Source organism: Psychrobacillus sp. FSL H8-0483, from assembly GCF_038637725.1.
Taxonomy (GTDB): Bacteria; Bacillota; Bacilli; order Bacillales_A; family Planococcaceae; genus Psychrobacillus.
This window is the reverse complement of sequence record NZ_CP152052.1, coordinates 1,340,244-1,455,586: the sequence shown is the minus strand read 5'-3', so window position 1 is coordinate 1,455,586 and position 115,343 is coordinate 1,340,244. Positions and strand designations below refer to the sequence as shown.

Annotated in this window: 117 protein-coding genes (1 of these 117 only partly in view); 1 reads left to right on the top strand and 116 read right to left on the bottom strand. The window is 36.9% G+C overall.

Annotated elements, in window-relative coordinates; all coding sequences use genetic code 11:
- The 103 genes from MHB48_RS06740 to MHB48_RS06230 all read right to left on the bottom strand — a co-directional run.
- Window positions 1-885: the 5' portion of a pitrilysin family protein gene (locus tag MHB48_RS06740; RefSeq protein WP_342600739.1), read on the bottom strand. 393 nt of this gene lie to the left of the window's left edge; the window shows 885 of its 1,278 coding nt (coding positions 1-885); it begins with the start codon at window positions 883-885; its stop codon lies beyond the left edge, outside the window.
- 173 nt (window positions 886-1,058) lie between these two features.
- On the bottom strand, window positions 1,059-2,018 hold the full coding sequence (locus tag MHB48_RS06735) for an ABC transporter permease (RefSeq protein ID WP_342600738.1): 960 nt from the start codon (window positions 2,016-2,018) through the stop codon (window positions 1,059-1,061).
- Window position 2,019: 1 nt separating this feature from the next.
- On the bottom strand, window positions 2,020-3,066 hold the full coding sequence (locus MHB48_RS06730) for an ABC transporter permease (RefSeq protein ID WP_342600737.1): 1,047 nt from the start codon (window positions 3,064-3,066) through the stop codon (window positions 2,020-2,022).
- Window positions 3,056-4,606, bottom strand: a complete 1,551-nt coding sequence (locus tag MHB48_RS06725) for an ABC transporter ATP-binding protein (RefSeq protein ID WP_342600736.1) — start codon at window positions 4,604-4,606, stop codon at window positions 3,056-3,058. The genes MHB48_RS06730 and MHB48_RS06725 overlap by 11 nt, the downstream gene beginning before the upstream one ends.
- A gap of 138 nt (window positions 4,607-4,744) precedes the next feature.
- Window positions 4,745-5,818, bottom strand: a complete 1,074-nt coding sequence (locus tag MHB48_RS06720; RefSeq protein ID WP_342600735.1) for a BMP family protein — start codon at window positions 5,816-5,818, stop codon at window positions 4,745-4,747.
- Between the two features lie 48 nt (window positions 5,819-5,866).
- The gene (locus tag MHB48_RS06715; protein WP_342600734.1) at window positions 5,867-6,595 is read right to left on the bottom strand and encodes a GntR family transcriptional regulator; all 729 of its coding nucleotides are present in this window, start codon (window positions 6,593-6,595) and stop codon (window positions 5,867-5,869) included.
- A 187-nt stretch (window positions 6,596-6,782) separates the two neighbouring features.
- Window positions 6,783-9,008 (bottom strand): DNA translocase FtsK, encoded by a 2,226-nt coding sequence (locus MHB48_RS06710; protein ID WP_342601316.1) that lies wholly within the window; start codon window positions 9,006-9,008, stop codon window positions 6,783-6,785.
- Between the two features lie 219 nt (window positions 9,009-9,227).
- Window positions 9,228-10,895 carry a ribonuclease J gene (locus MHB48_RS06705; RefSeq protein WP_342600733.1) on the bottom strand — a complete coding sequence of 556 codons (1,668 nt, stop codon included), beginning with the start codon at window positions 10,893-10,895 and terminating at the stop codon, window positions 9,228-9,230.
- A 129-nt stretch (window positions 10,896-11,024) separates the two neighbouring features.
- Complete coding sequence (dapA, locus tag MHB48_RS06700) at window positions 11,025-11,903, bottom strand: 4-hydroxy-tetrahydrodipicolinate synthase (protein WP_342600732.1); 879 nt, start codon at window positions 11,901-11,903, stop codon at window positions 11,025-11,027.
- Window positions 11,904-12,183: 280 nt separating this feature from the next.
- Window positions 12,184-13,224 carry an aspartate-semialdehyde dehydrogenase gene (locus MHB48_RS06695; protein ID WP_342600731.1) on the bottom strand — a complete coding sequence of 347 codons (1,041 nt, stop codon included), beginning with the start codon at window positions 13,222-13,224 and terminating at the stop codon, window positions 12,184-12,186.
- Window positions 13,225-13,302: 78 nt separating this feature from the next.
- Window positions 13,303-13,890, bottom strand: a complete 588-nt coding sequence (locus MHB48_RS06690) for a dipicolinate synthase subunit B (protein WP_342600730.1) — start codon at window positions 13,888-13,890, stop codon at window positions 13,303-13,305.
- Window positions 13,890-14,651 carry an NAD(P)-dependent oxidoreductase gene (locus MHB48_RS06685; RefSeq protein WP_342600729.1) on the bottom strand — a complete coding sequence of 254 codons (762 nt, stop codon included), beginning with the start codon at window positions 14,649-14,651 and terminating at the stop codon, window positions 13,890-13,892. The genes MHB48_RS06690 and MHB48_RS06685 overlap by 1 nt, the downstream gene beginning before the upstream one ends.
- Before the next feature lie 35 nt (window positions 14,652-14,686).
- A complete protein-coding gene (locus tag MHB48_RS06680) occupies window positions 14,687-14,959 on the bottom strand; it encodes a YlmC/YmxH family sporulation protein (RefSeq protein WP_342600728.1) in 273 nt (90 codons plus the stop codon).
- An 82-nt stretch (window positions 14,960-15,041) separates the two neighbouring features.
- Window positions 15,042-16,274, bottom strand: coding sequence for a pitrilysin family protein (locus MHB48_RS06675; protein ID WP_342600727.1), 1,233 nt, complete (start codon window positions 16,272-16,274; stop codon window positions 15,042-15,044).
- A gap of 232 nt (window positions 16,275-16,506) precedes the next feature.
- The gene (gene pnp, locus MHB48_RS06670) at window positions 16,507-18,633 is read right to left on the bottom strand and encodes a polyribonucleotide nucleotidyltransferase (RefSeq protein ID WP_342600726.1); all 2,127 of its coding nucleotides are present in this window, start codon (window positions 18,631-18,633) and stop codon (window positions 16,507-16,509) included.
- A gap of 267 nt (window positions 18,634-18,900) precedes the next feature.
- On the bottom strand, window positions 18,901-19,170 hold the full coding sequence (gene rpsO, locus MHB48_RS06665) for a 30S ribosomal protein S15 (RefSeq protein WP_093263058.1): 270 nt from the start codon (window positions 19,168-19,170) through the stop codon (window positions 18,901-18,903).
- A 178-nt stretch (window positions 19,171-19,348) separates the two neighbouring features.
- Complete coding sequence (ribF, locus tag MHB48_RS06660) at window positions 19,349-20,302, bottom strand: riboflavin biosynthesis protein RibF (protein ID WP_342600725.1); 954 nt, start codon at window positions 20,300-20,302, stop codon at window positions 19,349-19,351.
- A gap of 1 nt (window position 20,303) precedes the next feature.
- Entirely contained in the window at window positions 20,304-21,224 is a 921-nt protein-coding gene (truB, locus tag MHB48_RS06655) for a tRNA pseudouridine(55) synthase TruB (RefSeq protein ID WP_342600724.1), read from the bottom strand.
- Between the two features lie 75 nt (window positions 21,225-21,299).
- Window positions 21,300-21,644 carry a 30S ribosome-binding factor RbfA gene (rbfA, locus tag MHB48_RS06650; protein ID WP_340919220.1) on the bottom strand — a complete coding sequence of 115 codons (345 nt, stop codon included), beginning with the start codon at window positions 21,642-21,644 and terminating at the stop codon, window positions 21,300-21,302.
- Window positions 21,645-21,666: 22 nt separating this feature from the next.
- On the bottom strand, window positions 21,667-21,945 hold the full coding sequence (locus MHB48_RS06645; protein WP_342600723.1) for a DUF503 domain-containing protein: 279 nt from the start codon (window positions 21,943-21,945) through the stop codon (window positions 21,667-21,669).
- Complete coding sequence (gene infB, locus MHB48_RS06640; protein ID WP_342600722.1) at window positions 21,942-24,239, bottom strand: translation initiation factor IF-2; 2,298 nt, start codon at window positions 24,237-24,239, stop codon at window positions 21,942-21,944. The genes MHB48_RS06645 and infB overlap by 4 nt, the downstream gene beginning before the upstream one ends.
- 4 nt (window positions 24,240-24,243) lie before the next feature.
- Window positions 24,244-24,564, bottom strand: a complete 321-nt coding sequence (locus MHB48_RS06635; protein WP_342600721.1) for a YlxQ family RNA-binding protein — start codon at window positions 24,562-24,564, stop codon at window positions 24,244-24,246.
- Window positions 24,561-24,839, bottom strand: coding sequence for a YlxR family protein (locus MHB48_RS06630; RefSeq protein WP_340919208.1), 279 nt, complete (start codon window positions 24,837-24,839; stop codon window positions 24,561-24,563). Before MHB48_RS06630 ends, MHB48_RS06635 begins: the two co-directional genes overlap by 4 nt.
- Window positions 24,840-24,864: 25 nt before the next feature.
- Window positions 24,865-25,995 carry a transcription termination factor NusA gene (gene nusA / locus MHB48_RS06625; protein WP_342600720.1) on the bottom strand — a complete coding sequence of 377 codons (1,131 nt, stop codon included), beginning with the start codon at window positions 25,993-25,995 and terminating at the stop codon, window positions 24,865-24,867.
- A gap of 22 nt (window positions 25,996-26,017) precedes the next feature.
- Window positions 26,018-26,497, bottom strand: a complete 480-nt coding sequence (gene rimP, locus MHB48_RS06620; RefSeq protein ID WP_342600719.1) for a ribosome maturation factor RimP — start codon at window positions 26,495-26,497, stop codon at window positions 26,018-26,020.
- Window positions 26,498-26,631: 134 nt separating this feature from the next.
- On the bottom strand, window positions 26,632-30,945 hold the full coding sequence (locus MHB48_RS06615) for a PolC-type DNA polymerase III (RefSeq protein WP_342600718.1): 4,314 nt from the start codon (window positions 30,943-30,945) through the stop codon (window positions 26,632-26,634).
- 277 nt (window positions 30,946-31,222) lie between these two features.
- Window positions 31,223-32,482, bottom strand: a complete 1,260-nt coding sequence (gene rseP, locus MHB48_RS06610) for an RIP metalloprotease RseP (protein ID WP_342600717.1) — start codon at window positions 32,480-32,482, stop codon at window positions 31,223-31,225.
- Window positions 32,483-32,524: 42 nt separating this feature from the next.
- Window positions 32,525-33,673: a 1-deoxy-D-xylulose-5-phosphate reductoisomerase gene (gene dxr, locus MHB48_RS06605; protein ID WP_342600716.1), complete on the bottom strand. Its 1,149-nt coding sequence runs from the start codon at window positions 33,671-33,673 to the stop codon at window positions 32,525-32,527.
- Window positions 33,674-33,690: 17 nt separating this feature from the next.
- Window positions 33,691-34,482: a phosphatidate cytidylyltransferase gene (locus MHB48_RS06600; RefSeq protein ID WP_342600715.1), complete on the bottom strand. Its 792-nt coding sequence runs from the start codon at window positions 34,480-34,482 to the stop codon at window positions 33,691-33,693.
- Window positions 34,479-35,273 carry an isoprenyl transferase gene (locus MHB48_RS06595; protein WP_342600714.1) on the bottom strand — a complete coding sequence of 265 codons (795 nt, stop codon included), beginning with the start codon at window positions 35,271-35,273 and terminating at the stop codon, window positions 34,479-34,481. Before MHB48_RS06595 ends, MHB48_RS06600 begins: the two co-directional genes overlap by 4 nt.
- Window positions 35,274-35,394: 121 nt before the next feature.
- Window positions 35,395-35,952 carry a ribosome recycling factor gene (gene frr / locus MHB48_RS06590; RefSeq protein ID WP_340919192.1) on the bottom strand — a complete coding sequence of 186 codons (558 nt, stop codon included), beginning with the start codon at window positions 35,950-35,952 and terminating at the stop codon, window positions 35,395-35,397.
- Window positions 35,952-36,677 carry a UMP kinase gene (pyrH, locus tag MHB48_RS06585; protein WP_342600713.1) on the bottom strand — a complete coding sequence of 242 codons (726 nt, stop codon included), beginning with the start codon at window positions 36,675-36,677 and terminating at the stop codon, window positions 35,952-35,954. Before pyrH ends, frr begins: the two co-directional genes overlap by 1 nt.
- A 108-nt stretch (window positions 36,678-36,785) precedes the next feature.
- Window positions 36,786-37,670 (bottom strand): translation elongation factor Ts, encoded by an 885-nt coding sequence (gene tsf, locus MHB48_RS06580; RefSeq protein WP_342600712.1) that lies wholly within the window; start codon window positions 37,668-37,670, stop codon window positions 36,786-36,788.
- An 89-nt stretch (window positions 37,671-37,759) separates the two neighbouring features.
- Window positions 37,760-38,479 carry a 30S ribosomal protein S2 gene (gene rpsB, locus MHB48_RS06575; RefSeq protein ID WP_342600711.1) on the bottom strand — a complete coding sequence of 240 codons (720 nt, stop codon included), beginning with the start codon at window positions 38,477-38,479 and terminating at the stop codon, window positions 37,760-37,762.
- A 149-nt stretch (window positions 38,480-38,628) separates the two neighbouring features.
- The gene (locus tag MHB48_RS06570; RefSeq protein WP_342600710.1) at window positions 38,629-39,108 is read right to left on the bottom strand and encodes a hypothetical protein; all 480 of its coding nucleotides are present in this window, start codon (window positions 39,106-39,108) and stop codon (window positions 38,629-38,631) included.
- 8 nt (window positions 39,109-39,116) lie between these two features.
- Complete coding sequence (locus tag MHB48_RS06565) at window positions 39,117-39,419, bottom strand: RNA polymerase subunit sigma (RefSeq protein ID WP_342600709.1); 303 nt, start codon at window positions 39,417-39,419, stop codon at window positions 39,117-39,119.
- Between the two features lie 19 nt (window positions 39,420-39,438).
- Window positions 39,439-40,212 carry a FliA/WhiG family RNA polymerase sigma factor gene (locus tag MHB48_RS06560; RefSeq protein WP_342600708.1) on the bottom strand — a complete coding sequence of 258 codons (774 nt, stop codon included), beginning with the start codon at window positions 40,210-40,212 and terminating at the stop codon, window positions 39,439-39,441.
- Window positions 40,213-40,292: 80 nt separating this feature from the next.
- Window positions 40,293-40,586 (bottom strand): hypothetical protein, encoded by a 294-nt coding sequence (locus tag MHB48_RS06555; RefSeq protein WP_342600707.1) that lies wholly within the window; start codon window positions 40,584-40,586, stop codon window positions 40,293-40,295.
- Window positions 40,586-41,083 carry a chemotaxis protein CheD gene (locus MHB48_RS06550; protein ID WP_342600706.1) on the bottom strand — a complete coding sequence of 166 codons (498 nt, stop codon included), beginning with the start codon at window positions 41,081-41,083 and terminating at the stop codon, window positions 40,586-40,588. Before MHB48_RS06550 ends, MHB48_RS06555 begins: the two co-directional genes overlap by 1 nt.
- Before the next feature lies 1 nt (window position 41,084).
- Window positions 41,085-41,714: a chemotaxis protein CheC gene (locus tag MHB48_RS06545; RefSeq protein ID WP_342600705.1), complete on the bottom strand. Its 630-nt coding sequence runs from the start codon at window positions 41,712-41,714 to the stop codon at window positions 41,085-41,087.
- 3 nt (window positions 41,715-41,717) lie between these two features.
- Entirely contained in the window at window positions 41,718-42,173 is a 456-nt protein-coding gene (locus MHB48_RS06540; RefSeq protein ID WP_342600704.1) for a chemotaxis protein CheW, read from the bottom strand.
- Between the two features lie 33 nt (window positions 42,174-42,206).
- The gene (locus MHB48_RS06535) at window positions 42,207-44,264 is read right to left on the bottom strand and encodes a chemotaxis protein CheA (RefSeq protein WP_342600703.1); all 2,058 of its coding nucleotides are present in this window, start codon (window positions 44,262-44,264) and stop codon (window positions 42,207-42,209) included.
- 14 nt (window positions 44,265-44,278) lie between these two features.
- Window positions 44,279-45,361: a chemotaxis response regulator protein-glutamate methylesterase gene (locus tag MHB48_RS06530; protein WP_342601315.1), complete on the bottom strand. Its 1,083-nt coding sequence runs from the start codon at window positions 45,359-45,361 to the stop codon at window positions 44,279-44,281.
- A 4-nt stretch (window positions 45,362-45,365) separates the two neighbouring features.
- Complete coding sequence (locus tag MHB48_RS06525) at window positions 45,366-46,232, bottom strand: MinD/ParA family protein (protein WP_342600702.1); 867 nt, start codon at window positions 46,230-46,232, stop codon at window positions 45,366-45,368.
- Window positions 46,216-47,331 (bottom strand): flagellar biosynthesis protein FlhF, encoded by a 1,116-nt coding sequence (gene flhF, locus MHB48_RS06520; RefSeq protein ID WP_342600701.1) that lies wholly within the window; start codon window positions 47,329-47,331, stop codon window positions 46,216-46,218. The genes MHB48_RS06525 and flhF overlap by 17 nt, the downstream gene beginning before the upstream one ends.
- The gene (gene flhA, locus MHB48_RS06515) at window positions 47,328-49,361 is read right to left on the bottom strand and encodes a flagellar biosynthesis protein FlhA (RefSeq protein ID WP_342600700.1); all 2,034 of its coding nucleotides are present in this window, start codon (window positions 49,359-49,361) and stop codon (window positions 47,328-47,330) included. Before flhA ends, flhF begins: the two co-directional genes overlap by 4 nt.
- Window positions 49,362-49,385: 24 nt before the next feature.
- Window positions 49,386-50,471 carry a flagellar biosynthesis protein FlhB gene (gene flhB, locus MHB48_RS06510; protein ID WP_342600699.1) on the bottom strand — a complete coding sequence of 362 codons (1,086 nt, stop codon included), beginning with the start codon at window positions 50,469-50,471 and terminating at the stop codon, window positions 49,386-49,388.
- A gap of 1 nt (window position 50,472) precedes the next feature.
- Window positions 50,473-51,249 carry a flagellar biosynthetic protein FliR gene (gene fliR / locus MHB48_RS06505; protein ID WP_342600698.1) on the bottom strand — a complete coding sequence of 259 codons (777 nt, stop codon included), beginning with the start codon at window positions 51,247-51,249 and terminating at the stop codon, window positions 50,473-50,475.
- Between the two features lie 4 nt (window positions 51,250-51,253).
- Entirely contained in the window at window positions 51,254-51,523 is a 270-nt protein-coding gene (gene fliQ, locus MHB48_RS06500; protein WP_342600697.1) for a flagellar biosynthesis protein FliQ, read from the bottom strand.
- 12 nt (window positions 51,524-51,535) lie between these two features.
- Window positions 51,536-52,201 (bottom strand): flagellar type III secretion system pore protein FliP, encoded by a 666-nt coding sequence (fliP, locus tag MHB48_RS06495; protein ID WP_342600696.1) that lies wholly within the window; start codon window positions 52,199-52,201, stop codon window positions 51,536-51,538.
- Window positions 52,194-52,901, bottom strand: coding sequence for a flagellar biosynthetic protein FliO (locus tag MHB48_RS06490; RefSeq protein WP_342600695.1), 708 nt, complete (start codon window positions 52,899-52,901; stop codon window positions 52,194-52,196). The genes fliP and MHB48_RS06490 overlap by 8 nt, the downstream gene beginning before the upstream one ends.
- Before the next feature lie 4 nt (window positions 52,902-52,905).
- Window positions 52,906-53,268 (bottom strand): response regulator, encoded by a 363-nt coding sequence (locus MHB48_RS06485; RefSeq protein WP_342600694.1) that lies wholly within the window; start codon window positions 53,266-53,268, stop codon window positions 52,906-52,908.
- An 18-nt stretch (window positions 53,269-53,286) separates the two neighbouring features.
- Window positions 53,287-54,453: a flagellar motor switch phosphatase FliY gene (gene fliY, locus MHB48_RS06480; RefSeq protein WP_342601314.1), complete on the bottom strand. Its 1,167-nt coding sequence runs from the start codon at window positions 54,451-54,453 to the stop codon at window positions 53,287-53,289.
- A complete protein-coding gene (gene fliM, locus MHB48_RS06475; RefSeq protein ID WP_342600693.1) occupies window positions 54,446-55,444 on the bottom strand; it encodes a flagellar motor switch protein FliM in 999 nt (332 codons plus the stop codon). Before fliM ends, fliY begins: the two co-directional genes overlap by 8 nt.
- 29 nt (window positions 55,445-55,473) lie before the next feature.
- Window positions 55,474-55,905, bottom strand: coding sequence for a flagellar basal body-associated protein FliL (gene fliL, locus MHB48_RS06470; protein WP_342600692.1), 432 nt, complete (start codon window positions 55,903-55,905; stop codon window positions 55,474-55,476).
- The gene (locus MHB48_RS06465; RefSeq protein WP_342600691.1) at window positions 55,895-56,116 is read right to left on the bottom strand and encodes a flagellar FlbD family protein; all 222 of its coding nucleotides are present in this window, start codon (window positions 56,114-56,116) and stop codon (window positions 55,895-55,897) included. Before MHB48_RS06465 ends, fliL begins: the two co-directional genes overlap by 11 nt.
- A gap of 65 nt (window positions 56,117-56,181) precedes the next feature.
- Complete coding sequence (flgG, locus tag MHB48_RS06460) at window positions 56,182-57,114, bottom strand: flagellar basal body rod protein FlgG (RefSeq protein ID WP_342600690.1); 933 nt, start codon at window positions 57,112-57,114, stop codon at window positions 56,182-56,184.
- A gap of 84 nt (window positions 57,115-57,198) precedes the next feature.
- Window positions 57,199-57,579, bottom strand: coding sequence for a TIGR02530 family flagellar biosynthesis protein (locus MHB48_RS06455; protein ID WP_342600689.1), 381 nt, complete (start codon window positions 57,577-57,579; stop codon window positions 57,199-57,201).
- A 19-nt stretch (window positions 57,580-57,598) separates the two neighbouring features.
- Complete coding sequence (gene flgD, locus MHB48_RS06450; RefSeq protein WP_342600688.1) at window positions 57,599-58,318, bottom strand: flagellar hook assembly protein FlgD; 720 nt, start codon at window positions 58,316-58,318, stop codon at window positions 57,599-57,601.
- Between the two features lie 3 nt (window positions 58,319-58,321).
- Entirely contained in the window at window positions 58,322-59,527 is a 1,206-nt protein-coding gene (locus MHB48_RS06445; RefSeq protein ID WP_342600687.1) for a flagellar hook-length control protein FliK, read from the bottom strand.
- A gap of 28 nt (window positions 59,528-59,555) precedes the next feature.
- On the bottom strand, window positions 59,556-60,155 hold the full coding sequence (locus MHB48_RS06440; RefSeq protein WP_342600686.1) for a hypothetical protein: 600 nt from the start codon (window positions 60,153-60,155) through the stop codon (window positions 59,556-59,558).
- Between the two features lie 8 nt (window positions 60,156-60,163).
- Entirely contained in the window at window positions 60,164-60,613 is a 450-nt protein-coding gene (gene fliJ, locus MHB48_RS06435) for a flagellar export protein FliJ (protein WP_342600685.1), read from the bottom strand.
- A gap of 2 nt (window positions 60,614-60,615) precedes the next feature.
- Window positions 60,616-61,938, bottom strand: coding sequence for a flagellar protein export ATPase FliI (gene fliI, locus MHB48_RS06430; protein ID WP_342601313.1), 1,323 nt, complete (start codon window positions 61,936-61,938; stop codon window positions 60,616-60,618).
- Window positions 61,939-61,943: 5 nt separating this feature from the next.
- Window positions 61,944-62,723, bottom strand: a complete 780-nt coding sequence (locus MHB48_RS06425; protein ID WP_342600684.1) for a FliH/SctL family protein — start codon at window positions 62,721-62,723, stop codon at window positions 61,944-61,946.
- Window positions 62,707-63,720, bottom strand: coding sequence for a flagellar motor switch protein FliG (gene fliG, locus MHB48_RS06420; protein WP_340919121.1), 1,014 nt, complete (start codon window positions 63,718-63,720; stop codon window positions 62,707-62,709). Before fliG ends, MHB48_RS06425 begins: the two co-directional genes overlap by 17 nt.
- Before the next feature lie 17 nt (window positions 63,721-63,737).
- Window positions 63,738-65,327, bottom strand: a complete 1,590-nt coding sequence (gene fliF, locus MHB48_RS06415) for a flagellar basal-body MS-ring/collar protein FliF (protein ID WP_342600683.1) — start codon at window positions 65,325-65,327, stop codon at window positions 63,738-63,740.
- 57 nt (window positions 65,328-65,384) lie between these two features.
- The gene (fliE, locus tag MHB48_RS06410) at window positions 65,385-65,696 is read right to left on the bottom strand and encodes a flagellar hook-basal body complex protein FliE (RefSeq protein ID WP_342600682.1); all 312 of its coding nucleotides are present in this window, start codon (window positions 65,694-65,696) and stop codon (window positions 65,385-65,387) included.
- A gap of 20 nt (window positions 65,697-65,716) precedes the next feature.
- Entirely contained in the window at window positions 65,717-66,178 is a 462-nt protein-coding gene (gene flgC, locus MHB48_RS06405) for a flagellar basal body rod protein FlgC (RefSeq protein ID WP_342600681.1), read from the bottom strand.
- A 2-nt stretch (window positions 66,179-66,180) separates the two neighbouring features.
- The gene (flgB, locus tag MHB48_RS06400; protein WP_342600680.1) at window positions 66,181-66,570 is read right to left on the bottom strand and encodes a flagellar basal body rod protein FlgB; all 390 of its coding nucleotides are present in this window, start codon (window positions 66,568-66,570) and stop codon (window positions 66,181-66,183) included.
- A 303-nt stretch (window positions 66,571-66,873) separates the two neighbouring features.
- Window positions 66,874-67,653, bottom strand: a complete 780-nt coding sequence (gene codY / locus MHB48_RS06395; RefSeq protein ID WP_342600679.1) for a GTP-sensing pleiotropic transcriptional regulator CodY — start codon at window positions 67,651-67,653, stop codon at window positions 66,874-66,876.
- Window positions 67,654-67,736: 83 nt separating this feature from the next.
- Window positions 67,737-69,134 (bottom strand): ATP-dependent protease ATPase subunit HslU, encoded by a 1,398-nt coding sequence (hslU, locus tag MHB48_RS06390; protein ID WP_342600678.1) that lies wholly within the window; start codon window positions 69,132-69,134, stop codon window positions 67,737-67,739.
- Entirely contained in the window at window positions 69,131-69,679 is a 549-nt protein-coding gene (hslV, locus tag MHB48_RS06385; protein WP_342600677.1) for an ATP-dependent protease subunit HslV, read from the bottom strand. The genes hslU and hslV overlap by 4 nt, the downstream gene beginning before the upstream one ends.
- A 19-nt stretch (window positions 69,680-69,698) precedes the next feature.
- Window positions 69,699-70,592 carry a tyrosine recombinase XerC gene (gene xerC / locus MHB48_RS06380; protein ID WP_342600676.1) on the bottom strand — a complete coding sequence of 298 codons (894 nt, stop codon included), beginning with the start codon at window positions 70,590-70,592 and terminating at the stop codon, window positions 69,699-69,701.
- A gap of 71 nt (window positions 70,593-70,663) precedes the next feature.
- Complete coding sequence (gene trmFO, locus MHB48_RS06375; RefSeq protein ID WP_342600675.1) at window positions 70,664-71,974, bottom strand: FADH(2)-oxidizing methylenetetrahydrofolate--tRNA-(uracil(54)-C(5))-methyltransferase TrmFO; 1,311 nt, start codon at window positions 71,972-71,974, stop codon at window positions 70,664-70,666.
- A 15-nt stretch (window positions 71,975-71,989) separates the two neighbouring features.
- On the bottom strand, window positions 71,990-74,065 hold the full coding sequence (topA, locus tag MHB48_RS06370; RefSeq protein ID WP_342600674.1) for a type I DNA topoisomerase: 2,076 nt from the start codon (window positions 74,063-74,065) through the stop codon (window positions 71,990-71,992).
- A 103-nt stretch (window positions 74,066-74,168) separates the two neighbouring features.
- Window positions 74,169-75,068, bottom strand: coding sequence for a DNA-processing protein DprA (gene dprA / locus MHB48_RS06365; protein WP_342600673.1), 900 nt, complete (start codon window positions 75,066-75,068; stop codon window positions 74,169-74,171).
- A gap of 117 nt (window positions 75,069-75,185) precedes the next feature.
- Complete coding sequence (gene sucD, locus MHB48_RS06360; protein ID WP_342600672.1) at window positions 75,186-76,088, bottom strand: succinate--CoA ligase subunit alpha; 903 nt, start codon at window positions 76,086-76,088, stop codon at window positions 75,186-75,188.
- A gap of 18 nt (window positions 76,089-76,106) precedes the next feature.
- Window positions 76,107-77,267, bottom strand: a complete 1,161-nt coding sequence (sucC, locus tag MHB48_RS06355; protein WP_342600671.1) for an ADP-forming succinate--CoA ligase subunit beta — start codon at window positions 77,265-77,267, stop codon at window positions 76,107-76,109.
- A gap of 141 nt (window positions 77,268-77,408) precedes the next feature.
- Window positions 77,409-77,693, bottom strand: a complete 285-nt coding sequence (locus MHB48_RS06350; RefSeq protein WP_342600670.1) for an EscU/YscU/HrcU family type III secretion system export apparatus switch protein — start codon at window positions 77,691-77,693, stop codon at window positions 77,409-77,411.
- Entirely contained in the window at window positions 77,690-79,543 is a 1,854-nt protein-coding gene (locus MHB48_RS06345; protein WP_342600669.1) for a hypothetical protein, read from the bottom strand. The genes MHB48_RS06350 and MHB48_RS06345 overlap by 4 nt, the downstream gene beginning before the upstream one ends.
- Before the next feature lie 108 nt (window positions 79,544-79,651).
- Window positions 79,652-80,440, bottom strand: coding sequence for a ribonuclease HII (locus tag MHB48_RS06340; RefSeq protein WP_342600668.1), 789 nt, complete (start codon window positions 80,438-80,440; stop codon window positions 79,652-79,654).
- Between the two features lie 219 nt (window positions 80,441-80,659).
- Window positions 80,660-81,511, bottom strand: coding sequence for a ribosome biogenesis GTPase YlqF (ylqF, locus tag MHB48_RS06335; protein WP_340919082.1), 852 nt, complete (start codon window positions 81,509-81,511; stop codon window positions 80,660-80,662).
- Window positions 81,512-81,610: 99 nt separating this feature from the next.
- The gene (gene lepB, locus MHB48_RS06330; RefSeq protein WP_342600667.1) at window positions 81,611-82,171 is read right to left on the bottom strand and encodes a signal peptidase I; all 561 of its coding nucleotides are present in this window, start codon (window positions 82,169-82,171) and stop codon (window positions 81,611-81,613) included.
- A gap of 248 nt (window positions 82,172-82,419) precedes the next feature.
- Window positions 82,420-82,764: a 50S ribosomal protein L19 gene (gene rplS, locus MHB48_RS06325; RefSeq protein WP_342601312.1), complete on the bottom strand. Its 345-nt coding sequence runs from the start codon at window positions 82,762-82,764 to the stop codon at window positions 82,420-82,422.
- 407 nt (window positions 82,765-83,171) lie between these two features.
- The gene (gene trmD / locus MHB48_RS06320) at window positions 83,172-83,903 is read right to left on the bottom strand and encodes a tRNA (guanosine(37)-N1)-methyltransferase TrmD (protein WP_342601311.1); all 732 of its coding nucleotides are present in this window, start codon (window positions 83,901-83,903) and stop codon (window positions 83,172-83,174) included.
- Window positions 83,903-84,418, bottom strand: a complete 516-nt coding sequence (gene rimM / locus MHB48_RS06315; protein ID WP_342601310.1) for a ribosome maturation factor RimM — start codon at window positions 84,416-84,418, stop codon at window positions 83,903-83,905. The genes trmD and rimM overlap by 1 nt, the downstream gene beginning before the upstream one ends.
- Window positions 84,419-84,472: 54 nt before the next feature.
- Window positions 84,473-84,706, bottom strand: coding sequence for a KH domain-containing protein (locus tag MHB48_RS06310; protein ID WP_342600666.1), 234 nt, complete (start codon window positions 84,704-84,706; stop codon window positions 84,473-84,475).
- 14 nt (window positions 84,707-84,720) lie between these two features.
- Entirely contained in the window at window positions 84,721-84,993 is a 273-nt protein-coding gene (gene rpsP / locus MHB48_RS06305; protein WP_342600665.1) for a 30S ribosomal protein S16, read from the bottom strand.
- 103 nt (window positions 84,994-85,096) lie between these two features.
- Window positions 85,097-86,452, bottom strand: a complete 1,356-nt coding sequence (ffh, locus tag MHB48_RS06300) for a signal recognition particle protein (RefSeq protein WP_342600664.1) — start codon at window positions 86,450-86,452, stop codon at window positions 85,097-85,099.
- A gap of 13 nt (window positions 86,453-86,465) precedes the next feature.
- Window positions 86,466-86,795 carry a putative DNA-binding protein gene (locus MHB48_RS06295; RefSeq protein WP_342600663.1) on the bottom strand — a complete coding sequence of 110 codons (330 nt, stop codon included), beginning with the start codon at window positions 86,793-86,795 and terminating at the stop codon, window positions 86,466-86,468.
- A 71-nt stretch (window positions 86,796-86,866) separates the two neighbouring features.
- Complete coding sequence (gene ftsY / locus MHB48_RS06290; protein WP_340919070.1) at window positions 86,867-87,889, bottom strand: signal recognition particle-docking protein FtsY; 1,023 nt, start codon at window positions 87,887-87,889, stop codon at window positions 86,867-86,869.
- Window positions 87,890-87,936: 47 nt separating this feature from the next.
- A complete protein-coding gene (gene smc / locus MHB48_RS06285) occupies window positions 87,937-91,491 on the bottom strand; it encodes a chromosome segregation protein SMC (protein ID WP_342600662.1) in 3,555 nt (1,184 codons plus the stop codon).
- Window positions 91,492-91,494: 3 nt separating this feature from the next.
- Window positions 91,495-92,253, bottom strand: coding sequence for a ribonuclease III (gene rnc / locus MHB48_RS06280; RefSeq protein WP_342600661.1), 759 nt, complete (start codon window positions 92,251-92,253; stop codon window positions 91,495-91,497).
- A 245-nt stretch (window positions 92,254-92,498) separates the two neighbouring features.
- Window positions 92,499-92,735, bottom strand: coding sequence for an acyl carrier protein (gene acpP / locus MHB48_RS06275; protein ID WP_093263354.1), 237 nt, complete (start codon window positions 92,733-92,735; stop codon window positions 92,499-92,501).
- Window positions 92,736-92,850: 115 nt separating this feature from the next.
- Window positions 92,851-93,597 carry a 3-oxoacyl-[acyl-carrier-protein] reductase gene (gene fabG / locus MHB48_RS06270; RefSeq protein WP_342600660.1) on the bottom strand — a complete coding sequence of 249 codons (747 nt, stop codon included), beginning with the start codon at window positions 93,595-93,597 and terminating at the stop codon, window positions 92,851-92,853.
- Window positions 93,590-94,540: an ACP S-malonyltransferase gene (gene fabD / locus MHB48_RS06265; RefSeq protein ID WP_342600659.1), complete on the bottom strand. Its 951-nt coding sequence runs from the start codon at window positions 94,538-94,540 to the stop codon at window positions 93,590-93,592. Before fabD ends, fabG begins: the two co-directional genes overlap by 8 nt.
- Entirely contained in the window at window positions 94,533-95,528 is a 996-nt protein-coding gene (gene plsX / locus MHB48_RS06260) for a phosphate acyltransferase PlsX (RefSeq protein WP_342600658.1), read from the bottom strand. Before plsX ends, fabD begins: the two co-directional genes overlap by 8 nt.
- 17 nt (window positions 95,529-95,545) lie before the next feature.
- Window positions 95,546-96,112 carry a transcription factor FapR gene (gene fapR / locus MHB48_RS06255; RefSeq protein ID WP_342600657.1) on the bottom strand — a complete coding sequence of 189 codons (567 nt, stop codon included), beginning with the start codon at window positions 96,110-96,112 and terminating at the stop codon, window positions 95,546-95,548.
- Window positions 96,113-96,207: 95 nt separating this feature from the next.
- Window positions 96,208-98,250, bottom strand: a complete 2,043-nt coding sequence (gene recG / locus MHB48_RS06250) for an ATP-dependent DNA helicase RecG (RefSeq protein ID WP_342601309.1) — start codon at window positions 98,248-98,250, stop codon at window positions 96,208-96,210.
- Window positions 98,246-99,145: an L-serine ammonia-lyase, iron-sulfur-dependent, subunit alpha gene (gene sdaAA / locus MHB48_RS06245; protein WP_342600656.1), complete on the bottom strand. Its 900-nt coding sequence runs from the start codon at window positions 99,143-99,145 to the stop codon at window positions 98,246-98,248. Before sdaAA ends, recG begins: the two co-directional genes overlap by 5 nt.
- An 11-nt stretch (window positions 99,146-99,156) precedes the next feature.
- Window positions 99,157-99,819, bottom strand: coding sequence for an L-serine ammonia-lyase, iron-sulfur-dependent subunit beta (sdaAB, locus tag MHB48_RS06240; RefSeq protein ID WP_342600655.1), 663 nt, complete (start codon window positions 99,817-99,819; stop codon window positions 99,157-99,159).
- Between the two features lie 114 nt (window positions 99,820-99,933).
- Window positions 99,934-101,589 carry a DAK2 domain-containing protein gene (locus MHB48_RS06235; RefSeq protein ID WP_342600654.1) on the bottom strand — a complete coding sequence of 552 codons (1,656 nt, stop codon included), beginning with the start codon at window positions 101,587-101,589 and terminating at the stop codon, window positions 99,934-99,936.
- 16 nt (window positions 101,590-101,605) lie between these two features.
- Window positions 101,606-101,968, bottom strand: a complete 363-nt coding sequence (locus tag MHB48_RS06230) for an Asp23/Gls24 family envelope stress response protein (RefSeq protein WP_340919050.1) — start codon at window positions 101,966-101,968, stop codon at window positions 101,606-101,608.
- 502 nt (window positions 101,969-102,470) lie between these two features.
- Here MHB48_RS06230 and rpmB point away from each other — a divergent pair.
- Entirely contained in the window at window positions 102,471-102,659 is a 189-nt protein-coding gene (rpmB, locus tag MHB48_RS06225) for a 50S ribosomal protein L28 (RefSeq protein ID WP_142605779.1), read from the top strand.
- A gap of 56 nt (window positions 102,660-102,715) precedes the next feature.
- Here rpmB and spoVM read toward each other — a convergent pair whose 3' ends face one another.
- The 13 genes from spoVM to gmk all read right to left on the bottom strand — a co-directional run bounded on the left by spoVM (window position 102,716) and on the right by gmk (window position 115,233).
- Window positions 102,716-102,808 carry a stage V sporulation protein SpoVM gene (spoVM, locus tag MHB48_RS06220; RefSeq protein ID WP_342600653.1) on the bottom strand — a complete coding sequence of 31 codons (93 nt, stop codon included), beginning with the start codon at window positions 102,806-102,808 and terminating at the stop codon, window positions 102,716-102,718.
- A gap of 14 nt (window positions 102,809-102,822) precedes the next feature.
- Window positions 102,823-103,479 carry a thiamine diphosphokinase gene (locus MHB48_RS06215; RefSeq protein WP_342600652.1) on the bottom strand — a complete coding sequence of 219 codons (657 nt, stop codon included), beginning with the start codon at window positions 103,477-103,479 and terminating at the stop codon, window positions 102,823-102,825.
- Window positions 103,476-104,144, bottom strand: coding sequence for a ribulose-phosphate 3-epimerase (gene rpe / locus MHB48_RS06210; protein ID WP_340919043.1), 669 nt, complete (start codon window positions 104,142-104,144; stop codon window positions 103,476-103,478). The genes MHB48_RS06215 and rpe overlap by 4 nt, the downstream gene beginning before the upstream one ends.
- Before the next feature lie 2 nt (window positions 104,145-104,146).
- On the bottom strand, window positions 104,147-105,031 hold the full coding sequence (gene rsgA / locus MHB48_RS06205) for a ribosome small subunit-dependent GTPase A (protein ID WP_342600651.1): 885 nt from the start codon (window positions 105,029-105,031) through the stop codon (window positions 104,147-104,149).
- An 11-nt stretch (window positions 105,032-105,042) separates the two neighbouring features.
- On the bottom strand, window positions 105,043-107,019 hold the full coding sequence (gene pknB / locus MHB48_RS06200) for a Stk1 family PASTA domain-containing Ser/Thr kinase (RefSeq protein WP_342600650.1): 1,977 nt from the start codon (window positions 107,017-107,019) through the stop codon (window positions 105,043-105,045).
- A gap of 2 nt (window positions 107,020-107,021) precedes the next feature.
- Window positions 107,022-107,759, bottom strand: coding sequence for a Stp1/IreP family PP2C-type Ser/Thr phosphatase (locus MHB48_RS06195; protein ID WP_342600649.1), 738 nt, complete (start codon window positions 107,757-107,759; stop codon window positions 107,022-107,024).
- 40 nt (window positions 107,760-107,799) lie between these two features.
- Window positions 107,800-109,152, bottom strand: coding sequence for a 16S rRNA (cytosine(967)-C(5))-methyltransferase RsmB (rsmB, locus tag MHB48_RS06190; RefSeq protein ID WP_342600648.1), 1,353 nt, complete (start codon window positions 109,150-109,152; stop codon window positions 107,800-107,802).
- On the bottom strand, window positions 109,149-110,090 hold the full coding sequence (fmt, locus tag MHB48_RS06185; protein ID WP_342600647.1) for a methionyl-tRNA formyltransferase: 942 nt from the start codon (window positions 110,088-110,090) through the stop codon (window positions 109,149-109,151). Before fmt ends, rsmB begins: the two co-directional genes overlap by 4 nt.
- The gene (def, locus tag MHB48_RS06180; protein ID WP_342600646.1) at window positions 110,087-110,578 is read right to left on the bottom strand and encodes a peptide deformylase; all 492 of its coding nucleotides are present in this window, start codon (window positions 110,576-110,578) and stop codon (window positions 110,087-110,089) included. Before def ends, fmt begins: the two co-directional genes overlap by 4 nt.
- A 23-nt stretch (window positions 110,579-110,601) precedes the next feature.
- Entirely contained in the window at window positions 110,602-113,013 is a 2,412-nt protein-coding gene (priA, locus tag MHB48_RS06175) for a primosomal protein N' (protein WP_342600645.1), read from the bottom strand.
- Window positions 113,010-114,218: a bifunctional phosphopantothenoylcysteine decarboxylase/phosphopantothenate--cysteine ligase CoaBC gene (gene coaBC, locus MHB48_RS06170; protein ID WP_342600644.1), complete on the bottom strand. Its 1,209-nt coding sequence runs from the start codon at window positions 114,216-114,218 to the stop codon at window positions 113,010-113,012. Before coaBC ends, priA begins: the two co-directional genes overlap by 4 nt.
- A gap of 169 nt (window positions 114,219-114,387) precedes the next feature.
- Window positions 114,388-114,612, bottom strand: a complete 225-nt coding sequence (rpoZ, locus tag MHB48_RS06165) for a DNA-directed RNA polymerase subunit omega (protein WP_342600643.1) — start codon at window positions 114,610-114,612, stop codon at window positions 114,388-114,390.
- Window positions 114,613-115,233 (bottom strand): guanylate kinase, encoded by a 621-nt coding sequence (gmk, locus tag MHB48_RS06160; protein ID WP_340919020.1) that lies wholly within the window; start codon window positions 115,231-115,233, stop codon window positions 114,613-114,615.
- Window positions 115,234-115,343: the final 110 nt, after the last annotated feature.

Sequence of the window (115,343 nt, the reverse complement as noted above, 5' to 3'; positions counted from 1 at the left end):
TTCTCGAACATTTATAAATATCTTCGAATGAGCAAATCCACCAAGTATCCCATTTGTTAATTGCATTATTGGGAACTCTTTCGAGAAAAAAGTAATAGGCGTACGATACGCCATGTGCAATTTCCCTTGCTTCATATCTTGTATTTCATGCAGAAAATCTTTATTATTTGTTGTTGTTGGAGCTTCTACTTCTTGTTTAAGTTGCGCTGTTCTAGCTGTAAATTGGAAATATTTCTCCATTTTATCTTTTATTTCTTGAATATTTACATCACCAACTACATAAATAGACAATTCATCTTTCTTTAAAAGCGTTTCATGCATATCAACCAACTGTTCATTCGTTACACCTTGTACTGCTGCAACTGTACCATTAGCAGTGATCGACGCAGCATGGTTTGGTAGAATGTTTTCTAGTAAGCGTTGTTGGGCATATCTGGTTTTATCGTCATATATGGACTGAATGCGCTCAATCACTTGTTCTTTTTCTCTTTTCACAACAGAATCAACAAATTTCCCATCAACCATATTTGGTTTATAAATTACGGTATGTAATAAAGAGAATACTTCCTCTACTACTTTTTCATTGGACAAATAAGCATCATTCACCGTTTCAGCATTTAATGAAAAAATATGATGATTTCCCTTCTTAGCTGTATCAAAATACAAAACAGCTCCATATAGGTCATCTAAGCGCTTTCGGAAAGCAGCATTTGTTGGATACTCTGCATTATTATATTGAAGAACATTTGCTAATACCGAACGAATCGCTGCTTGTTCTAAGGTTAACTGCTGTTTCCATTTAAATGATATGTTAATGGTTTTAAATTGTTCTGTCGGTCGCACGTAAAGCTTAACACCATGTGCAAGTTCAAACTGTTGAAACATGTTGTTTTCCCCCTTTTTCTTTCTAGTTTATCTCATATACCTATTCACTATACATTTTCTAATTATACCAATACAAACAAAAAGGGACCAAATAAATTTGGTCCCTAATTCTATGATCAAAAACTACCTTGCTATTTAGTTACTCTACAGCTAAACAGTTTCTATCCGCAAAATCATCGTTTTCCTTTAATGTATGGAATACCACTAGCCTTTGGTGCATTTGCTTTTCCGATAAATCCTGCAACTGCTAAAATAGTTAATACATATGGTAAGATGTGTAAGAAGTAGGGAGGTACTTGATCAACATATGGGATCTGTCCTCCAACAATACTTAATGCTTGAGCAAAACCAAAGAATATAGCTGCTCCAAGTGCACCAAGTGGGTGCCATTTACCAAAAATCATTGCGGCAAGCGCCATGAAACCTTGTCCATTTATAGTAGAGTGACTGAACTCTCCAGAGATAGATTGAGCATATACTGCTCCACCAATACCAGCAAGAGCACCTGATAAAATAACCGCAATATAACGCATTTTCGTTACATTAATACCCATAGTATCTGCAGCCATTGGATGTTCTCCAACAGCGCGTAAACGTAAGCCAAATGGTGTTTTATAAATAACGAACCATGCAAGTACTGCAACCCCAACTGCTAAAATCGATGTAGAATAAACATCTTTAAAAAACATTGGTCCAATTATAGGTATATCACTTAACAATGGAATATCGAAACGAATAAAACGTTCTTGAATATAATCTGTTTGGCCTTTGCCGTAAATCATTTTTACTGAGAATAATGCTACAGCAACGCCTAACAAGTTGATCGCTACCCCAGAGATTGTTTGATCCGCTCTAAAGGAAATAGATGCTACAGCATGCATTACAGAAAATAATGCGGAGACAAGCATTGCTGCAATTAATGCAAACCAAGGAGTCAGTGCACCAAACGTATCCACAAACATTAAATTAAAAAGAATTCCGATAAATGCACCCATTACCATTAAACCTTCAAGTCCAATGTTAACCACACCTGATCGTTCGGAGAAGACCCCGCCAATTGCAGTAAAGATTAATGGAGCTGCATAGAAAATAGCTGAGGGAACGATGAAATAAAGAACGTCTAAGAAGCTCATATTATTTCGCCTCCTTTTTCTTGTTTATTTTCTCAAGGAAGTAGCGAATAACGTACCCACAAGCTACGAAGAAAATAATAATCGCAATAACAATCGATACGATTTCAACAGGTATTCCAGCTTCGTTGGGCATATTTAAAGAACCGTACTTTAGCGATCCAAATAACACTGCTCCAAATATAACCCCAAGTGGTGTATTTGCCCCTAACAGAGCCACAGCAATCCCGTCAAAACCAATTCCAGTAAAGCCACCTTTTGTAGCAGCATATTGGAAGGTACCAAGTGCCTCCATTGCTCCAGCAAGTCCAGCAAATGCACCTGAAATAACCATAGAAAGAATAATATTCTTTTGAACATTCATGCCTGCATATTGAGAAGCATGCTGATTAAACCCAACCGATTTTAGTTCATAACCAGTTGTTGTTTTTTCGAGAATAAACCACATTAATAGAACCATCGCTAATGCGATAAAAATACCATTGTGTAGTCTTGAATAGTCGGTAATGCTTTCAAAGAATGCTGATTTTAATGATGCTGTTTCTTTAATTGTACCTGTATTATCTCCACCATCAGACATAATTTTAATCAGCACATTCGTTGTATGAAGTGCAATATAGTTCATCATAATGGTAACAATTACTTCATGTACTTGTAATTTCGCTTTCAAAAGACCCGGAATAAAAGCCCATAGTCCCCCTGCTACTGCAGCAGCAATAATAGCTAATGGTAGATGAATATACATTGGAAGATCAAATGTAATTCCAACATAAGCAGCTGCAAACCAACCTACTATTAGTTGTCCTTCTACCCCTATATTAAATAATCCAGTACGGAATGCAAACGCTACGGCAAGTCCTGCTAATATATATGGCGTAATCTGGCGGATTGTTTCACCAATTGCATATGCATCTCCAAAAATACCATTCCAAAGTGCTAGATATCCTTTTACAGGATCATATCCACTTACAAGCATGACAATTGCTCCCACGAGTAAACCTAATATTACAGAAATAACAGGGACAAGTATATTTACTACTCTATTCGACATGCACAGTTTCCCCCTGTTTCTTATCATTTTCATGTTTTCTTTGTCCTGCCATTAATAATCCTAACTCTTGTTCAGATGTTTCTTTTGGCAGCAAAGTATCTACTATTTGTCCATCATAAATAACCGCAATACGATCAGATACATTCATAACTTCATCTAACTCAAAAGAAAGAAGTAATACGGCTTTTCCTTTGTCCCGTTGTTCAATTAGGCGTTGATGAATAAATTCAATCGCACCTACATCAAGTCCACGAGTTGGAAGTGCAGCAATTAGTAATTCTGGATTTCGAGTTACTTCTCGTCCAATAATTGCTTTTTGTTGATTTCCTCCTGATAAAGCTCGAGCGGGTGTATATTCCCCTTGTGTACGAACGTCAAATTCTTTAATAATTTTCTGAGCTAATTCCGAAACTTTTCCATAATTCATAATCCCGTTTTTGGAAATAGGATCTAAGTAATAGGTTTGTAATGCAATATTATGACCAATTGGGAAGTCTAAAACTAACCCATGTTTATGTCTGTCTTGTGGAATATGCCCTACGCCAGCTTCTGTCACTTTACGAGGTTTTTTATTTGTAACATCTTGTCCATTGATTGTAATGGAACCTTTTTTAGACTTACGAAGACCTGTAATAGCTTCGATAAGTTCACTCTGTCCATTTCCATCAATCCCAGCAATACCTAAAATTTCCCCTTTGCGCACGGTTAAATTTAAGCCTTTTACTTTCTCGATGCCACGGTAATCTGTAACAACAAGGTCCTTAATTATGAGTGCATCTACTGTTGGATTTGCTTCCCCTTTAATAGTCTTAAATTCAACTTGTCTACCAACCATTAAAGAGGCAAGCTCATTAGGATTTGTTTCTGTAGTAATAACTGTTCCAATTCCTTCGCCTTTTCGAATAACTGTTACTCTATCAGAAACGTCCATAATCTCTTTTAATTTGTGGGTAATTAATATAATAGATTTACCTTCTTTAATTAAACGCTTCATAATTTGAATTAACTCATGAATCTCTTGTGGAGTTAATGAAGCAGTTGGCTCATCAAAAATTAAAATATCTGCACCACGATAAAGCGTTTTCAGTATTTCTACTCGCTGTTGCATCCCGACAGAGATATCCTCTATTTTTGCATTAGGGTCCACATCTAATCCATACATTTCAGAGAGTTTTTGAATTTTTTTAGCTGCTTCTTTAATATTAATAATTCCTGCTTTTGTTAGCTCATTGCCTAATATAATGTTTTCCGTTACTGTAAAGTTTTCAACTAGCATAAAATGCTGATGAACCATTCCAATTCCGAGCTTATTGGCAACGTTAGGATCTGTAATTTGCACAGTTTTCCCTTTAACCTTAATCTCTCCTGCTTCTGGTTGATACAAACCAAATAATACATTCATTAGAGTGGATTTACCAGCCCCATTTTCTCCTAAAAGAGCATGAATTTCACCCTTCTTCAATTGCAGAGTGATGTTATCATTTGCTACAAACGATCCAAACTCTTTTCGAATGCCAAGCATCTCTATTACATAATCCAATGAACTCACTCCCTACTATAATACTGTTGCTAAATTAACACAGGAAAGACTTTATATAATATTTAAAATCTTTCTTCTACTAATTTAAAATATCATAAAGACCGAAATAAATCGGTCTTTATGATGTCTAATACAAATTTATTCTACAGTTTCAGGAACAACAATTTCTCCAGCAGCAATTTTATCAGAGAATTCTTTAATTTTCGCTAGAACGTCTTCTGGAATAGCTCCACGTGAGTCAGCAAGAGCAACTCCACCTTCAGCTAAACCGTAAGTAGTTGTTTTACCACCTGGGAAGTTTCCTTCCAGTGCTTCGTTTGCAATGCTTTGAACTGCAGTGTCTACACGTTTTAACATAGAAGTAAGTGTTACGTTTGTATCACCAACAGCGCCTTCTTCGTATTGATCAGAGTCAACTCCGATTACCCATACGTTCGCGTTTGCATCTTTTGTTTTACGTTCTTTAGCTTCTGCAAACACACCATTACCAGTACCACCAGCTGCGTGGAAAATAATATCTACGCCTGAAGAGTACATACGGTTAGCAGTTGTTTTTCCAAGAGCTGCATCGTCAAATTTACCTGTGTATTGTCTATCAACTACGATACTTGGATCTACAGCTTTAACACCTTCTACGAATCCTGCCTCAAAGCGCTCGATAACTGGAATTTCCATCCCACCAACGAAACCAATTTTTTTTGATTCTGACATTAAGGCTGCTGCAACACCAGCTAGGAATGAACCTTCTTGCTCTTTGAACATAACAGAAGCAACATTTTCTTTTTCTACAATTCCGTCAATGATTACAAAATTAGAATCTTTACGTTGGTCAGCAATTTCACCAATTGGTTTTTCCATTAAGAAACCAACACCATAAATTACGTCGAAGTCACGACGTACTAAGTTGTTTAAGTTTGTCACATAGTCAGCGTCTCCAGTTGATTGAAGGTAATCGTATCCACCGTCGCCTTTTTCAAGACCATGTTCTTTACCAAAAGCTTGGATACCTTCCCAACCTGATTGGTTGAATGATTTGTCATCAATTCCTCCAACGTCCGTTACCATTGCGATAGAGAAATCTTTCGCTTCTGAAGTACCAGCATCTTTTGAACCTGTAGATGTTTTTTCCTCGTCATTTGTACCACAAGCACCAAGAATAGTACCAGCAGCTAATACAAGCGACAAACCTAATCCAAATTTACGTTTCGTCAAAATGAAAACCTCCATTAATTTTCTTTATTAGCAGGAATTTAAAACATTTTACACCCTTTTCCGAACAACATGAAAGCTAAATTTATCCGCTCGAAAATAATTTTTCGAATACAAAACCACGCGATCATTCTCATCATAGTGAAGTTGTTTTAAAACAAGCAAAGAAGTTTCTGGTTCACAGTTCAAAGTCGGCGAAGCAATTTCATGGTATCCCACTGGATCAATGAACGCTACCGCATGTGACACTCGTATGTCTCCAGATTCCTCCAAAGCAGTAAAGATTGAACCTTCTTCTCTTATGAGAAAATCATTTGGTAAGTAGTTTTTCGGAACTTTATCGACACAATAGACAACTGGTTCACCATTTGCAGTCCGGACGCGTTCAATTGAAATAATCGATTGTTCTTCTCTACAATGAAAGCGGTTAATGTCTTCTTCACATGGAAGCGATTGCATGGAACTCAAATAAATAGTTCCTGGCTCCATTCCAGCGGCTCGAATCATAGACGAAATACTAGAAAGGTGCTCGATTCCAGATGTGAAAACAGGCTTTGTATTAACAAAGGTTCCTACTCCATGTCTTCTGACAATCACATTTTCTTCTTCCAATAATCGAAGAGCTTCTCTTAACGTTGCACGACTTACTCCTAGTGACTTAGCTAACTCAAATTCTGAAGGAAGTTTTTCCTTTTCTTTGAATATACCATTTGCAATGTCTTGCTTAATACGATCAATCACTTGTAAATATAAAGGTCGCTGGTCTACTTTTATTGTCATTACAACACCACCATTTTGAAGAGATCAGACCTCCGATGTAAAACTTTCCTACTAATCAGTCATACTATACCATTAATAAAGATTGAAATAAATACTTTTTTTCGAATTAATTTACTCAATCTTTATACAGTTGTAATTATTTTGTCATATCATTACTTAATTGTGTCATACTATTTAGCGATTAATGTCATAATGTGTCTTGGTCTAGATCGTGTTTTGAAATCAATACTTGTCGAGGTTTACTTCCCTCATAAGGTCCTACAACTCCACTCATCTCTAACTGATCAATAATTCTTGCAGCTCTCGAATAGCCAATTCTGAAGCGACGTTGCAGTAAGGAAACAGATGCCGTTTGCATATCAGTTACTAATTGGACAGCATCGTCATACAGTTCATCTCGGTCTAATTGTTCCTGCGTTGCTTCTACTTCATCTGGAATCATCTCTTCTTGATAGTTGGCTTTTTGTTGTTCAATGACAAAATCCACTATTCTTTCTACTTCGGCATCAGACAGATATGCTCCTTGTACTCGTACTGGTTTAGAACTTCCAGCTGGTAAAAATAACATATCTCCTCGACCAAGTAACTTTTCCGCTCCCCCCATATCTAATATGGTACGCGAGTCAATAGAAGAAGATACGGCAAAGGCAATTCTAGATGGAATATTCGCTTTAATAATTCCGGTAATCACATCTACACTCGGTCTTTGTGTTGCAATGATTAAATGAATACCTGCCGCACGAGCCATTTGTGCTAAACGCGTGATTGAGTCTTCTACGTCACTAGAAGCAACCATCATTAAGTCAGCTAGTTCATCTACAATAACGACAATATAAGGAAGCTTTGGATGTTTCTCCTCATTTTCTTCATTCCACTTATCAATATGTTCATTATAGCCTTCCATATTACGTGTTCCCGTATGGGAGAACAAATCATATCTACGTTCCATTTCAGAGACAATTTTCTTCAAAGCTTGCGATGCTTTTCGTGGGTCCGTTACAACTGGTGCTAGTAAATGAGGAATACCATTATATACATTTAACTCCACCATTTTCGGATCAATCATCATCATTTTCACTTCATGCGGCTTCGCACGCATCATAATACTCGTAATGATCCCGTTGATACATACACTTTTCCCACTACCTGTTGAACCTGCAACAAGTAAGTGAGGCATTTTATTCAACTGTGCTAGAACTGCCTGTCCTGTTACATCTCGTCCAAATCCAATTAATAGTTTTAAATTGGGTTTATTATTTTCTTCTGATTCCAGCACTTCACGTAAACTCACTATAGCTACTTCTTTATTTGGGACTTCTATCCCTATAGCAGACTTACCTGGTATCGGTGCTTCAATTCGAATATCTCTTGCAGCTAGAGCCAAAGCTAAATCATCATGTAAACTGACAATACGACTTACTTTAACTCCCACATCTGGAAGAACTTCATATTTGGTCACAGCAGGACCTAAATGAACTTCTGTTACTTTAGCCTTTACTCCAAAACTAAGAAATGTTTGCTCCAGTTTTTTCGCATTCGCTTGAATGGCATTCAATTCTCCACTTTGGTCACTATGCTCTGGTGAGTCTAATAACGAAAGCCCAGGTAATTTGTAATCCTTGTTTTCCAACTCATCTGCATCCATATTAATTTCTAGCGGCTCAGTCAATTCCATAGGTTCTTCTTTTTTGGAGATTCTTTCGGTAAAAGCGGAAATAATTGGAGCGGTTACTACGTTTACTTGTTCTACCTCTTCCACTTCCACTGGTTTAAAATCATGAACCGTGACTGCTTCTTCTTGTGTACTTTCTTTTCTCTTTCTTCTAGATACTCTCTCGGATTCAACTGGTTTCTTCTTCACTTTTCTGGGTCTATTTTTGAAATTTTCTCTTATTTTCGGAGATACCTCCACTAAATAAGGAACTAGCGCTTTCCCTGTCCATAAAACAAGACCGATGAGTAACATTAACGAGCCAGCAACTTTTGCCCCACTGGAATCAAATAGAACATGAAACGACGCAAATAAAATTGCCCCAATAATCCCTCCACCGAGAGAACTCGTTCTATCTGTAATCCCACCACTCTCTACTAGGACTCTATAGCTTTCTCGTAAAACAGAATTAGTCATTAACGCTTTCCCTTCAAATAATTGCTGAAATAGAGCTAAATGACTAAATAATAATAAACTACCTAAAATAAAAGCACTTCCTAATATAAAGCGATTATTCCAAGTAGGGAAAGTTTGTTTAATCATAATGATAAGAGCATAAACAACTAGCATAAATGGAATGGCAATATGCCAATTACCAAATAAAAAATAGCCTATATAAGCAAATGTTTCTCCTACAAGCCCGTATTCAAAAAAAGAAATAATAGCAATTCCTATAACAAGTAAACCAATAATTTCATACATTAATGGGTGTAAAGACTTCTTACTAACTTTTTTTACTGGTTTCTTTTTTTTTCTTGTTGCCAATCGTTTCACCTACTTCCTAATAGATATTTTGTGTTAAATTAGGCTGTTAATTTTTAGAAGAATATATTTTCGACAGATAAAAAAATGATCGTTTAACAGAGTAAATAGATAAAAAGGATTTCCTTCCACATTCGGAAAGGAAATCCTTTATTCATATTAATATTCCATAATAATCGGAATGATCATTGGACGTCTTTTTGTTTGTTGGAATAAATATGAATTTAGCGTATCGCGGATTTCTTGTTTAATGTTTGTCCATTCAAACGTTTCTTTATTCACATATTTTTCAACAATTGTTCGAACTAACTTAGCAGATTCGTCCATTAGTTCCTCTGATTCTCTTACATAAACAAATCCTCTGGAAAGAATTTCAGGACCTGATGCAATTTTCTTTTGTGCACGATTTAACGTAATAACAACAATAAAAATACCATCCTGTGAAAGGAGTTTACGATCTCGAAGAACAATATTTCCTACGTCACCTACACCAATACCATCAATTAGCACATTTCCGGCCTGTACTCTTCCACTCATTCTAACTTTACCATTTTTATATTCGACGATATCTCCTTTATCAGCAATAAAAATGTCCGATTTTGTCATACCAATATCTTGAGCTAGTTTGGAGTGAGCCATTAACATACGATACTCCCCTTGAATAGGGATAAAATATTTTGGTCGAGTTAAGTTTAACATCATTTTCAAGTCTTCTTGGCTACCATGTCCTGAAACATGAACATTTTTACTAGATGTTAAAACTTTAGCCCCAGCTTTTGCAATTTGGTTCATTGTTTGATACATACTAACTTCCATACCTGGAGAAGGTGTAAAGGTAATTAATACAGTATCCGTATTTTTAATTCGAATGTCTTTATGGTGTTTCCGAACCATTTTTTCTAACGCTTCTAATGGTTCTCCTTGGTTACCAGATACTATGACAACAATATTTTCATCTGGGTACTTCGAAATTTCTTTAATTGGGATAATTGTGTCTTCTTGAATAGTAAAATACCCTAGATCTAATCCAATTTCAAAAATATTCTCCAAGCTTTTTCCTGCAATTGCAACTTTTTTGCCAGTTTCTGCTGCCTTGTCAAACACTTGTTGAATTCGAATAAAATTAGAAGCATATAAAGACACTAGTATACGACCTTTTGCAGCGTGGAATGTTTCTGATAATTGGTTTTCAATTACTGCTTCTGATGTCGTATAACCTGGTCTTTCCGCCTCTGTAGAATCAGATAAAAGAATGAAAACACCATCTTCTCCCAATCCAGCAATTTTAGCGATATCTGGACGATATTTTCCTCTTGCCGATTGGTCGAACTTAAATTCTCCCGTATGCACAACTGCACCTTCTGAAGTATGGAATACTATCCCTAATGAATCTGGAATACTATGTGTTGTGTGGAAAAACGTCACATGAGTACTTTGGAAATTCATTCGGCTTTTATTTGTTACTTCAAAATATTTAACAGATTGTTTTGTAGGCATTGCTTTTAAGTGTGTTTTAGCTAATGCAATTGTCAACTTAGAACCATAAACTGGTGCTTGGACTTTTTGTAGTAAATACGCAATAGACCCAATAGCATCTTCATGTCCGTGCGTTAAAAATATTCCTTTTACACGATCCTTATTTTCTTCTAAATACGTAATATCTGGAATAACTATATCAATACCAAGCATTTCATTTTCAGGGAACATCAGTCCACTATCTACAACAAATATTTCTTCATCTATTTCTACTACATACATTGCTTTTCCGACTTCACCAACTCCACCGAGTGGGATAATTCGAATAAGTTCATTTTTTACTTTTACCAATTTATTTCCTCCTATTATTAACCCGACCAACATCCACTATTTTTTATTATATCGAACGTCATCGATTCGCACAAATAAAAAAAGCTGAAGATTGAATTCTTCAGCCCTTTAATGAAAACTATTTGGTTTTCAAGTACTCTGGTATTCATTCCAAATAGTATCAAATTCTATTTTTTCTTCTTTTGTCATTTCTACGAGCGGAAGTCTTAACGAACCAACCTCTAAACCAATTTTCGAAAGTGCATATTTCACTACCACAGGATTTGGATGCTTAAATAATCCTTTAATGACAGGTAAAATATTTTGGTGAATTTTAGCAGCTTTTAGATGATTTCCTGCATGAAAGGCTTGAATCATTTCCTGCATATCCTTCCCAATTACGTGCGATGCAACGGAAATAATACCTGATCCGCCGACAGCAAGTAATGGCAAAGTTAAGGAATCATCGCCACTATACACAAGTAGTTCATTTTTCGTTTCTGCCAATATTTTGGTCATTTGATCCAAGCTACCACTTGCTTCTTTAACAAGTTGAATCGACGGTATCTTACTTAATGCAACAATCGAATCTGGTTCTAAATTTACAACCGAGCGACCAGGAATATTGTAGACAACAATTGGTAAAGTAGTTGCTGTTGCAATTGCCTCATAGTGGGCAATCATACCACGTTGATTTGGCTTGTTGTAATATGGCGTAACAATCATTAACGCGTCTACTCCAAGCGCTTCTGCTCTTTGTGATAAATCAATGGATGCCGCAGTATTATTACTTCCTGTTCCCGCAATGATTGGAACTCTATTATTCACTTTTTTTACAACAAATTCAATAAAATTTAACTTTTCAGTTGTTGATAAAGTAGGAGATTCCCCAGTCGTTCCACATACCACAAGTGATTCAGTTCCAGTCGAAAGTAAATGCTCTATCAATCTTTCAGTTGCACTATAATCAATGGATCCGTCTTCTTGAAACGGAGTAACCATAGCTGTTGAAATATGTCCAATGTTCATCTGATTACACCTCTTATCAAATTCGCCTTGGCGCATTTGCTTCCAAACTTCCGAAGAGGGCTCAGGGCCATCAGGATGTTAGTTACTCTGGCTTTGCCGCAGGACAAGCGAACTTAGCCAGAGTTCTATGGTATTCAGCAGGGGTTTTAATCTCACTGAATTGTATACAGATGTTGCAATTTTCTCCCCAATAAAAAAGGAGGACTAATGCTTTTCTTTCTTCAGCTACATAGAAAACAGTCGCTACTGCGCAAAGCTCGTTGCAAAAATCAGTCCTGGATTAACTTAAAATGCCTTCCTCAATTAATGCTTCTGCAATTTGAATTGAGTTAAGAGCCGCTCCTTTTAATAGATTGTCAGAAACAATCCACATATGGAAGCCATTTTTGTTGGAAGGATCTTTTCTGATTCTGCCTACGAAGACATCATCTTTATCCTCTGCAAAAAATGGCATTGGGTATAGCTGTTGATCAGGAGAATCTTGCAAGGTAATACCTTTAGTAGTAGCGAGTAATTGCTTTAACTCATCCACTGTTACATCATCTTTTTCTACTTCTATATATACAGATTCAGAATGGCCAGTTACAACAGGCACCCGCACGCAAGTTGCAGCAATTGCAAGTTCAGGTAGAGACATAATTTTTTTCGTTTCATTCATCATCTTAAGCTCTTCAAATGTAAATCCATCTTCCGTAAATACATCAATTTGTGGGATTACATTCCCTGCAATTGGATAATGCTTTTCGGCACTTTTAACTGGCAAGATTTCTGGATTTGGTAGTTTCTCACTAATTCTTTCACTTTGTGTAGTTAACTCGTTAATAGCAGCTGCTCCAGCACCTGACACTGCCTGGTATGTGGATACAATGACCTTACTTAAACCAAATTGCTCTCTAATTGGCTCAAGTGCGCAAACCATCTGAATAGTTGAACAATTAGGGTTAGCAATAATCCCTGTTTGCCCGTGTAATGCTTGCTTATTCACTTCCGGTACGACAAGAGGAATATCTTTATCCATTCGAAATGCACTCGTATTATCGATTACAATGGCACCTCTACCACTCGCTTCTTTTGCCAATGCTTTCGAAATGGAGCCACCTGCCGAGAAAAATGCTATGTCAACTCCTTCAAAAGCCTCTGGAGTTGCTTCTTCAATTGTATACGTAAAACCATTTATCTCCTCTTGTTTACCCGCAGATCTCTTAGAAGCTAATAACTTTAAAGTGGAATATGGAAAGCTTCTCTCTACTAATTTTTCAATGATCTTTTGGCCGACAGCCCCTGTCGCTCCTACTACTGCTACTACATACTTTTGTGACATCAAAAGCTCTCCTCTCTAATCAAAACATATTTGCGATATTATATCATAATATACATGAAAATACATCTTCTTTAATATTTATAATTGATAATTTATGAGTAAAGGTTGCAATTGTTTCGATTGAATTGCATATTCAACAGTAGGTACAATTTTAGAGAAATCAGCGATTAGCGAGTTTGGTTTTTTATGAGGATTGTCTTGACCAAAGGGGATAAAATAAATATTTTTTGTGGATAGGAGCTTCATGATATTCATACCGTTAAGTCCAAGTGCATCGTTCGTTGAAATTCCAAGTACAACTGGCTTTCCGTTACGTAATGTTGCTTTAGCAGCCATTAAAACAGGAGAATCGGTTTGAGCATTTGCTAGCTTACTAATTGAATTTCCAGTCATCGGAGCAATAACCATACAATCAAGCGGATTAGTCGGTCCAAATGGTTCCGCTTCTACTATTTTTGACACTACTTTACTTCCACTTGCATTTTCAATCTTTTCTATCCATTCTTCTCCTGTTCCAAATCGAGTTGCTGCTGTTAGAACAGAGTAAGTAATGATTGGTACAACAATTGCACCAATATTAGTAAATTGTCTAATCATTGGGATAACTTCCTCATACGTACAATGAGAAGCGGTTATCCCAAGACCAATACGAAGACCGTTTAACACTATTTTTCCTCCTCTAAGAAAGCCAGTTGTGTTTGAATCAATCTGGCAATTAAATAACCTGCATCTTGCGGAAAATACATACCTGGTAAACTTGTAGAGAGAGCATAATTACCAGGAATATCTGTTTCTGAATTTAATAGACAGCCGGGATTCGAAGCAAGATCAAAGACCTGTTTAAAATATGCAACTTTTGAATTATCAAGCCATTTGGATGGTATCGTATTAATCAAATACATCGATGGATCTTTCTGCCTTTTAAGCATATTTTCTAATGTTTCAATTTGAAATCCATAGCTTTTTGCTTCAAATAATTGATGATTCGATCGAACTGAAATAATTACTTTTGCACCTAAATGATGAAGTGCAAATGCTAGTCTTTTTCCAACTCTCCCATAACCAGTAATGATAAATTGTTTATTGTAAATGGATTGTTTTTCATTTAAATAAAAATAATTAATAAATCCTTCAGCAGTAAGATTTGCATTATCCCAAATCCACTCTTCGTCTTCTAAATAATATACGACATGTGTATTACCTTGTTCTAATTCTCTCTCTATGTCTTCATGTTTTTTACCAATGAATATCACTTCACAAGACTTTGGTAAAGCAAAAGGAATTTCCAATATTAAAGTTTGTATTGGCATGAATATAATTTGTGGCTGAAAATCATTGATTGCATTATTTAATGCATCATTCCAAACCATCGTAGGAAATAATTTTGCATGTAATTCTCCAGAAACTTCTGTTTGAACATGACTCAAGCGGGCGTCCGTACCAATTATTGCACACTTTTTCTTCACGAATATGCACTAGATTCACTAGATGAATCTGTTTCATTAAATAAAATTCGATCTTTACCGATAAGAATTATTTCATCCCATGAAATGAATTCTTTTTTCTTATTCGCTTTGCTTGACTGGAAAAAGGAAGCTGTCTTTTGAAACACTTCAAAACCTTCTATTTTTCCCGTCTGTGGGTTAAAAAGTAACTCAGTATCTGCTAATTTACCGTACCTTGCACCATCTTTTACTTGAATAAGCTCTTTTTCTGCAAGCTCCGAAAGTAACAATCTTTCCCCTCCTTGTTCTTTTCTATTTATGTATATGCCATTTTGCAGAACAAAGTGAATTAAAAAAGCATATAAAAAAACGTCAATCAATATTGACGTTTTTAGGCATTATAACGGATATGGCTGGTTCATAAGAAAAAATTTCTTTTGCTAGCTCCATAACAGAATCTAGCGTTACTTCATCGATTGTTTCACTTACTTCATCCAATGAGCGATGCTTACCATATAACAACTCATTTTTTCCATTTCTACTCATTCGTGCATTTGAACTTTCTAAACCTAACAATAAATTACCTTTTAGCTGTTCTTTTGCGTTTGCAATTTCTGTCTCAGTAAATCCATTATTCACAATCGCTTTAATTGTTTCAGAAATGGATGTCTTCAATTCATCTAATTGATTACTAGAGGTACCTCCATAAATTGTAAGTACACCAGTATCTTCATAAGCGGAGTGATACGAGTAAATGCTGTAAGCAAGGCCCTTATCTTCTCTAATTTCTTGGAACAGTCTAGACGACATGCTTCCACCTAAAATATTATTTAAAACAACCAGACTATAAATATTATCAGCCTTCACACTTAAACTAGGATACGCTAAACAAATATGTGCTTGCTCTGTCTCTCTATAATTTTCTGTGTAAACTGGCTTAAGTGTTGGAGTTGTAATAGCTAGTGCTTTTGATTCCTTTTGGTCAAACTGTCCAAATAACGATTCAATATAATCTGAAAATTCCTCTGGAATATTACCAGCAACAGATATCACTACATTTTCTGGTGTATAGTGTTTTTCCATATATGATAAGATCGATTCTCTTGTAAAGCTGTTCAATGTCTCTTCCGTTCCTAAAATAGGAGAACCTAAAGGATCATTTTCAAACATTGCTCTCCATAAGTACTCATGAACGATGTCATCCGGTGTATCTTCTACCATATTAATTTCTTCCAAAACCACTTGTCTCTCTTTGTCTATTTCAATTGGGTCAAATAAAGAATGAAAGAACATATCTGCAAGTATTTCTACTGCGTATTTTGCATGGTGATCCAGTACTTTGGCATAATAACAAGTGTTTTCTTTCGATGTAAAAGCATTAATATTTCCGCCAATGCGATCAAATTCTTCTGCTATTTGTCTTGCAGTTCTCGTAGCCGTTCCTTTAAATAACATATGCTCTATAAAATGCGTTAATCCATTTTCTTCAGGAAGCTCGTATCTAGAGCCTGCTTGCACCCAGATTCCTACCGCAACTGAACGCACATGAGGAATATGCTCAGAGACTATACGAAGTCCGTTCTTACAAGTTGTTTTCTTTATCAAATTAGCACCCCTATTTATTCTATTCACCCAATTAAAAAGGTTGCCGTAGATACTTGTCTACGATCAACCTTTTTTGTTTAAAAAGTATAACTTTTCTACTTATTATATGTCTAGACTTTAGCGCCTTTCCCCTCGGGGTCAAATGTGTAATAGCTGTGGTGGCTTGGAGCTGCCTCCTCGCTATTCCCTATTTGCCTATCGAGGCTGACATAGGCGCTTCCGCTTTTCTTAATTATTGTTCTTTTTGTTCTTTTTGTTCTTCGCGTTCTTTTTCCTCTTTTAATACCACTTTACGAGATAAGTTTACGCGACCTTGATTGTCAATTTCAATAACTTTTACTAAAAGTTCATCACCAATTTTAAGCACATCTTCTACATTTTTCGTACGTTCTTCTTGAATTTCTGAAATATGCAGTAATCCGTCTTTTCCTGTGAAAATTTCTACGAAAGCACCGAACTTTTCAATTCGTTTTACTTTCCCTAGATAGTATTCACCAACTTGTGCAACACGAACAATGTTTTCGATAATTTCTTTTGCACGAGCGATCATCACTTCATCTGCTGAAGCAATGTAAATTGTACCATCTTGCTCTGTATCAATTTTTACACCAGTTTCATCAATGATTTTATTAATTTGTTTCCCGCCTGGTCCGATAACATCACGGATTTTGTCCGGATTAATTTTGATCACAACAATTTTCGGTGCATAAGCAGACAATTTCTCACGAGGTTCTGAAATTGTTGCAAGCATGCTTTCTAAAATTTGCATACGTCCAATTTTAGCTTGTTCAAGTGCTTCTTCTAAAATGGTTTTAGATAGCCCGTCAATTTTGATATCCATTTGAAGTGCTGTGATCCCTTTAGATGTACCAGCTACTTTAAAGTCCATATCTCCAAGGTGATCTTCCATTCCTTGAATATCTGTTAAAATCGTATAGTTGTCGCCTTTTTTCACAAGACCCATTGCAATACCTGCAACCGGTGCTTTAAGAGGCACACCAGCATCCATCATTGCAAGAGTTGATGCGCAAATACTTGCCTGAGAAGTAGAACCATTTGATTCTAATACTTCCGCTACTAAACGAAGTGTATATGGGAAATCATTTTCATCTGGAATAACTGCTTCAAGAGCGCGTTCCCCTAATGCACCATGTCCAATTTCACGACGACCTGGAGCACGAATTGGTCCAGTTTCCCCTACGCTGAATTGAGGGAAGTTGTAATGATGCATAAAGCGTTTCGATTCTTCTAATCCAATACCATCAATAATTTGAACATCGCCAAGGGGCCCTAATGTACAAATACTTAATGCTTGTGTTTGACCTCGTGTAAATAATCCAGAACCATGTGTTCTAGGCAAAATGCCAACTTCAGAAGAAAGAGGACGAATTTCAGCTACACCACGACCATCCGGACGAATTTTATCATCTGTGATTAAACGACGAACTTCGTCTTTAACCATAGCATCCAAAATTTCACGAACTTGTTTTAATGTTTCTTCTGTTGCTTCTTTTTCTGTATATTGCGCTAAAACTTCTGTTTTAACTTCACTAATTGCATCTTCACGAGCATGCTTTTCTTGCACTTGAATAGCTTGTACCAGTTTTGCTTCACAAAGATCTTTTACTTCTGCAAAAAGTTCTTTATCTAATTCAAAAAGAGCAATTTCTTTCTTCTCTTTTCCAATTTCAGCAACAACTTTTTCTTGGAATTCAATTAGTTTAACGATTTCACTATGACCAAACATAATTGCTTCTAACACAACTTCTTCAGAAACTTCTTTTGCTCCTGCTTCTACCATGTTGATTGCATCTTTTGTTCCAGCTACAGTAAGATCTAAAATACTTTTCTCCATTTGTTCAACCGTTGGATTTATGATAAACTCATCACCAATTAAACCAACCTGAACTCCAGCAATCGGTCCATCAAAAGGAATGTCCGACACGCTAAGTGCTAGAGAAGAGCCTAACATTGCAGCCATCTCAGATGAACAGTTTTGGTCTACAGACATAACGATGGAAATTACTTGAACCTCGTTACGGAATCCGTCTGGAAATAGTGGACGAATTGGACGGTCAATTAAACGGCTAGTTAATATCGCTCTCTCAGAAGGACGTCCCTCACGTTTAATAAATCCACCTGGAATTTTACCAACAGCATATAATTTTTCTTCATAATTAACTGTTAAAGGGAAAAAGTCTAAGTTCTTTGGATTCTTCGAAGCAGTTGCTACAGATAATACACTTGTATCACCATATCTTACTAATACTGCGCCATTCGCTTGTTTTGCAAGTTGTCCAATTTCTACTTGCAACGGACGACCTGCCCATTCGTACGTAAATACTTTCTTTTCACTCATTTAATCTGGACTCCTCTCAACTTCAAAAACTCCTTTAAAAAAGGGTATATAAAGGGTGTATGTATCATAAGTAGTGTATCAAAAATAACGAAACTATGCGAAAGATTTTATAAAAAAGTGCAAGTCACTCGCCAGCCTGATTCATAAATTGGCATTCAAACTCGAGCGATTAGCACCTAAAGACTAATCAATAAATGTAAAAACACTTTTATTTTTAATAGACCCAATAGAAAAAGCGGGATAAATCCCGCTTTCCTAGGTGGTATCTTATCGACGTAAACCAAGTTTTGCGATTAGCTCACGGTAACGTTGTACTTCGTTTTCACGTAAGTATTTTAATAAGTTACGGCGACGTCCAACCATTTTAAATAGACCACGACGTGAGTGATGATCTTTTTTGTGTGTACGTAAATGTTCGTTTAAAGAGTTGATCTCTTCTGTAAGAACTGCGATTTGAATATCAGCAGATCCAGTATCGCTTTCGTGAGTTCTGAACTCAGCGATTAGTTCATTTTTACGTTCTTTTGTAATTGCCATGTTGGTTTCCTCCTAATAATTCTTAATATCCCCTATTCCTGAGCAATCGTTGGAGAATCGAAAAAGCCAAGGAAAGGTTAAGTACAGTCTTGTACTTATATAGAGTATCATATTGCCAGTCGTGAAGCAACTAATTAATCTTATTAGAAAAGCTCAGGAGCTGAAGTCTACGGAATAATTATACTATATTGTTTTTGAAATAGTCGATTGCGACTAATTTGTCTTTTCCAATTTGTGCTTTCAATTCATCAATACCATTAAATTTCTGTTCGGAGCGAATACGCTTGTACCAATGAACGATTACTTCCTCCCCATAAATGGATTGATCAAAATGAAAAATATGTACTTCAATGGAAAGCTTTTTCTCATCCGGATTATTAAAGGTTGGCTTAAAACCAACATTACAAACTCCATCATGCCACTTTTCTTGTATACGAATCTTAACGGCATATACACCAGTTGCTGGCGTAAATTGTCCTTCCTTGAGTTGAACATTTGCAGTAGGAAAATCGATTGTCCTACCTCTTTTATCCCCGTGTACAACAACACCAGATAACATAAAAGGACGACCTAATAATTCTTTTACTTTTTCCATATTCCCAACTTTTAGTTCTGCTCTTATTCTAGTAGAACTTATTTTCTCCCCAGTAAGCTCCTGTTTTCCAACAACAGAAACGGTATATTTCCCTTCTGAGAGCTGAGCCATATGTTCTAATGTCCCTTTTCCAAATGCTCCGAATGTAAAATCAAATCCTGCAGTTACATGCTTCACATTTGCATTCTTAATAAAAGCCTCTATAAACTGTGCAGGTGTTAATTTTGCAAAATCAGAAGTAAATCGTACGACAAATACAGCATCCACTTGTAACTCTTTTAATAGCTCTATTTTTTGTTCCAGTGGTGTAATATAAAATACTTGCTCTTTTCTACCTCCAAGAACTAAGGATGGATGAGGATCAAATGTCATCACCGCTGTTTTCACATTTAGCTCTCTTCCTTTATCTACTGCTTCTTGGATCACTGCTTGATGTCCCGAATGCACTCCATCAAAGAAGCCTATTGCTAAAGAATATGCTTCATTTCTTTCATTTTTATATAAATGATTTGGGTAAGATAAGTGATGTACGTCCATACTATTCTCCTTTTTCAGTTGCAAACATTTTTTCTAGTTTCATCATACCACTTTTTGTCGGATGGTTAATATAAACAGCAAAAGGATTGGAATCTATTGTATAAATGATTTTCTCATTAGTTTCCAGTAAAGGATCTCTTTCTACCACTTGACCATTAGTTATACTCTTTCTTGTTTCGTCTACTATCTCTATGGACGGCCAACTTGCAAGAGCATGTTTTAAAGGTAATATAGTTTCTTTTAACAGGCCGTTTTCAACTGCATTTTGCACTTCAGCCAATGTTAAACATTGTTCTTTTGTAAAGTTTCCTGAAGCAGTTCGAACTAAAGAGGACATATGCGCCGGAAAACCGAGCAACTCACCAATTTGCACTGCAAGTGTACGAATATATGTACCTTTACTACAACCAATTTCAATAGAAAAAGTAACATTTTCACCTGTAAAAAAAGTGGCTTCGTCTAGTAAATCTAAGTTGTAAATTGTCACAATTCTACTTGGACGCTCTACTTCTTTTCCTTCTCTTGCATATTCATATAACTTTTTACCGTTTACTTTCACAGCTGAGTACATCGGTGGAGTTTGAGTTATCTCTCCAGTTAGTTGTTTGAGCACATCCAAGATTTGTTGTCTCGAAAAGCTTTTATTTGTATCATTTTGGTTTACAACCTCTCCATCAGCATCTTCTGTTGTTGTCGAGGTTCCGATGGAGACAGTCGCAACGTATGACTTACCCTCATTCATAATATACTCGGATACTTTGGTGGCCTGCCCTAAGCAGATAGGCAGTACTCCTTCCACATTTGGATCTAGCGTGCCTGTATGTCCGATTCGTTTCATTTTTAATATTTTGCGTAATTTAAAAATGCAGTCATGGGAAGTCATCCCTTTTTCTTTCCATAATGGAAGTATACCTTCATACATTTCATTCACCTCTATATTCATTATATACAACAAAAAAGTCTGCTCGATTAAGTAAGCAGACTCCTTTGTTTGTTTTTATTCCTCAGATGGTTTATTAATCTGTCTTAATAAATTATCTATACGATTTCCATAAGCTGCAGATTCATCAATTTCAAATAGTAGTTCAGGCGTAATACGTAATCTAATACGTTGACTGATTTCAGAGCGAATAAACCCTTTCGCTTTTTCCAAAGCTTTTAAAGTAGACCCATTATTTCCATTAAGGACAGTAATATAAACAGTCGCTTGTTGAAGATCACCAGTTACTGCCACATCAGTTACAGTGACAAAACCTATGTTAGGATCCTTTAGTTTTCGGCCTATAATTTCGCCTAACTCTTTTTTCATTTGTTCCGCAACTCGGTTAGCGCGCATCGACATGATGGCTACACCTCATTTTCTATCATAAATGTTCTTTTCTTATATCAATGCATTCCCATTCTGGAAAAGATTCTAAATGGCCGATGGCATGTGTAAGCTCTCGTTCAGCAGCATCCTTTTGGGAAGCAACACATACGATCCCAATAGTCGTCCGCTGCCATACATCTTGGTGATCAATTTCCGAAATAGAAACATTGAACTTTTGTTTCGTGCGAGAGAGCGTTCGTTGAAGAACTGCTCTTTTTTCTTTCAATGAATGTGCAGTAGGAATCAAAAATTCACACTCTGCATATACAATCATTTTCGTTTGATTTCTTCCATAATGTAGGCTTCGATGATGTCGCCTTCTTTAACATCATTGAAGTTTTTAATCGTAATACCACATTCGTATCCTTTTGCTACTTCTTTTGCGTCATCTTTAAAACGTTTTAATGTATCTAATTCGCCTTCAAAAATAACGATGGAATCACGGATAATACGAACACCACTATCTCTCGAAATCTTACCTTCTGTAACGTATGAACCAGCAATTGTTCCTACTTTTGAAACTTTAAATGTTTCACGAATTTCTGCTTGACCGATAATTTTTTCTTGGAATTCAGGATCTAGTAATCCTGTCATCGCAGATTCAATTTCTTCGATTACTTTATAAATAACTCTGTGTAAACGGATGTCAACGCCTTCTTGATCAGCTGCACGTTTTGCATTTGTATCTGGACGAACATTAAAACCAATTACGATAGCGTTTGATGCTGCTGCAAGGCTAATATCTGATTCTGTAATTGCTCCTGCTCCAGTGTGAATGATTCGAACATTTACACCTTCTACTTCAATTTTCATTAATGAAGCTGCCATTGCCTCTACAGTACCTTGTACATCTGCTTTAACAATTAAGTTTAACTCTTTCATTTCTCCTTGTTTCATTTGATCAAATAAATTGTCTAATGTAACACGAGCTTTTTCAGAGCGTTGGCTAACTTGTGCTTCTGAAGCACGAGATTCTCCAACTTGACGTGCCGTTTTTTCGTCTTCAAATACTACAAAGCGATCTCCTGCTTGTGGTACTTCATTTAATCCGGTAATTTCTACTGGAGTAGATGGGCCCGCTTCTTTTACACGACGACCAAGGTCATTTACCATTGCTCGTACGCGTCCAAATGCGTGACCTACAACAATTGGATCTCCTACTTTAAGTGTACCATCTTGTACTAATAGTGTTGCAACTGATCCTCTACCTTTATCCAGTTGAGCTTCAATTACTGTTCCAAGTGCAAGACGTTTTGGATTTGCTTTTAGCTCTGCAACTTCTGATACTAGTAATACCATTTCAAGAAGATTGTCAATTCCATCGCCATTTAATGCTGAGATTGGAACAAAAATTGTTTCTCCGCCCCAAGCTTCTGAAACTAATCCATGTTCAGTTAATTCTTGCATAACACGGTCTGGATTTGCAGCTGGCTTATCCATTTTGTTTACTGCAACAATGATTGGAACCTCTGCAGCTTTCGCATGGTTAATAGCTTCTACAGTTTGTGGCATAACTCCATCATCTGCAGCAACAACAAGAATAGTAATATCCGTAACTTTAGCTCCACGAGCACGCATTGTTGTAAATGCAGCATGTCCTGGTGTATCTAAGAAAGTAATCTTTTTGCCATTGTCTACAATTTGGTATGCACCGATATGTTGTGTAATACCACCTGCTTCTCCAGCCGTAACTTTTGTGTTACGTATAGAGTCTAGAAGTGTTGTTTTACCGTGGTCAACATGTCCCATAATTGTTACAACCGGTGGACGTTCTGTTGTATTTGCGCTGTCTTCTTCTGTAGACTCGAAATGAACTTCTAAATCAGTAATATCGATTTTGATTTCTTCTTCCACTTCTACTCCATAGTCTGCACAAATTAACTCAATTGCATCCTTGTCAAGTACTTGGTTAATTGTTGCCATTACCCCAAGTAAAAACAGTTTTTTAATAATTTCAGCTGGCTCGCGACCAAGTTTTTTCGCTAGCTCTGTTACAGTTAATGACTCTGTAAATGTAATTTTCGCAGGAAGTTCTCTTTCTTTTCTTGGTACTGGAGGTTGAACAGGTGTTGTTGGTCCTTTTCTTCTCTTTTGGAATTTTTGGCCTGGTCTATTTTGACCACCCGGTCTATTTTGTCCTCCTGGACGATTTTGACCACCTGGTCGATTGTTATTAGTAAAAGTTTTTTTATCTTTTGATTGATTGTTCGTTCCTTGCGTAGTACTTTGAGAAGTGCTTTGAGCAGCTGGTCTTGATTGACCTTGGTTCGTTGGTCTTGATTGACCTTGATTTGTTGGTCTTGACTGACCTTGATTTGTTGGTCTTGATTGACCTTGGTTTGTTGGTCTTGATTGACCTTGGTTTGTTGGTCTTGATTGACCTTGAGTAGTTGCTTTAGGTTGTTCTGTTGATTTTTTATAGACGCTATCCAATTTAGTTACGGCATCTCCCTCAAGTGTTGACATATGATTCGTCACTTGAATGTTTAGTTTTCCTAATTGCTCAATAACTTCTTTACTAGATTTATCTATTTGTTTCGCGTATTCATGAACTCTGATTTTAGTCATTAGCTCACCCCCGGTTATATTCGTTGAGAAGGCCGGACAGTTTTTTAGCGAAACCGTCATCCATAATGGCTATTGCCACTCTGGCCTCTTTTCCCGTCGCATGTCCGAGATCGTGCCGGTCTCCAAAGACATGCAGCTCAACGTTAAAAGATGCACATTTATCATTAATTTTTTTTGATGTATTTTTAGAAGCATCAGTCGAAATAAGTACTAATTTAGCTTTCTGGCTTCTTATTTCTTTTACGACTAACTCTTCGCCTGAAATAGTTTTCCTTGCTCGTGTAGCAAGGCCAAGTAACTGTAAAATTTGCTGCTCTATTGTCATTTTAGTTTTTCTCTTTCAATAATGACGATTAATTCATCATATATTTCACTTGGGACGGACGCTTCTAAATGATTGCCAAGTGAATTTTTCTTTTTCGCTTGGTTTACTGCTTCGATCGTTTTAGATACGTAAGCGCCACGACCAGATTTTTTGCCAGTCAGATCCACGCTCACTTCTCCTTCTTTCGAGCGAACAATACGAATCATTTCTTTTTTGGGAAACATTTCGCCAGTAGCAACACATTTACGTAATGGAATTTTCTTTTGAATAGCCATACACGCTCACCATCCTTGCTTATTCTTACTCTTCGTCTTTATAGAAATCAAAGTCATCCATTTCATCTTCTAAGCTTTCGATAATCACTTGAGGAGAATTTTCGTTAGGGTAAATTCCTAATTCTCTTGCATCTGTCTCACTTTTAATATCAATTTTCCAACCAGTTAATTTAGCAGCAAGTCGTGCATTTTGACCTCTTTTACCAATTGCAAGCGAAAGTTGATAATCTGGTACGACAACTGTAGTAGACTTTTCTTCTTCGTTCACTTGTACATCTAACACTTTAGAAGGGCTAAGTGCATTTGCAACGAAAATTACTGGATCTTCTGACCATTCTACAATGTCAATTTTTTCTCCACTTAATTCATTCACAATCGTTTGAACTCGTGCACCTTTTGCTCCAACACAAGAACCTACTGGATCTATTTCATCATTATGAGCAAATACAGAAATTTTTGAGCGGTCTCCTGCTTCACGAGCAATTGATTTAATCTCAACAATTCCCTCGAAAATTTCCGGAACTTCCATTTCAAATAAACGACGAAGTAATCCAGGATGTGTTCTTGATACAAAAACTTGTGGTCCGCGTGTTGTGCGCTCAACTTTTGTAATATACACTTTTATACGATCATGAGGACGAAACGTTTCTGTTTGGATTTGCTCATTCACAGGTAATACTGCTTCGACTTTACCTAAACCAACGTAAATATTACGTGCATCTAGACGCTCTACAATACCATTTACGATATCATCTTCACGATCCACATATTCTTCATAAATTAAACCGCGCTCTGCTTCACGTACACGTTGTGTAACAACTTGTTTCGCAGTTTGAGCAGCAATACGTCCAAAATTACGTGGTGTTACTTCTTGTTCTACAACATCACCAATTACAAAATGAGGATTAATCATTTGCGCATCTTCTAATGAGATTTGTAAACGATCATCCGCAACTTCCTCAACCACATCTTTACGAGAATAAACAAGCATTGTTCCATTTGCCAAGTTAATATCTACACGAACATTTTGGGCTTGGTTAAAATTTCTTTTATATGCCGTCACTAATGCCGCTTCAATTGCATCTATTAAAACATCTCTTGAAATTCCTTTTTGCTTCTCAAGCGCAGTTAACGCATCTAATAAATCACTACTCACAGCTGTCACTCCTCAATATACATTATGCAGAGAAATCGATTGCTAAACGAGCAAGCGCAATTTTCTCTTTTTCGATTTGGATTTTTATTCTTCTTGTTTTCACACGTACTTCAATTAATACGCCTTCTTCAGCTGAATAAGAAAGTATTGTTCCTTCAAATTCTTTTGCGCCTTTTACTGGCTCATACGTTTTAATGAAGACAAACTTCCCTACTGCTGCAATGAAATCAGCATCTTTTTTCAGAGGTCGTTCAGCCCCAGGAGATGAAACTTCTAAGAAGTAGTTATCCGTTATTGGGTCCACTTCATCTAATTTTTCGCTTAGTTTTTCACTAACTTGAGCACATTGCTCAATATCTATACGACCAGTTGGAGTATCAATATAGATGCGCAAGAACCAATCGCGACCTTCTTTTACGTATTCGATATCTACGAGCTCTAAGTTCAACTCTTGTAAAATCGGTACTACAAGCTCTTCAATTTTACTAGTAATATTACTCATATAAGCCTCCTACACAACAATGATTTTCTATATAACAACAGAAAAGAGCGGGAAATCCCACTCTTTCGTCACAGAACTATGAAACATTGGTAGTTTTATATTACCATACCATTGGCTTTCTTGCAAATTCCATACTAAAACAACGATAGTTGATTAGCGTCTGGAAGCCCTTCTAAACAACCCATAAGATCCAAATACTCGATAATTGTTTTCGAAACTTTCCCTCTTTGTTGGAGGTCTTCCTTAGATAAAAATTCACCATCTTGTCTTGCTTTTACAATTTGTATGGCAACGTTTGTTCCTAAACCAGGGATGGCATCGAAAGGTGGGATAAGTGTATCTCCTTCAATTGTAAACTCATTTGCTTTTGATTTGTACAGATCTACTTTTTGCATTCTAATACCACGCTCTGACATTTCAAGTGCAATCTCTAAAACAGTTGCTAAGCTTTTCTCTTTATTTGACACTTCCAATCCTTTTGCATTGATTTCACCTAATTTTGCTCTCATAGTTTGAGATCCATTAATCATGGATATTAAATCAAAATCTGACGCTCGGACCGTAAAATATGCCGCATAATATAGTATTGGAAAATGTACCTTGAAATATGCAATACGAACTGCCATTAATACGTATGCAGCAGCATGCGCTTTCGGGAACATGTATTTGATTTTTTTACAAGACTCAATGTACCAATTTGCTACACCTTGAGATTTCATTTCTGCTTCAAACTCTGGTGATAATCCCTTTCCTTTACGGACAGATTCCATAATTTTAAATGCTAATGATGGCTCTAAACCTTGATATATTAAATAAACCATAATGTCATCTCGACAACCGATAACATCTGAAAGCTGACATGTTCCGTCTTGAATCAACTCTTGAGCATTACCAAGCCAAACATCTGTCCCATGCGAAAGTCCAGAGATTTGGACAAGCTCAGAGAAAGTAGATGGCTTTGTTTCTTCTAACATTTGTCGAACAAACCGAGTACCAAACTCTGGAATACCTAACGTACCAGTTTTACAATCAATTTGCTCTTCTGTCACACCGAGTGATTCCGTTCCACTAAATATTTTCATCACTTCTGGATCGTCTGTCGGAATTGTTTTTGGATCAATTCCAGATAAGTCTTGCAGCATACGAATAACGGTCGGATCATCGTGGCCTAGTATATCGAGTTTTAATAAGTTATCGTGAATCGAGTGGAAGTCAAAATGGGTAGTTTTCCATTCCGAATCTTGAGCATCCGCAGGAAATTGAATAGGCGAGAAATCATAAATGTCCATATAGTCTGGAACTACAATGATTCCACCTGGATGTTGACCTGTTGTTCGCTTAACGCCAGTACAACCTTGAACTAAACGATCTATTTCTGCTCCACGTAACGTTAAATTATTATCATTTGTATACCCTCGAACATATCCATAAGCCGTTTTCTCAGCAACCGTTCCGATTGTACCAGCTCTAAACACGTAATCCTCACCAAATAACTCCTTCGTATAGTTATGTGCGATTGGCTGATACTCTCCACTAAAGTTTAAATCTATATCGGGAACCTTATCCCCTTTAAACCCAAGGAAAGTTTCGAACGGTATATCTTGTCCTTCTTTTACATAAGGAGTATCGCATTCCACACAGTTTTTATTTGGCAAGTCAAAACCTGAACCAACAGAGCCGTCTAGGAAAAACTCCGAATGCTGACAGTTTGGACAAACATAATGAGGCGGTAATGGGTTTACTTCTGTTATTTCTGTTAAAGTTGCAACTAATGAAGATCCTACCGACCCACGGGATCCAACTAAATATCCGTCATCCAATGATTTTTTCACTAGTTTATGTGAAATTAGGTAAATAACCGCGAATCCATGTCCAATAATCGAAGTTAATTCCTTTTCTATTCGTGCTTCTACAATTTCGGGAAGATCGTCTCCGTAAATTTCTTTCGCTTTTGAATAAGTTAACGATCGAACTTCTTCATCTGCCCCTTCAATTTTTGGCGTATATAAATCATCCTTAATTGGTTTGATGTCCTCTATCGAATCTGCGATCTTTTGTGGGTTCGTCACAACTATCTCTTTAGCCAAATCTTCGCCTAAGAATGAAAAAGCATCTAGCATTTCATTCGTCGTTCGAAAATGCACTTTCGGTAGTTCATGTCGATTAAGTGGATTTGCCCCACCTTGTGAATTCACTAAAATCTTTCTAAAAATCGCATCATTTTCATGTAAATAATGTACATTTCCAGTTGCTGCTACAGGAAGATTTAGTTTTTTCCCTAATTTAATCATTTTACGAATAATATCTTCTAGATTCCACTCATCGCGAACAAGCTCCATTTGAAGTAAATGGGAGTATACTTCTTTCGGATGAATTTCTAAATAATCGTAAAACTTCGCAATTTCTTCTACTTGTTCAAGAGGTTTTTGCATAAGTCCTTCAAAAACTTCCCCTTTATCACAACCAGAACCGATAATTAAACCTGCTCGATGCTTTTGCAATACAGATCTTTTAATTCTAGGTACTCGATAAAAAGTATTGATATGTGAAAGGGATACTAATTTAAATAAGTTTTTAAGCCCTTCCTCATTTACTGCTAAAATTGTACAGTGCGATGGTCTTGCTCTTTTATACGAATCACCTTGACCTATATGTTTATTAAAATCATCATGGAATTGAATCTCTTTCTCTTCAGCTTCTTTCAATAAATGAAGCAATAAATATCCAGTTGCTTCACAGTCAAAGATAGCTCGGTGAGCCTGTGTTAACTCAATATTAAACTTTTTAGCTAAGGAACCCAGACGATGCGTTTTTAGCTCAGGATGTAGGAATCTTGCAAGCTCTAATGTATCAATAACAGGGTGGGTAAAATGATCAATGCCACATCTACGGTAACCCTCATATAAAAACCCCATATCGAAGGATGCATTATGCGCAACAATTATTCCATCCCCAATAAATTCGTAAAAATCTCTAATTACATCTTCTATTTCTGGGGCACTTCGAACCATATCATCCGTGATACCAGTTAATTCAATCGTTGTTGCAGAAAGCGCATGATGTGGGTTTACAAATCGCTCAAATTTATCAATGATATTCCCATTTTGCATTTTCACTGCAGCAAGCTCAATAATTTTGTCATACGTTGCAGACAAACCTGTTGTCTCTACATCAAACACAATATACGTAGCGTCTTCTAGTGAAAGATGTTGTTCATCATAAGCTATCGGTACACCGTCATGAACAAGATTTGCTTCTAAGCCATACAAAATTTTAATTCCATTCTTTTTTCCAGCAGCATATGCTTCCGGAAATGATTGAACGTTTGCATGATCCGTAATGGCAATTGCTTTATGACCCCACTTTGCAGCTTGCGATACAAGTGCGGAGACAGAAGAAACTGCGTCCATTTGACTCATCGGACTATGCATATGTAATTCCACTCGTTTTTCTTTAGCTGTATCCAACCGAACTACTGGATTTATCTCACCCATATCTTGTGCCATGATAATTAGGTCTCGTACAAATGTATCATTTTGCACGGAACCTCTCACTTTAAGCCACATACCCTTTTGCAGGCGTTCCATCATCTGTGCATCTTCTTTATCTCTAGAGAACATTTTCACAAGAATAGAATCTGTATAATCTGTAAGCTTCACAGTTAAAAGCGAACGTCCACTTCTAAGCTCTTTTACCTCCACGTCAAATACAAAACCTTCTATAGTCACTCTTCGTTCTTCATCTTGTATGGAGCGTATTTCAATAATTGGTTCTTCTTTCTTAAGCGGAACACCTAGTTGGAATGGCCCCTCTAACGCAGAATCTCCATTTTCTTGACGTTTTTGATCTCTCTTTTGTAAATCATCTAACGCTTTTTTGCCGAGCTCTTCTTCTTCTAATCGTCGCTGTTCTAAAAAGGCAACTTGAGCTTCTGCTAAGGCCTGTGTATCTTCTACTAAACGAAAATCGAAGGCCATCCTTGGAAAACCGAATCCTTCATACACATCGGCTAGCAGCTCTACATATTTCTTTTTAAAAGTTCGTAGTTGTAGCTCTTGTCCACACGTTAATTGGACCATTTGACCATTCCACTCTGGCTGTTGTTGAAGCAAACAATCTTTAAGAGGAGGTGCCATATCACTTAACTCTTTTAGTACACTTGTCCAATATTCTTTTATTAGAGGTTCTGAGACCTCATTGCTTTGACATTGGATTTTCAGTAATACGCTTGCGATACCTGAAAATTTTTCATGTATGCGAGTTTGCAAAATAGTAAAAACTTCGATTGGAAGAATAGCGGTTAAATTAATTTGAAAATGCCATTGTCTTATTTTTTTATGAACGGTAAATCTAGTAATCGATGCATTTTCAAAATGCTTTACGAAAGAATCCTCTGTTAACTCGAGTTGTTGCAACAATAAGTGCATTCTCATTTTGCCATCTTGCATAATAGCGAATCCCTCCTTTTATTACTTTTAACAGAAAAAGAAAGGAAAGTTCATAATAAAGAACTTTCCCTTCTTGAAATTTCCCTATCAACTATGACATCGTGTACTTGTGCCCAGATATTGCAGCGCAAGCATGCTCGTCGGACTCCTTAACACAATCTGTGGCATCCGCAGGAGTAATTGTCCAACAGTACGTTGGTTACTCAAGCAATGCCGCAGGGCGCGGCGATCTTAGCCAGAGTTCTTCTATTCAGTAGGCGTTTACTAATGATAAAGGTTAAAAGAAAAACCGTTGTATATCATTCCACGTCACTACAACCATCAACACCATCAGAAGCATGATTCCAACAAAATGCACCATACCTTCTTTTTGTTTATCAATCGGTTTTCCACGTAGTGCTTCGAATAAGAAGAATAATAGTCGACCACCATCAAGTGCTGGTAGTGGTAAAAGATTCATAATTCCTAAGTTAATACTTAAAATTGCCGCCCAGTGCATCAAATTAAATACACCATATTGCGCAACTTCTTCTGTTGCTTTATAAATTCCTACTGGACCAGATAAATCATCTATTGAAAAATTCCCTGTAATTAAAGTTCCTAATAAAGTAAATATCCGCACTGTCCACTCATATGTTTGCTGCGCACCAAAAACGACTGCTTGCACAGGATTTTTTTCTAATGGGCTCATATATTGAACACCAATTTGTCCAACTTTTTCTTCTCCAGACTCCACTGCATTCGGAGTCATAGAAAATTCTAGCACTTCACCATTTCGATCAACAGTAAAATTCATGCTTTCATTTGGACTTACCTTGACTTTTTCTGAAAGTTCGTCCCACGTTGTAATTGGGCTACCATTAATTCCTGTAACTAAATCTCCGTCTTTTAATCCTGCTTGTGCTGCTGGACTATTTTCCATTACAGTTGTGATTACAGGTTCATTTGTTGGCACACCTTGTAGTAATCCTAGTAATAAAAAGATGAAAAAAGCTAAGATAAAGTTAAAAAGTGGCCCAGCAAAGATAGCCAGTGATCTTTGTCCAACTGTTTTTGAACCGAATTGACGATCATAAGGTGCAATAAATGTTTCTTTTCCATTTTCAATGATAACAGCATTTCTAGCTATTTTATATCGAACCAATCGTTCTTCTTCATTGTAGCCTTCAATGAACATTTCTTTCATCAAATCAGATTTCTCAACTTCTAAAAAAAGCATATCTGCGAATTGCTTATTTTGGTTGAGTACAATTTGATCAATTTCATTGTCATTGTTTAAGCGAATCCCAACTCTATACCCAGGCTGTAATTCGACAGAGTCTAAATCTTCCCCCGCCATTCGAACATATCCACCTAAGGGTAATAATCGAATGGTATAGAGTGTTTCTCCTTTAGTCATTCCAAATATTTTAGGACCAAAACCGATAGCAAACTCCCTAACCATAATGCCAGCTCTTTTAGCAAAAATAAAATGCCCTAGTTCATGAAAGAATACGATACTTCCAAATATTATTATAAACGCAATGGCCGTCTCCATTATATCCCACCTTTATCCTACAACTCGTCTTAGGTTATTCCATCATTTTATCATGTTTTGAACGCTTTTTCTCGTCTGAGCATCTACATGTAATATTGTTTCTAAATCTGGACTTGAAATAACCTGATGTTCATCCATTGCACGTTCAATTAGCTCATCTATCATTAAGAAGCCAATTTTCTCTTGTAGAAATAATGCAACTGCTGCTTCATTTGCTGCATTTAATACGGTTGTCATCGTTCCACCCGCTCTTCCTGCATCAATAGCTAGCTTCAGCGCATGATATCTCTCGTAATCCATCTCTTCAAAATGTAGTTTGCCAATCTCTGCTAAATTTAAACGAGATGCATTCCCACGAGATAAACGATTTGGATAGGATAAAGCGTATTGAATTGGTACTCGCATATCAGGAGTACCTAATTGGGCGATAACACTCGTATCTTTAAATTCAATCATGGAATGAATGATACTTTCCCGATGTAGCAACACCTCGATATCATCATATGAAATATCAAACAATACGCGAGCTTCAATAACTTCTAATCCCTTATTCATCATCGTTGCAGAATCAATTGTAATTTTAGAACCCATCGACCAATTTGGATGATTTAATGCATCTTTTACCGTAACATTTTTTAGCTCTTCTCGCGATCGATCTCGAAAACTTCCACCAGATGCTGTAATAATTAGTTTTGCAATTTCCGATTTCTTTTCTCCATTCATTGCTTGGAAAAGTGCAGAGTGCTCACTATCGACAGGAAGTATAGGGACATTGTTTTCTTTTGCTGCTTGCATCACTAAATGACCAGCTGTTACCAACGTTTCTTTATTTGCAATAGCAATCGTAATTCCTTTTTTTATTGCTTCTAATGTTGGGTTTAATCCTACACTTCCAAGTACTGCATTTACAAGTACATCCGCATTTGTATGTGCAGCAACTTGCACTAAACCTTCATCCCCAAAAACTACTTCTACTTTTGGAAAATCTTTTTGAAGTTGTCGAGCATCTTCCTCATGTAAAACAGATACAACTTCTACAGAAAAATCATTTAGAATCTTTCTAGTCTCTTCTAAATTTCTACCTGCTGAGCATGCAACTAATTGAAATTGTGATGGATGTTCTTTTATAATATCCAACGTTTGAATTCCAATAGAACCAGTTGCTCCTAATAAGCTTATTCTTTTTGTCATGAAATAATGTCGTCTCCTTATAAGAAATGTAAAAAGTGAAGTAATGGTATGACAAAAAGAAGACTGTCAAAACGATCTAAAATCCCACCATGTCCCGGCAATAAATTACCTGAATCTTTTACATTATAATGTCTTTTTATCGCGGACTCTACTAAGTCACCTAACTGGCCAAAAATAGACGCAGCAATTGTTATTCCTATTAATACTAAATAAGAAGAAGTGAGAGGGCTAATCCATTGAATAATAAAAGCTGTAACTAGCGCCCAAATAATTCCACCTACAAATCCCTCGACTGTTTTATTTGGCGAGATTTCTGGCCAAAGCTTACGTTTACCAATTTTTCTGCCCGTAAAATAAGCGCCTGAATCAGTTGTCCAAACTACTAATAACGCAAAAATTACATACGATAATCCAATATTCCTTGTTTCTATGAAATAATAGAATCCAACCCCAACGTACAAGGTACCCAAAATAACAAATGCTGCATCATCAAACGTAAACTGATTTTTTACTAATACGGTATAAATAAGTAATAGAAAAACAGCAACAAATATCCATTCCAGCTTCGTATGGCCTGTTACTTCTAATACGTCCTTCGTAATAGATGAAGGCAATAAAAGCATAAATAAAAGTAACAATGATACAATACCAGCAAATGAAAATAACTGTATTCCCTTCATTCGCAACATTTCATTTAATCCAACTGCTGCTATTATGTAAATAAGAATTGTAAATACAGGTCCTCCTAACAGCACAATTGGAAGAAAAAGCGCTAAAGCAATAGCACCTGTTATTATTCGTTGTTTCAATTAACTTCTTCCCCCTTAAGACCACCATATCTTCGATTCCTCTTTTGATAACTTTCAATCGCATCCATAAGACAAGCTTCGTCAAAATCTGGCCATAATGTATCTGTAAACCAAAATTCTGTATACGCAAGTTGCCAAAGCATAAAGTTACTTAAACGAACTTCACCACTTGTACGTATCAATAAATCCGGCTCTGTTAAATTTTTTGTCATTAAATAATTATTCAACAAGTCCTCAGAGATTGTATCTGCAGAAATTTTTCCTTCTTGGACTTCTTGCGCTATTTTTTGCACCGCTTGAACTATCTCATCTCTGCTTCCATAGTTCAAAGCAAAATTTAATATTAAACCATCATTACTCGCGGTTTGCTCCATTGCTCGTTTAACGGCTCTTTTCGTATGCTCCGGGAGCAATTCAATATTTCCCATCATTTGAACTTGAACATTTTGCTCAATTAGCTCAGGTAAATACGTTGCTAGAAATTCTTCTGGTAAGCGCATTAAAAATTCTACTTCTATTTTAGGTCTTTTCCAATTTTCAGTAGAAAAAGCATACAACGTTAATGTTTTTATACCTACTTCATTTGCAAATCGAGTTATTTTCTTTACTGTCTTCATTCCTTCATGATGACCTGCTACACGTGGTAAGGACCTTTTTTTAGCCCATCTACCATTCCCGTCCATAATAATTGCTATATGGCCCGGTAATTGTTCTTGTTGGGCTTTTTCTTTTCGATCATTTACATGTATACTTATCGTTTTTTCATTCTTACGAATAAGTTTTTTCAGCATTCTCAAACCCCCACTTTACCAACTCAGAACATATATATCCTATCATATCATATCAAATAAATCCTAATATAAAAAGACGTCCCACTAAAAGGACGCCTTTTCCAAACAAAAAGTTCAAAACTTATACTTCTAAAATTTCTTTTTCTTTATCTTTTGTAATTGCATCGATTTTTTCAATATTAGAGTCCGTAAGTTTTTGAATCTCTTCCGCATAGTTTCTTAATTCATCTTCTGTGATAGCACCGGATTTTTCTAACTTTTTAAGGTCATCATTACCATCACGACGAACATTGCGAATATTAACTTTAGCTTCTTCTGCTTCTTTTTTTACTTGTTTTACTAAGTCTTTACGACGTTCTTCCGTTAGAGCAGGAATAGCAATACGAATGATTGATCCATCATTAGTAGGGGTAATTCCTAAATCTGACTTCATAATCGCTTTTTCGATATCACCAAGAACTGACTTATCGTAAGGCTGGATTGTGATTAATCGAGCTTCTGGAGTTGCAATACCTGCCATTTGATTGATTGGTGTTGGAGCACCATAGTAATCAATAGAAATTTTGTCAAGCAATGATGCATTAGCACGACCAGCTCGAATTGAAGCAAGTTCTCTGCTATAAACTTGAATCGATTTGGACATCTTATCTTTGGTTTGCTCAATTACTTGTTTCGGCATTATGAATTCCTCCTAACGACTGTACCTATTGTCTCCCCTAGAACAGCCTTTTTAATGTTTCCATTTTCCATTATTGAGAATACAATAAGTGCGATATCATTGTCCATACATAAAGTAGACGCTGTTGAATCCATCACTTGTAACCCTTGTTGAATAACTTCAATAAATGAAAGTTCGTCGTATTTAACTGCTGTTTTATCGGTTCTTGGATCAGCTGAATATACGCCATCTACATTGTTTTTAGCCATCAAAATGACATCTGCTTCAATCTCAGCTGCTCTAAGAGCCGCTGTTGTATCTGTCGAGAAGTATGGATTTCCTGTTCCTGCCGCAAAAATAACTACTCGCTTCTTTTCTAAGTGGCGGATTGCTCTTCTACGTATGTAAGGCTCAGCCACTTGTCGCATTTCGATGGATGTTTGAACACGCGTTTCAATTCCTGATTTTTCAAGTGAGTCTTGTAAAGCAAGAGAATTCATTACTGTAGCAAGCATTCCCATGTAGTCAGCTGTAGCACGATCCATGCCCATTTCACTGCCTACTTTTCCTCGCCAAATATTTCCTCCGCCTACAACTACTGCGACTTCGACACCAAGGTCCACTACTTCTTTCACTTGTTCTGCTACAGACTTAATTATTTCAGGAGATAATCCGAAACCTTGTTCTCCAGCTAACGCTTCGCCACTCAGTTTTAAAACAATTCTTTTGTATTGTGGGTTGCTCATAGGTATCCTCCATCTCTCTCTTCTTTAAAAATAGGGAACACAAATTACGTGCTCCCTAGTTTTTCTGACTATTTAACGAAGAATACGAATCGTATTCTTCCTATTTTATTAGTTACCTTTAACTTGGCTCATTACTTCTTCAGCAAAGTTATCTTCGCGTTTTTCAATACCTTCACCAACAGCATAGCGAGTGAATGATTTCAAGCTTCCACCAGTAGATTCAACGAATACGCGAACTTTTTGATCTGGATTTTTAACAAAAGATTGGTCAAGTAAGCACACATCTTCGAAATATTTTCCAAGGCGACCTTCTACCATTTTTGCAACGATATTTTCAGGTTTACCTTCGTTTAAAGCTTGTTCCGTTAATATTTTACGCTCATGTTCTACTGCTTCAGCAGATACTTCATCACGAGAGATATAAGCAGGGTTTAATGCTGCAATATGCATTGCAACGTCTTTCGCTGCTTGAGTATCAGTAGTACCTTCAATAACTGTAAGAACACCAATGCGCCCACCCATGTGTAGGTAAGGACCAAATGCATCAGCATCTGTTTTTGTTTCAATTACGAAACGACGAAGTGTTATTTTTTCTCCAATTTTAGCAATTGCATTTGAAATAACGTTTTCTACTGTTAGATCGCCTTCGATTGTTGAAGCTAGTGCCTCTTCTAATGAAGCCGGTTCAGTTGCTAATAAATGAGTAGCAACTTGTTGTACTAATTGTTGGAATGCTTCGTTTTTAGAAACGAAATCTGTTTCTGCATTCATTTCTAATAATACAGCTTTGTTTCCTTCAACTGAAATGAAAGTTGTACCTTCAGCTGCGATACGATCTGCTTTTTTAGCTGCAGAAGAAAGACCTTTTTCACGTAAAAAATCAATCGCTGCTTCTAAATTACCATCTGTTTGAACTAATGCTTTTTTACAATCCATCATACCTGCGCCAGTTTTTTCGCGCAATTCTTTTACCATCTGAGCTGTAACTGCCATTATAAATTCCTCCTAGTACAATTAAGGTCGATTTCTCAAAAAAAGGTGATAAGTGGTTTGGCCGCTTATCACCTGTTACTTACTTGTTCTTACTCAGCAGCAACATCAGCTGGAGCTACTTCGTCTTCACCTTGTCTTGCTTCAAGTAATGCATCCGCCATTTTAGCTGTTAATAATTTAACCGCACGAATTGCATCATCATTTGCAGGAATTACATAGTCGATTTCATCTGGATCACAGTTTGTATCAACGATTCCTACTAATGGAATGTTAAGTTTACGAGCTTCTGCTACAGCAATACGCTCTTTACGAGGGTCAACAACGAACATTACATCCGGAATAGCTTTCATATCGCGGATACCGCCTAAGAATTTAACTAGACGTTCGTGTTCTTTTTTAAGTTGAACAACTTCTTTTTTAGGAAGTACAGAGAAAGTACCGTCTTCTTCCATTTTTTCGATAGCTTTTAGACGAGATACACGTTTTTGAATAGTACCGAAGTTTGTTAAAGTACCACCTAACCAACGTTGGTTGATGTAGTAGTTACCTGAACGCTCAGCTTCGTCTTTAATAGCTTCTTGAGCTTGTTTTTTAGTTCCAACGAAAAGAACTTTCCCACCGTCTTGACCTACTTGACGCATGAAGTCATATGCTTCTTCTAATTTTTTCACCGTTTTTTGAAGATCGATGATGTAGATTCCGTTACGCTCAACAAAAATGAATTTTTTCATTTTTGGATTCCAACGGCGAGTTTGGTGACCGAAGTGTACACCAGCCTCAAGTAATTGTTTCATAGAGATTACTGACATGTTTGTTTCCTCCTGGTTTGGTTTAGTCTTCCGCATTCATCATTTTTCATTAGCTACTCTATTGAAAGAGCACCTGCTAATTCCATCCGAACTGCGTGTGTATTCATACCGTATTGTAATATACCACACATATTTCATTCTTTCAACTATTAATCCTGAAATTTTAAGAAAAGCTCCACTTCCGTTTTACCCAATTGTAACAGTTTCGCAATTTCTTCTATACTTTTCCCTTCGGAATGGTGATAAAATACCTTTTCTTTTATGGTAACAGGAACTTTCTTCTCTGAAGCTTCTGCTGTTTTTAGATAGCTATTTGCTGCAAGTTTTTTCGAAACAAATGATTTAGGAAGCTCAAAGGATGGAGTTTCTACTATGGTTTCTTTTTTCATTTCACTAGTAGTCGCTGCTATGGATACTTCTGTATTTTTTAACTCTTGCAGCAATCGATTGTTTTCGTCTTTCATTTCTGCAATATAAGCGCTAAATGAATCTTCTATCTCTGCTAGCACTTGTTCTTGCTTATTTTCTATATCCTTAAATTTAGTAAACTTTGCATTTAATAATGCTATAAAATAAAAACTGATGATCTGAAGTATAAATAATACTACTAATAATATGGTAGATATCATAGCTGCTCCTATCCACTAAAATCCACAAAATTCCCTTTAAAAGGATGCTTTGTCTCTTTCATTTCTTGTTCTTTTTTTTCTCTTTTTTTCCGCTCTTGTTCTGCTTGCTCTCTTTCACGATCCTCAAGACTAGCTTCCTCAGCACTATTTGATTTTATAACTGTTTCTCTATTCTTTTCTAACTGTTTTTCTGAGGCTGCTTGTGCATTAGATTGATGAATGGAACTTTGTTGTTGGAGCTGATCTGCTACCTTTCCAGCATCGAACGTTTTAGGTATTGCAATTTGAAGTTCAACACCTTTCAAACTCATAGCAATGACCTCCTATAAATTATGTATTTATCATTTCATTCACTAATAGTTTACGAAGCTTAAATAAAGCCTTTGAATGGATTTGCGAAATTCTTGAAGTAGACAAACCAAGCATTTCACCAATTACTGTCAATGTTAACTCTTCAGTATAAAATAAACTTAAAACTAGTTGTTCATTTTCATTCAACATTTGGATTTGACTTGCAAGATCATGGAGTAATTCTTGTTTTACCATCTGTTGTTCAGGGGTTATTTGAGAATCATCTCTTATTACAAACGACTTGCTTTCCAATTCATCATTTTCTTGTATTTGTTCATCCATGGATAGGACGTTCGAAAAGAAGTGTTCTTGGACTGTTTGGTAAACTTCCTCTATTGGTATTTCAATAAAATTAGAAATTTCTTCAGCGGTGGCATGCCTCATTAGTTTTTGTTCTAATTCTTCTATTTTGGAATCTAGTTTTTTCGCTTTCTCACGAGAAGACCTTGGTAACCAATCTTCTTTTCTTAATCCATCTATAATTGCTCCTCTAACTCGGAATGAAGCATACGTATCGAATTTTAAGTCTCGTGAATAATCAAACTTGTTTAACGCATCAAATAAGCCCATCATTCCAAGGCTTTTAAGTTCGTCTCTTGATATATTTTTAGGGATACTTGCACCGATACGTTGAACGTGATAAGTAACAAGGGGAGTATATTTACGTAGAAGTAAATCTCCAGCTTGAGGATCTTTGCTTTCACTCCATTGCTTCCAAAGGAGCTGTTCCTCTGTCGAATTTTGTTTTGCCACAATTATCCTCCTTTCGAATATATCGCATCTATTAATATATTGTAACAAATGGAGAGCCGAAAAACATCGACTCCCCATTTTCATTCATCCTTTAACAGACTTTTTACTATTTCGGCATATTTTTCGGATGTTATTTCTGGCTCTGCTTCAACATCAGGTGAAACTACCGCCATTTCTTGCTCTATGTTTATGGGATTTTCCATAACAAAGCCAATTATTGCCCTTACTATAAATGTTAGTACAAAAAAGATAATTCCCAAGACGCTAGCATTAAATAAAATACTCAACCCTTCCATAAATGGATACGCTGAAAAAAAGTAAATACTAAAAGCGAATAGAGCTACCCAAAAGTTTGAAAGAATTGTCCCAACCATTAAATATCTCTCACTCCTTGGTTCACCGTCCGAATGTTTAGCAGATTAGTAGCGGGGTTAAACTCAATCGTTCTCCCACTATTTCCACCTGTATCTTCTGAAACAATCGGTATGGAATATTTTTTTAAGTACTCCTTTACAGCCTCGACATTTCTTGGACCAATACGCATCGTGTCTCTGCTTGAAGAAAACTGGAACATTTGAGCGCCTCCAGCAATTTTTGCACGTAATTTAAAAGGTTGAACGCCTTCTAATTTTAGTTGTTCTATCATTGCAGGAATTCCTGTATCTGCAAATTTTGCACTATTAATCGTTTCTGTTCTTCCTAGGCTAGAATCTGGCAACATGACATGAATTAACCCTGCTATTTGCGATCGTTCATCAAACAGTACGACCCCAACACATGAACCAAGTCCAGAAGTCCGAATAGTATCCGGAGCCTTTGCAATATTCATATCTGCAATTCCAACTTTCACTACTTGACCTTGTCCAATCATGCTATTGAACTCCTAGTGCATTAAATATAGCTTGAAATGACTCCGGATTTGGCAATAAGAAGAAATGTCCTTTAACACTTTCTACGTTCGGCACGTCCTCCTCATTAAGTGCAGTGTCAATGACAATGACGTAATCGCTAACGTGAGAAACCTCCACTAATCCAAAGCTAATAATAGCTCCAACCATATCAACACTTAAGGCTGGTACTGTTGGATAAATTTTCAACCCCGTAAAATCAGAAAGAGCGGACAAATAGGAACCCGAAAGAATATTTCCTAATTCTTGCATGGCAGAAGCTCCTATTTCAGAAACTTCTCCCACTTGAAAATCAAAACTTTCGTCATGAATTAATCGTTGAATAAATCGATTTGCTTGTTCAACAGGTAATACAAAAAACATACTACCAGTTACATCCCCCTCTATTCGGAGATAAATACCAGCGACAACACTCTCGGGTCCTCCAGCTAAATCCATCATCTCATCGAAAGAAACCATTTCTACTTTAGGGACTTTCATATCAATTTTTTTGTTTAATAATGTCGATAACGCAGTCGCTGCATGCGCTGCACCAATATTACCAATTTCTTTTAGAACATCTAGATGCATCGATGTTATATTCTTTTCATACATCTTTTAAACACCTGACTTTATCGGATTTAACACTAAATTCAAATGAAGTAGTATTAACAAACGACGGTCTATTTTCGCAACACCAGCAATAAAATCTTGTTCTAAACCACCTACAACTTCAGGTTGCGGTTCTATAGAGTCTGAAGGTATATCTAATACATCATTTGCAGAATCCACAATTACGCCAACATTCATATCTTCTAAAGAAATAATAATAATTCTACAAGATTCATTTAATTCACTTTCGCCCAGTCCAAAACGATTTTTCAAGTCAATTATTGGTGTAACTACCCCTCGTAAATTAATAACTCCTTTAACATAAGAAGGTGTTTTAGGCACTCTCGTTATATGAGTAAATTTTTCAATTCCTTGTACATGACTTACAGGAATGACATATTCTTTATCTGCTAATTGAAAAACGACTACTTTTACGTTTTGAACGACTACAGCTTCTGTCATATTGTTTACGCATCCTTCCCAAGAGATAATGTCTTATATAATCAATGCATTGCAATCAACGATTAGTGCTACTCTACCATTTCCTAAAATGGTCGCTCCCGATATCGCAAACACACTATTTAAGTATGTTCCAAGGGATTTCAATACGATTTCTTGTTGACCAATAAAAGAATCAACTACCAATCCTGCTAATTTGTCCCCTTTTCGCACAAGAACAACTGAATGGAATTCTTCTTCTGTACTTTCTCTTGGAACATCAAAAACATCATCTAAAAATACTAGAGGAACTACTTTCCCACGGAAATCAATCACTTTTTGATTGTGCGCATTTAAAATATCCGATGAACGAATAATTGCCGTTTCAATGATTGAAGAAAGTGGAACTGCATAAATTTCTTCTCCAAGTTCAACTAACATAACCGAAATGATAGAAAGTGTTAAAGGTAATTGAATAGAGAATAATGATCCTTTTCCTTCTGTTGAAGAAATATCAATGGATCCTCCAAGAGATTCAATAGTTGTTTTTACAACGTCTAAACCAACGCCTCTCCCAGAAACATCTGAAATGACATCAGCCGTAGAGAACCCCGAAGATAAAATAAGTTCTGCAACTTGTTTATCACTCATGCTAGGAGCAACTTCGGCGCTAACAATTCCTTTTGCTATTGCTTTTTTTAATACTTTTGCGCGGTTTATACCAGCACCATCATCTTCGATTTCGATAAAGACATGATTTCCACTATGAAATGCACGAAGTATAACAGTACCTTCTTCTGGTTTTCCATTCGCTTTCCTAATTTCAGGGCTTTCTACTCCATGATCTAAAGAATTTCGAATAAGGTGAACAAGCGGATCCCCAATCTCATCAATTACTGTACGATCTAATTCCGTCTCTGCACCAATGACTTCAAGTTTAATCTTTTTATTTAAATCTCTTGCTAATTGTCTCACCATACGAGGGAATCGATTGAATACTGTTTCGACCTGCACCATTCGCATATTTAGAATAATATTCTGAAGATCACCGGTAATACGTGACATACGTTCAACAGTTTCATCTAATTCACTATTATGAAGATCCTCCGAAATAGATTGCAGTCGACCTCGATCAATAACTAGTTCCTCAAATAAATTCATCAAAATATCTAATCGTTCAATATTTACACGAATTGTTTTACTACCTTGATTTTGATTCTTAGGGGATGAGGACTTTTCTCCTTCAACCGGTTTTATTTCAGTTGAAGCATTCTTATCCTCGACTACTTCTGAAACATTTGTTTCCACTTGTTTTTTGTCTATTGCTTCCTGTTGACGATTTTTTAACTGTTCAATTGTAACGGAATTCACAAGTACTTCTGTTACTTCAGACACTTTCATTAATTTCTTTTGCACATCTTCTTTTGGCTCTGTCGTAACTATAGCAATGTAGAATATTTCATCAAAATCTTCATCTTCCAATTTCTCAACGGAAGGAGAAGATTTAATAACTTCTCCCATTTTCTCAAGTAATTCAAAAACCATATAGACACGTGCGGCTTTTAACAAGCAATCATCACGTAATTTCACAGAAATTTCATACGTTTGATAATCTTGTTCAGATGATTGCTGAATAACAGTTAATTCATAATCATCGTATGTCAACCAGTTACTGTCAGGCGTAATTTCTACTGAAACATTTTTTTCCAAAGTAGTTGCTGCGACTGGAGCTTCTTCTCCCGTTTCAATTAAGTGTAATTTTTGAACAGTTTCTGCTACGTCTAATTTCCCTGTACCACCTGCAGCGATATCTAAAACCATTTCTTCTAATTGATCTACTGCAATAAAAACAACGTCCAATAAGTCAGGTGTTACATGTAAACGATTGTTTCTTATTTCATCTAACACATTTTCCATTTTATGCGTTAAGTTTGCTATATCTTCGTAGCCCATTGTTGCTGACATACCTTTTAATGTATGCGCTGATCGGAAGACTTCGTTAACAATTGCAATGTTTGCTGGATTTTTTTCTAATTCTAATAAATGTTCATTACAAGCTTGTAAATGTTCCTTGCTCTCTTCTATAAACATCTCTAAATATTGATTCGTATCCATTCATTAACACCCCTTTAAGGCAAGAATTGTATGATAGCATTTGCTATATTTTCTAAGTCTGCTACTTCATCCACTAACTTTGTTTCAACCGCAGCTTTTGGCATTCCGTATACCACACAAGTGTTAGCTGATTCTGCGATTGCCATTACATTGCCATTTTTCTTTAACTTTTGAAGACCTCTAGAGCCATCAGATCCCATTCCAGTCATTATGACAGCTATTTTATCAAAATCATTATAACGACTAGCGTCTTCCAACAAAACATCTATTGCAGGTCTATGTCCCGCTCGAGGTGGCTCTTTATCATCCAGAACAATCGTATAGGTACTCCCTGTTTTTTGCATCCGCATATGAAACCCACCCGGGGCAATATAAGCATGTCCATTCCGTATGATGTCTCCATGTTCTGCTTCTTTTACTTCAATTTTAGATAATTGATTTAATCTCTCCGCTAACGATTTTGTAAATCCTGCTGGCATATGCTGTACGATTAATACAGGTGCTTTCATGTTTTTTGGAAGCTTAGGAACTACTTCCTGAAGTGCTCTAGGACCACCAGTTGATGTACCGATAATAACCATTTTTTTATTATTTTTGCTCCACTTTTGAACCTTTATAGGTACAAGAGCTTTTCTATCTTCTGCTATGGTTGATAGTGTTACAGCAGTTTTTTTCATTTTACTCATGGTTACATTGGCTGCATTTTCTACTTTTTTTACTAGTTCATCTTGAATTTTATGTAAATCTAATGAAATGGTTCCACTTGGCTTTGCAACAAAGTCTATTGCACCATATTCCATTGCTAAAAGGGTACTTTCCGTCCCTTTTAGTGTCGTACTAGAAAGCATGACTACAGCAACTGGTGTTTCGGACATAATTTGTTTTAGAGCATCTAAACCATTCATTTCAGGCATCTCTACATCCAATGTTACAACGTCGGGCTGGAGCACTTTTATTTTTTGAATTGCATCCTTACCATTTCGAGCAATTCCAGCCACTTCTATTACTTTACTATCTATAAAAAAGTCACTTATTAGTTTTCGCATAAAAGCGGAATCATCCACAATTAACAATTTCTTTTTTTGTAATAACTCCATCATTTCACGCCCTTCCTGAAAAGAGACTTTTCAAACGAGAAATGAATTTACTTTGTTTTGAAGTTGGTTCTTCTTCCAGCTTATAATCTGTGAATCTATTTACTATTTGCTTCATTTTTTTTGTTATTTCTGCATTAGGATAGAGAATGGAGAAGGGTACTTGCTCTTTTACTGATTTTCGAACAACCGGATCCTCTGGTAAAGTCCCTAATACGAAAACTTCTTTCGATAAAAATCTAGACATTGCTAATTCTAACCTAGAGGTAGTATCAATACCCTCTTCCTCCGAAAATGCTCGATTACAAAGCAGAAAGAAATTTTTATCCGGATCTTTGTAATAAATATATTTCATCATAGAGTATGCATCTGTTATAGAAGTTGGTTCTGCAGTTGAAATGACAATAATATCATCTACGGAAACCAATAAATCTAATGCCTGGCTTGTGGCACCTGCCCCCATATCAAATACAATATAGTCGTAGTTTTTTTGTAAATATTCAAAGGCTTGTATTAACCTGCTAAACATTTCTTCTGTCCATTCCATGACACCTGACAGGCCAGATCCTCCAGAGATATATTGAAGGTTATTTGGCCCTTCGAACAATACCTCTTCAATCGTTTTTTCCCCTACGAGATAATCTTTCAAGTTGGAGGGAGTAGTTTTACCTAGTAAAATATGAACATTCCCCATACCTATATCCATATCAATTAGAACAACTTTTTTTCCAATTCCACTTAAAGTAGTCGTAAAGTTAGTAGAAAAATTACTTTTACCAACTCCACCTTTTCCACTTACAACCGCAATAGAGCGACCTAACTTGTTTTGGCTTTGGAGCATTCGCATTCTTAATTCTTCAGCTTGGTCTCTCATAACGAATCCCCTTCAAAAGTAAATTGAGCAATTCATTTAGATTAGATTCAACGATATCTTCCGGGACTTCTTGACCATCCGTATAGTAAGCAAGTCCTTTCTTATATTTAACCATTAAATTAATAACGGAGCCAATAGAATTTGTTTCATCAATCTTTGTAAAGATAAATTTTTCAATAGGAAACTCATTAAATTGTTCGATAATTACTTCCATATCTTTTTGCTTAGAAGTAGAAGAAAGCACTAGATATGTCTCCGTATTTCCTTTTAAATCAATAAGTTTTTGTAAATCTTCTACAAACTTTACTTCTTTATAATTTCGTCCTGCAGTATCAATAAACACAATATCCAGTGCTTCAAACTTTTTCATTGCCTCTTGTAAATCTTTCTCGTTATACACAATTTCAATTGGAGCTTGTAGCAACCCAGCATATGTTTTCAGTTGCTCAATTGCAGCAATTCGGTAAGTATCCGTAGTGATAAATCCTACTTTTTTCTTCTTTTCTAACACTGCGCGAGCAGCCATTTTCGCTATGGTCGTCGTTTTTCCTACGCCTGTAGGGCCCAACACATTTATGTATTTCCTAGTATATGAAATACCGCCAAAAGGTAACTTATCCAACTGTGTGGATAAGCATTTTTTAATATATATCATTTGCTCCTCTATACTCAAAGGCTCTTTGCTACTCTTGACATGCACAAAAAGCTCATCACTAACTGTTGTGATAAGCTCTTCTGCTAATTCTTGCTCATGTAAATAATTGATAATAATTTTCATTTCCTCTGGATACATATTACTTGACTGAGGACGTTGGATGGATTTTACCATTTGCTTTAAATCTTCTAATTCTTTCTTAATTTCCACAGAGGCATTTACTGATTGTTCTTTTGAAATAACAGGACTCTCTGTTTGTTTAATTGGGTTATCAAATGTATCCGTTCCAGCTAGTACTTCAATAGACTTCTTTTTAAACAAGCCTAAAAAACCTTTAGAATAAACAACTTTAGAATTTAAGATGACAGCTTCTTCGCCTAATTCTTTTCGTATTAACTTCATTGCTTCAGGCATAGTACTAGCCGTATATTTTTTCATCTTCACTCTACATTCACCACCCCAACGCTTTGTACCTCAATAGAAGATTCTAACTCATTATATGAAAGAATCGGAATTTGAGGGAAATATCTTTCCGTCATCTGTCTTAAATACATTCGAACTGCTGGTGAGCATAAAATAATTGGAGATTGCTCCATTAACGAAGCACGTTCAATTTCTCTCGCCATAGATTCTAAGATTGCTTGTGAATCATTCGGATCAATAGATAAGTAGTTTCCATGCTCCGTTTGTTGAATGCTATCCGCAATTAGCTTTTCTACTTTACCAGAGACCGTTAATACCTTTAATACATGATTATTTCCAGCGTACTGTGAAGTTATTTGTTTCGCTAATGATTGTCTCGTATACTCTGTCAATATATCGACATCTGAAGTCATTTTTGAATAGTCGGCAAGTGTTTCAAATATTATTGGTAAATTACGTATAGAAACATGCTCTTTAAGTAAATTACTTAATACTTTTTGAATTTCACCAACTGTTAATGGAGTTGGGGTCAACTCGTCCACAAGAATTGGATATGTTTCTCTAATATGATCAATCAATTGTTTTGTCTCTTGTCGTCCTAACAACTCATGTGCATTGTTCCGAATAATCTCGGTCATATGTGTCGAAACAACACTAGGGGGATCTACTACTGTATACCCCAGTATCTCGGCTTCTTCTTTTACTGATTCTGTAATCCATTTTGCAGGTAGTCCGAATGAAGGCTCGATGGTATCAATTCCTTCAATGGAATCGTCATCTCCAGGACTCATCGCTAAATAATGATCCAGTAATAATTCGCCTCTTGCCATTTCATTTCCTTTAATTTTAAGACGATATTCGTTTGGTTGAAGCTGAATGTTATCACGTATACGAACAACAGGGATAACAATACCGAGTTCTAATGCAAGTTGTCTTCGAATCATGACAACTCGATCAAGTAAGTCTCCACCTTGTGCCGCATCTACTAAAGGAATAAGCCCATATCCAAATTCAAATTCGATAGGGTCCACATTTAATAGGTTAATAACATTTTCAGGGCTTTTCATATTATCAGTAGTAATTTCTTCTTCAAATTCTTCTAACTCTGCTGGGTCTTCTTTTCTCGCCTTACTCATCATATAAGCCCCAACGATAAGTACAATGGATATAGGGAATGTTAATAGTGGTCCAATAGGAGTAACCACTCCGAGAAGAGCAATGGATGCAGCTGCAACGTAAAGCAGTTTAGGCTGATTAAATAATTGATCCGTAATGTCTCCGCCAAGATTCCCTTTAGATGCGGCTCTTGTAACAACAATCCCAGTTGCTGTAGAGATTAATAATGCTGGAATTTGAGATACAAGACCGTCTCCTACAGTTAATGTAGAAAAAAGAACCGCTGCTTCCTGAAAAGGAAGCCCAAATTGTACAACACCAATGATAATACCAAATAAAAGGTTAATAATAACAATTATTATTCCAGCAATGGCATCCCCTTTTACGAATTTTGTTGCACCATCCATCGCCCCATAAAAGTCTGCTTCTCCACTAACTTTTTCTCTCCGCTCTCTTGCTTCTTTTTCAGAAATCATTCCTGCATTTAAATCTGCATCTATACTCATTTGTTTACCTGGCATCGCATCCAGTGTAAAACGTGCTGCTACTTCAGATACACGCTCTGCCCCTTTAGTAATAACGATGAATTGAATAATTACTAAAATAGCAAACACTACTAAACCAACTAACATATTTCCACCAGTAACAAAGGTACCAAAAGTTTCGACTACTTTACCAGCATCTCCTTCAGATAAAATAGCTCTCGTTGTAGAGACATTCAGTGCAAGTCTAAATAAAGTTACAAGTAATAAAAGAGTTGGAAAGACTGAAAACTGTAAAGCCTCTTGCATATTCATAGCGGTCATTAAAATCAATAACGCTATTGTAATATTAACGATAATCAGAAAACTCAATAACCAGTGTGGAAGAGGTATTACTAGCATAGCCACAATTGAAATTACAGCTGCTAATACGGATATATCACGGACTTGCATATACTTCCACCTCAATCTTTACCTTTAAATTTTTTGTTTAATTCGGTATACATAAGCAAGTACTTCTGCAACTGCTTTAAAAAATTCATCCGGAATTTTTTGACCAATTTCTACCTGGTCATACATTGCTCGAGCAAGCTGCCGATTCTCTACCATAACCACATCGTTTTCTTTTGCAATTAACTTGATCTTCTGTGCAACAAAATCAGCACCCTTTGCGACAACTGTTGGAGCATCCATCGATTCATCGTCGTATTTTAAAGCTATCGCAAAATGGGTCGGGTTTGTAATAACTACATCTGCGGTAGGAATCTCTTGCATCATTCGACGCATTGCCATCTCTCTTTGTCGTTGTCTTATACGCGACTTAATTATTGGATCACCGTCAGAATTTTTATGTTCATCTTTAATGTCTTGCTTGGACATTTTCAGATTTTTTTCATAGTCAAAACGCTGATAAAAGAAATCTAGTATAGATATAAATAGCAAAACACAGGATGCAGCTATTCCCATCATGCCTGTTAGCCATCCAACGGTTGAAAGTGTATCCCATGCTGTTTTAAAAGATAAAGAAAGTACTTGTTCGAGATTTATCCATAATATAAACGTTGTGACTGACCCAATAAACGAAATCTTTAATATGGATTTCAACAGTTCAACTATTGCTTTAAGTGAAAAAATTCGTTTTAATCCTTTGATTGGATCAATTTTCTTCAGGTCAAACTTTAATGGTTCTGTTGTAAACAATAAGCCAAACTGAAAGAAGTTAGCTGCTATTGCAGCTAACACAGCTACAAGCATAATTGGTAATAAAATGACTGCCATTTCCATCAGTGAATCCTTATATATTTCGATAGCAGTCTCAATGGTTAATGTTTCAATTAGCATATATTTTGTAAATGTGACACTAAAAAACGAAAATATTTCTGTTCGTAAAAACCCAGAAAAGAAAAATAAGAATAAAAAAACAGAAAGTAACACAATTGCACTTGTCACATCTTGGCTTTTTAATACTTGTCCTTTTTTGCGCGAATCTTCTCTTTTTTTAGGAGTTGCTTTTTCCGTTTTTTCTCCAGCGAAAAACTGTAAGTCCAATCGGAGCATGAACATATTAGCCACCACCTAAAATTATCATTAAATCACGCATACTAATTACCATAATTTCAAACATTTTTTGAACAACTTTCATTAATACACCCATCATAACAAGTAGTACTAAAAAGCTGACAGCTATCTTTATTGGAAATCCGATGACGAAAATATTTAGTTGTGGTACAGTTCTCGCCGTTATGCCTAGCGCAATATCAACGAGAAAGAGCGTAGCTACAACTGGTATGGACATTTGAAACGCAACTGCAAATACGCCTGCAAATGTCTTCATAATAAACTCGACAAAGTTTTCTTGTCCAAATGGAGGCCAGGATAAATCCATTGGTATAAATTGATAGCTATAAAAAATTCCATCCAACAATAAATGATGGCCATTTAAGGCTAGTAATAAAAGAAGTGCTAATGTATTTAGAAATTGTCCAATTAATGGACTTTGTGCTCCTGTTTGTGGATCAATCACATTGGCAATTGCAAAACCCATCTGAAAGTCTATAAAACCTCCGGCAATTTGGATGGCAGACATAATAATGTAAGCAAGCAATCCAATAAATAATCCGATAATGACTTCTTTGATTATTAATAATATGTAATCCCCATTCACCTCAAATGCTTCAACATCGAGTGTATAATACATCATCCATGAAAGAACGACAGCAAATGCAATACGGTGAGAGGCTGGAATCGTCCGATGCGAAAATAGCGGCAACGTAACGAAAAATGCAGAAACCCTTGCTATGATAAGTAATAAGACAGTTAAATTAGGTAAAATTTCATCCATCGAATTAACCAATGTATCTTATTAAATTCTCAAAGATATCAGCAGCATAAGATGTCACTTGAGATAACATCCAAGGTCCAAAAAAAACAATGGCTACTAGAACCGCAACTATTTTTGGCACAAAAGCAAGCGTTTGTTCTTGGATTTGTGTGGTAGCTTGAAAAATACTTACGGCAAGACCGGTAATTAAAGCAACTAAAAGAAGAGGACCTGATGCAAGAAGAATGACCCAAATTGCTCTTTCTGCAATGGAAATTACCATTTCATTACTCAATACAATCAGCTCCTAAAAACTTTGTAAGATGGATTTCATCACTAAGTACCATCCATCTACTAATACAAATAATAAAATTTTAAATGGTAATGATATCATTACGGGTGGTAACATCATCATCCCCATCGACATTAGTACACTGGCTACAATCATATCGATTACTAAAAATGGGATGAATATCATAAACCCAATTTGAAATGCCGTTTTGATTTCACTAAGGGCAAAAGCAGGGACCATGACTGTTAAAGGAATATCTTCAATTGTTTCGGGTCTCTCTGCTTCTGCATAACGTAAAAATAGTTCTAAATCCTTTTGCCTTGTATGCTTACTCATAAACTCTTTAAAAGGCCCACTAGCATTTTCATATGCTTGTTCTAAAGTAATCTCTTCATTAAATAACGGGGTTAAAGCATCTTCATTTACTTGTTGCAACGTTGGTGCCATGATGAAAAACGTTAAAAATAATGCTAGTCCCACAATTACTTGGTTCGGCGGCATCTGCTGTGTAGCAAGTGCCGTTCGAACAAAGGAAAGAATAATGACGATTCTTGCAAAAGATGTCATTAATATTAAAATACTAGGTGCTAAAGATAAAACCGTCAGCAAAAGCATTAACTTAATAGACGTGGCGACATTGGACGGATCACTGTCCGAGAAGAATTGGACAAAATCATTCATTTTTTTCGCGCTCCTTTGTCTTCCAATCCTCTAATACTTCACTACGGTCTTTCTTAATTTCTTGTAGTCTCTTTTGAAACGTTTCGTTAAATGAAGGAGCTTTTTTTTCATTACTCTTCGCTTTAGAGGAGACATTTTCTTTTAATCGATTGTATATTTCCGAGATATACGGAACGGTTTTACCGTTATCTAGCTTATTTTCGTATATTTTTGTCAGTTTTTCTATTTCCTCTGGATCTGTTATTTCCTTTAATAAAGTAATATCTTCTCCAATACCGACCAAATACAGAGTATTACCTACTTGCATTAATTGTATAGATTTACCTTGTCCAACTCCAGCTCCGCCTAGGTTTTGAATAAGCTGATTATGTTGGAAAGATCTATTTCTACTATTAACAAATCGCAATAACCCATAAAGTAAAAATATGACAAATAGTAAAGCAAAAACCATTTTAATATAGTCCCAGGCGTTTAACGACACTCCACTTTTGTCAGTAGATGTTTTTATTTCTTTTTCTTTTTCTTTTTCTTTTTCTGTATTTATTACAGGCTCACGTTCATTATCTGTTTCGGTCTTTGATCTCTCTAAATATTCTGCAATACTTTCATTTGGATCTACTGAGGCTTTCGCATCCATCTGAAACGGGAGAAATAAAAGAATAGAAATGATACAAATAACGAGGGTATATTTCCTCAACATTCTATTACCCGATTGCTTTGGAAATTGCTTCAATTACTCGGTCAGCTTGGAAAGGTTTCACGATAAAATCTTTTGCTCCCGCTTGAATAGCATCAATAACCATTGCTTGTTGACCCATCGCTGAACACATAATAATGGTAGCATCTGGATTTTTAGATTTAATTTCTTTTAGTGCAGCAATTCCGTCCATTTCAGGCATTGTAATATCCATTGTTACAAGGTCGGGCTTTAACTCTGCATATTTTTCAACTGCTTGTAAACCGTCTGCAGCTTCCCCTACTACTTCAAAACCATTTTTCGTTAAAATATCTTTAATCATCATTCTCATGAATGCTGCATCGTCAACTATTAAAATTCTCTTCGACATAATATGTCTCCTCCATTGCTATCTTAAATTATGAATTCGTTCTGCTTGGCTTAAAATATCTGTTATTCGAACACCGAAGTTCTCATCAATAACAACAACTTCACCTTTTGCAATATGTCTGTTATTTACGAGAATATCAACTGGCTCTCCAGCTAATTTATCAAGTTCAATAATAGAACCACTCGTTAATTCTAAAACTTCTTTTACAGTTCTTTTTGTACGGCCTAATTCTACTGTTACTTGAAGCGGAATATCTAAAAGTAAATTTAGATTTCTAGATTCATTTTGTGATAGACTAGGTGCTTCAAAACTAGCAAACTGTGCTTGTTGTACTTCTACTTGTGGTGCTACCTGACGCGGTTGACTAAACTGCATTTGTGATTGCGTAACTTGTTCCTGCAATTGTTGCGTATGTGCTACTGGAGTTTGAACGGGAGCAGGAGTAGATTGCACCCTTTCTTCCATTATCGTCGCAGCAACTTCTAATTCTTCCTCTTCACCCATTAGTGATTTTACGAGTTTCAAACCAAAATCCAGTGGCAGCAATTGCATAATATTCGAGTCTATTAATTCACCAACTCTTAGACGGAATGAAATTTTAATAAGTAATTCTTCGTTCGGAATAGCATCTGTACCTTCATCTGCTGACAAATTCATTAAATCAATAGAAGGAGGAGAAATATCCACTTTTTTATTAAATACAGTTGACATGGACGTCGCTGCAGAACCCATCATCTGATTCATTGCTTCTTGCACTGCACTTAACTGAATTTCGCTAAGATCTGGATTGGGATTCGTTCCATCTCCACCAAGCATTAAATCTGCAATAATCGCAGCATCTGACTGTTTAATGACAAGCAAATTCATACCTATTAGGCCAGCAGTATATTGAACTTGTATAGCAACATATGGATGTGGAAATTCTTCTTTTAACTTACTACGATTAATCATACCAATATTAGGAGTTGTAATATCGACTTTCTGACCTAAAAGAGCAGATAGAGCAGTTGCAGAGCTTCCGAATGAAATATTTCCTATTTCCCCAAGTGTATCCTGGGCAAAAGCATCTAAATAATCCTCCACATTAATTTCTTCTACTAAATTACTCTTACTTTTTTCCTCTTCTATAGAAGTTCCTCTAAGGAGGGCCTCAATTTCTTCTTGAGAGAGCATATCATCACTCATCATCATCCTCTCCTCCTTTCAAAGTTTCCATGACTTGAACAGCCATTCGTTTTTTTAGTTTTCCTGGTTGGGCTTTAAATTTAGGGATGCTTCCTACTTTAATTGTTAGCGAGTCATCTATTTTCGTATTCAACTGAATAACATCTCCTAATTGTAAATACAATAAATCTTCTATAGAAATATCGGTTGAACCGAGTTCCGCTACTACTGGAATTTCCGCTGATTTTACTCGTCTTTCCAACACTTGTAGTTGTTCTGGTGATACTTCTTTTTTATTTGTTTGCATCCAATAGCGTACCGATAAGTTCGGTACAATTGGCTCCAAAACAACATGAGGGATACAAATATTAATCATTCCACTCGTTTCACCAATAATTGTATTAAATGAAATTACAACAACCGTTTCATTTGGAGAGATCATTTGTAAAAATTGTGGATTCACTTCCAGCTCCGTTAAAATTGGATCAATATCCGCAATATTAACCCAAGCTTCTCGAAGATTATCAAACGAACGTTCAAATAAATTCATCATTATCTTTGTTTCTATTTCTGTTAAACTACTTACCTTTGCAGGGGGTTGTCCTTTACCACCCATTAATAAATCTAACATAGAATAAGCAATGTTTGGGTTAATTTCCATCAAAATATTCCCCTCTAATGGAGGAACTTCAAACACATTGATAAGAGTCATGTGTGGTACCGAACGAATAAATTCTTCAAAAGGTATTTGGTCCACTGAAACTACTGAAATTTGTACGTACGTTCTTAATTGGGCAGAAAAAAATGTTGTTAATAAACGAGCAAAGTTTTCATGAATCCGCGTTAGACTACGAATTTGGTCCTTCGAGAACCGAAGAGCACGTTTAAAGTCGTACACTCTAACTTTTCTGGACTCCTGTTCACCTTTCATCTCATCTGCGGTCATTTCACCTGTGGAAAGCGCACTTAACAACGCATCTATTTCTGATTGAGATAAAATATCTCCTGCCAATCTGCCCACCTCCATTCAAAAGAATTACTTTACTGAATAATCGAAGAAGTTATATATACTTGTTGAACTTCACCATCGTCCATTAACTCATTGATTTTTGTTTTTAACGATGATTCAAACATTACTTTTCCTTGCTTTCCTTCTAAATCCTCAGGAGTCATTTCAGAAAGCTCCGTTATGATAATATTTTTCACTTGAAAATCACGTTTCGTTAGTTCCTCTGCTGCTTCTGGGCTATCCGTTTGCACTTTCATAGCAATGCGAATAAATTTATTCCCTGCAAGATTCGTAGTTATTTCTCCTATATCAATGGAAGATTCTACAATTTCGTCAATTGTTGGTTCTGTACTCTCTTCCCCTTTATTTAACTGAAAAACAATGAGCAATGCGATAACACCTATTAAAGTGATGGAAACTAAAATAATTAGCATAATAGTTAATAATTTATTTTTATTCTGCATCTTGATCACCTCTTATATGGGGATTCGATAATATATGTATTTCATTGTAAAATTGAGAGATTTTTAAAGCCACATCTTCTCTTGATTCCAACGCAACATATTTATGACCGTTTGTGAGTGTTATCGTTGTATCTGGAAAAGATTCAACCGTCTCTATGTATAGAGCATTTAACAAAAACTCTTTACCATTTAATCGTGTTAATTTAATCATTTTAAAGGGCCGGGCACTATAGGAACGGCCCAACCCTCCCTTACAATTATATTTAAATTAGTAAATTATCGTTTTAGATTTACAAGCTCTTCTAAAATTTGGTCAGATGTTGTAATAATACGAGTGTTTGCCTGGAATCCACGTTGCGCTACAATCATATCTGTAAATTCTTCAGATAGATCGACGTTAGACATTTCTAGGAAGCCAGAGTTGACTGACCCCATACCTTGTTCAGTACCAACCGAATAAAATGGCGTACCTGAGTTAGGAGATTCTTGATAATAGTTTGAACCAGCTTTTTGAAGCCCCGCAGCATTCGCAAACTTAGCCATTACTAACTGACCTGCATAACGTAACTCACCAGTTGAATCAACAAATGTCACTGTACCATTTTGAGATATAGACATACTTTGAGCATTAGTTGGTATTCTGATCGGAGATTCAATCTCAGACCCAGATGCAGATGGTAAAACCCCATCAGGTGTCGTCGTTAATGAAACAACATCTTGCGCTAGTTCATAATCCGTATCAGCACTTGTTAAATCTTGTGCAGCTGGATCCGAGAATCCATAAACATATTTACCATCTGAATTCACCAAATAACCATTTGAATCCATATAAAAATTACCTGCGCGAGTATATGATGGATTAGAAAATGCAGTTGGTGGATTTGCATCTCCGTCCGCAACTATAAAGAACCCATCTCCAGAAACCGCTAAATCTAATGTATTATTTGTTGTTTGCAAAGATCCACCTGAATGAATGGTATCAATAGCAGATAATTGGGCACCTAGTCCAATTTGCTTTGCGTTAACTCCTCCTCGTGTTTGAGAAGCTGCAGATGCACCCGCAGTTGTTTGTGAAATCAAATCTTTAAATACGGTACGACCTTTTTTAAAGCCATATGTATTTACGTTTGCAATGTTATTACCAATAACATCTAGTTTTGTTTGGAAGTTTTTTAAGCCTGAAATACCTGAGTACATTGAGCGAATCATTTATTTTTTCTCCCTTCAATTTGCGTGCAAGCGTCTATCAGTCAGCTGCACATAGCATCCTTTTCAGGTCCTGCTATTTATTAGTTAGTTCAGCACGATAGTGCCGTCAATATTAGTGAATAATTGATTTTTTGCTTCCCTGCGATCCATTGCAGTAATCACTGTTGCATTTTTTGCACTAACGATTAATGCTGCTTGATCCATCAATACTAATGAGTCATTCACACCTTTAGAGCGCGCTTCCATTACTTTATCACTCACTAACTGCCATTCTGCATCTGATATGTGAATATCTCTTTCGATCAAACGTTGATTAGCATGCTTACTTACTTTCAAATCCGTTTTTACAGTAGCTTCCTGCAAATGCTGTAAAAATGATTGTCTTGATGTTGAAACATGTTTTGATGTGAGTGGTTGACGGATTGTTGGTTGCAGCGGGACGCGATTTAGTTGAATTTTGTCCATTGCCACACTCCGTTCGAAATTAACTAATTGATATCATTTGATCTGCTGTTATAGATGTGCCATCACTCAAGTTGAACACAATAACTCCATCTTTCTTTGAGACGGACTCGACTTTTGCAGTTACTGCTGTATCAGTTCCTGTATCAGTCCCTGTATCACTTCCATCCCCCTCTTCAGGATCAGGTTCCGTTACTGGTTTGGATGGAATGTAAGTAACTGTTTTACCAATCATCATGCTCGCTTCAACTAGACTATTTGAATCTGTACTATCTCCTGAGATTACTTCTGAAATATTACCAGGAGTAATTTTTTTGCCGTCTGCTAAAGTGAATTCCACCCCACCATCGATAAATTTTACAGAAACAATTGTACCTGTACCTTCATTAATGATAGGTTTTTCGTTTTCATCTAATTCTCCTGTTACTTCATGCCACTTCACTTGCTTACCAACAAATTGATTGTACTGAATCAGCTGAGTTTGTTGTTGACCAAGAGCGAATTGTTCAAATGCTTTTGTCATATTTGTCATTTGTTCTAATGATGAAAACTGTGCCATTTGAGCAATGAACTCATTATCCTTCATTGGATTTGTAGGGTCTTGATTTTGAAGCTGAGTCATTAATATTTTCAAAAAATCATCTTTACCAAGCGTACTGTTCCCTGTTTTACGTTCAGCTGTTTTTTTATTATTTAAGTACATACCTGATGTTATTGGTTTCATTTCGGTCTTTTCAGCCATTCATTAAACCTCCATTTCCTTTAAAAAATCTTGGAAAGTAGACTGTTCATCTGATTCGTCATTACTCTCTTGTTGATTTTCCTGCTGTTGTTGTTGTTGCTTTAAAGAATCTTGGAAAGACTGGTTTCTATCTTGTCTAGATGGATCTTGTAACGCTTGTGTAATTTCTAGCTTATCCACTTGAATGTTTTGACTTGCCAAACCTTGTCTTAACTGATTAGAGTGTGAATCTAGTAATTCTTTTCCTAAAGCAGTTGACGCTAGCATTTTAGTAGAAATCATACCGTCTTTTTGAATCAATTCAATTCGAATTGTTCCTAGCTGTTCAGGATAAAGCTTGATGACTAGTCTATTAGCTCCTCCTGCTTGTCCAAATTGAACACGATTCATGACTTTTTGTAATTCTTTCATGAATTCTTCAGATTGAGCAGGTTTCTCAGCAGGTAACGTAATAGACACAGTTTCCACTTTTGATTGTACAAGTGTTGTTGTTTGTCCTTGTATGTTGGAGGTTAATTCTTTCGTTTCAACTACTGTATTATTTGCAATTGGGTTAGAAACTTGAGTTATCACATGTTTAACTGATAGTTGCTGGGTAATCGGCTTTAGTGTTTGCATTACAACAGGACTTTGCCCTTCTTTTGCTAGATTCTCTTTTAAATTATCCATTAATTGTTTTAGATCAAATAATGTAGAATCTTGCTTTAGTGTTAAATCCGATTTGTTTCCAATAAGTTGCGCAATTTTAAGTAATTCAACCGCTTGTTTTGCTTCTACTGGGGTAGCTGTTCCTTGGCCATTCAGGGAAAGTACGATTGCATCTGAAAGCTTACTTGCTTGTTCATTTATGCCTGCTAGTAAGTCCCATACATTCGATTCCATTAGTTCAGCTGTTGGATCTGTTTCTTCTCCAAGAAGTTTGCTAAGTAGCTCTTTTAATTCTTTCGGATTAACCGTCAATTCTTTAGAGCCTAATAAACTCTCTACTTCTTCTAATGAATTAGCGTCTAGAATAGATAATAAATCTTGCACTAGATTCTGTAGTGATTCGTCTAAACCTGAGGTAGCCGGTTGTTGTACTTGCTGATTTGATAATATTTGACCAAATACATTTCCAAACGCTTGCGAGTTTCCACTAATCGATGCCTGCTGGGCTTTTGGCTGCACTGCAATATTATTTCCCATATTAACTACTGCTGCGATATTCACTATTTCACCTCCTTTCAAATACCTTGGATTATTGGTTAGTCATTAATTCTGTATACTTAGCCGCATCTTCAGGAGTCATTTTTTCATATATCTTAGCAACTGTATCTGGCTTCAAACTTGTCAATATACGTAGTGCTTCTGCATCGCTCATATTTGTAATGACGGGAGCTGCTGTTTTTGCTGACATTTTCTCAAAAGTAGAAACAATTTCTGCATAATCTCTTTTCGAACTTTCTCGTTGATTTTGTAATGCTTCTATTTCATCTAGTAATCGTTGTTGTTCCACTAAAAGTGCTTCATTAGATTGCGAAGAATTGTCAATTTCTGTTTGGAGTTTGTCTATTTGCGACTCTTTTTGTTGAATATCAGCTTGCAGTGATACTACTTTCTCTTCTAAACGATTCGTTTTCGCCTCTTCTGTTAATACTTGCTCCTGTCCTTGATTTGTAAGCTCTTTTGCTTTTTCAAAAACATTTATCTTTGCTATTAATGCATAAATTAATAGGAGAGCTAAAGCAAATAAAAAAGGAATGATAAACCAATAAAATAACATTTTCATTTTACTAATACTATTTGACTCATTATTTACTGCTTGCATGCTTTTAGTTGATTTGTTCCGTTTAGCCATGCTATTACTCACCTAATCTCTTTGTTTTGAAACTTTAAGGATGATATTTCATCTAGTTGTATTGTTTCAAGTCTTTGTTGTTCTTGCTGAAAAAGTATATAGTCTTTTTCTTTTATCTTTTCAAACTTACGAACTTCTAGCGTTCTTTCTAACAGTTTTTCTTCAAACCATTTCATTTTAGAACGAGCTTGCATTACTTCTTTTTGTAACGTATCAATTCTTTTTTGCAACCCAACTATATAGTTGGAGTAATGATGGATATGATTAATGGATAAACCATTAGTTAATTGGTTATTTTGTGCATCCATTGTTTCTTCTTTCTTCTTAAGAAGATCATATAATTCAGTAGCTACTTTTTCAAAAACCATAACACTTTCTTTGTAGGCTAGCTCTGTCTCTGACTTTTCTTGTTCTCGAACTGTCAAAACTTTATCAAATTTATAATGATAAGACACCATAGTTAGACACCACCATTAGATAAAGCAACTAATTCGCTCACACTTGAGTCTAGCGATACTTTGTCCAAATAACCTTGTTTCAAAAAGGAGGTAATTAAAGGCTCATATTGTATCGCTTCATCAATTTCTCTTGAAGTACCACGTTTATACGCTCCAATATTAATCAGATCCTCCGATTTATTGTAAGTAAAATACAATTCACGTAAACGTTCTGCAGCTTTCACATGATTTTCATCGGATATATGATTCATTAAACGACTAATGCTTTTAAGCACGTTAATGGCTGGGTATTGTCCTTTATTTGCTAACGATCGATCTAAAACGATATGCCCATCTAGGATACCTCGAACGGTATCGGCAATTGGTTCATTCATATCGTCCCCATCTACTAATACTGTATAAAATGCAGTAATGGTACCTTGTTCGTTCGTACCAGTGCGTTCGAGTAATTTTGGTAATATCGAGAATACAGAAGGCGTATATCCTCTTGTAGCAGGTGGTTCACCTACCGCAAGACCTATTTCTCTTTGTGCCATTGCAACACGGGTAACAGAATCCATCATAAGCATGACATTAAGACCTTTGTCTCGAAAATATTCAGCAATTGCAGTAGCAGTAAATGCACCTTTAATACGCATTAATGCTGGCTGATCGGATGTTGCTGCAATTACAATGGATTTCTCTAAACCTTCTTTTCCTAAATCTCTCTCGATAAATTCACGTACTTCTCTTCCTCGCTCTCCAATGAGGGCAATAACATTTAAATCCGCATTCGTATTTCTAGCAATCATGCCTAGCAATGTACTTTTGCCGACCCCAGACCCCGCAAAAATACCAACTCTCTGCCCTTTTCCAACTGTTAGCATGCCATCAATAGCTTTTACACCAACTTCTATCCGTTCATGGATAGGTGGTCTTGTAAGCGGATTGGGAGGATCTTGTTCTGTACCTACTGTCTTTAATCCTTTTGATAATACGGTTCCATCAATCGGATTCCCCATAGAATCGAGCACTTTCCCTATTAACTCAGGACCTACTTTTACTTCCAGCGGACTATTCGTACCTTCAACTAAACAACCAGTAGAAATTTCACGGATATTTGTGTAGGGCATTAAAACAACTATTTCTTCTTTGAAACCAACTACTTCAGCTAGAATGACCGAATGTCCATTTTTTGCAGAGTTAATATGTATTTTACATACATCTCCTATGGAACTTTCAGGTCCTTGAGATTCAATCATTAATCCAACAACGCGATTCACACGACCATATTTTTTAAATGTAGGCACATTCGAGATTTGTTGAATTAAATCTTTTGCTTTCATCATTTTCACTCCATACTGTCTAGAATATCAACTAGCTTTCGTCGTAACTCTTGTAGTTGTTCATCAATACTCACGACAATTCTTCCGTGATTTGTTTCGATATAACCATCTGTTTCTTTCATTTCTTCATCAACAAAAATCATAAATGGTACATCTATCGGAAAGATGGAAGCAAGCTCTTCACGATTACTTGATACAAGCGTAAAGTATGTAGCAGAAACATAGAGTTTAATTTCTTTCATTTCTCTTGCTTCCTTAAGTCCCCTTTTTACAATAGATAGAAATAGTTCATCGTTTTCTTCTAGCTTTGCACCTAAAATTCGCTCCGCACTGCGAATGGCAAGTTCCAATATGACATGCTCTTGATGCTGTAAATATTGAGCAGCATTTTCATGAGCTACCGTCATTGTTTCATTTGCCGTAAATAAAGATTGCTGCATGTCAGCAAGTGCTTTCATTCTTCCTTCTTCTATCCCTTGTACGAAACCTTCATCATAAGCCGCTTGCTGAAATGCTAACTTTTGCTCATCCCATGCAATCCTTTCACTTTCGATAAATTGCTTCGTTTCTTCCATTTCAATTGCTAATGCTTGTTTTTTGTTTAATATGTCCTGGTTAACTTCTTGAACCATTTTTTCTCTTTCTTTAGAAATAATTTCCAGGGAAAGAGGTTGATCTACATCTACATTTTCTTGTTTATGAAGGTTTATAATTTGAATAGGTTTTGCTTTTTCAATCCCCTCATTCATTTGTACGTTTCGGAAAATTCTAGACAATAATGTCATCTCCTCCACCACGGGCAATAATTATTTCACCAGCATCTTCAAGTCTTCTAATAACGGAAACGATACGAGTTTGCGCCTCTTCTACATCACGTAAACGAACAGGGCCCATGATTTCCATCTCTTCCTTAAATGTTTCTGCCATACGTGTGGACATATTTCGGAAAATAATATCTTTCACTTCTTCACTAGATACTTTCATGGAAAGAATTAAATCTTCATTTTCACAGTCACGTATAACTCGTTGAATGGAGCGATTATCAAGCGTAACAATATCCTCAAATACAAACATTCTTTTCTTAATTTCTTCTGCCAGTTCTGGATCTTGAATTTCTAAAGCATCCAAAATCGTTTTCTCTGTTGTACGGTCTACTCCATTTAACACTTCGACTACCGCATCGATTCCACCCGTTTCTGTGTAATCTTGGGTAACCGTAGATGATAGCTTACGTTCTAATACGGATTCGATTTCACTAATTACTTCTGGTGATGTAGAATCCATTGTTGCAATACGCTTTGCAATATCTGCTTGTACCTCTTGAGGCAAGGAGGAAAGAATAATCCCTGCCTGTTGAGCTTCTAAGTAAGATAATATAAGTGCAATTGTTTGTGGATGCTCATTTTGAATAAAGTTAAATAATTGTGTTGGCTCTGCCCGTCTAGCAAAGTCAAAAGGTCTAACCTGAAGTGAAGATGTTAAGCGATTAATAATGGCTTGCGCATGATCTGTCCCTAATGCTTTTTCAAGGACTGTTCTCGCATACCCTATTCCACCTTGAGAAATATAATCCTGCGCTAGTGCAATATTATGAAACTCCTCGATAATATCCTCTTTTATTTCAGGCTCTACTTTTTTCACACTAGAAATTTCTAATGTTAAACGCTCGATTTCTTCTTCATTTAAATGTTTATAAATGGAAGCTGACACTTCAGGTCCGAGAGAAATCAATAAGAGCGCGGCTTTTTGTTTACCAGTTAGTTCTTTTTCTTTCTTATTCATAGCCAGCCGTCCCTCCATTAATCCTCAGCTATCCAAGTACGTAACAATTTAGCGAAATCTTCTGGCTTGTCTTTAGCCATTTTTTCTAGTTGTTTTCGTCTTAAGCTAGCTTCTGTTTCTTTTTCATCATTAATATCATCGATTTTGAGTTCTTCTCTTTGTTCTTCGAGAATGACTAACTCTTCTTCCTCATTTCTTCTAGAACGTACGATGAAAACAAGGAGAAGTATAATTGCTGCTAGTAAAATTCCACCTACTACATACACCCACCACGGAATAGCAGCAGTTGTTTCTGCAACAAATGTAGATTTGCCGTTAAACGGTTGGACAGATACAACGATTTTTTCTTGTAATTGTTGTTCCGTTAATTCGCCTGCTTCGCCTTTATCGATGGAAGTTCGAATAATAGTTGATAGGATTTGTTCAATATCCTCCTCTACTCCGTCAGGCATTGAAGTAATATCCTCTGGATTTGGAGGTTCTACCATAACTTGAATCCCAATATCTCTAATCTTATATGGACTTTCGACAATTTCTTTGCGAATTCGATTTACTTCATTATTAATTGTATCTTCCATTCTTTCATAGTCACCATTTGCAGTAGAACCTTCTACATAGTTAGTAAAATTATCTGTCGCATCTTCTGCTTGTGGTGTACCTCCCGCAATTGGGTTATTTCCTGTGAAAGTTTCAGAAATACGTTGTGCACTAATTTGTATACCAGCCATATTTTCTACATCTACTGGTTCAACTAAATTTTCTTCTCGATTTTCTTGTTTAAAGTCGATATCTGTCGTAACAGAAACAACCACTTTATCTTGACCCATTAACGTACTCAACATTGTTTGTACTTGTCTTTGCAGATCACGTTCAATAGTCTTTTTCACGGTCATTTGATCCGTAACATTTGATCCACCAGCACCTGAGTTAGCTTGTTTTAAATCAAAATACTCAGAGTATTGGTTCGTAATAACAATATTATCTGTAGATAAATTTGGAATTGATTTAGAAACTAAATTATATAAGGACAAAATTTGCGTTTCGGTAAATTGATATCCAGGTTCTGTATTCAATACAATGGAAGCACTTGCTGATTCATTGCTTTGTGATAAGAAGACGCCTTCTTGTGGTAATGTAATCATTACTTTGGCATCTTTTACCCCTTCCACACTTTTAATCAAATTAGCTACTTCTGTTTGCATAGTAGCGAGCTTCAAAACGTTAAATTCATTATCTGTCATACCAAATCCAGCATTTTGCGAGAAAAAGCTATAGTCAATCATTCCAGATTGCGGAAAACCTTCTGCTGCTAATTGCACTAACAACGAATCTACCTGGTCTGCAGGAACTAAAATAGATGTTCCTCCAGGAGCGATTTCATTTGGAACTCCTTGCGCATCCAAATTTTCTTTAATACGCCCTATTTCAGAAGGCGATACTTCTGAATACAGTGGAACAAATTCTGTTCTTGTCATAAAGGTCGTAAGAACAGCTGCTATTACAATAACTGCTGCAACACTCCCAATCAATGTCCCTTTTTGCATTTTCGTACGACTCTTCCAAAATACTGTTATATCACTTGTGATTTTTTTTATTCGATCATTCATTATTATCCTCCGGCTATGGTGAATATTTTTGCTCGATAAGTAGCGATAACCGAGGGTTTAAACTGGCATACGCATGATTTCTTGATAAGCTTCAATCACTTTGTTACGAATTTCTAATGTCGCATTTAATGTAATACTTGCTTTTTGTGAAGCAATCATTACGTCATGTAATTCAATATCTTCTCCACGTATTAATTTCTCTGTTGCAACATCGGAAGCTTTCTGGCTTTCATTGACGGAGTCAATTGCGCTTTTCAAAAAATCACCAAAACTTTCTTGGGCTTCAGCTGAACTCATTTTAGGAGCAGGAGTTGAAGAAACGGGATTTATTTGAGAAGGATTAAATAAAGATATCGATTCTATTGCCATGAAAAGTTAGACCTTCTTTCTTATTTTCCAATTTCTAATGCTTTTGACAGCATTGCTTTATTCGCATTAAAAACTGTTACATTTGCTTCATACGAGCGCGTTGCTGATATTAGGTTGACCATCTCTCTTAGCGGATCCACATTCGGCATTTCTACATACCCATCCTCATTTGCGTCTATATGAGTTGGATCATAGACCAGTTTGAAAGGAGTTTCTGTATCCTCTTTTACTTTAGTTACTTTTACACCATTTCCTACATTGCCTTTACCGCCCGAACCCCTTGCCACATTTAGGAAATTAGAAAATTTTCCTTCTAACGGTTGTAACGTAACCGTTTTCCTTCTGTAAGGTTGCCACTCTCCGTCGACAAGTTTCGCTCGAGTTGTGTCAACATTCGCCATATTAGAGGATATAACATCCATACGTAGTCGTTGTGTTGTTAATGCAGAAGCAGTAGTGTTCATTCCGTGGAATATCGACATAATTAGCTTCCTCCTCTAATAACTGTTTGTAGCGTGTTTAACTTTCCACTCACTCGATCGACTAGCGCATTATAGTAGAGCTGGTTCGTCGCTAGATTTGCTTGTTCTTTATCCATATCCACGCCATTCCCATTGGAACTATACCGAAAATTTGAATTATAAACACCTGAATTGCTAGCGTGCACTTCAAAATCAAAATGCTTTTCTTCTGTTCGGTATGCAGATACAGCTGTTTTTTTTGCTTCTGTTAAATACTCATTAAAACTAACGCTTCTTGCTTTGTAGTTTGGCGTGTCGATATTTGCTATATTTTGCGCAATTGCTTTTTGCTTTGTAGCAGAAAAATCCAATCCTTGTTCTAAACTGGTAATTGTTCCTCCAAAAATACTCAACTATTACACCTCTTTAAATTTCACATGGTATATTTGTGATAATTATCTGCGAAAACCATAATAATCTAATTGTAATGAAAATGTAACATAGTGTCCATTCACTTTTTTCTAATTTAATAGTACTTTTTTCCTTTTTTTTCGATAAAAAATGATTTTTTGTGTATTTTGCAATTAATTTGTAATTTTCTGTCGATTGAATCCGTTCAAATAAACTTCAATTTTAGTTTGGAAAAAGCACCTTATAAAATTTCTCCAAATAAAAAACCTCTTCCACAATAATGTAGAAGAGGTTCTTATTTGGTATTATTTCATTTTAAGTTGAGCAAGTTCTGCAAGGAACTTATCATTAAGAACTTTGATATAAGTTCCTTTCATTCCAAGAGATCTAGATTCAATTACACCAGCGCTCTCAAGTTTACGAAGTGCATTTACGATAACTGAACGAGTGATACCTACACGGTCAGCGATTTTAGATGCAACAAGTAACCCTTCATTTCCATCTAATTCTTCAAAGATATGCTCAATTGCTTCCAATTCACTATATGATAATGAGTTAATAGCCATTTGAACAACCGCTTTACTTCTAGCTTCTTCTTCGATTTCTTCTGATTTCTCACGTAAGATTTCCATACCTACAACAGTTGCACCATATTCCCCAAGGATTAAATCGTCATCGTGAAACTCTTGTTTTAAACGTCCTAGAATTAATGTTCCTAAACGCTCTCCACCACCAATGATAGGTACGATCGTTGTTAAACCATCTTTAAATAAATCGCGGTTTTCAACAGGGAATACTGAATGTTGACTAAACACGTCTAGGTTAGAAGAAGTTTCATTTACACTGAATAGGTTTTTAGTATAATCTTCTGGAAATTGGCGCTGTTCCATCATTTTAATCATGCGATCATTTTCGATTTGTTGATGTACTTCATGCCCAAGTAATTTCCCTTTTCTACTTACGATGAAAGCATTACATTCAATCACGTCGCTTAATGTAGCTGCCATTTCTTTAAAGTTAACTGGTTTTCCAGCCGATGCTTGTAACATCGAGTTAATTTTTCTTGTTTTGTCTAATAAATTCATGAATGAATCCTCCATTTAATTACCTATTTATTTTTAATATTCTAAAGGTTTTTATTATTTTTAGATATAGCTGACACCTTATATTACAGGATAAATTGCGATAAATCACGGTTTTTCACAATATTGTCAAGTTTTTGGGCAATATAGGAAGGAGTTATGTGAATATGTGCTGGTGATATATCCGATGCCTCATAAGAAAGGTCTTCTAATACCTTCTCCAAAATTGTATGAAGTCTTCTTGCTCCTATATTATCCGTTTCCTGATTTACTTGATATGCGATGTCACCAATTCGTTCTATGGCCTCATCTGTAAACTTTATTGTCACTTCTTCCGTTTGAAGTAATGCTTCATATTGTTTTATCAAGGAATGATGAGGTTCTTTCAAAATGCGAACAAAGTCGTCTTTCGTTAGCTTCTCTAATTCTACACGGATTGGAAAACGTCCTTGTAACTCAGGAATTAAATCAGATGGTTTCGACATATGAAAGGCTCCAGCTGCAATAAATAAAATATAATCCGTTTTGACAGCTCCGTATTTTGTATTAATCGTAGATCCTTCGACGATCGGTAAAATATCTCGTTGAACCCCTTCTCTAGAAACATCTACGGAAGAGCTACCTCCACCTTTACTCGCAATTTTATCCATTTCATCAATAAATATAATCCCAGTCTGCTCCGTTTTTTCAATAGCTATTTGAGATAATTCGTCATTATCTATTAATTTGCTCGCTTCTTCGTGAATTAATACTTTACGTGCATCTTTTACTTTCATTTTTCTTTTTTTCTTTTTCTTAGGCATTAAATTAGAAAGTGCATCTTGCATGTTCATCCCCATGCTTTCCATTCCTCCGCCTTGCAATGCGTCGAAAATGGAGGGTGCTTGTTCTGTTACTTCCACTGTTACAATTTCATTTTCTAGCTTGCCATCTCTTAAATCTTCGGCAATTTGAGAGCGTTTTAAACGTACTTCTGTATCATCTGTATCCGTACTATCATCTTCCGTCTTTCCACCACCAAATAGTGCTTCAAACGGGTTTTGATTTGCATTCTTTTTCTTTAGAGAAGGAACTAATAATTTTACAATAGCATCATTTGCTAATCGAATAGCTTGATCTTTTACTTCTTCCATTTTTTCTTCTCTAACGATTCGGATAGCAGCTTCCACTAAATCCCTTACCATTGATTCCACATCTCTACCGACGTAACCTACTTCTGTAAATTTAGTTGCTTCCACTTTTACAAAAGGAGCTTTTGTAAGCTTTGCAATTCTCCTAGCAATCTCCGTTTTCCCTACTCCGGTTGGACCGATCATTAAAATGTTTTTAGGGATTACTTCATTTTTCATCTCTTCATCGAGTAATTGTCTTCTATAACGATTCCGAAGTGCTACTGCTACCGCCTTTTTGGCAGCTTCTTGCCCGACAATATATCTATTTAGATGCTCTGTAATTTGTTTTGGGGTTAAGTTATTTTCTTTCATTCACCTAAAACCTCCACAATAATTTGATGATTCGTGAATACACAAATGTCTGCAGCTGTCGTTAAAGAAGCAACTGCAATTTCTTTAGCAGTCATTTTATCTCCAGCATACTGTTTCAACGCTCTTCCAGCAGCTAGCGCATAGTTACCACCAGAACCAATTGCAAGAATCCCGTCATCCGGCTCAATTACTTCTCCCGTTCCTGAAACGAGTAAAAGGTTACTTTTATCCATTACTAAAAGCATCGCCTCTAGTTGGCGTAACATTTTATCTCCACGCCATTGTTTAGCAAGTTCTACTGCAGCTCGTTGGAGGTTTCCATTATACTCTAATAGCTTTCCTTCGAACATTTCAAATAATGTGAACGCATCAGCTACAGAACCGGCAAAACCAGCAATTACCTGACCATTAAATAATCTTCTCACTTTTTTCGCCGTATGCTTCATTACGACTTGATTCCCTAAAGTTACTTGACCATCTCCTGCCATAGCATAGCTTCCTTTATGACTAACAGCAAATATCGTCGTTGCATGTATTCCAGCCAATTTTCATTACCTCCAATACTTATGCCCTTGGATGAGCATTCATATACGTTTTTCTTAAATGTTCTTTCGTTACATGTGTATACACTTGAGTAGAAGATAAGTGAGCATGACCTAGTAATTCTTGTACGCTTCGTAAGTCTGCTCCATTATTTAATAAATGAGTGGCAAATGTATGTCGTAGCATATGTGGATAAATCGTTGTATGTAACGACGCTTTTTTCATCATTTCATTCAAAATATACCTAACTCCATCAGTAGTTAAGTGCTCACCTCTACTGTTAACAAATAAAAAAGGATGCGATGTTTTTTTCATCAATTTCGGTCTACTATTTAATACATACTGTTCAACAGCAGAAAGTGCAAAATCACCTACGGGAATATAACGCTCTTTTCTCCCCTTCCCCATCACACGAACTACACCATAACTACTATCAATATGACGCAACTCAATGGAAGTAAGTTCACTTACACGAATACCAGTAGCATATAATAATTCTAGTATCGCCAAATTACGAATGGATAAAGGGTCAGTCCCCTTATTTTCCTCAAATAACTTTTTCATCTCTTCTTCATAAAAAAAATGAGGCAATTTCTCTTCTTTTTTGGGATGATACAATGATTGAAAAGCATCATCTCGAATATTATATTCCCTATTCAAAAATTTATAAAAAGATCGAATGGAAGAAATTTTTCTAGATATAGAGGTTCTCGCTAATTTTTTGTCATATAAATTCGTTACGTAAAGTCTTGCATGAACGTACTCCACATCATCTAAGTGCTGTACTCCTTCTGCTTCTAAGTAATTTAAAAACTGCTTAATATCATTTTCATATTCATGAACTGTTAGATTAGAATAGTTTTTTTCTAATTGTATGTAAGCAATAAAAGAATGAAGTTCGTCTAACCCAATCATGTTAACAACTCCGATACATTTCCATTGTAAAAGCCTCTAAAAGTATACAACTTTTTAGAGGCTTAAAGCAATTATATTGACTTATTTTTCATAAAATTTTGAATTGTTGTAAGCGCTCTATTTGCCAACTTTTCTACTTTTACCTTTTTGTCTCGAACTTTCGGTTGGAGTTCAGGGAATAAGCCAAAGTTAATATTCATAGGTTGGAAGTTCCTTGGGTCTGCTTCTGTAATATATCTAGCCATACTGCCTAGAGCTGTCTCACTTGGCAATACTACTAATTCTTCCCCTTTTACTAATTTAGCAGCGTTAATTCCTGCTAAAAGGCCACTTCCAGCTGACTCTACATAACCTTCTACACCTGTCATTTGACCAGCAAAAAAGATATTCGGGTTTGCTTTCAGTTGATAAGTCGGTTGTAAAACATGTGGCGAATTTATGAACGTATTACGATGCATCACACCATAACGAACTATTTCCACATTTTCAAGACCAGGAATTAACTGCAGTACTTCTTTTTGTGGCCCCCATTTTAAATGAGTTTGGAACCCTACAATATTATAGAGTGTGCCAGCAGCATCGTCTTGTCTTAACTGAACAACGGCAAATGGACGTTTTCCTGTTTTAGGATCTTCCAAACCTACTGGTTTCATCGGACCGAATAATAAAGTTTTTCGTCCGCGCTCCGCCATTACTTCTACTGGCATACATCCTTCAAAATATATCTCTTTCTCAAATTCTTTTAATGGAACTACTTCTGCAGAAACAAGCGCATCATAAAAACGATTAAACTCTTCTTCTGTCATTGGACAGTTTAAATAAGCAGCTTCACCTTTATCGTAACGAGATTTCAAATATACTTTATCCATATCAATACTGTCTTTTTCAACAATTGGTGCAGCAGCATCGTAGAAGTATAAATAGTCTTGGCCAGTTATTTCTTTTACTTTTTCAGCAAGTGCCGGAGAAGTTAATGGACCAGTTGCAATAACAGTAATGCCTTCCGGGATTTCCGTTACTTCTTCGTTCACAATTTCAATCAGTGGATGATTACGAATTGTATCTGTTACCCTTCCAGCAAAATCATGTCGATCTACCGCAAGTGCTCCACCTGCTGGCACACTGCTATTATCAGCAGATTGAATAATAAGTGAGTCTAACATACGCATTTCTTCTTTAATAACGCCTACAGCATTAGTTAAGTTGTTAGCTCTTAGTGAATTGGAGCAAACCAATTCAGCAAATTTGTCCGTATGATGCGCTGGAGTTTGTTTAACAGGTCGCATTTCATAAAGACGTACTTTTATACCTCTTTTTGCTATTTGCCACGCTGCCTCACTTCCTGCTAATCCTGCACCAATAACGTTTACTACTTCAGTCATGTCGTATCCTTCTTTCTAACTTTGCGGATCTTCTTTATAATCACACGCAACACATTGTATTTGTATACCTTTTTTCAATTTCTTCTCTACTAACATTTCATTACATTTCGGACATGGTCGACTTATTGGCTTGTCCCAAGAAACAAATTCACATGTTGGATATAGGTTACAACCATAAAACAAGCGCTTTGTTTTACTTTTACGTTCCACTATCTGTCCTTCCTTACACGAAGGGCAAGTTACACCAATCTCCTTAACGATTGCCTTTGTATTACGACATTCTGGGAAATTACTACAAGCCATAAATTTACCGTATCGTCCTAATTTATAAACCATTGGGGAGCCACAGTTTTCGCAGTCCTCGCCTGTAGGTTCATCTTTAATTACGATTTTTTCCATGGCAGCATCTGCATGTTTCACATGTTTCTCAAAGTCTTGGTAGAATCCATCAATTACTTGTACCCATTTTACTTGACCTTCTTCTACACTATCTAAATCCCGTTCCATTTGAGCGGTAAACGCAATATCAAGTACATTTGGGAAAAATTCCAGTACGAGTTGATGAACAATTGTTCCCAGCTCCGTAGGAACAAAGCGTTTTGTTTCTAACGCAACATATCCTCTTTTTTGAATTGTATCTAGTGTAGGAGCGTACGTAGAAGGTCTACCTATTCCTAATTCTTCCAACGTTTTAACTAGTCTCGCTTCTGAGTATCTTGGAGGTGGCTGTGTAAAATGCTGTTTTGGTTCAATAGATAAAGCACTTACTTTGTCCCCTAAATCTAACGCGGGTAAAAGCTTATCTTTGTCATCTTTTTGATCATCCGAGCCTTCCACATACACTTTCATAAATCCAGGAAATTTTACTTGCGAACCGTTTGCACGAAAAACAGCTTCTCCGTTTTTCAAATCAACTGCTACTGTATCTAAAGTGGCAGGAGCCATTTGACTAGCAATGAATCGTTCCCAAATTAATTTGTATAAGCGGAATAAATCACGAGAAAGAATACTCTTTAATTGATCTGGAGTTCTTAGTACACTAGTAGGTCTAACAGCTTCATGAGCATCTTGTGATTTTTTCGACTGTTTTTCTGCTTTCTTTGTGGAAATAAACTCAGAACCATACTCATTTTTTATAAAATCTTGAGCGTCTGCTTTTGCAGTGTCTGAAATTCTCGTAGAATCTGTTCGCATATACGTAATTAATCCAACAGTTCCTTCTTTTTTCCCAAGATCGATTCCTTCATATAATTGTTGTGCAAGCATCATTGTTTTTCTTGCTCTAAAGTTTAGCTTGCGGGCAGCTTCTTGTTGTAGTGAGGAAGTAGTAAAAGATGGAGCAGGATTTCTCTTTCGCTCTTTTTTCACTACATTTGTCACTTCAAATTTTTTGCCCTTCATCACTTTTAATACAGCTTTTACTTCATCTTCATTGGAAAGCTTTACTTTTTCTTGTTCATTTCCATAGTAAAGAGCATCAAATGCTTTTTTATCTTTCTCAAATTGGCCTTCAATTGACCAGTATTCTTCCGGGATAAATTCATTTATCTCGTTTTCACGATCAATAATTAAGCGTAATGCTACGGACTGAACACGACCAGCAGAAAGCCCTTTTTTAACTTTCTTCCATAGAATTGGACTAATATTATATCCAACAAGTCGATCTAAGATTCTTCTCGCTTGTTGAGCGTCTACTAGATCCATATTAATTGGTCTAGGATGTTTAAAGGATTCAAGTATTGCATCTTTTGTAATTTCATTAAATACTACGCGACAATCAGATTCAATATCTACATGTAACGAATTTGCCAAATGCCATGCAATCGCTTCCCCTTCTCTGTCGGGGTCAGCTGCGAGATAAACTTTCTTCGCTTTTTTTGCCGCATTCTTCAAATCTTGTAAAACTGGACCTTTACCTCGTATCGTAATATATTTTGGTTCATAGTCATTTTCAACGTCGACACCCATTTGACTTCTAGGTAAATCGCGCACATGACCGATTGATGCTTTTACTTTATATTTTTTTCCAAGATATCGCTCAATCGTTTTTGCCTTCGCTGGCGATTCCACAATCACTAAATAATCCGACATAGATGTGCCTCCTTATAGAAGGTAACTCGCTTTATTCTTCAAAACAAATACCTGTTGCAAAATGTATAACAGTTTTCTAATAAATGCAAGACTTTTCATTTTACTAATTGCAAATTTGTTCATTTATTTTTAATTCTTCCAGTATTTGATGACCATTCCAAACCGGCTTCGCCCCTTCTAATATAAGGGAATGTGGCCCTGCTGAGAGTGGAGAATGAATAGATCCAGGAATCGCAAAAATTTCTTTCCCATTTTCAAGTGCATGCTCCATTGTCGAAACTGTACCACTTTTTTCTTTCGCCTCTGTAATAACTACACCTTGCGACAATCCACTAATAATTCGATTTCGCATCGGAAAATTCCACATTTTTGGCGTAATGTAGGGAGGATATTCTGTTACTAACAACTGATTTTTCGACATTTTATATGCTAATTCTGTATTATCTTTCGGATAAATATGAAAGAAACCTGTGCCTAAAACAGCTATTGTTTTTCCGCCCATTTTCATCGTTATTTTATGAGCAAGGGTGTCTGCACCTTTAGCCAGGCCACTTACAATGATATAGTCCTTTTCAATTAACGGAGGCAATATTTTTTCAATACTTTGTTCCGAGTAACTTGTAGCTTCTCTAGATCCTATTATAGCAAGCTTTTTGTCGTTTGTTAGTAAATTTATATCACCTTTCGCATATAACACAGCAGGCGGGTCATATAGGGTTAATAAACTTTTTGGATAGTTGGGATTGGTATAGATGATTGGGGTTATATCATGTTTTTTATACATTTGTAAAAGTGGGATTTCTACAAATTTTTGATACATTTCCTGTAAATTTACCGCGCGATTTGGTGTAATTTTACATATTTTAGCAAGTAGATTTGACTGCATTTTTTCTAAGTGAGTTAGATGGGGGTTATACTCAATTAGAGGTTGAATTTTGTTTAGAGGAACAGGGAAAACATAATGCAGCGCTAAAAATCGATTGAGATATTGTTCATCGTTCATTTCTTTCCTCCTATTCTGAAAAATTTAAGTGCTCTGTTTGCCTCGAAGCGCAAGATGCTGAAGTCTAGACAATAAAAAAAAGTACGGCAACACCAATTGATGTGCCGTACTCTTATATTAATGTGTTTTACAAGCGTCGTAAAGACCCGCTTCTTTAATTGCTTCTATTAAAGTTTCACCGATTACTGATGGAGTTGCTGCAACTTTCATTCCAGCTGCTTCCATTGCTTTAATTTTCCCTTCAGCAGTACCTTGACCACCAGAGATAATTGCACCAGCGTGACCCATACGTTTTCCTTCAGGAGCCGTTTGACCACCGATGAACCCTACTACAGGTTTTGTCATGTTAGCTTTAATCCATGCAGCTGCTTCTTCTTCTGCAGTACCACCGATTTCACCAATCATTACTACTGCATATGTTTCTTCATCTTCATTGAATGCAGATAAAGCATCGATAAAGTTAGTTCCATTTACTGGATCTCCACCAATACCAACAGCAGTTGTTTGACCGATACCAGCTTGTGTTAATTGATGAACAGCTTCATACGTTAAAGTACCAGAACGTGAAACTACACCTACATGGCCTTTTGTATGAATGTATCCTGGCATAATACCAATCTTACATTCGTCTGCTGTAATAACTCCAGGACAGTTTGGTCCTACTAAACGAGTTTTCTTTCCTTCCATGTAACGTTTAACGTTAACCATGTCTAGTACTGGAATATGCTCAGTAATACAGATAGTCATATCTAATTCAGCATCTACCGCTTCCAAAATTGCATCAGCAGCAAATGGAGCTGGAACATAAATTACAGAAACGTTAGCGCCAGTAGCTTTAACAGCATCATCAACTGTGTTGAAAACTGGAACGCCTTCTACTTCCGTACCACCTTTACCAGGAGTTACCCCAGCAACGATTTTAGTTCCGTATTCAAGCATTTGTTTTGTATGGAAAAGAGCAGTTGAGCCCGTAATTCCTTGTACGATTACTTTCGTATCTTTATTAATATATACGCCCACTTTATGTCCCTGCCTTTCTTATCCTACAAGATTAACGATTTTTTGAGCACCGTCTGCCATAGAGTCAGCAGCGATAATGTTTAATCCGGATTCATTTAATAATTTTTTACCTAAGTCTACGTTAGTACCTTCTAAACGAACTACTAGTGGCACTGAAAGTCCAACTTCTTTAGCTGCAATAATAACACCTTCAGCAATTACGTCACACTTCATGATACCACCGAAGATATTAACGAAAATACCTTTTACGTTTGCATCTGAAAGGATGATTTTGAATGCTTCTGTTACTTTTTCAGCTGTAGCACCGCCCCCAACGTCAAGGAAGTTAGCGGGTGAACCACCGTAATAGCTAATAGTGTCCATAGTTGCCATAGCAAGACCTGCACCATTAACCATACATCCGATGTTACCATCTAAAGAAATGTAGCTTAAATCATACTTAGAAGCTTCAATTTCTTTTGCATCTTCTTCATCGTAGTCACGCATTTCCATAATGTCTTTGTGACGGTATAATGCGTTTGCATCGAAGTTGAATTTAGCATCTAGTGCTAAAACGTTGTCATCATTCGTTACTACTAACGGATTGATTTCCACGATAGAAGCATCTTTTTCTTTATAAACTTGATATAAGCCAAGCATAAATTTCGCTGCTTTATTAACAAGTTTTGCTGGGAAGTTCATTTTAAACGCCATACGACGTGCTTGGAAGCCAGTTAAACCTACAACTGGATCGATTTCCTCATAGAAAAGTTTTTCGGGAGTATTTGCTGCTACTTCCTCGATGTCCATTCCGCCCTCTTCTGAGCCCATTAATGTTACACGAGAAGTTGCACGATCTAATACTAGACCTACATAATATTCCTTCTTGATATCGCTACCTTCTTCGATAAGCAAGCGTTTAATTTCTTTACCTTCAGGACCAGTTTGGTGAGTTACTAGTACTTTACCTAATAGTTCCTTCGCGTACTCACGTACCTCATCTAAATTTTTTGCGATTTTTACTCCGCCAGCTTTACCACGACCACCTGCGTGGATTTGTGCTTTAACAACAATAACGCTTGAGCCTAACTCTTTTGCCGCTTTCACTGCCTCTTCAGGTGAGAAAGCAACAATCCCATTAGAAACTGCTACGCCATATTGTCTGAGGAGTTGTTTCCCTTGATATTCATGGATATTCATCTTGCATCCTCCATTCAAACTTGTGTCAAGTAATTTACTACCTCTCTCATTGTAATAAAGGTGTCACATCTTGTCCACAAAAGTCTAACATTTGCTCTAAACATGGAATATTCGGAATTTGTGTCGAAGTTAAAAGAATTATTAATTTTTTTTCCTCTTTTCTTTATCCATCTTATAAATAAATGCAAAAACCTCCGCCACTGCTTGATATAGCTCTTCTGGTATGGATTGATTAATATCTAATTGACCGAGAAGTTCTACCAAGCTCGCATCCTCTTGAATTGGCACATCATGCTCTTTGGCTTTGGCCAAGATGTTTTCTGCTATTTTCCCTTTTCCTTTTGCTACAATGGTCGGCGCATCTAAACGCCCTGGTTTATACGTTAACGCAACCGCTTCTTTACGAGTATGTTTGCCTTCTGTCATATCCGTATATCGACTCCTAGAACGTCAGGTTGGGGCGTTTTTAGTTTTATTGAAGAAGATAGATGATTCTCCTCGAACGTTTTTACAAATACACCTGACAACTTATAGCCCACAGATGAAAGACCTTCTTTTAACGATTCTTTGAAAATTTTAGCTATTTCTTCCAGTCTTGGATCATGGTTGAACAAGGAAATAGACACAACTCTATTTTGTACTTGCATATCTACAACGGTTTCTTTTAATGCATCTAATTGCAAATAAAACATTATTCTCGCAAAATCTGAATCTATTTTACCATCTTCCTTCATTCTTCCATTCCATTCTAAGGTAGCATCCATTTTCTTCCCTAGAAATTCCAATGGCACTTGCATAAGAAGTTGATGTTGTGGACCATTCTCACTTGACAATATCTGCAGGCCATTCATTCTACCTAATAGTAGTTCTGCACCATCTCTGAGGGGAGCAGAAATAGAATGATTTTGAAGCAGTTCAACTAATTGCGGCTTTAATTGTAGCGCTATTTGTCTTATTTCTTCACTATTGCTCCCTAGCTTGGCTTCATAACTAAATCCAAGAGATTTTAATACTTCCTTCATCGCATGCTCAAATGCTTTTCCATCCAGCTGCGCCATCACAGCCTGTTCCGCCTGTAGAACGTCTTGAGAAACAGTTATATTTGTAGTATTTTTACTCATTGAAGTCATTTGTCGTAATGTTTGAGCAACCATGTCCATCGTTGGCCCTTTTCCAAGTAAAGAGACTAAATGCTCTTTAGGAGTCAAACCATTTGCATCTTTTGAAAAAATAGCAAGTTGACTTTGTTCAGCAAATACTTTTAGTAAGGCATTATTTATATTATTCAGTTGTAATGGCTGGACCTCTTTTAGTTGAGACAAAACTTGGTCCTTTTGGCCATTAGAAAGTAAGGGCTGCATACTTATCCAATTCCGAAGTAACTCAACCGCAGCTCCCTTTTCACCAGGAGTTGAATGGATAAGCTGAGTTATTAATTCTCCTGCTGAATTAGGTAAAGCTGGCTTTCCACTAGGAGGAGTTGGATTTGTTAACGACGATTGGACTGGTAAAATGAATGACTCTTTTAGCGTCTGTAAAGCAGGTAATCTAGTGGATAATGGTGCTTGTTGGTTTTGAATAGTTTCTACTTGTTTCCCAAGTAAAGAACCCGCTACTGGTAAACTAAATGGCTCCGCTACTTTTTTTAAGCTTTGGAGTAAATTATTTTTGATACCAGGAGAAATGGTTGCCTCTTGTTGTAGTATTTGTTTAAAATTTTCTATAAATGTTTGTAATCCATTTGTAGATTTCCCGCTCATTACAGTTTCAAAAAGTTGCGTTGTTAATGGCAGTTTTAGTTCCATCAATTTTTGAATGGCTTCTAATGCCGATTTCATCGTTACATTTGGAGGTATTTGTTTTATTAATTGTTCTGCTTGTACTAAAAGTTCCTTAGAGATTGGTAATTGTTCTTTTAGGAAAAACTGAATGACTGTTTGCATTTCTAATGATTTATTTAAATTCATCACTTGTAGTAGTTGTTGTGCCTGTTGCGCAATTGAGTTTCCTTTAGCCAACGGACCCGAGACTACTTTTAGTTGCACTTCTGGTGCAGATTTTGTTACTTGAAAAAAGTGTGCATCTCCAGCTTTTAAGGGGGTTTCTAGTTTAGCAATTATTTTTTGATTACCAATTTGTACTTCTGCCGTTTGGTTTGGAAATAGTTTTTTTATCGTACCATGTATTACTTGTCCCTCTTTCATCGGCGCATGATTATTTGTTGGAATTGCTTGAGATAGCTGAGTTTGAATGGAAGAAAAAGAAGTAGAAGTCATTTTTTCACCTCATTATTTTATCAAATTCGCCTTGGCTTTTTTTGCCCAGATTTTTATCAAGTAAGTTTGATAAAAATCTGTGGCATTCGCCGGAAGCACTGACTTCATTCAGTTGAGGTTAGACCCTCGACTCAATGAAATCATGGATTTAATCGGTTCAAATGTTTTGCGATGATGTTCAGTCGGCCCATGTTTTAGTATCATTTCAACATGTTGTTTCGTGCCATATCCTGCATGGTTATTGAATAAATAAGCAGGAAATTCTTCATGTAATTGATCCATATAGTGATCACGTGCTGTCTTAGCAAGTATAGATGCAGCAGCAATTGCTAAACTTTTCGCATCCCCTTTAATTATGGAATGCGTATCTATGTCAATCGGTAAAGCCATCGCATCCACTAACACGACAGAAGGTTGTTCTGTTAAACTTAACACCGCTTCCGTCATCGATTGCTTTGTAGCTTCGTAAATATTGAGTTCATCAATTTTTTCCACTGATTGAAAATGGATGAAATAACTTATTGCATTGTTTTTAATCCTTACTGCAAGTTCATTTCGTTTCGCTTTTGAAAGTTGCTTCGAGTCATTTAAACCAACTAATTCCTCTGCATTACTTTTCAAAATAACCGCCGCAGTCACAACTGGTCCTGCTAAAGGTCCCCTCCCTGCTTCGTCCACACCAGCTACCAAATCATGTTCGCTAGTACAAAAACTTTGATCGAACATAATCTTCTCTTCATGCGCTTGTTTTTCAAGCATTTTGAGATGTTGTTTTTTCTTCCAACTAGTGAATAGCTTATTTGCCCCTACTCGACTATCCTCTTCTAACTCTTTTAACCATGACTCTGTTCCGTTTGCATACGCTAGTTTTTCTTTAATTTCTTTTAAACTTAACATTTCTATCACTTCATCTTTCTATTACTTAGTATATGTATCGGCAGCAATGTAAAAAAATCGAGAAAACCCTCTCTACCATAAGGTAAAAAGGGTATATTTTCATATTAGGCTCTGTTAAACTACATTTTTGTAATTTGGTAGAATCCGCTTGCTTTCCGCACGGATTCTACCGCAAATTATAGGCTAAAAAACAACGGTATAATATAACAGAGCCTTATATTAATTTTCATCTACAAAATCGAAAGTTAATTTACCGAGATGTAAATTGCGAACATCTCGAACGATTAATTCTGCAACTTGATCGTAATCAATTTCTCCGCCACTTCCGTAGCATCTTCTTAGTTTACCGATATGGTCGAACGTTTCAACTAAGTCTTCACTAACTTCAGTTAAGTTATATCGTTCTTCCATCCGTCTCGGATAATGTTCTTGTAAGAATCGAAGTCCATATACCGCTAAATCTTCCATATTGATTACAGCATCTTTTATAGCACCTGTTAAAGCAAGTTTATAGCCAACTTGTTGATCCTCAAACTTCGGCCAAAGAATACCAGGAGTATCCAGTAATTCGATTTCCTTTTCGACTTTTATCCATTGCTGTCTTTTCGTTACACCAGGTGTATTTCCTGTTTTTGCTATGTTTTTCTTTGCAAAACGATTAATAAGTGTGGATTTCCCTACATTAGGAATTCCTACAATCATCGCACGAATTGCTCGAGGTTTTATCCCTCTCTCTTTCATTCGATCCCATTTAGGCTTTAAAAGCTCTTTAGAGGCTTTAAATACCGTTTGTAGTCCTTTTCCCTCTAAAGAGTTTATCGCTACTGTAGGATGTCCTTTTGATTCAAAATAAGCTATCCATTTTTTTGTTTGCACTTCATCGGCCATATCCACTTTGTTAAGAATAAGTAATCGCGTTTTTTGATGAACTACATCATCAATCATTGGATTTCTAGAGGACAGAGGTAAACGTGCATCTATTAACTCAAAAATGATATCAACTAACTTTAAATTTTCGGTTACTTCTCTTCTTGCTTTGGCCATATGACCTGGAAACCATTGAATTGTCATATCGAACCTCCTTCTTCAAGCGCCAACCGCTCGAGATTATATGTTCATTATCTCTGGTGGCTGAGGAGCTGCCTCCTCGGATATTACTATTAACTTTTCTTATTTAACCAAACCAATTTCATTGAGAGGCCAAAAAACAAAATTCGTATTCCCGATTACTTCGTCAATTGCAACAAGTCCAATATGTCGGCTATCTTTACTATACAAACGATTATCTCCCATCACGAATATGTATCCTTCGGGGATTTCTTTCTCTTGCGTAATATCTTCCAAAGTGAAGTCACCTGTTAACGTTCCTTCAGTAATTTCACTCTTATACTGCTCTAAATAAGGTTCTGGTAGTTCTTTTCCGTTAATAAATAATTGATCATTTTTAAATTCTACATGATCGCCAGGTAGTCCAATTACACGTTTAATATAATTCTTTTGCTCTGGCGCATGAAATACTACAATATCGTAACGATCTGGTTCACCAACCATGTACCCTATCTTATTGACAACCATACGATCCCCATTTTTTAAAGTCGGCATCATCGATTCTCCATCTACTACGATAGGTGTAAATAAAAAGAACCGAATTATTGCTGCTAGTCCAAAAGCTATTAATAGTGCCTTTGACCATTCCCATAATTCATTCTTTTCCTTTTTTACTTTTTCCATCTACTTGGCCCCCTTAACTACTTCTCTTTATTGTACAAGGAAAATCGTATTCAGGCAAAAAGAATCCAATTAATATTGCAATTATTTTTGACAAAATTTTCTTAACCTTACTTCCAGTTAACACAAATTGAAGTTACTTTTTCAAATTATATCCTTCCAACGGGATGAAAGTCCTCCTCATCAGTTTGAAAAGAAAAAATGTTGTAGCAAAAGTGGCATCACCTTCACTACAACATTTACTTTTACTATTAGCGACGCTCTTTAATACGAGCAGCTTTACCACGTAGGTCACGTAAGTAGTACAATTTAGCACGACGAACTTTACCACGACGGACAACTTCTAAGTTTGCAATTTTTGGTGTGTGTACAGGGAATGTACGTTCAACACCAACACCTGATGAAATTTTACGAACTGTGAAAGTTTCGCTAATTCCGCCACCACGACGTTTAATTACAACACCTTCGTACATTTGGATACGTTCACGAGTTCCCTCTACTACCTTAACGTGTACACGAACTGTGTCACCTGGACGGAAAGTAGGAAGATCTGTACGTAATTGTTCTTTAGTAATTGCTGAAATAATGTTTTGCATCATTTTCTCTCCCTTATATAGAATGCTCTTACACACATTAGCTGTTGCAGCGGAACACCCAAAATCAGTACTTCACATAGAAGCACATAGTACAATATATCACAACTAATTCTTCTATGCAATGAAAAATTAATGATTGAGTAATTTTCATAAAAAGTACTTTGTCATTAAAATACGAACATTTATCACTTCTTTGATTGAAGCGGCAGGCGGCGACTCCAGCGGGATGAGTGAGACAGATAAGACATCACAAACGACGAGTATCGGCGGTGATGACTTATCGCTCACCCCGCGGAAAACGTCCGCCTATAGCGGAAATCAACTATACTTTATTCCATGTAAAATATAAATTCCTTTAGTATTGTTCGCATTTTTTCATGTAAATTAGAATTTTGAATTTGATTCTATTAGTGTTTCTTTATTGTATGAAGCATTTGTTGCTCTTTCTCAGTTAACTCCATTTGTTCTAATAGCTCCGGTCTTCTTTCAAACGTTCGTTTTAACGACTGCTCTCGTCTCCATTTATCAATGGCCGCGTGATTGCCTGACAATAAAACATCCGGCACTTTATAGCCACGAAATTCCACAGGACGCGTATAGTGAGGATGTTCTAGAAGCCCCGTTGAAAAAGAATCCTTTTCATGTGATTCCGCATTACCCAAAACATTGGGTAGTAACCTTACGACGCTATCTACAACAGTCATTGCAGCTAGTTCTCCGCCTGTAAGAACAAAATCACCTATAGATATCTCATCTGTAACTAAATGCTCGCGAATACGTTCATCATAGCCCTCATAATGCCCACAAACGAAGATGAGTTCCTCTTCTTGCGCAAGTTCCTCTGCTTTTTGCTGCGTAAAGCGCTCTCCTTGAGGACAAAGTAGAATAATGCGTCTTCTTTGTTCTGAATTCGTAGTAAGTGATTCAACCGCATTAAAAAGTGGCTCTGGCTTTAATACCATTCCTGCACCACCACCATATGGGTAATCGTCTACCTGATGATGCTTGTTACCTGAGAAATCACGGAAATTCACTACATTAATCGCAACTTCATTCTTCTCCTGAGCTTTTTTCAAAATGGACGAATTAAAAACGCCTGTAAACATTTCTGGAAAAAGCGAAAGAATATGAATGTTCATCATGACAACAAACCATCTAATACATCAATAGTAATTTTTTTATTATCAATATCAACTGATTTTACTACATCCTCAATATACGGAATGTAGTGTGCTTTGCCCTTTGCAGGTTGCACTGTCCATACATCGTTTGCACCAGTTTGAAGAATTTCTGTAACCTTACCAATTGTTTCGCCTTCTAACGATTCAACTGTACAGCCAATAATCTCATGAAAATAGAATTCGTTATCTTCTAAATCTGTAAGATATTTTTCGGATACTTTTAATACCGCATTTCGAAGAGGTTCTACATCTTTTAGCAAAGAAAAACCTTCAAATGTTAATAAATCGAAGTTTTTATGCTTTCGATGACTTGCTACTTTAACGATAATCGGTTTGGATCCATCCGCTTTATAAAGCCCTAGCTCACTACCTACCTCATAGCGCTCGTCTGCAAAGTCTGTAGTAGAAATAACACGAACTTCCCCCCAAATACCGTGAGTGTTCACTATTTTTCCAACGTTAAACCATTCCATCATTTTTACCTCCTATCAAAAAAGGAAGAACAAAGTGTTCTCCCTTTTTGTACATTAATCTAAAATGTCGACATATGTTTTTTTCTTCTGGTGACTGCCTGCTGCTGAGTAAACAATAGTACGAATTGCTTTCGCCACTCGCCCTTGTTTGCCAATAACTTTCCCCATATCTTCAGGATGAACAGAAAGTTTATAAACTATACGGTTTACATTCTCTTCTTTTTCAATCTGAACTTTTTCTGGATAATCAACTAATGGTTTAACAATTGCTCTGATCAGCTGCTCCACATTGTCCCCTCCGATTATTTGCCGAGTTTTACGTTATGGAATTTCTCCATAATTCCTTGCTCTGAGAACAAGTTACGTACTGTATCAGATGGTTTCGCACCGTCTTGAAGCCATTTTAACGCTAATTCTTCGTTAATTTTAACTTCAGCTGGTTTAGTAAGTGGGTTGTAAGTACCTACTGTTTCAATTTGACGACCATCACGTGGTGAGCGAGAGTCTGCTACTACAATACGATAGAAAGGAGATTTTTTTGCTCCCATACGTTTTAAACGAATTTTAACTGCCATTTTTATTGCACCTCCGAATAGTTTCACACAAGATAGTATATTATCAAGCTTTTATTTGTTTGTAAAGTGTTTTTTCTTAACACCCTATATTTTTCTGGAAAATTTATTTGAAAAGCGAGTCTAAACCTGGCATTTTCATCTTTTTCTTCCCTTTTTGTTGCATGTTTGTCATTTGCTTCATCATTTTTTTCATGTCTTCAAATTGCTTCAATAATCTGTTAACGTCTTGTATCGTAGTACCAGATCCTTTTGCAATTCTTTTTTTCCTTGGACCACTAATGATTTCAGGTGTTGTTTTTTCTTGCGTGGTCATGGAGTAAATAATCGCTTCTACACGATCCATTTGCTTTTCATCGACTTTTGCATTTTCTAACCCTTTAATTTTACCCGCTCCTGGAAGCATTTTTAAAATTTCATCTAGTGGTCCCATTTTCTTCATTTGGCCAATTTGATCTAAGAAATCGTCTAATGTAAAAGATTGTGTACGGAATTTTTCTTCTAATTCCTTCGCTTTCTCTTCATCGACATTTGCTTGCGCTTTTTCGATAAGGGACATCATATCGCCCATACCTAAAATACGGGAAGCCATTCGCTCTGGATGGAATGGTTCTAAAGCATCCATTTTTTCACCCATACCGACAAATTTAATAGGCTTTTGCGTTACGGAACGGATGGACAGTGCTGCTCCGCCTCGAGTATCCCCATCAAGCTTTGTCAGGACAACTCCTGTAATTCCAATTGATTCGTTAAAATTATTCGCCACATTGACCGCATCTTGCCCTGTCATTGCGTCCACAACTAAAAATACTTCATCCGGTTCTTTAATTGCACGAATATCTTTTAACTCTTGCATTAGGGTTTCATCAATATGGAGTCGACCCGCAGTATCGACGATTACAACGTCATAATGCTCCTCTTTTGCATGATCCATCGCCTGTTTTACAATTTCAACAGGTGAAACATCTGTCCCTAACGCAAATACTGGTAAAGAAAGTTGTTTCCCGATCGTTTCTAGCTGCTTTATTGCTGCAGGTCGGTAAATATCGGCCGCAACTAATAAAGGCTTCTTATTGTACTTTTTACGAAGTACATTTGCAAGCTTTCCAGTAGTTGTTGTTTTACCTGCACCTTGTAAGCCAACCATCATAATGACAGTTGGTGGTCTGGAAGAAAAAGAAATTTGACTTTGCTCTCCACCCATTAACACCGTCAGTTCATCTTTAACAATTTTAATGACATGTTGACCTGGTGTTAAGCTTTTCATGACTTCTTGCCCAACAGCTCGTTCGGATACATTTTTTACAAATTCTTTTACTACTTTTAAGTTTACGTCCGCTTCAAGTAGCGCATAGCGGACGTCTCGCATCATTTCTTTTACGTCTGCTTCAGAAATCTTTCCTTTTCCTTTGATTTTCTGAAGTGTTCCCTGGAGTCGCTCAGCTAATCCTTCAAACGCCATGCATGCCCGCCCCCTAATCCCATTCTTTTAATTGATTAATGAGTTGAATCAGTGTTTTTTCAGATGATTGATCCTTTACTAATAGCAGTAGCTGTTCAATCGTTTCTTGTCGTTTTTCGAACTTTGTTAAAAGGTTTAGTTTCTCTTCATACTCCTCTAACATTGCTTCTGTTCGACGTATATTATCGTAAACCGCTTGCCTCGAAATGCTGTATTCCTCTGCAATTTCGCCAAGAGATAAATCATCTAAATAGTAAAGCTGCATATAGCTTCTTTGTTTATCTGTTAATAATGCTTGGTAAAAATCGAAGAGAAAATTCATACGAGTTGTTTTTTCAATCATTCCCATCTCTCCTTACCAATTCAATTGTCATCCTCTAGTTTAGTAACTGAGGATGCATCTGTCAAGTAAAATTACTTGTCTGTTTCGTTTTCACTTTCTAGTTCGAGACCTTCTGCAAATAGACCATAGACATATTTTTCTGCGTCAAATGGTTGCAGATCATCCATTTGTTCCCCTAAGCCCACAAATTTTACAGGGATATGAAGCTTGTTTCGAATAGCTAACACGATACCGCCTTTTGCAGTCCCATCTAGCTTTGTTAAAACAATTCCTGTAACATTTGTTACTTCTTTAAAAGTTTGAGCTTGCACAAGCGCATTTTGACCAGTAGTAGCATCAAGCGCTAGTAAAACTTCGTGAGGAGCATTTGGAATTTCTCTTGAAATTACACGATGAATTTTTTCTAACTCATTCATTAAGTTTACTTTGTTTTGAAGTCGCCCTGCAGTGTCACATATTAACACGTCCGCATTACGCGTTTTTGCAGCTCTAATCGCGTCATACATAACTGCAGCAGGATCAGATCCTTCTGCTTGCTTAATCACTTCCACGCCTACTCTATCGCCCCATACCTGAAGCTGATCAATAGCACCAGCGCGGAATGTATCTCCTGCAGCAAGTATAACTTTCTTTCCTTCCCCTTTTAAACGATGAGCAAGTTTCCCAATAGTCGTTGTTTTCCCTACTCCATTTACTCCAACAAATAAAATAACAGATAACCCTTCGTTTTCCAGTTGAAGCTCGGTTGAATTGTCATCACCTGCTTCATAAATCTCTACAAGTTTCTCGGAAATAACAGATTGAATACCCGCTGTGTCTTTAATATTTTTACGTTGCACTTCAAAGCGCAAGGATTCCATTAACTCCACAACCGTTTCAAAACCAACATCCGCTTGTAGTAAGATTTCTTCCAGTTCTTCGAAAAAGTCTTCATCCACTTTACGATATCTAGCAACAAGATCGTTAACTTTGGATGTAAATTGATTTCTTGTTTTTGCTAAACCTTCTTTAAATTTATTCGTAATCGAAACCGTTTCTTGTACTTCTTCTGTTGTTCCTAACATTTTTTCTTTAAACTTTTTAAAAAAACTCATATATAGACTCCTTTATTTCGAGTTGTATAACAAGCCATTTATATGGCCTATGTCACTAACTGCTCTTCTAGTTTTACAGAAACTAATTTAGAAATACCGGATTCCTGCATGGTAATACCATACAAGACATCCGCACCTTCCATTGTCCCTTTTCGATGCGTAATAACTATAAACTGGGTATCATGACTGAACTTTTTCAAATAATTGCTATAACGAGTAACATTTGCTTCATCCAGTGCAGCTTCAACTTCATCTAAGATACAAAACGGAACTGGTCGCGTATGAAGAATTGAAAATAGTAAAGCAATAGCAGTAAGTGCACGCTCTCCACCAGATAATAGGGACAGATTTTGCAACTTCTTCCCTGGAGGTTGCGCAAGAATATCGATACCTGTATCCAGTAAGGAAGTTGGGTCCGTTAATATTAGATCAGCCTGACCACCACCAAATAATTCTCGGAAAACGGATTTAAAATGTCTCTGTATTTCGTTAAAAGTAGTTTCAAAACGAATCGACATTTCTTCGTCCATTTCTCTAATTACTTCATGCAATGTTTCTTGTGCAGAGAGCAAATCTTCTCGTTGTTCCGTTAAAAATGAATGGCGTTCACTTACTTGTTGATATTCTTGAATAGAGCCTAAATTAATAGGACCTAGTTCTTCAATAGAACGTCTCAGAAGCTTCACCTTTTTACGGGCTAGTTCTTCTTCCATTTCAAATGGGAAGTCGCGCTCTGCTTCCTCTAATGTCATTTCATAAGTGTCTTCTAAATGATGTTGCAACGTGTTCAACTCTACTTCTAGTTTACTTAACTTAATTTCGAGGGCACGTTCTTCATTCGTTTGTAAACTAAGCTGATGTTGGATTTGCTTCAGAACATTTTCAGCATCATTTACTTTTTGTGCAAGTTCCAACCGCTTCGCTTTACCAATTTGGATTTGCTCCATTAAATGGTCTTTTATCGTTTTATTCTTCGCTATAAGATTAGTTAGCTCTTCTGCTGAAGGACCACCTTGATCATCATTTTCATACCAACCGATTTCTTTTTGTAAAGTATCTATTTTTTGCGAGCTTGTTTGAATGGAAAGAACAAGCTGAGCTTTTTCTTTTTCCTGCTGCGTCACTTGTTCATTAACAACTGCAATAGTTGATAGCAACTCACCAAGCTCATTTTGGAACTTGTCTTTCTCTTCAATGGATTGTTGCTTTAATAACTGTAGCTGATCGATTGTCTGCTGAATAGACGCTAGTGATTTTTTTATCTCTGCACTTCTAGTAGCGGTTTGATCTTTTTTAAGAACTAAGTTATCGTGCAAATGATTCTTTTCCATTTTTACTTCATCGTATTCCAGTAATTGATTGGTAAGTCGAGAAATAATGGCTGCGCACTCTCTCGTTTCCGACAATAGTTTATGCTCTTCTTCACGGCAAGCTTCTCCAGCTAGACGCGTTTCTTCAAGTACTATTTTCAATTGCTGTACTTCTTGCTTTTTAGAGGAAACAGAACTCTCCGCTTGTAAGACAGACTTTTCTAATTCTAATAACTTGTCATTTAGCTGCTCCAGCTCCACTTTTCGCGTGAATAAAGAAGACTGTTGTTTAACTGAACCACCCGTTAAAGAACCACCTGCATTCACAACATCCCCATCTAAAGTAACAAAACGGTATTTATATTGCAGTCGAGATGCCATTTCATTTGCACCTTTTAAATCTTTTGCAATAATAATATTTCCAAGAAGGTTTTCTACAATAATTTGATACCCATCACTATAGTTAACCAGTTTGTCTGCTGTATTTACAAAAGAAGGATGTTGATTAATACTCGCCAATGTATGCTCATTTAACTTACGAGATTTCATTACTTGCAGAGGAAGAAATGTCGCTCTACCTACTCTTTTCTTTTTTAACCATTCAATCGCCTGTCGTGCATCTTGACTAGTGTCTGTAATTATATGCTGAGACTGTTGACCAATGGCAGTATCAATTGCATTCATATAGGAATGCGGAATTTGTATTAATTCTGCTACGGCACCATGGATACCTTGCAATTCTTTTTTATCCCTAGCAATTAAAACTTCTTTAACTCCTTGGAAAAATCCAGAAAACTCAGACTCCAACTCTTCTAAAGAGTCTTTTCTAGCTTGCATTTGATGCTTCATTTGATATGCTTTTTGAAGCATGGTTTGCTGTTCTTCAAAGGAATTTTCCAGACGTTCCGATGCTTGTCGTTTTGTCTTATAATCTAGTAATTTTTGCTCTAATTCTTTTTGACAAACAGCTAATAGCTGATTTAATTGCTCTTTACGGCTCGAAAGCTTTTCTAATTCTTCTTTTAACTCTCGGTAGTCTTCGATCATTTTCTCAGAAGAAACCAATTCAACATGAAGTTGCTGCTCCATATGTTTCATTTCATTTTTCATGGTAGCTTCTTCATTCAATAAATCAATATATGTGCTTTTCAAATCTTCTATTTCTTCTTCCACTTCAGAAGCTGATTTACTTAGTACCTTATCAATCTGAAGTTTCTTGGAACGAAGTTCTTTCAGAAGAATTTGTTTTTCTGAGTTGGAGACGTTGTTTTCTTCCAGCTGCGATTCAAGCATTTGAAGCTTTTCTTGCTCTTCTTCTAACGCTCTTCTTAACTGGGAAATTTGTTGACTTGCATTTTGTTTCTTTTCCGCAAGTAAAAGTTTTCTACCTTCTAAACGCTCTAATTCAGAACTAGCCTCGACTAGCCCAGTCTGTTCAGCATCTAACTTTTCATCTGTTGCAGATATCACTTTTCTATCGGTTTGAATACTTGTTTCCGATTCATTAATTTGTAACAAAAGCTTTTGTTTTGATTCTTCCAAAACTTTTAGTTTTGTATGTAAATCCGAATTTTCTTGTACGAATAATCGTAGGTCATGAGCAATTACAGCAACTTCAATGTCTTTCAGCTCTTCGGACATTTTTAAATAATCAGATGCTAAGGAAGACTGAATTTGTAAAGGCTCCAGACGTCCATCTAATTCATGCAGAATATCTAGTACGCGGTTTAAATTATCATCTGTTTCAATAAGTTTATATTCCGCTTTCTTTTTACGTTGTTTATACTTGAGCACTCCTGCAGTTTCTTCAAAAATAGTCCTTCTATCTTCTGGTCGACTATTTAAGATTTCATCTACTCTACCTTGTGAAATGATGGAAAAGGCTTCTTTTCCAAGTCCAGAATCTAGAAATAAATCCGTGATATCCTTCAATCTACACGTTTGTTTATTTAATAAGTATTCACTATCTCCCGACCTGAAAACTCTTCTTGTCACACTAATTTCTGCAAAATCAAGTGCTACTCGATTATCTGAGTTATCGAGTATTAAGGTAACTTCTGCAAAGTTTAAGGCTTTTCGTGAATCACTACCAGCAAAAATAACATCTTCCATTTTTGCTCCACGAAGTGATTTAGCAGATTGCTCTCCTAAAACCCATCTGATCGCATCCGTTACATTACTTTTACCACTACCATTTGGGCCTACTACCGCGGTAACTCCAGGAACAAAATCTATTCCAATTCGGTCCGCAAATGATTTAAATCCAATAATTTCTAATCTTTTAAGGAACAATGATTATTCCTCCCGTTCTTGATCCTTTATTGCGAGTATCGCAAGTCTAGCAGCTTGTTGTTCCGCTTCTTTTTTGGAACGACCAATGCCGACTCCAAGTTCCTTTGTGTTTAAAATAACGCGAGATATGAAGGTGCGGTTATGTGCCGGCCCTTTCTCCTCAACGATTTCATAGCTTAGCATTCCATTATTTTGTTGCTGAATAACTTCTTGTAATTGACTTTTATAATCCATCACATGCGAAAAAGCACCGATTTCGATTTTAGGGAACACAATCTTTTCTAAAAATGAAACGACTACATTCAATCCCTGATCTAAATATAATGCACCGATAAATGCTTCAAAAACATCTGCTAATAGCGCTGGTCTTTCGCGTCCTCCGGTTAGCTCTTCCCCTTTTCCTAGCAATACAAATTTGCCAAAGTTAAGTTCATTAGCAAATAGTACTAGAGAAGGCTCACAAACGATAGCTGCTCGAAGCTTTGTTAGCTCCCCTTCACTCATCAGCGTATATTGCTGAAATAAATATTGAGATACCGATAACTCTAAAACGGCGTCTCCAAGGAACTCCAGGCGTTCGTTATCGGTGAAAAACTTCCGTCGATGCTCATTCACATAAGATGAATGGGTAAAGGCTTGATACAATAATGTCGGATTATTAAATTGAATTTGGAAATGCTGTTGAAAATGTTCAAACTGCTCCTTCACACTTTCAGAAAAAACTGCTTTTTTAGTGTGACTACTTTTACGATTTACTTTCATGAATAATCTGCCTTTCTTGCTTATCATCTATCCGTTTAAGTTTACCTGTTTATATACTAATGTGCAAAAAGAAATAGAGACGCTCCACCTATTCAATCCGAATAAGTAGAACGTCTCTGTTGCTATTGATATTATAAAGGATTTCACCTAGCAAGCACGAGAAGTGCGTGAAGTCGCATTAATGCGATGTTCTAAGGCTAATTCCCTTGACTATCCGAGCAAAATACGCCAAGGCGTATTTGATATTAGCCTTGTTTGCTTTCAATATAGCTAACTGCACTACCTACAGTAGAAATGTTTTCAGCATCTTCATCTGAAATTTCCATATCGAACTCATCTTCAAGTTCCATTACTAGTTCTACTACATCAAGAGAGTCAGCACCTAAATCATCACGGAAAGATGCTTCTAATTTTACTTCGCTTTCATCTACACCTAGACGATCGACGATTACTTTAGTTACGCGTTCTAAAACTGTTGACACATTTGTCACCTCCCCTCAATGATTATACAAAAAACTTCTACTTAATGAAAGAGTTATTCAAATTTTGAAGGCATTACTTCAGAGTTAATGAAAGCGTTTCTCTTCAGTCTGAAGATTACATGTACATGCCACCATTAACATGTAAAGTTTGTCCAGTAATATAATTCGCATCATCCGAAGCTAAAAACGCAACTGCTTTTGCAATATCTTCTGGATTTCCAAATTTAGCGAGTGGAATTTGACTTAACATTTGATTTTTCACTTCTTCAGGAAGCGCATCCGTCATATCCGTCGTAATAAAGCCAGGTGCAACAGAGTTCACCGTAATATTGCGGCTCGCTAACTCGAGTGCAGTGGATTTCGTTAACCCAATTACCCCTGCTTTCGCTGCAACATAGTTTGCTTGTCCTGGATTTCCCGATACCCCAACGATGGAAGTGATATTGATAATACGACCTTGTCTCTGTTTCATCATTTGTCGAGTCACAGCTTTCGTGCATAGGAAAACACCTTTTAAGTTTGTGTTAAGTACATCGTCCCATTCTTGTTCTTTCATGCGCATTAGAAGATTATCTCTCGTAATACCTGCATTGTTTACTAAAATATCAATTGTACCAAAAGTTTCTAGTGTCGTACTAATTAATTTTTGGACATCTTCTGCTTGATCTACATTTGCTTGAACTGCAAATGCTTCCCCACCAAAAGATTTAATTTCTTCTACTACCGCTTCTGCTTTTTCTTGACTTCCACTATAGTTAACGGCAACTTTTGCGCCTTCTTTTGCAAGATAAAGTGCTATGTCTTTTCCAATGCCACGAGAAGCACCTGTTACAATCACTGATTTCCCATCTAATTTACCCATTATTAATCTCTCCTAATTCAGTAATTACTTGTTGCAATGATGCATCGTCATACACGCAATAAGTAGTAACAGAGCGATCGACTTTTTTCACTAATCCACTAAGAACTTTACCCGGCCCGCATTCAATAAATACGGTTACGCCAAGCTCGATCATTTTCTGCACAGATTCTTCCCAGCGAACCGGTGAATACAATTGCTCCACCAATAAGTTCTTCATCTTTGATGCTTCTGTTACTGGAAGTGCCGTTACATTTGAAATAACCGGTGTTGTTGTATTTTGTAACGTAATAGCTGAAATAGCTGCATCTAGTTTTTGTGCAGCAGGTCGCATTAATTCAGAATGGAATGGTCCACTTACTACTAATGGTATCGCTCTTTTCGCTCCAGCTTCCTTCGCTTTTGCAGAAGCAGTCTCCACTCCTGCAACAGTTCCTGAAATTACGATTTGCCCCGGACAATTCAAGTTAGCCACTTGAACAACCTGACCATTAGTAGAAACTTCATTGGTCACTTCAGTTAACGCTTCTTTATCTAATCCTAAAATTGCAGCCATAGCACCTTCACCTGCAGGAACTGCTTCGTTCATATACAATCCTCTTTTATGAACTAATAAAACAGCATCTTCGAAACTTATCACATTCGATGCCACAAGTGCCGAATACTCCCCTAAGCTATGACCAGCTGTATAATCCGGAGAAATACCAGCTTCCAATAACTTCTGAGCAACCATTGTACTTGTCGTAAGTAAAGCAGGCTGCGCGTGATACGTTTTTGTCAGTTCTTCCGCCGGTCCCTCTAACATAATGTTCGAGAGAGAAAACCCTAAAACTTCATCTGCTTGCTCATAATATTTTTTACTTTCACGATCAGCTTCGATAAATTGTTGACCCATCCCAACCGATTGTGAACCTTGTCCTGGAAAAATAAATGCAATTTTAGTCATTTGGTAATTCCTTTCTTAAAGTACTTTGGATAATGCCACATACATCATGTTCTACCATTGTTCTCGCTTGTCGAATAGCATGGAAAATAGCATTTGCATTAGAAGAACCATGTGCCTTAATAACCGGAGATTTTAATCCAAACAAACCCGCTCCACCGTATTCTGAGTAGTCAAGTTTGCTTTTTAATCCACGCAATTGATCTTTGACAAGAAGAGCAGACAATTTTGTCTTGGTAGAAGTATTGAAAGCCTCTTTCAGCAATGTAAAAATCCCCGATGCAGTTCCTTCAATCGATTTCAAAACCATATTACCTGTGAAACCATCCGTTACTACAACGTCTGCTACACCAGTCAATAAATCCCTAGACTCCACATTACCTACAAAATTAATTGGAGCTTCTTTTAATAAAGCAAATGCTGCTTTCGTAAGCTCATTTCCTTTTTTATCTTCTGTTCCAATATTTAAAAGACCAATACGCGGGTTATTGATACCGCGAACTTTTTCTGCATAAACGCTACCCATAATAGCAAATTGCTCCAAATGTTCTGGTTTTGCATCTGAATTTGCTCCTAAATCAAGCATGACAAATCCTTTACCATCTAATGTCGGTAGGGTTGGAGCAAGAGCTGGACGTTCCACTTGGTCAATACGACCAACAACAAATAATCCTGCTGCCATTAAAGCGCCTGTATTTCCTGCTGAAACACACGCATCCGCTTCTCCATTTTTCACTGATTCCGCCATTTTCACCATCGAAGAATTTTTCTTTTTACGGACAGCACGCACTGGTTCATCTGTACCTTCTATAACCTCATCCGTATGTATCACTTGTAATCGATCATGTGCAGTAACAAGAGGTGCTAACTTTTGTTCGTCACCATACAGTTGTATTTCTATATCATCAAAAGCTTGTAAAGCTTCATACACACCTTTTACGATTTCATGTGGAGCGTTGTCTCCACCCATTGCATCTATTGAAATTTTCATTTTATACTCACCTTTTTTTAAGACATTGTTACTCGATACATATTAAATTCCCCGACAAAAACGGTCTCATTATCTACTTTACTAGTCACTTCAATCAATGTACTGTTCTTTTCTGAGTCACTCGCTAATACTACCGCTTTTGCAATGACTCTATCTCCAGCTTTTACTGGCTTTACAAACGTAATTTTTGATTTTCTTGTGAGTGCTAGTTCATCATTAATAACAGCTACAGCCAAAGAGTTTGCTTGCGCAAATAAATGATGCCCTCTCGCAATGCCATTCCTTGCAAATACATGATCCGGTGTAATATCCAATAAAGAAATTGCTTGCTTATCTAAATCAATATCAATAATTTCTCCGATTACTTCTTCAATCGTAAGCGACTTTACTTCTTCCTCGTAATTATGCGCTGCAACTGATTTTATACGTTCCCGTAATTCAGGAATGGAAAGTTCCATTCGATCAAGACGAATTGTCTGCACGCTCACATTAAAAGTGGAAGCCAAATTATCATCCGTAATAAACGGGTTCTTATCTAATGTTTCCAAAAGCAGTTTTTGTCTATCTTTTTTTGTATATTTCATCCAATCACCACCATCTTAGCACTTGGTACTAATATCAGTATATAAATATTAAAAAAAGAATGCAAGAATTGATTCAAAATCAATCTCACATTCCGTTAATCAATTCTTTCTCCGTCCAACGCTTTGGAGTTTATTAAAATTGTCCGCAATCCTTCCATTTCCTCCGACTTCCAAAATTCATCGGAGTTCAAAAGCCTTTCGGCATCCGCTTTTGCGGTATTCAATGCACGATAATCATGCACAAGATCTGCCATTTTGAATTCTGGTAATCCACTCTGTTTTCTCCCAAAAAAGTCACCAGGGCCTCGAAGTTCTAAATCTTTTTCCGCAAGAACAAATCCGTCATTCGTTTCCGTCATCGACATCATTCGTTCTTTACCTTCTTCCGATTTAGGATCTGCGAGCAATACACAATAAGATTGATGTTCACCACGACCAACTCGGCCTCTTAGCTGGTGAAGCTGAGCTAGGCCAAAACGTTCTGCATCGAAAATAATCATAAACGTCGCATTTGGGACATTTACGCCTACCTCTACAACCGTAGTCGAAACAAGCAAATGAACTTTACCTTCCGAAAAATCACGCATAACTTCATCTTTTTCATCTGGATGAAGTCGTCCGTGCATTAAACCAACAGAATAGTCATTCCCAAGCTCCGCTGACATCATATTGTACACATCCACAGCATTTTGTACATCTAGTTTTTCCGACTCTTCAATTAGCGGACAAATAATATATGCTTGTCGCCCATTTGCTAATTCTTTTTTTAAGCGGACTACTAGCTTGTGCAACTGATCATGTTTCATCCAATGTGTATCGATTTTTTTACGTCCCGCTGGCATTTCATCGATAATCGATACATCCATTTCACCGAATGCAGTAATCGCTAGAGTACGAGGAATTGGAGTAGCCGTCATAAATAAAACATCAGGATTTTCACCTTTTTCCTTCAATACTCTCCGTTGCTCAACTCCAAATCGATGCTGTTCATCTGTAATAACTAAGCCAAGGCGATTAAACTTTACATCCGGTTGAATTAAAGCGTGCGTTCCAATTAGTAAATCGATGTTTCCAGCTTCTAAGTTTTCTAATACAATTCGACGAGCTTTCGCCTTTGTAGAACCTGTCAGTAGGGCAATCTTAACCCCAATCGGAGAAAGCCATTCGTCTAACGAGCTTGCATGCTGCTCCGCTAAAATCTCTGTCGGGGCCATAAGAGCTCCTTGATATCCAGCGGTAATGACCGAATACAAACAAATAGCGGCTACAACTGTTTTCCCAGAACCTACATCCCCTTGCAAAAGTCTATTCATTCGATGTGGTTCCTTCAAATCTCGACAAATTTCATTGACAACTCGTTTTTGAGCATTCGTTAGTTCATATGGTAATGATTCAATTAACTTTTTCACCATATCATTGTTGTAAGCAACGCTATTCCCAACATTTTGTTCTTTGCGCGCTTTTTTAATCGCTTGCATTTTCAATTGAAAAGTAAGGAGCTCTTCATACACAAAACGTCGTCGAGCATTCTTGGAATGATCGGCATCTTGCGGAAAGTGTATTCCCTCTAATGCCTCCGAAATATTCGGTAGACGATAGGGCACTCTAATCGATTCTGGTAAAGGATCTACTAGGTACCCCTGTATTTCATCTAAGGCTTGTCGCATAAATTTCCTGAAAATCTTTTGACTTATGGAACCTTTTAAAGAATAAACTGGCTCAAAATCTTGTTGATCTGTTTTAGGACCGGCAGAAAAAGTACTAACATTAATAACCTGTCTACCTCTGTCCCACTTACCTGTTACCGTAACAACAGAACCCGGTATAATCTTCGTTTTTAAATAGGCTTGATTGAAGAATACCGCTTTAATAAGATGCTGTCCTGCTAATAAACGAACTTGCAGTCTCGATTTATTTTTCCCTAAAAAAAGAAGAGAAGGCTCGCTCTCGACCCTTCCTTCTACTGTTACTCGCTCATTGTGGGCGGTTTCTGCTAAATTTTTTAATCGAAAATCTTCATGTCGATAAGGAAATGTCATGACTAAATCCTCTAATGTGACAATCCCTAATTCATGTAATGCGTTAGCTGTACCACTTCCCACACCTTTTAAGGAAGTAACTAACTCATCCTTTTTAATTTCCACTGCCTACCACTGCTCCACCGAAAATTTTAGCCTCTAACCATTTACCAGTTGGAGTTGCAGCGAGTCCGCCTTGAGCTGTTTCTTTTAGGGAAGTTGGCATTGTTTGACCAATTTTATACATGGCATCGATTACTTCATCACATGGAATGCGACTCGTTACACCTGCAAGGGCCATATCTGCAGCTACTAGAGAATTAGAAGCTCCCATAGCATTTCGTTTCACACAAGGTACCTCTACAAGTCCTGCTACAGGGTCACAAACTAAACCAAGCATATTCTTTAGTGTTATCGCAAAAGCCTCCGAACTTTGTGCAGGAGTTCCTCCAGCCATTTCGACAATCGCTGCTGCAGCCATCCCAGCGGCTGAACCAACCTCAGCCTGACATCCACCAGCAGCTCCAGAAATAGATGCGTTATTCGCTACAACAAAGCCAAATGCTCCGGCAGTAAACAAATAGCGAATCATTTGCTCTCTAGTTGGATTTAATTTATTTTTCACCGCAAATAACGTTCCAGGTACAACACCAGCTGAACCCGCAGTAGGTGTAGCACAAATAGTACCCATAGCAGCATTCACTTCATTCGTCGCAACCGCTTTACTTACTGCATCTAGCATTAATTCTCCTGAAAGAGTATTCCCTTTTTTCATATAGGCTTGCAGAAGAACTGCGTCTCCTCCAGTTAATCCAGAGGTAGAACGGACACCATTTAACCCTCTTTCCACCGCTTCTTCCATGACCGTCAAATTACGATCCATCTGACTCATAATTTCTTCTCGCGAACGTCCGGTTATCATAATTTCTTGCTCAATCATAATTTCAGAAATAAGCTTTTTCTCTTCATTCGCTCTTTCTACTAGCTCACGAACATTGTGAAATAAAACCTCCACGATATCCCTCCTTAATCTGCAATTCTTGTAACTTGAGTAATATTTGGCAATTTACCAAGCTCCACTAAAATAGATTCGTTAATATTTTGATCCACTTCGATAACCATTAACGCCATGTTCCCTTTCTCTTTTCGAGAAACCTCCATATGACCAATATTAATATCATACTTCGCTAAACAATTGGAAACGCTAGCAATACATCCAGAACGATCTTCATGTACAACCAAAATAGCTGCTAAGTTACCAGACAGTCGAAGAGGGAATCCATTTAATTCTGTAATTTCCGTTTTGCCCCCACCTATCGATATTCCAACCATCGACATCTCTTGCTGGCCATCACCAATAACAATACGCGCCGTATTTGGATGTTCCGTATGAGCTGTTTCTGGAATAAATTCAAATGAAAGTCCTACTTTTTCCGCGTCTTCAAAAGCAGTTTTAATACGCTCATCAAATGTATCGTAATCAAGTAATCCACCGATTATCGCTATATCTGTCCCATGCCCTTTATACGTTTCCGCAAAAGATCCATACAAATATATTTTAGCCCAAGTAGGTTGCTTTCCAAATAAATCTCGTGCAACTCGACCGATGCGTGCTGCTCCAGCTGTATGGGAAGAGGATGGTCCAATCATAACGGGTCCAATTATGTCAAAAACAGACTTGAATTTCAATTAACAGACCTCCAATTTATTATTTAATAAATCTATTTTACACTTAATAGATATATTAAACAAAGTTATAGTAAATCAAAAACCACGTGGATAAATTCTCCACGCGGTTTTGTATTATTCAACAGATAAAATATAAGGATATAAAGGTTGTTTGCCGTTATACAGTTCAACCTCAATATCTTCAAATTGCTCTCCAATATATGTAGCAAATTCTTTCGCTTCTTGTTCTGTAACGTCTTCACCGTAAATGACAGTAACAATTTCTGCTTCTTCATCAATCAATGCTTTTGCTAAGTTTGTTGCAGCTTCTACTCTAGAAGGATTGGAAAGAATGATTTTCCCTTCCGCAATGGACATGAAATCATCTTTTTTAATTTCGACACCGTCTATAGACGTGTCTCGAACAGCAAAAGTAATTTGACCTGTTTTCACATGAGCAAATGCAGCAGTCATATTCTTCTGATTTTCTTCTACAGTCACTTGAGCATTAAACGCTAAAATTGCTGCCATTCCTTGAGGAATAGTTTTTGTCGGCACTACAGCGGCTTCAATCCCTAAAACTTCCGCTGCTTGTTCAGCAGCCATAATAATATTTTTGTTATTTGGTAAGATCAGTACTCGTTCTGCACCAACAGCTTCAATTGCTTTCACAATATCCTCTGTAGAAGGATTCATCGTTTGACCGCCTTCAATGACAGCCGATGCACCTAAGCTTTTCAACAGTTGCGAAACACCAGATCCCATTGCAACCGTTACAACGGCATAAGGATGTTTTTCTGCTTTTTTCGTTGGCATCTCGTTTGAGGTTCCCGCTTCAACGATTTCAGTGTGTTGTTGGCGCATATTCTCGATTTTTATTTTTATCAAGTCTCCGTATTGTTGACCATATGATAACACTTCACCTGGAGTTTCGGAGTGAATATGAATCTTAGCAATGTCATCATCGGAGATTACTAATAAAGAATCTCCATACGCGCTTAAATCATTGCGGAATACTGTTTCATCAAAGGCTTTTTTACCCTCTTCAAACCGAACCATAAATTCTGTACAAAAACCAAATTCGATATCAGCAGTGTCCATAAACCCTTGTACACTTTTGTGGTGTTCTGCATTTACAAGATCATCCATGGAGGAACTAACTGTCTTCTCTGGTAGTTCTTCGCCTTTCAAGCTCGCTAGGAAGCCTTCATAAACGAAAACAAGTCCTTGCCCACCACTATCTACTACTCCTACTTCTTTTAAAACAGGCAATAGGTCTGGTGTTCTATTTAATGATTGTTTTGCTTCTTCCACAATTGCTGTCATTAACTCGCGAATGTCTTCAACTGTTCCACTTACTTCTACAGCTCTCTTCGCAGAATCCTTCGCTACTGTTAGAATGGTACCTTCCACAGGCTTCATTACTGCTTTATAAGCTGTCTCGACACCGTAATGTAAGGCTTGTGCAAATTGTTTTGCATCTAATGTAGCATTTTGCTCGATAGACTTTCCAAAACCTCTGAAGAGTTGTGATAAAATAACACCTGAATTTCCGCGGGCTCCCATAAGTAAGCCTTTAGATAGAGCTTGTGCTGTTTTCCCAATATGCTCTCCAGTATTCGCAGCTGTTTCCTTTGCACCGGAAGTCATTGAAAGGTTCATATTTGTTCCTGTGTCACCATCTGGTACAGGAAATACATTTAATGCATCGACGTAATCTGCATTTTGGAAAAGATGATGTGCTCCCATCTTGACCATATCTGCAAATTGAATACCATTAATTGATTTCATTATTTTCTCTCCTTAATCACACGTTTGCCACGCGAACTCCTTGAACATAGACATTTACGGATTTCACAGACATACCAAGAGATTTATTTAGTGTGTACTTCACTTTGGATTGTACTTGATAAGCTATTTCAGAAATTTTCGTTCCGTAACTTACTATAATATACATATCAATATGTAGATCCTCTTTTTCTTGTCTCACTAGAACGCCTTTAGTGAAATTCTCTTTTCTTAATATATCTGTTAAACCATCTCTAATTTGATGCTTTGACGCCATACCAACGATCCCGTAGCACTCCATTGCGGCTCCGCCAGCAATTTGAGCAACTGCATCTTGTGATATATCGATTTGTCCGAATTCGTTATTCAATTCAATTGACATGTTGAAACCTCCCAAGTCCTTTTTGACTATCCTTTATTGTACTACACCCATTGAAATTATAAAAGAAACGTTTCTTTTCGTCTACAGTTTCACTGCTTTAAAATAGTGCGCATAAATAGTTACCGCTAGGATTTAGCGCTCTCGCATTCGCTTTCCGCGGGCGAGCGACGTGCCTCCTCCTTCGCTTACGCTACGTGCGAGGTCTCGTCTGTCTCACTTTCCCGCATGAGTCTCATGCCCTACAATAAATGGTAGAGTGAGACAAAAAATGCTGTGAACGCGACAAAATACCTTTCGAACACACAAAGCCTACTCCGAACGAGATAAAGACAATTAAACAGATGCTGTGTTGCGCACTTTTATAATATTGGACACTTTTTGTCTGTAAAGGTTTTTTTCTTGATAAGCCTTGCGTATAATAAAAGTCTGTGGTAAATTATTAAAGTATGTGAAATATCGAACTGAAAAATCTTTCAGCTTCTTTTTTAAAGGAGGAAATATAATGCCAAAAGTATGTGCAATCACTGGGCGTAAAGCTCGTTCTGGTAATGCTCGTTCTCACGCAATGAACGCTACTAAGCGTACATGGGGGGCAAACCTTCAAAAGGTCCGTATTCTTGTTGACGGTAAACCTAAACGTGTATGGGTTTCTGCTAGAGCTTTAAAATCAGGAAAAATTGAGCGCGTTTAATCGTACTCATAATTAATGCCAGGGCGACTACTGTCGACCTGGCATTTTTTCATTTCCTACATCTTCTTTTCGTCCTTCTTAAACAAACGAATGCAAACCTTGACAATACTACTGACGGATTTAGGCAATCTAAATGTGTAGACCTTCACACAATTCCTCCCTTTTAGTCACTGCTTCTTATCATTAAACATATGCCAGCAGTGAAAGAGATAGTACTTGTTCGATCTTTTTGTTCATTGCTAATAAATTTTGCATTCCCTACCACCATATTCTCATTAGCAACGTTATATTTAAATCCTTTTAACGTAATATTCTTTACCATTTCGCCAAATGAAAAGAATGAAATGTACTTAAAATATGTATATTTCTCCACTTCATTGGTTCCAGGAAATAAAAACTGAATGCGATTCTGCTTATCTTGAATGGAAAAAGGAATAGTTGGATGATTTAATTGAAAATGGCATACGTCATGTAAAGCTGCTTCATAATGATCTAGCCGCCCACCACTCACCCCAGTTAAAATCACTTCATCTGGCTTATATTTTAAGGCCTCTTGAAGAGCTAAATGGGTATCTGTCTCGTCTTTTTCCGCTTGTAATATCGTAACATTTCGTACTTTAAGTTTGAGCATATGTAATTCTTCATCTGTAAGGGAGTCAAAATCACCAATAATTTCATCAGGCGTTATTCCTTTTGCTATTAAATGAATAGCCCCTCTATCTGCACCAATAAAAATAGTTTCATCTTGCAAAAGAAGAAGCCGTTTAAGATCAACAACTTCTTCTAATGGACCTCCTGCGAAAACAATTACTCGTTTCATTTCGCCGCTACGCTTAAACCAGCTTCTTTAATTGCTTGCAAAGCTTTTCCTTTGTCTGGAGCATTGTATATAGCTGACCCTGCCACTAAAATAGTAGCACCTGCTTCTACACATGGCTTAATCGTTTCTTCATTTATTCCACCATCAATCTCTATTTCAATGGATAAGTTTCTTGTTTTAATAATGTCAGATAGTTGTTTCACTTTAGGAACGACAGAGTGAATAAACTTTTGCCCGCCAAATCCTGGGTTAACTGTCATGAACAGAACCATATCAATGTCTTCTAACACATGTTGAATAGACTCTATTGGTGTATGAGGATTTAACACAACTCCTGGTTTCACGCCAAATGAACGAATCAATTGAATCGTTCTATGAAGATGTGGAGAGGCTTCGACATGGACTGTAATATAGTCAGCGCCGGCTTTTGCAAAAGCCTCAATATACTGATCTGCATTTTCAATCATTAAATGGACATCTAAAGGAAGCTTTGTCAGTGGACGAAGTGCCTCCACAACAATTGGTCCCATTGTAATATTCGGAACAAAGTGTCCATCCATTACATCAATATGAATAAGCTCTGCTCCCGCTTTTTCGACTTCTAATACTTCTTCTCCTAGCTTAGCAAAGTTTGCTGCTAATATGGATGGGGCGATTTTCACCATAATTAATACCTCGGCTTTCTATCTACTATTTCATCAAAGAACTGCAAATAATGTTTGTAACGATAATCTTTTATTTCTCCTGATTCGACTGCATCTTTCACGGCACATTTCGGTTCCTTCACATGCATACATTCACGGAACTTACAGTCATCTTGTTTGGCTACAAAATCTGGAAAACAGTAAGTGAGTTCTTCTTTTTCCATCAAATCAAACTCAAACGAACTGAATCCAGGTGTATCTGCTAGGAGACCATCACACACTTCTATTAACTCCACATGTCTCGTCGTGTGTTTTCCTCGACCAAGCGCATTGGAAATAACACCAGTTTTAAGGTCAAGTGAAGGTAAGATCGTATTTAATAAAGTAGATTTCCCTACACCAGATTGACCTGCTAAAACGGTCGTTTTACCTTTTAGGAGAGGGGCAATTTTGGCATCGAATTCCGGATCATCTTTGTAGGTCATCAATAGTTGATAACCAATTTGTTCATAATCCTTCATATATTGTTCCATTGTTTTTTCCATTTTTTCGTCCATTAAATCACTCTTCGTTAAGCAAATGATTGGCTCAATTTGAAATGATTCTAGGACAACTAAAAATCGATCCAATAATATGGTGTTGAAATCCGGCTCTTTAATGGAAAACACTAAAATGGCTTGGTCTATGTTGGCAATAGGGGGACGAACTAGGTTATTTTTCCGTTCATGTATAACCGTAATTGTACCATCATTATTTCCTTCAACCGTGTAATCGACAAAGTCCCCTACTAAAGGAGATTCTCCCCTATTTCTAAAAACGCCTCTACCCCGACATTGAATAAGCTTGTCATTGTCGTCGTATACATAGTAATATCCGCTCAAAGCTTTTCTAATTTGACCTTTTGGCATCCAAAGCCTCCCTAATTTATATCCTCATAAGCAATCGTTTCTACTGCAATTATATCTGAATTTACTTCCACACGATACGCTGCTTCTTTACCTTCACTGATTTCTAGTTTTATTTGTTTTTGGATTGTTTCTGTCAAAACAAATTCTTCTACTGGCTCTGTCATTGATCTCGTATTATCTTCAATATAAATACGAACAATTTGTTCTGGTGCAACTACCTCCCCATTCTCATCATCGCTACCTTCATCATTTTCTGGAGGTTGTTCATAAGGAATCGTCACAGTTTTAACAAAAAATCGAGTAGCCTTTGCCTTTGGACCATCCGACAGTGTAACCTCAATGGTACTGCCAGGTGGCACTTTTGCGTTTGCGTTAGGTGTTTGGTCTAGAACATTTCCTTTTGGTTCACTTTCAGAATTCACCGTATTTCTAACGACTATTTTTAATCCCGTACTTTTTTCATAGTCACTTAATGCCTTTTCGTTAAATCCAGTTAAATCTTTGACTGTTCTTAGTTCTAACCCTTTACTTACGGTGAACACTAAGTCTGTTTCATCTGGTATAATTTCCGTCCCCGCTTTTGGTGATTGGTCTAAAATGGTTCCAACTGCTTCTGACGAAAATTTATATTCTATATCGATACTATGATTTTGTAACAACGTTTTGACTTGATCGATGCCTCTTCCCGTGTAGTCTTCCATGGTAGAGGTTTCCTTCCCAGAGGAAACAAACAAATGAATTTCGGTTTCTTTATCACGAAGCTTCCCTGCTTCAGGGGTTGTTCGAATAACATTTCCTTCCTCCACTTCATCCGAAGGCTCTTCTGTTTGATCTCCAACCTTAAATCCATCTGCCTCTAACTGTTCAATAGCAGCCTTAAGTTCTAAATTTGCAACATCAGGAACTTCGATTTTTTCTGGTTTAAATAACCCTGGGAATACAATAATCATTAGTAATATTAATAATACTATTCCAGCTATTACACCACTAATAATTTTCCGTTTCTTTTGTTTCGGTTTTGGACTATTTTTTTCCAATGGCACGGATGCAGTTGGCATTTTTTTCGTTTCAGAAACTTCTTCAAAAGAAACAGGTTCTTTAATTATTGGTAAAACTTTTGTTGCATCCTCGTCAATAGCTACAACAAACTTTTTCTCGCTTGCTCTTTCTGGTGATAAAGCAGTCGCTAAATCCGCTTCCATTTCCTCTGCAGAACGATATCTATTCTTCGCATCCTTCGCTGTGGCTTTTAGCACAACATTTTCCAAACTTTGCGGTATAGTCGGAATGATTGCTCGAATGGAAGGTGTTTCTGATTGGAGATGCTTTAATGCAATCGAAACTGCTGATTCTCCTGAAAACGGGAGTTGCCCCGTAAGAAGTTCAAACAATACAATCCCTAATGCATAAATGTCTGATTGCTTCGTAGCTGTTCCTCCGCGCGCTTGCTCGGGTGATAAATAATGAACTGTCCCTAATACGGAATTGGTTTGCGTATAGGATGTCGCACTTAGCGCCATCGCAATACCGAAATCTGTAATCTTTACATTTTCTTGCTCGTCCAGCAAAATGTTCTGCGGCTTAATATCACGGTGAATAATGTGATTATTATGAGCAGTTGAAATTGCTGAAGTAAGCTGTTTCATAATAGAGACAGATTTAACCGGTGAAATAGGAGCTTTTTGTTGTATGTATTGTTTTAATGTTTCACCTTTGACATATTCCATGACGATATAGTGAATATCCTCATCTTCTCCTACATCATATATGTTCACAATATGTGGGTGTGTAAGGCTCGTTGCAGATAGTGCTTCACGTTGAAAACGTCGACGTAATTCTTCTTCATTTGAAAAATCATAGCGCAATACTTTAATCGCTACATCACGGTCTAAAATCATGTCATGCGCTAAATACACATTTGACATGCCGCCTCCACCAATCATATCGAGTAGCTTATATCTGCCACTAATTCTTTTACCTATTAACATCCTTACACCTCCTCAGCGTTGTTTGATAACAAGATTAATGAAATATTATCTTCTCCACCAGATTTGTTTGCTTCCTCCACTAAATCCTCTCCTTTTTGTTCGAGAGATTTATTCGAAAAAAGTATGTTCTGTATAAAGGATTCACTTAATTTGTTACTTAATCCGTCCGTGCAAAAAAGAAAATAAGAATTTTGGGGAAATTCTACTTCAAAAAAATCCGGGTGAATCGTTCGTTCCGTTCCAACTGCTTTCATCAATACATTTTTCTTAGGATGCGTTTTTGCTTGCTCTTCACTAATTTCCCCAGAATCAATTAAGACATTTACGTAAGAATGGTCACGTGTAATTTGTTGAACCATTTCTTTCGTAACGTGATACACACGGCTATCTCCTACATGTGCGATGAGACCTTTATTATTTTCAAACAGACCAGCGATTAACGTAGTACCCATTCCTTCACAGCCTGCCGTGATGGATGAGTGCCTAACAATTGACTGATTAATAGATTGAAATGTATACGTTAACCAATCTTTTGCTTTTACAATAGAAGGATTGTAAGCATGAAAATACTTTTGAAATTCGGAAATAGCTATTTCACTTGCTACATCTCCAGCGTTATGACCGCCCATACCATCTGCAACAACAGCTAGTATTCGATGATCTTTGCGAACAAACACATCTACACGATCTTCATTTACCGTCCTTTTCATACCTACATCAGTTTTAACAACGAACTTCATCTATTCATTCACCTCTTATTGGTTTAGAACAACGTTGCAATTAGCTCTTCTTTTGAAAGACCGCTACAAAGAATCCATCACTTCTTAAATCATGTGGGAAAAGCTGTAGCATTCCCTCTTGCTCTTGTTCTTTAATATTTTTTACAACGTCTGGAAAATGTTGAAGGTGCATATCTGGATGAGATTCTAAAAACAATTGTGATGTTCCTTCATTTTCTTCACGATCCACGGTACAAGTACTATAAACTAATAGGCCATTTGGTTTTAATAGCTTATATGCCTCGTCTAATAGATTCATTTGAATCGGCTTAAGGGTAGCAAAATCTTTTTCGTTTTTCGTGTATTTAATATCTGGCTTACGCTTCATCACCCCAAGACCACTACATGGTGCATCGACTAAAATGCGGTCAAATGATTGTTCTGGATAAGCTTCCGATGCTTTACGACCATCCATTTCGACGGTTTCGATAAAGCTAAATCCAAGTCTCTCTGCATTTTCTTTCACTAGCTTTAATTTGTGCTGATGAATATCCATTGCAACTAGCTTCCCAGTGTTTTTCATTTTTTCTGCAATATGCGTTGTTTTTCCACCAGGAGCAGAACACATATCCAATACAGTCATGCCAGGCTCCACTTGAAGCGCATAAGCAGGAATCATGGAACTTTCGTCTTGAATCGTTACAAAGCCATTCTGGAAAGCAGTTGTTTTTGCTGCTTGAGCATTAAACAAATAAATACACTCAGGAATAACTTCGCTTTGTGCCACGACATATCCTTCTTGTGTTAATAAATGAAGTACTTGTTCTACTGTTCGTTTGAATAAATTCACTCGTAGCGTTGTAACGGGTGCTTCATTATTTTCTTTTAGCATTTTTTCGGTCGTTTCAAAACCATATTGAGATATAAAACGCTTCACCATCCACAATGGGTGACTTGTTTCAATCGATAGTCGTTCCACTTCATCTTTAATTTCTTCCATAGAACGTACACCTTCTCTTAATATAGAACGTAATATTCCGTTTACGGCTCCCGAAATACCTTTATGTCCTCTTCTTTTGGCAATATTCACCGCTTCATTTACTGCTGCATGATCTGGAATTCTGGATAAATAATGAATTTGATATAAAGATAGACGTAGTAATTGTTTCACCCAATCATCTAGTTTTCCTTTAATGAATGGCTGCAAATAGTAATCTAATGTCATTTTGTATTGGAGAGTTCCATAAGTTAGTTCGGTAAGTAATGCACGGTCTTTAGGCTCGATAGTATATTTTTCAATGGTTTGATGTAAAAGCAAGTTACTGTACGCTTGTTGTTTTTCTACGGCCATTAAAATAGTTAGTGCTGCATCTCGAACATTACCTGTCCAGATTTTTTCTGTTTTTTTCGTCATTCAAATTTATCCCCTATTCGCAATTTCGAACCAACGCCACGCAAATAATCTTCTGCGGACATTTTCTTTTTTCCAGATGGTTGTAATTCGTTTATTCGAATTGCTTCTTCAAAGCCTGTTTGAATAACAAAATAATCCGACTCTATTTTCACAACAGTTCCTGGTTGTTCTTTTGTATTTATTTGTATCGTATCTGCTTTCCAAATTTTAACCGTTTGATCTTCCAACGTTGTATATGCGACTGGCCAAGGATGAAGTCCTCGAATTTGATTGTGTAACTGTAATGCGGATTTGTTCCAATCGAGTCTTTCCTGCTCTCTGGAAATATTTCTTGCAAACGTCACCAATGATTCATCTTGCTTCACACGATCATTTGTTTTAGCAATAATCGCAGGTAACGTTTCTTTTAATAAGTCAGAGCCAACTTTACTTAGCCTATCAAACAGCAATCCTGTATCATCTGCATGCTCAATGCCAATTTCACTTTGGGCGATTATATCACCTGCATCCAGCTTTTCTTCCATATACATAATCGTTACACCCGTTTTATCTTGCCCATCGATAATAGCCTGATGGATTGGTGCACCTCCACGATATGCTGGTAACAAGGATGCATGGACATTAATACATCCAAGCGTAGGAGCGTCCAGCAATTCTTTTGGTAGTAACTGCCCAAATGCAGCCGTCACGATTAAATCAGCATTTAAAGCGATAATTTGCTGAAGTTCTTCTGAACCTTTTAGTTTTGTCGGTTGAATTACTGGCAAACCAAGTTTAAGTGCCTCTTCCTTTACAGGCGGTGGAGTTAATACTTTTTTTCTCCCTACAGGACGATCTGGCTGCGTTACAACAGCTAACACTTGATAGCCTTCCTCTACGAGCATACGTAGTATCGGAGCGGAGAATGCAGGTGTCCCCATGAAAACGATAGATGTCATGCTTCTTCCTCCTCCGCATTCTCAAGTTCTTCCAAGTCTATGTAACGAATGATTTTAGATGTGAATAATACACCTTGTAAATGGTCGATTTCATGTAAGATGGCTCTTGCCTCATAATCTTCTGCTTCTAATTCATATAAGGCACCATCGCGATCTTGTGCTTCTACTTTCACATAAAACGGACGCTCTACCTCGCCGTATATGTCTGGAAAGCTTAAGCAACCTTCTACTTCAATTTCAGAGCCACCAATTTCAACGACTTCCGGATTAATCATTTCAATCACTTCTTGTCCTTCTCCTAGATCGACAATAGCAACTTGAATCGTTTCACCAATTTGGGGTGCTGCAAGTCCAATACCATCAGCTGCGACCATTGTATCGTACATATCGTCTAGAAGGGCTGCTAGCTTTTTATCAAATACTTTTACTTCCTTACATTTTGTCGTTAGGACATCATTTGGGTGTGTGATTATTTCTAGAATTGCCATCTCTTTTCCTCATTTCAAACAGCTTATAAAATAGTGGATGGATCTAAGTCGACGGTTAATATAATCCCTTTTTTCATCCACTCCGTACGGTATATTTTAATTAGTTGCTGTAGTTTTTCAATTAATAGTGGTTCTTTTTTGTATTTTATCAAACATTGGTAACGATATCTATTTTGGATTTTACTAATTGCACATGCTGTCGGACCAACGACCATCGTGCTAGAGGAAAGATTCCCTCTTAACCAATCGGTCGCAAGCTTCGCATATTCGGCAGCAAGCAGGACATTTTCATGCGTCACTTGCACAAGCGTTAAATAATAAAAAGGTGGATATTCGTATTGTTTCCTAACTAGCATTTCACTATGATAAAAAGGTTCATACATTTGGGACTTGGAAAGCTCAATGGCATAATGCTCCGGCGTATATGTTTGAATATACACGACGCCTTCTTTATCATGCCTTCCAGCTCGTCCACTTACTTGCGTCATCAACTGAAATGTTTTTTCAGCAGCTCGGAAATCTGCTAAATGTAGGGTCGTGTCTGCATTTAACACGCCAACAAGCGTTATATTCGGAAAATCTAACCCTTTTGCAATCATTTGAGTACCAAGTAAGATATCCGCTTCTCCGTCTCCAAACTGCTTCAATATGCGTTCATGAGACCCTTTTGTTCTAGTTGTATCTACATCCATGCGAAGTACTCGAGCATTTGGAAACAACTTTGCAATTTCTTCTTCTACTTTTTGCGTACCAGTCCCAAAAAATCGAATATGGTCACTTGTACATTCTGGACATTTCGTTGGAACTGGTTCTTCGTGTCCACAGTAATGACATTTAAGCTGCTCTCCCGCACGATGATACGTTAGGGAAATATCACATTGCTTACATTCCACAACCGTTCCACAATCTCTACATAAAACGAAGGACGAAAATCCTCTTTTATTTAAAAACAGCACAATTTGTTCTTTCTTTTCAAGCTTTTCCTTCACCGCATCGGCAAGATCTACGCTGAACATGGAACGATTACCATTTTTAAGCTCTGCACGCATATCGACAACCTTCACGGTAGGTAAGGCTTGCTCTTTCGCACGCAAACGTAACGTTTGCAAGGAATACACATCTTTAGAAGCCCGGGCAAAGGATTCTAGAGAAGGAGTAGCACTTCCTAAAATAACCGGGCATTGATGAAATTCGCTACGCCAAATCGCTACCTCTCTTGCATGATACCTTGGAGTATCTTCTTGCTTATAGGTAGATTCATGTTCTTCATCTAAAATGATGACACCTAAATCTTTAAAAGGTGCAAAAACAGCTGATCTTGCTCCTACCACTACTTTTACTTCGCCGCGCCAAATTTTACGCCATTCATCGTACTTTTCACCGATCGATAAGCCACTATGCATCACAGCTACTTGATCGCCAAAGCGTAGTTTAAAACGACGCGTCATTTGAGGGGTTAAGGAAATTTCAGGCACAAGCATAATCGCTTGCTTCCCTTTAGAAATCGCATTTTCTATAGCATGTAAGTAGATTTCTGTTTTCCCACTACCTGTTACGCCGTGCAGAAGAAATGTCGTGTTTTCTGCATGGTCTTGTGAATGAGTAATCTTGGTTAATGCATTCGATTGTTCTTCTGTCAGCTGAAACCGTTGATCTTTATCGTTATACTCGAGTGATGTAATTTCACGATACACTTCTTTGGTACCTTTTTGTATCACATGCTTATCTAACAATGCTTTGACGGTAGCAGTGCTGACATTTGTAGATTCTACTAGTTCCTGCATCGTAAAAGCACTTTGCTCTTGCAGTAACAACCATTCGATCAGTTCTTTTTGTTTCCTTGCTTGTTTCGTTATCTTATTTAACTGCTCAGCAATATATTCTTTATCTTCCACAAGCTTATACTTCACAATTGTTTTTGCTTTTGCTTGTTGTTTGATGACTGTTTCTAGTTGCACGTTACCTGCAGTTAAGTACTTTTTCATCGGACGTAATAAATCCGCTTTTTCTATAGCCTCATAGGAGACGATATCTTTTTTGCCAAACAGGTCTAAAAAGGCATCATCCAGACCAACAGGATTTATGAGTTTAATGTTTTTCTTATACGAAGCACGTAGCGCAGCTGGAAGCATAACTTGAAGTGCATCAATCTCATAGCATAGCGTTTTTTTCGTCAGCCATTTGGACAATTGCAGAAGCTCTTCCGTGACAACGGGCTCCACGTCAATGATCGATTGCACTTCTTTTAGCTTAGACATATCTAAATCAGTACGCTGTTTAATATTCGTAATAAAGCCTTGTACTTTACGATTTCCAAAAGGGACATGAACGCGGCTTCCACGTTCCACTAGTTCTTCTAAATGCTCAGGTACGATATAGTCGAATGGTCGGTCAATTGGATAGGCTGATACATCTACAATTACTTCTACTATCATTGAGACTCATCTTTTTCTAGCTGGATAATAGTTTGAAGTAATTGAAGCGCAAGCTCCTTTTTAGTTAAATGAGGAAAATGCATTTCTACCCCATTATGTCCAACTAACGTGACGGAATTTGTATCCGTTCCAAAACCTGAACCCGCTTCTGTTACGTCATTGGCAATAATATAATCCGCATTTTTCTTTACCAGTTTCCCTTTTGCATAATGAACAACATCATTCGTTTCTGCTGCAAATCCAATTAATAATTGATTTGTTTTTCTAGTCCCAAGCTCAGCAAGAATATCGGTTGTTCGCTCTAAAGCAATGGTCGCTTCCCCAGGTTGTTTTTTCATTTTTTGAGCTTGTACTACTTTTGGTTTGTAGTCTGCAACTGCTGCTGTTTTAATCACAATCGAAGCTGTATCGAACTGCGCTAGCACTGCCTCGTACATGTCCTGCGCACTTTCTACCGAGACAAACGTTATATTAGAAGGAGGATCTATACCAACTGGGCCAGAAATAAGCACGGTGTCAGCCCCTAAATTAGCTGCTGCTTCTGCCATTGCATAGCCCATCTTTCCGCTAGAAAAATTCGTTAGAAAACGAACTGGATCTATTCTTTCTCTTGTAGGACCTGCAGTCACTACTACTTTTTGTCCTTTTAAAGGTAATTCCTTTGGAGAAAAATAATCTTCTACTAGCTTCACAATATTTTCTGGTTCCTCTAGTCGACCTTTCCCTACATACCCACATGCTAAAAAACCTTCAGAAGGCTCAATGAATGAATATCCATCTTCGGAAAGTCGATGTATATTTCGTTTTACTGCAGCATTATCATACATATGTACATTCATTGCCGGTGCAATCCATACCTTCGCAGTTGTTGCTAGTAAAGTCGTCGTCACCATATCATCTGCAATCCCGTTTGCAAGCTTGCCAATGACATTAGCTGTTGCCGGTGCAACAATGACTAAATCTGCCCAGTCCGCTAGATTGATATGCGCAATCACGCTCGAATCTTTTTCATCAAATGTATCAAAATACACATCATTACGAGACATTACTTGAAAGCTTAAAGGCTGTACAAATTCCATCGCAGACTTCGTCATCATGACTTTCACATCTGCTCCATCCTGCGTTAATTTACTTACAAGTGCAACGGCTTTATATACGGCAATACCACCTGTCACACAGACCACAATTTTTTTAGAAGTTAACATGGTTATTCTCCTCTCTAAACAACAAACTCCCAAAGAACTGTTCATTCTTTGGGAGGTGATAGTTTCTTAATCAAATTCGCCTTGGCGTATTTGAGTCCAGATTTGGCATCTGCCGGAGGCTATAGCTTTATTCAGTAGCGTTATGAACGATCTACTGAAGGAAGTTATATTATACTTCGTCCTCGTAAACCGCATCTTCGTTGGCAAATTCGATTGTAAGCTCACCAGCTGCTACTTCTTCTAACGCTCTCCCAACTTGTTTAGCTGATACGTATGAATGTAAACGCTCGCCGCCTTCTTCTTGTAACTGACGAGCTCTTTTAGAAGCTACACTCACTAGTGAATATTTTGAATCGATTTTATTTTTTAATGAATCTACTGATGGATATAACATTTAATATTCCCCTTCCAACATTGCTAAATATCTTTTTTCAACACGTTCACGTCGACAATGCTCTGCAGCTACGATTGCGTTAATTTTCGCGCAAGCATTTTCTACTTCGTCATTTTCCACAACATAATCATATAAATGCATCATTTCTAGTTCCTGCCTTGCAGCCTGAATTCGAGAATTAATGACATCTTCTGTTTCCGTTCCTCTACCTATTAAGCGTTGTTCTAATTCTGATAAGCTAGGAGGAGCTAAGAAAATATAAAGTGCTTCTGGAGCTTTTTGGCGAACTACACTTGCTCCTTGAACTTCTATTTCTAAAAATACATCTCGGCCAGAATCGAGTGTTTCATTAACATAATCAATTGGAGTACCATAGTAATTTCCTACATATGAGGCATATTCTAATAACTTCCCTTGTTCAATTAACTGTTCAAACTCTTCTTTCTGCTTAAAGAAATAATCTACTCCATCTACTTCGCCTTCTCGAGGAAGTCTAGTTGTCATAGAGATGGAATACTCATAATTTGTCCCGGGCTCTGAAAACAGTTCTTTTCTCACTGTCCCTTTACCAACTCCAGATGGACCTGATAAAACGATCAATATACCTTTTTCTCTTCGCATAACGTCTCCTTCAAATACATGCATACTCCGTTTGCCTGTACATTTATAACAGTTTACATACTTAACACATTATAACACAAGTTTCCTTTAAAATGATAAGATAATAAGAA

Coding starts and splice junctions, on each gene's coding strand:
- MHB48_RS06735 (WP_342600738.1), bottom strand. CDS start 2,018: ATGAGCTTCTTAGACGTTCTTTATTTCATCGTTCCCTCAGCTATTTTC.
- MHB48_RS06730 (WP_342600737.1), bottom strand. CDS start 3,066: ATGTCGAATAGAGTAGTAAATATACTTGTCCCTGTTATTTCTGTAATA.
- MHB48_RS06715 (WP_342600734.1), bottom strand. CDS start 6,595: ATGACAATAAAAGTAGACCAGCGACCTTTATATTTACAAGTGATTGAT.
- MHB48_RS06710 (WP_342601316.1), bottom strand. CDS start 9,008: ATGTATGAAATTATTGGTTTACTTGTTATAGGAATTGCTATTATTTCT.
- dapA (WP_342600732.1), bottom strand. CDS start 11,903: ATGAACATTGGACATATTTCAACAGCTATGGTTACTCCGTTTCAAGAA.
- MHB48_RS06695 (WP_342600731.1), bottom strand. CDS start 13,224: ATGTCACAAAAGTATGTAGTAGCAGTAGTAGGAGCGACAGGGGCTGTC.
- pnp (WP_342600726.1), bottom strand. CDS start 18,633: ATGAGTGAAAAGAAAGTATTTACGTACGAATGGGCAGGTCGTCCGTTG.
- rpsO (WP_093263058.1), bottom strand. CDS start 19,170: ATGGCAATTACAAAAGAACGTAAAAATGAACTAATCGCTGAGTTCAGA.
- ribF (WP_342600725.1), bottom strand. CDS start 20,302: ATGGACGTACATCACTTATCTTACCCAAATCATTTATATAAAAATGAA.
- truB (WP_342600724.1), bottom strand. CDS start 21,224: ATGTATGAAGGTATACTTCCATTATGGAAAGAAAAAGGGATGACTTCC.
- rbfA (WP_340919220.1), bottom strand. CDS start 21,644: ATGTCGATGCGCGCTAACCGAGTTGCGGAACAAATGAAAAAAGAGTTA.
- MHB48_RS06645 (WP_342600723.1), bottom strand. CDS start 21,945: ATGATTGTATATGCAGAGTGTGAATTTTTGATTCCTACTGCACATTCA.
- infB (WP_342600722.1), bottom strand. CDS start 24,239: ATGACTAAAATCAGAGTTCATGAATACGCGAAACAAATAGATAAATCT.
- MHB48_RS06635 (WP_342600721.1), bottom strand. CDS start 24,564: ATGACAATAGAGCAGCAAATTTTACAGTTACTTGGCCTTGCTACACGA.
- MHB48_RS06630 (WP_340919208.1), bottom strand. CDS start 24,839: ATGGCTATTCAAAAGAAAATTCCATTACGTAAATGTGTTGCTACTGGC.
- rimP (WP_342600719.1), bottom strand. CDS start 26,497: ATGAGTAATATTACTAGTAAAATTGAAGAGCTTGTAGTACCGATTTTA.
- MHB48_RS06615 (WP_342600718.1), bottom strand. CDS start 30,945: ATGCAAGATGGCAAAATGAGAATGCACTTATTGTTGCAACAACTCGAG.
- rseP (WP_342600717.1), bottom strand. CDS start 32,482: ATGGAGACGGCCATTGCGTTTATAATAATATTTGGAAGTATCGTATTC.
- dxr (WP_342600716.1), bottom strand. CDS start 33,673: ATGACAAAAAGAATAAGCTTATTAGGAGCAACTGGTTCTATTGGAATT.
- MHB48_RS06595 (WP_342600714.1), bottom strand. CDS start 35,273: ATGCTGAAAAAACTTATTCGTAAGAATGAAAAAACGATAAGTATACAT.
- frr (WP_340919192.1), bottom strand. CDS start 35,952: ATGCCGAAACAAGTAATTGAGCAAACCAAAGATAAGATGTCCAAATCG.
- pyrH (WP_342600713.1), bottom strand. CDS start 36,677: ATGAGCAACCCACAATACAAAAGAATTGTTTTAAAACTGAGTGGCGAA.
- tsf (WP_342600712.1), bottom strand. CDS start 37,670: ATGGCAGTTACAGCTCAGATGGTAAAAGAATTGCGCGAAAAAACTGGC.
- rpsB (WP_342600711.1), bottom strand. CDS start 38,479: ATGTCAGTAATCTCTATGAAACAATTACTTGAGGCTGGTGTACACTTC.
- MHB48_RS06570 (WP_342600710.1), bottom strand. CDS start 39,108: ATGATATCTACCATATTATTAGTAGTATTATTTATACTTCAGATCATC.
- MHB48_RS06565 (WP_342600709.1), bottom strand. CDS start 39,419: ATGAGTTTGAAAGGTGTTGAACTTCAAATTGCAATACCTAAAACGTTC.
- MHB48_RS06555 (WP_342600707.1), bottom strand. CDS start 40,586: ATGGTTGGGACAATTCTTTCAAACTTTTGGGTAGCTCTATTCGCTTTT.
- MHB48_RS06550 (WP_342600706.1), bottom strand. CDS start 41,083: ATGATTGGACAAGGTCAAGTAGTGAAAGTTGGAATTGCAGATATGAAT.
- MHB48_RS06545 (WP_342600705.1), bottom strand. CDS start 41,714: ATGTATGAAAAGAATATAACATCGATGCATCTAGATGTTCTAAAAGAA.
- MHB48_RS06540 (WP_342600704.1), bottom strand. CDS start 42,173: ATGACAGAAGCTGTAGTCGTTCAAAACGTAAAAGTAGTCGTTTTTCAA.
- MHB48_RS06535 (WP_342600703.1), bottom strand. CDS start 44,264: ATGGATACGAATCAATATTTAGAGATGTTTATAGAAGAGAGCAAGGAA.
- MHB48_RS06530 (WP_342601315.1), bottom strand. CDS start 45,361: ATGGAGTTATTACAAAAAAAGAAATTGTTAATTGTGGATGATTCCGCT.
- MHB48_RS06525 (WP_342600702.1), bottom strand. CDS start 46,232: ATGAGAGACCAAGCTGAAGAATTAAGAATGCGAATGCTCCAAAGCCAA.
- flhA (WP_342600700.1), bottom strand. CDS start 49,361: ATGCAAGTCCGTGATATATCCGTATTAGCAGCTGTAATTTCAATTGTG.
- flhB (WP_342600699.1), bottom strand. CDS start 50,471: ATGTTCATGCTCCGATTGGACTTACAGTTTTTCGCTGGAGAAAAAACG.
- fliR (WP_342600698.1), bottom strand. CDS start 51,249: ATGGATGAAATTTTACCTAATTTAACTGTCTTATTACTTATCATAGCA.
- fliP (WP_342600696.1), bottom strand. CDS start 52,201: ATGAATGATTTTGTCCAATTCTTCTCGGACAGTGATCCGTCCAATGTC.
- MHB48_RS06490 (WP_342600695.1), bottom strand. CDS start 52,901: ATGTTGAGGAAATATACCCTCGTTATTTGTATCATTTCTATTCTTTTA.
- MHB48_RS06485 (WP_342600694.1), bottom strand. CDS start 53,268: ATGTCGAAGAGAATTTTAATAGTTGACGATGCAGCATTCATGAGAATG.
- fliY (WP_342601314.1), bottom strand. CDS start 54,453: ATGAGTGATGATATGCTCTCTCAAGAAGAAATTGAGGCCCTCCTTAGA.
- fliL (WP_342600692.1), bottom strand. CDS start 55,905: ATGCAGAATAAAAATAAATTATTAACTATTATGCTAATTATTTTAGTT.
- MHB48_RS06465 (WP_342600691.1), bottom strand. CDS start 56,116: ATGATTAAATTAACACGATTAAATGGTAAAGAGTTTTTGTTAAATGCT.
- flgG (WP_342600690.1), bottom strand. CDS start 57,114: ATGATTCGCTCAATGTACTCAGGTATTTCAGGCTTAAAAAACTTCCAA.
- MHB48_RS06455 (WP_342600689.1), bottom strand. CDS start 57,579: ATGGACAAAATTCAACTAAATCGCGTCCCGCTGCAACCAACAATCCGT.
- flgD (WP_342600688.1), bottom strand. CDS start 58,318: ATGGCTGAAAAGACCGAAATGAAACCAATAACATCAGGTATGTACTTA.
- MHB48_RS06440 (WP_342600686.1), bottom strand. CDS start 60,155: ATGGCTAAACGGAACAAATCAACTAAAAGCATGCAAGCAGTAAATAAT.
- fliJ (WP_342600685.1), bottom strand. CDS start 60,613: ATGGTGTCTTATCATTATAAATTTGATAAAGTTTTGACAGTTCGAGAA.
- fliI (WP_342601313.1), bottom strand. CDS start 61,938: ATGAAAGCAAAAGATTTAATTCAACAAATCTCGAATGTGCCTACATTT.
- MHB48_RS06425 (WP_342600684.1), bottom strand. CDS start 62,723: ATGACATTATTGTCTAGAATTTTCCGAAACGTACAAATGAATGAGGGG.
- fliG (WP_340919121.1), bottom strand. CDS start 63,720: ATGAATAAGAAAGAAAAAGAACTAACTGGTAAACAAAAAGCCGCGCTC.
- fliF (WP_342600683.1), bottom strand. CDS start 65,327: ATGAATGATCGAATAAAAAAAATCACAAGTGATATAACAGTATTTTGG.
- fliE (WP_342600682.1), bottom strand. CDS start 65,696: ATGGCAATAGAATCGATATCTTTATTTAATCCTTCTCAAATAAATCCC.
- flgC (WP_342600681.1), bottom strand. CDS start 66,178: ATGTCGATATTCCACGGAATGAACACTACTGCTTCTGCATTAACAACA.
- codY (WP_342600679.1), bottom strand. CDS start 67,653: ATGAATTTATTAGACAAAACAAGAAAAATTAACTCGATGTTACAAGCA.
- hslU (WP_342600678.1), bottom strand. CDS start 69,134: ATGAAAGAAAATAACTTAACCCCAAAACAAATTACAGAGCATCTAAAT.
- xerC (WP_342600676.1), bottom strand. CDS start 70,592: ATGATTGGGTTAGACGAACTTCATTCTTTTATTGCTTACATACAATTA.
- trmFO (WP_342600675.1), bottom strand. CDS start 71,974: ATGACTGAAGTAGTAAACGTTATTGGTGCAGGATTAGCAGGAAGTGAG.
- topA (WP_342600674.1), bottom strand. CDS start 74,065: ATGTCGGATTATTTAGTGATTGTGGAATCGCCAGCGAAGGCAAAAACG.
- dprA (WP_342600673.1), bottom strand. CDS start 75,068: ATGAACGATGAACAATATCTCAATCGATTTTTAGCGCTGCATTATGTT.
- sucC (WP_342600671.1), bottom strand. CDS start 77,267: ATGAATATCCATGAATATCAAGGGAAACAACTCCTCAGACAATATGGC.
- MHB48_RS06350 (WP_342600670.1), bottom strand. CDS start 77,693: ATGACAGAAGGCAAACATACTCGTAAAGAAGCGGTTGCGTTAACGTAT.
- MHB48_RS06345 (WP_342600669.1), bottom strand. CDS start 79,543: ATGACTTCTACTTCTTTTTCTTCCATTCAAACTCAGCTATCTCAAGCA.
- MHB48_RS06340 (WP_342600668.1), bottom strand. CDS start 80,440: ATGTTAAGTTTAAAAGAAATTAAAGAAAAACTAGCGTATGCAAACGGA.
- ylqF (WP_340919082.1), bottom strand. CDS start 81,511: ATGACAATTCAATGGTTTCCAGGTCATATGGCCAAAGCAAGAAGAGAA.
- lepB (WP_342600667.1), bottom strand. CDS start 82,171: ATGGAAAAAGTAAAAAAGGAAAAGAATGAATTATGGGAATGGTCAAAG.
- rplS (WP_342601312.1), bottom strand. CDS start 82,764: ATGCAAAACATTATTTCAGCAATTACTAAAGAACAATTACGTACAGAT.
- trmD (WP_342601311.1), bottom strand. CDS start 83,903: ATGAACATTCATATTCTTTCGCTTTTTCCAGAAATGTTTACAGGCGTT.
- rimM (WP_342601310.1), bottom strand. CDS start 84,418: ATGGAATGGTTTAACGTTGGAAAAATAGTGAACACTCACGGTATTTGG.
- rpsP (WP_342600665.1), bottom strand. CDS start 84,993: ATGGCAGTTAAAATTCGTTTAAAACGTATGGGAGCAAAAAAATCTCCT.
- ffh (WP_342600664.1), bottom strand. CDS start 86,452: ATGGCGTTTGAAGGATTAGCTGAGCGACTCCAGGGAACACTTCAGAAA.
- MHB48_RS06295 (WP_342600663.1), bottom strand. CDS start 86,795: ATGATTGAAAAAACAACTCGTATGAATTTTCTCTTCGATTTTTACCAA.
- ftsY (WP_340919070.1), bottom strand. CDS start 87,889: ATGAGTTTTTTTAAAAAGTTTAAAGAAAAAATGTTAGGAACAACAGAA.
- rnc (WP_342600661.1), bottom strand. CDS start 92,253: ATGAAAGTAAATCGTAAAAGTAGTCACACTAAAAAAGCAGTTTTTTCT.
- fabG (WP_342600660.1), bottom strand. CDS start 93,597: ATGGGTAAATTAGATGGGAAATCAGTGATTGTAACAGGTGCTTCTCGT.
- fabD (WP_342600659.1), bottom strand. CDS start 94,540: ATGACTAAAATTGCATTTATTTTTCCAGGACAAGGTTCACAATCGGTT.
- plsX (WP_342600658.1), bottom strand. CDS start 95,528: ATGAAAATTTCAATAGATGCAATGGGTGGAGACAACGCTCCACATGAA.
- fapR (WP_342600657.1), bottom strand. CDS start 96,112: ATGAAATATACAAAAAAAGATAGACAAAAACTGCTTTTGGAAACATTA.
- MHB48_RS06235 (WP_342600654.1), bottom strand. CDS start 101,589: ATGAAATCAATTAATGGTATTCAATTTGCAGATATGGTCAAGATGGGA.
- MHB48_RS06230 (WP_340919050.1), bottom strand. CDS start 101,968: ATGTCAATTGAATTGAATAACGAATTCGGACAAATCGATATATCACAA.
- rpmB (WP_142605779.1), top strand. CDS start 102,471: ATGCCAAAAGTATGTGCAATCACTGGGCGTAAAGCTCGTTCTGGTAAT.
- MHB48_RS06215 (WP_342600652.1), bottom strand. CDS start 103,479: ATGAAACGAGTAATTGTTTTCGCAGGAGGTCCATTAGAAGAAGTTGTT.
- rpe (WP_340919043.1), bottom strand. CDS start 104,144: ATGGTGAAAATCGCCCCATCCATATTAGCAGCAAACTTTGCTAAGCTA.
- rsgA (WP_342600651.1), bottom strand. CDS start 105,031: ATGCCAAAAGGTCAAATTAGAAAAGCTTTGAGCGGATATTACTATGTA.
- pknB (WP_342600650.1), bottom strand. CDS start 107,019: ATGTTAATAGGTAAAAGAATTAGTGGCAGATATAAGCTACTCGATATG.
- MHB48_RS06195 (WP_342600649.1), bottom strand. CDS start 107,759: ATGAAGTTCGTTGTTAAAACTGATGTAGGTATGAAAAGGACGGTAAAT.
- rsmB (WP_342600648.1), bottom strand. CDS start 109,152: ATGACGAAAAAAACAGAAAAAATCTGGACAGGTAATGTTCGAGATGCA.
- fmt (WP_342600647.1), bottom strand. CDS start 110,090: ATGACATCTATCGTTTTCATGGGGACACCTGCATTCTCCGCTCCGATA.
- def (WP_342600646.1), bottom strand. CDS start 110,578: ATGGCAATTCTAGAAATAATCACACACCCAAATGATGTCCTAACGACA.
- priA (WP_342600645.1), bottom strand. CDS start 113,013: ATGATAGTAGAAGTAATTGTAGATGTATCAGCCTATCCAATTGACCGA.
- coaBC (WP_342600644.1), bottom strand. CDS start 114,218: ATGTTAACTTCTAAAAAAATTGTGGTCTGTGTGACAGGTGGTATTGCC.
- rpoZ (WP_342600643.1), bottom strand. CDS start 114,612: ATGTTATATCCATCAGTAGATTCATTAAAAAATAAAATCGATTCAAAA.
- gmk (WP_340919020.1), bottom strand. CDS start 115,233: ATGCGAAGAGAAAAAGGTATATTGATCGTTTTATCAGGTCCATCTGGA.